General features: G+C 73.2%; 78 protein-coding genes, 1 other RNA gene and 1 riboswitch (1 of these 80 running past the window's edge). Of the genes, 19 read left to right on the forward strand and 60 right to left on the reverse strand.

The window, feature by feature from the left end:
* A protein-coding gene (locus tag E4P43_RS04335; RefSeq protein ID WP_209313724.1) for a MarR family transcriptional regulator crosses the window boundary here: on the forward strand, nucleotides 1-479 show its 3' portion. It extends 22 nt beyond the left edge of the window; only the last 479 of its 501 coding nucleotides appear in the window; its start codon lies beyond the left edge, outside the window; its stop codon occupies nucleotides 477-479.
* A gap of 2 nt (nucleotides 480-481) precedes the next feature.
* Here the strand turns inward: E4P43_RS04335 and E4P43_RS04340 are convergent, their stop codons facing one another.
* From E4P43_RS04340 to E4P43_RS04365, 6 genes are all read right to left on the reverse strand, one after another.
* Nucleotides 482-2,590, reverse strand: coding sequence for a xanthine dehydrogenase family protein molybdopterin-binding subunit (locus E4P43_RS04340; RefSeq protein WP_135144193.1), 2,109 nt, complete (start codon nucleotides 2,588-2,590; stop codon nucleotides 482-484).
* Complete coding sequence (locus tag E4P43_RS04345) at nucleotides 2,587-3,582, reverse strand: xanthine dehydrogenase family protein subunit M (protein WP_135144194.1); 996 nt, start codon at nucleotides 3,580-3,582, stop codon at nucleotides 2,587-2,589. The genes E4P43_RS04340 and E4P43_RS04345 overlap by 4 nt, the downstream gene beginning before the upstream one ends.
* On the reverse strand, nucleotides 3,579-4,100 hold the full coding sequence (locus E4P43_RS04350) for a 2Fe-2S iron-sulfur cluster-binding protein (RefSeq protein WP_135144195.1): 522 nt from the start codon (nucleotides 4,098-4,100) through the stop codon (nucleotides 3,579-3,581). The genes E4P43_RS04345 and E4P43_RS04350 overlap by 4 nt, the downstream gene beginning before the upstream one ends.
* Nucleotides 4,101-4,168: 68 nt before the next feature.
* Nucleotides 4,169-5,074: an enoyl-CoA hydratase-related protein gene (locus E4P43_RS04355; RefSeq protein WP_135144196.1), complete on the reverse strand. Its 906-nt coding sequence runs from the start codon at nucleotides 5,072-5,074 to the stop codon at nucleotides 4,169-4,171.
* Nucleotides 5,071-6,063 carry an acyl-CoA dehydrogenase family protein gene (locus tag E4P43_RS04360; RefSeq protein WP_135144197.1) on the reverse strand — a complete coding sequence of 331 codons (993 nt, stop codon included), beginning with the start codon at nucleotides 6,061-6,063 and terminating at the stop codon, nucleotides 5,071-5,073. The genes E4P43_RS04355 and E4P43_RS04360 overlap by 4 nt, the downstream gene beginning before the upstream one ends.
* Nucleotides 6,060-7,280, reverse strand: a complete 1,221-nt coding sequence (locus tag E4P43_RS04365) for an acyl-CoA dehydrogenase family protein (RefSeq protein WP_135144198.1) — start codon at nucleotides 7,278-7,280, stop codon at nucleotides 6,060-6,062. Before E4P43_RS04365 ends, E4P43_RS04360 begins: the two co-directional genes overlap by 4 nt.
* Before the next feature lie 108 nt (nucleotides 7,281-7,388).
* On the opposite strand from E4P43_RS04365, the gene E4P43_RS04370 reads away from it, so the two are divergent.
* Together E4P43_RS04370 and E4P43_RS04375 are read left to right on the forward strand one after the other, a co-directional pair.
* The gene (locus E4P43_RS04370) at nucleotides 7,389-8,057 is read left to right on the forward strand and encodes a TetR/AcrR family transcriptional regulator (RefSeq protein WP_209313725.1); all 669 of its coding nucleotides are present in this window, start codon (nucleotides 7,389-7,391) and stop codon (nucleotides 8,055-8,057) included.
* Nucleotides 8,058-8,120: 63 nt separating this feature from the next.
* Nucleotides 8,121-9,716: a long-chain-fatty-acid--CoA ligase gene (locus E4P43_RS04375; protein WP_209313726.1), complete on the forward strand. Its 1,596-nt coding sequence runs from the start codon at nucleotides 8,121-8,123 to the stop codon at nucleotides 9,714-9,716.
* Between the two features lie 13 nt (nucleotides 9,717-9,729).
* Here the strand turns inward: E4P43_RS04375 and E4P43_RS04380 are convergent, their stop codons facing one another.
* On the reverse strand, nucleotides 9,730-10,581 hold the full coding sequence (locus E4P43_RS04380) for a patatin-like phospholipase family protein (protein WP_135144200.1): 852 nt from the start codon (nucleotides 10,579-10,581) through the stop codon (nucleotides 9,730-9,732).
* 102 nt (nucleotides 10,582-10,683) lie between these two features.
* On the opposite strand from E4P43_RS04380, the gene E4P43_RS04385 reads away from it, so the two are divergent.
* Both E4P43_RS04385 and E4P43_RS04390 read left to right on the forward strand, forming a co-directional pair.
* Nucleotides 10,684-12,429, forward strand: coding sequence for a class I adenylate-forming enzyme family protein (locus E4P43_RS04385; RefSeq protein ID WP_135144201.1), 1,746 nt, complete (start codon nucleotides 10,684-10,686; stop codon nucleotides 12,427-12,429).
* Between the two features lie 86 nt (nucleotides 12,430-12,515).
* Nucleotides 12,516-13,562 carry a potassium channel family protein gene (locus tag E4P43_RS04390; RefSeq protein ID WP_135144202.1) on the forward strand — a complete coding sequence of 349 codons (1,047 nt, stop codon included), beginning with the start codon at nucleotides 12,516-12,518 and terminating at the stop codon, nucleotides 13,560-13,562.
* A 3-nt stretch (nucleotides 13,563-13,565) separates the two neighbouring features.
* Here the strand turns inward: E4P43_RS04390 and E4P43_RS04395 are convergent, their stop codons facing one another.
* On the reverse strand, nucleotides 13,566-15,104 hold the full coding sequence (locus E4P43_RS04395) for an adenylate/guanylate cyclase domain-containing protein (protein ID WP_209313727.1): 1,539 nt from the start codon (nucleotides 15,102-15,104) through the stop codon (nucleotides 13,566-13,568).
* Between the two features lie 186 nt (nucleotides 15,105-15,290).
* On the opposite strand from E4P43_RS04395, the gene E4P43_RS04400 reads away from it, so the two are divergent.
* Entirely contained in the window at nucleotides 15,291-16,781 is a 1,491-nt protein-coding gene (locus E4P43_RS04400; protein WP_135144203.1) for an amidase, read from the forward strand.
* Nucleotides 16,782-16,811: 30 nt separating this feature from the next.
* Here E4P43_RS04400 and E4P43_RS04405 read toward each other — a convergent pair whose 3' ends face one another.
* The gene (locus E4P43_RS04405) at nucleotides 16,812-17,510 is read right to left on the reverse strand and encodes a DUF4386 domain-containing protein (RefSeq protein ID WP_135144204.1); all 699 of its coding nucleotides are present in this window, start codon (nucleotides 17,508-17,510) and stop codon (nucleotides 16,812-16,814) included.
* A 102-nt stretch (nucleotides 17,511-17,612) separates the two neighbouring features.
* On the opposite strand from E4P43_RS04405, the gene E4P43_RS04410 reads away from it, so the two are divergent.
* Nucleotides 17,613-18,314: a TetR family transcriptional regulator gene (locus tag E4P43_RS04410; protein WP_135144205.1), complete on the forward strand. Its 702-nt coding sequence runs from the start codon at nucleotides 17,613-17,615 to the stop codon at nucleotides 18,312-18,314.
* A 176-nt stretch (nucleotides 18,315-18,490) separates the two neighbouring features.
* On the opposite strand, the gene E4P43_RS04420 is transcribed toward E4P43_RS04410, so the two are convergent.
* The 14 genes from E4P43_RS04420 to E4P43_RS04485 form a co-directional block, all read right to left on the reverse strand.
* Nucleotides 18,491-19,309 (reverse strand): MetQ/NlpA family ABC transporter substrate-binding protein, encoded by an 819-nt coding sequence (locus tag E4P43_RS04420; protein ID WP_135144206.1) that lies wholly within the window; start codon nucleotides 19,307-19,309, stop codon nucleotides 18,491-18,493.
* A gap of 66 nt (nucleotides 19,310-19,375) precedes the next feature.
* Nucleotides 19,376-20,035 (reverse strand): methionine ABC transporter permease, encoded by a 660-nt coding sequence (locus tag E4P43_RS04425; RefSeq protein WP_135144207.1) that lies wholly within the window; start codon nucleotides 20,033-20,035, stop codon nucleotides 19,376-19,378.
* On the reverse strand, nucleotides 20,032-21,048 hold the full coding sequence (locus E4P43_RS04430; protein ID WP_135144208.1) for an ATP-binding cassette domain-containing protein: 1,017 nt from the start codon (nucleotides 21,046-21,048) through the stop codon (nucleotides 20,032-20,034). The genes E4P43_RS04425 and E4P43_RS04430 overlap by 4 nt, the downstream gene beginning before the upstream one ends.
* Nucleotides 21,049-21,226: 178 nt before the next feature.
* Nucleotides 21,227-21,320: riboswitch (SAM riboswitch) on the reverse strand.
* A gap of 81 nt (nucleotides 21,321-21,401) precedes the next feature.
* Entirely contained in the window at nucleotides 21,402-21,524 is a 123-nt protein-coding gene (locus E4P43_RS04435) for a methionine/alanine import family NSS transporter small subunit (RefSeq protein ID WP_135144209.1), read from the reverse strand.
* Complete coding sequence (locus tag E4P43_RS04440) at nucleotides 21,521-23,140, reverse strand: sodium-dependent transporter (RefSeq protein WP_135144210.1); 1,620 nt, start codon at nucleotides 23,138-23,140, stop codon at nucleotides 21,521-21,523. Before E4P43_RS04440 ends, E4P43_RS04435 begins: the two co-directional genes overlap by 4 nt.
* Nucleotides 23,141-23,288: 148 nt before the next feature.
* Nucleotides 23,289-24,386, reverse strand: a complete 1,098-nt coding sequence (locus E4P43_RS04445) for a hypothetical protein (RefSeq protein ID WP_135144211.1) — start codon at nucleotides 24,384-24,386, stop codon at nucleotides 23,289-23,291.
* Between the two features lie 256 nt (nucleotides 24,387-24,642).
* A complete protein-coding gene (locus tag E4P43_RS04450; protein WP_135144212.1) occupies nucleotides 24,643-25,785 on the reverse strand; it encodes a hypothetical protein in 1,143 nt (380 codons plus the stop codon).
* Between the two features lie 113 nt (nucleotides 25,786-25,898).
* Complete coding sequence (locus tag E4P43_RS04455) at nucleotides 25,899-26,450, reverse strand: hypothetical protein (protein WP_135144213.1); 552 nt, start codon at nucleotides 26,448-26,450, stop codon at nucleotides 25,899-25,901.
* 101 nt (nucleotides 26,451-26,551) lie between these two features.
* Nucleotides 26,552-27,049, reverse strand: a complete 498-nt coding sequence (locus tag E4P43_RS04460; RefSeq protein WP_135144214.1) for a PD-(D/E)XK nuclease family protein — start codon at nucleotides 27,047-27,049, stop codon at nucleotides 26,552-26,554.
* A gap of 199 nt (nucleotides 27,050-27,248) precedes the next feature.
* Complete coding sequence (locus tag E4P43_RS04465) at nucleotides 27,249-28,448, reverse strand: response regulator (protein WP_135144215.1); 1,200 nt, start codon at nucleotides 28,446-28,448, stop codon at nucleotides 27,249-27,251.
* Between the two features lie 3 nt (nucleotides 28,449-28,451).
* The gene (locus E4P43_RS04470) at nucleotides 28,452-31,499 is read right to left on the reverse strand and encodes an ATP-binding protein (RefSeq protein WP_135144216.1); all 3,048 of its coding nucleotides are present in this window, start codon (nucleotides 31,497-31,499) and stop codon (nucleotides 28,452-28,454) included.
* Between the two features lie 97 nt (nucleotides 31,500-31,596).
* A complete protein-coding gene (locus E4P43_RS04475; RefSeq protein WP_135144217.1) occupies nucleotides 31,597-35,016 on the reverse strand; it encodes a DEAD/DEAH box helicase family protein in 3,420 nt (1,139 codons plus the stop codon).
* Nucleotides 35,017-35,071: 55 nt separating this feature from the next.
* On the reverse strand, nucleotides 35,072-36,223 hold the full coding sequence (locus E4P43_RS04480; protein WP_135144218.1) for a restriction endonuclease subunit S: 1,152 nt from the start codon (nucleotides 36,221-36,223) through the stop codon (nucleotides 35,072-35,074).
* The gene (locus E4P43_RS04485) at nucleotides 36,220-37,680 is read right to left on the reverse strand and encodes a class I SAM-dependent DNA methyltransferase (RefSeq protein ID WP_135144219.1); all 1,461 of its coding nucleotides are present in this window, start codon (nucleotides 37,678-37,680) and stop codon (nucleotides 36,220-36,222) included. Before E4P43_RS04485 ends, E4P43_RS04480 begins: the two co-directional genes overlap by 4 nt.
* 301 nt (nucleotides 37,681-37,981) lie before the next feature.
* Between E4P43_RS04485 and E4P43_RS04490 the strand changes: the two genes are divergently transcribed.
* Nucleotides 37,982-38,551, forward strand: coding sequence for a hypothetical protein (locus tag E4P43_RS04490; protein ID WP_135144220.1), 570 nt, complete (start codon nucleotides 37,982-37,984; stop codon nucleotides 38,549-38,551).
* 94 nt (nucleotides 38,552-38,645) lie between these two features.
* On the opposite strand, the gene ssrA is transcribed toward E4P43_RS04490, so the two are convergent.
* The 14 genes from ssrA to prfB all read right to left on the reverse strand — a co-directional run bounded on the left by ssrA (nucleotide 38,646) and on the right by prfB (nucleotide 52,352).
* Nucleotides 38,646-39,021: a transfer-messenger RNA gene (gene ssrA, locus E4P43_RS04495) on the reverse strand.
* Between the two features lie 88 nt (nucleotides 39,022-39,109).
* Nucleotides 39,110-40,285, reverse strand: a complete 1,176-nt coding sequence (locus E4P43_RS04500; RefSeq protein WP_245158930.1) for a magnesium and cobalt transport protein CorA — start codon at nucleotides 40,283-40,285, stop codon at nucleotides 39,110-39,112.
* 191 nt (nucleotides 40,286-40,476) lie between these two features.
* Nucleotides 40,477-42,096: a DASS family sodium-coupled anion symporter gene (locus tag E4P43_RS04505; RefSeq protein WP_135144221.1), complete on the reverse strand. Its 1,620-nt coding sequence runs from the start codon at nucleotides 42,094-42,096 to the stop codon at nucleotides 40,477-40,479.
* Nucleotides 42,097-42,183: 87 nt separating this feature from the next.
* Complete coding sequence (locus E4P43_RS04510) at nucleotides 42,184-43,056, reverse strand: hypothetical protein (RefSeq protein WP_135144222.1); 873 nt, start codon at nucleotides 43,054-43,056, stop codon at nucleotides 42,184-42,186.
* A gap of 10 nt (nucleotides 43,057-43,066) precedes the next feature.
* A complete protein-coding gene (locus E4P43_RS04515) occupies nucleotides 43,067-44,065 on the reverse strand; it encodes a GNAT family N-acetyltransferase (protein WP_135144223.1) in 999 nt (332 codons plus the stop codon).
* Nucleotides 44,066-44,110: 45 nt separating this feature from the next.
* Entirely contained in the window at nucleotides 44,111-44,491 is a 381-nt protein-coding gene (locus tag E4P43_RS04520; protein WP_135144224.1) for a VOC family protein, read from the reverse strand.
* Entirely contained in the window at nucleotides 44,488-45,378 is an 891-nt protein-coding gene (locus tag E4P43_RS04525; protein ID WP_135144225.1) for an amidohydrolase family protein, read from the reverse strand. Before E4P43_RS04525 ends, E4P43_RS04520 begins: the two co-directional genes overlap by 4 nt.
* Complete coding sequence (locus E4P43_RS04530) at nucleotides 45,375-46,295, reverse strand: NADP-dependent oxidoreductase (RefSeq protein WP_135144226.1); 921 nt, start codon at nucleotides 46,293-46,295, stop codon at nucleotides 45,375-45,377. The genes E4P43_RS04525 and E4P43_RS04530 overlap by 4 nt, the downstream gene beginning before the upstream one ends.
* Nucleotides 46,292-46,768: an SsrA-binding protein SmpB gene (gene smpB / locus E4P43_RS04535; protein WP_135144227.1), complete on the reverse strand. Its 477-nt coding sequence runs from the start codon at nucleotides 46,766-46,768 to the stop codon at nucleotides 46,292-46,294. The genes E4P43_RS04530 and smpB overlap by 4 nt, the downstream gene beginning before the upstream one ends.
* A gap of 55 nt (nucleotides 46,769-46,823) precedes the next feature.
* Nucleotides 46,824-47,708: a permease-like cell division protein FtsX gene (ftsX, locus tag E4P43_RS04540; protein ID WP_135144228.1), complete on the reverse strand. Its 885-nt coding sequence runs from the start codon at nucleotides 47,706-47,708 to the stop codon at nucleotides 46,824-46,826.
* A gap of 56 nt (nucleotides 47,709-47,764) precedes the next feature.
* Complete coding sequence (gene ftsE / locus E4P43_RS04545) at nucleotides 47,765-48,454, reverse strand: cell division ATP-binding protein FtsE (RefSeq protein ID WP_135144229.1); 690 nt, start codon at nucleotides 48,452-48,454, stop codon at nucleotides 47,765-47,767.
* 179 nt (nucleotides 48,455-48,633) lie between these two features.
* On the reverse strand, nucleotides 48,634-49,851 hold the full coding sequence (locus tag E4P43_RS04550) for a glycosyltransferase 87 family protein (RefSeq protein ID WP_209313728.1): 1,218 nt from the start codon (nucleotides 49,849-49,851) through the stop codon (nucleotides 48,634-48,636).
* An 8-nt stretch (nucleotides 49,852-49,859) separates the two neighbouring features.
* The gene (locus E4P43_RS04555) at nucleotides 49,860-51,050 is read right to left on the reverse strand and encodes a GtrA family protein (protein ID WP_135144231.1); all 1,191 of its coding nucleotides are present in this window, start codon (nucleotides 51,048-51,050) and stop codon (nucleotides 49,860-49,862) included.
* A 189-nt stretch (nucleotides 51,051-51,239) separates the two neighbouring features.
* Nucleotides 51,240-52,352 (reverse strand): peptide chain release factor 2, encoded by a 1,113-nt coding sequence (gene prfB, locus E4P43_RS04560; protein ID WP_135144232.1) that lies wholly within the window; start codon nucleotides 52,350-52,352, stop codon nucleotides 51,240-51,242.
* Between the two features lie 46 nt (nucleotides 52,353-52,398).
* On the opposite strand from prfB, the gene E4P43_RS04565 reads away from it, so the two are divergent.
* Complete coding sequence (locus E4P43_RS04565; RefSeq protein WP_135144233.1) at nucleotides 52,399-52,686, forward strand: DUF6343 family protein; 288 nt, start codon at nucleotides 52,399-52,401, stop codon at nucleotides 52,684-52,686.
* A 4-nt stretch (nucleotides 52,687-52,690) separates the two neighbouring features.
* Here E4P43_RS04565 and E4P43_RS04570 read toward each other — a convergent pair whose 3' ends face one another.
* Together E4P43_RS04570 and cutA are read right to left on the reverse strand one after the other, a co-directional pair.
* Nucleotides 52,691-54,517 carry an EAL domain-containing protein gene (locus E4P43_RS04570; RefSeq protein ID WP_135144234.1) on the reverse strand — a complete coding sequence of 609 codons (1,827 nt, stop codon included), beginning with the start codon at nucleotides 54,515-54,517 and terminating at the stop codon, nucleotides 52,691-52,693.
* Between the two features lie 81 nt (nucleotides 54,518-54,598).
* A complete protein-coding gene (gene cutA / locus E4P43_RS04575; protein WP_135144235.1) occupies nucleotides 54,599-54,991 on the reverse strand; it encodes a divalent-cation tolerance protein CutA in 393 nt (130 codons plus the stop codon).
* A 73-nt stretch (nucleotides 54,992-55,064) separates the two neighbouring features.
* Here cutA and E4P43_RS04580 point away from each other — a divergent pair, with 73 nt between their 5' ends.
* Entirely contained in the window at nucleotides 55,065-55,301 is a 237-nt protein-coding gene (locus tag E4P43_RS04580; RefSeq protein WP_135144236.1) for a hypothetical protein, read from the forward strand.
* A 27-nt stretch (nucleotides 55,302-55,328) separates the two neighbouring features.
* Here the strand turns inward: E4P43_RS04580 and E4P43_RS04585 are convergent, their stop codons facing one another.
* Nucleotides 55,329-56,375, reverse strand: coding sequence for a hypothetical protein (locus E4P43_RS04585; RefSeq protein WP_167759056.1), 1,047 nt, complete (start codon nucleotides 56,373-56,375; stop codon nucleotides 55,329-55,331).
* Nucleotides 56,372-56,818, reverse strand: a complete 447-nt coding sequence (locus E4P43_RS19775) for a hypothetical protein (protein ID WP_167759062.1) — start codon at nucleotides 56,816-56,818, stop codon at nucleotides 56,372-56,374. Before E4P43_RS19775 ends, E4P43_RS04585 begins: the two co-directional genes overlap by 4 nt.
* A 242-nt stretch (nucleotides 56,819-57,060) precedes the next feature.
* Between E4P43_RS19775 and E4P43_RS04590 the strand changes: the two genes are divergently transcribed.
* The gene (locus E4P43_RS04590; RefSeq protein ID WP_135144238.1) at nucleotides 57,061-58,452 is read left to right on the forward strand and encodes a hypothetical protein; all 1,392 of its coding nucleotides are present in this window, start codon (nucleotides 57,061-57,063) and stop codon (nucleotides 58,450-58,452) included.
* Nucleotides 58,453-58,520: 68 nt separating this feature from the next.
* A complete protein-coding gene (locus tag E4P43_RS04595) occupies nucleotides 58,521-59,048 on the forward strand; it encodes a hypothetical protein (protein ID WP_135144239.1) in 528 nt (175 codons plus the stop codon).
* A 33-nt stretch (nucleotides 59,049-59,081) separates the two neighbouring features.
* Here the strand turns inward: E4P43_RS04595 and E4P43_RS04600 are convergent, their stop codons facing one another.
* The 8 genes from E4P43_RS04600 to E4P43_RS20145 all read right to left on the reverse strand — a co-directional run bounded on the left by E4P43_RS04600 (nucleotide 59,082) and on the right by E4P43_RS20145 (nucleotide 64,962).
* A complete protein-coding gene (locus E4P43_RS04600; protein WP_135144240.1) occupies nucleotides 59,082-59,549 on the reverse strand; it encodes a hypothetical protein in 468 nt (155 codons plus the stop codon).
* On the reverse strand, nucleotides 59,546-59,962 hold the full coding sequence (locus E4P43_RS04605) for a TadE/TadG family type IV pilus assembly protein (RefSeq protein WP_245158931.1): 417 nt from the start codon (nucleotides 59,960-59,962) through the stop codon (nucleotides 59,546-59,548). Before E4P43_RS04605 ends, E4P43_RS04600 begins: the two co-directional genes overlap by 4 nt.
* On the reverse strand, nucleotides 59,955-60,152 hold the full coding sequence (locus E4P43_RS04610) for a hypothetical protein (RefSeq protein WP_135144241.1): 198 nt from the start codon (nucleotides 60,150-60,152) through the stop codon (nucleotides 59,955-59,957). The genes E4P43_RS04605 and E4P43_RS04610 overlap by 8 nt, the downstream gene beginning before the upstream one ends.
* A 29-nt stretch (nucleotides 60,153-60,181) precedes the next feature.
* Nucleotides 60,182-61,123, reverse strand: coding sequence for a type II secretion system F family protein (locus E4P43_RS04615; RefSeq protein ID WP_209313729.1), 942 nt, complete (start codon nucleotides 61,121-61,123; stop codon nucleotides 60,182-60,184).
* Entirely contained in the window at nucleotides 61,120-61,983 is an 864-nt protein-coding gene (locus E4P43_RS04620) for a type II secretion system F family protein (RefSeq protein ID WP_135144242.1), read from the reverse strand. Before E4P43_RS04620 ends, E4P43_RS04615 begins: the two co-directional genes overlap by 4 nt.
* Nucleotides 61,980-63,209, reverse strand: a complete 1,230-nt coding sequence (locus tag E4P43_RS04625) for an ATPase, T2SS/T4P/T4SS family (protein WP_245158932.1) — start codon at nucleotides 63,207-63,209, stop codon at nucleotides 61,980-61,982. The genes E4P43_RS04620 and E4P43_RS04625 overlap by 4 nt, the downstream gene beginning before the upstream one ends.
* Before the next feature lie 131 nt (nucleotides 63,210-63,340).
* Nucleotides 63,341-64,177 carry a hypothetical protein gene (locus E4P43_RS20140; protein ID WP_209313730.1) on the reverse strand — a complete coding sequence of 279 codons (837 nt, stop codon included), beginning with the start codon at nucleotides 64,175-64,177 and terminating at the stop codon, nucleotides 63,341-63,343.
* Entirely contained in the window at nucleotides 64,102-64,962 is an 861-nt protein-coding gene (locus E4P43_RS20145) for an alpha/beta hydrolase (protein WP_209313731.1), read from the reverse strand. The genes E4P43_RS20140 and E4P43_RS20145 overlap by 76 nt, the downstream gene beginning before the upstream one ends.
* 242 nt (nucleotides 64,963-65,204) lie before the next feature.
* Between E4P43_RS20145 and E4P43_RS04635 the strand changes: the two genes are divergently transcribed.
* On the forward strand, nucleotides 65,205-65,867 hold the full coding sequence (locus E4P43_RS04635) for a hypothetical protein (protein WP_135144243.1): 663 nt from the start codon (nucleotides 65,205-65,207) through the stop codon (nucleotides 65,865-65,867).
* Nucleotides 65,868-65,881: 14 nt separating this feature from the next.
* Here the strand turns inward: E4P43_RS04635 and E4P43_RS04640 are convergent, their stop codons facing one another.
* Both E4P43_RS04640 and E4P43_RS04645 read right to left on the reverse strand, forming a co-directional pair.
* Nucleotides 65,882-67,423, reverse strand: coding sequence for an acetolactate synthase large subunit (locus E4P43_RS04640; protein ID WP_135144244.1), 1,542 nt, complete (start codon nucleotides 67,421-67,423; stop codon nucleotides 65,882-65,884).
* Nucleotides 67,424-67,426: 3 nt separating this feature from the next.
* Entirely contained in the window at nucleotides 67,427-67,738 is a 312-nt protein-coding gene (locus E4P43_RS04645; protein ID WP_135144245.1) for an EthD family reductase, read from the reverse strand.
* A gap of 195 nt (nucleotides 67,739-67,933) precedes the next feature.
* Between E4P43_RS04645 and E4P43_RS04650 the strand changes: the two genes are divergently transcribed.
* Complete coding sequence (locus E4P43_RS04650; protein WP_135144246.1) at nucleotides 67,934-68,230, forward strand: WXG100 family type VII secretion target; 297 nt, start codon at nucleotides 67,934-67,936, stop codon at nucleotides 68,228-68,230.
* Between the two features lie 171 nt (nucleotides 68,231-68,401).
* Here the strand turns inward: E4P43_RS04650 and E4P43_RS19780 are convergent, their stop codons facing one another.
* From E4P43_RS19780 to E4P43_RS04680, 6 genes are all read right to left on the reverse strand, one after another.
* Nucleotides 68,402-69,109, reverse strand: coding sequence for a hypothetical protein (locus E4P43_RS19780; protein ID WP_167759063.1), 708 nt, complete (start codon nucleotides 69,107-69,109; stop codon nucleotides 68,402-68,404).
* Between the two features lie 229 nt (nucleotides 69,110-69,338).
* A complete protein-coding gene (locus E4P43_RS04660; protein WP_135144247.1) occupies nucleotides 69,339-73,709 on the reverse strand; it encodes an FtsK/SpoIIIE domain-containing protein in 4,371 nt (1,456 codons plus the stop codon).
* 16 nt (nucleotides 73,710-73,725) lie between these two features.
* Nucleotides 73,726-75,744: a serine/threonine-protein kinase gene (locus E4P43_RS04665; protein ID WP_135144248.1), complete on the reverse strand. Its 2,019-nt coding sequence runs from the start codon at nucleotides 75,742-75,744 to the stop codon at nucleotides 73,726-73,728.
* 12 nt (nucleotides 75,745-75,756) lie between these two features.
* Nucleotides 75,757-77,034 (reverse strand): amino acid ABC transporter substrate-binding protein, encoded by a 1,278-nt coding sequence (locus E4P43_RS04670; protein ID WP_135144249.1) that lies wholly within the window; start codon nucleotides 77,032-77,034, stop codon nucleotides 75,757-75,759.
* 1 nt (nucleotide 77,035) lies between these two features.
* A complete protein-coding gene (locus E4P43_RS04675; protein WP_135144250.1) occupies nucleotides 77,036-79,783 on the reverse strand; it encodes a hypothetical protein in 2,748 nt (915 codons plus the stop codon).
* 281 nt (nucleotides 79,784-80,064) lie between these two features.
* Entirely contained in the window at nucleotides 80,065-81,000 is a 936-nt protein-coding gene (locus E4P43_RS04680) for an NADP-dependent oxidoreductase (protein ID WP_135144251.1), read from the reverse strand.
* A gap of 116 nt (nucleotides 81,001-81,116) precedes the next feature.
* Here E4P43_RS04680 and E4P43_RS04685 point away from each other — a divergent pair, with 116 nt between their 5' ends.
* The 5 genes from E4P43_RS04685 (at nucleotide 81,117) to E4P43_RS04705 (ending at nucleotide 85,153) form a co-directional block, all read left to right on the forward strand.
* Nucleotides 81,117-81,629 carry a hypothetical protein gene (locus E4P43_RS04685; protein ID WP_135144252.1) on the forward strand — a complete coding sequence of 171 codons (513 nt, stop codon included), beginning with the start codon at nucleotides 81,117-81,119 and terminating at the stop codon, nucleotides 81,627-81,629.
* A 100-nt stretch (nucleotides 81,630-81,729) separates the two neighbouring features.
* Entirely contained in the window at nucleotides 81,730-82,521 is a 792-nt protein-coding gene (locus E4P43_RS04690; protein ID WP_135144253.1) for a DUF4097 family beta strand repeat-containing protein, read from the forward strand.
* Between the two features lie 11 nt (nucleotides 82,522-82,532).
* The gene (locus E4P43_RS04695; RefSeq protein ID WP_135144254.1) at nucleotides 82,533-83,492 is read left to right on the forward strand and encodes an ATP-binding cassette domain-containing protein; all 960 of its coding nucleotides are present in this window, start codon (nucleotides 82,533-82,535) and stop codon (nucleotides 83,490-83,492) included.
* Complete coding sequence (locus tag E4P43_RS04700) at nucleotides 83,489-84,280, forward strand: ABC transporter permease (protein ID WP_135144255.1); 792 nt, start codon at nucleotides 83,489-83,491, stop codon at nucleotides 84,278-84,280. The genes E4P43_RS04695 and E4P43_RS04700 overlap by 4 nt, the downstream gene beginning before the upstream one ends.
* Nucleotides 84,281-84,463: 183 nt before the next feature.
* Nucleotides 84,464-85,153, forward strand: coding sequence for a DUF4230 domain-containing protein (locus tag E4P43_RS04705; protein WP_135144256.1), 690 nt, complete (start codon nucleotides 84,464-84,466; stop codon nucleotides 85,151-85,153).
* Nucleotides 85,154-85,204: 51 nt separating this feature from the next.
* Here the strand turns inward: E4P43_RS04705 and E4P43_RS04710 are convergent, their stop codons facing one another.
* The 3 genes from E4P43_RS04710 to E4P43_RS19785 all read right to left on the reverse strand — a co-directional run.
* Nucleotides 85,205-86,404 (reverse strand): acyl-CoA dehydrogenase family protein, encoded by a 1,200-nt coding sequence (locus E4P43_RS04710; RefSeq protein WP_135144257.1) that lies wholly within the window; start codon nucleotides 86,402-86,404, stop codon nucleotides 85,205-85,207.
* 102 nt (nucleotides 86,405-86,506) lie between these two features.
* Nucleotides 86,507-87,154 carry a hypothetical protein gene (locus E4P43_RS04715; protein WP_135144258.1) on the reverse strand — a complete coding sequence of 216 codons (648 nt, stop codon included), beginning with the start codon at nucleotides 87,152-87,154 and terminating at the stop codon, nucleotides 86,507-86,509.
* Nucleotides 87,151-87,572 (reverse strand): hypothetical protein (locus E4P43_RS19785; RefSeq protein WP_167759064.1); only part of this gene is annotated, 422 nt, incomplete at its 5' end. The genes E4P43_RS19785 and E4P43_RS04715, both read right to left, overlap by 4 nt.

An 87,572-nucleotide genomic window follows, 5' to 3' on the forward strand; every position in this document is an offset into this window, starting at 1 on the left:
AGCCCCTCCCCATGGGTGAGCCGCGCTGGCTCGACGCCGAGGAGCAGAAGGCGTGGCGGGCGTGGCTCTACAGCGCCCAGCTGCTGCTCGACCGGCTCGACCGCGACCTCACCCACCGCACGGGCATCTCGCACGCCTACTACGAGATCCTCGTGGCGCTGTCCGAGGCGCCGGAGCGGATGATGCGGATGAGCGAGCTGGCCGACCGGTGCCTGTCCTCCCGCAGCCGGCTCTCGCACGCCGTGTCGCGGCTGGAGGAGCGCGGCTGGGTGCGCCGCCAGGTCTACGCGGAGGACGGCCGCGGGCAGCTCGCCGTCCTCACCGAGGAGGGCTTCGCCGCGCTCGAGGGGGCCGCGCCGATCCACGTCGAGGGCGTCCGCCGCGAGCTGTTCGACCAGCTCACGCCGGAGCAGGTCGAGGGCATGCGCGCGCTCGGGGAGACCCTGCTGCGCCACCTCGACCCCGACCGCGTGCCCTGACCTCACCCCTGGCCGAGCGCCCGGAAGTACTTGTCCGGGGTGATCGGCAGGTCGCGCACCCGCAGGCCGGTGGCGTGCCAGTAGGCGTTGGCGACCGCCGCCGCCGCGCCGGTGATGCCGATCTCGCCGATGCCCTTGATGCCCAGCTCGTTGACGTAGGGGTCGTCCTCGTCGAGCCAGTGGATGTCGATGTCGCCGATGTCGGCGTTGGTCGCCACGTGGTACTCGGCGAGGTCGTGGTTGACGTAGTGACCGAGCCGCTCGTCGGCGATCGTCCCCTCGTGCAGGGCCATCGAGACGCCCATGCTGAAGCCGCCGAGGAACTGCGACCGCGCGGTGCGCGCGTTCACGATCGTGCCCGCGGCGTAGACGCTGGACGCCCGCGGAAGCCGCACCTCGCCGGTGTCGCGGTCCACGCGGACCTCCACGAAGTGCGCGCCGAACGCGTGCATGGAGTACTGCTCCGCGTGCGGTGACGGTCCGGGCACCTCGCCCTTGACCACGATGCCGTCGGCCGGGAGCTGCCCGCCGTACCGCTCGTCCAGCTGCCGCCGTACCTCGCGCGCGGTCAGCACGATCGCCGACCCCCAGGACGCCAGGCCGGTGGACCCGCCCGCGCCGCCGGCGAAGGGCAGGTCGCTGTCGCCGATCCTCAGCTCGACCGCACCGAGCCCTACGCCGAGGGCGTCGGCGGAGATCTGCGTCAGCGCCGTCCACGCGCCCGTGCCGATGTCGGAGCCGTCGATCTCCACCGTCCAGCGCCCGTCGCCGTGCCCGGTGATCCGGCACTCCGCCTTGCGGCGGCGGGCCGGGTAGGTGGCGGCGGCGACGCCGGTGCCCACCAGCCACCGGCCGTCCTCGCGGACGCCGGGGCGCAGGTCCCGGCCGGCCCAGCCGAACCGCTCGGCACCGGTCCGCAGGCAGGCCACCAGGTTCCTGCTCGACCACGGGACGTCGCGCTCGGGGTCGCGCTCGGGCTCGTTGCGGACCCGCAGCTCCACCGGGTCGATGCCGAGGGAGTGCGCCAGCTCGTCCATCGCCGACTCCAGCGCGAACATGCCCGGGGTCTCCCCCGGCGCGCGCATGATCGTCGGCGGCGGGACGTCGAGGCGGGCCAGCCGGTGCGTGGTGCGCCGGTGCGGTGCGGCGTAGAGCACCCGGGTCGGCGTCGCGGTCTGCTCGGCGAACTCGCTGATCCGCGAGGTGTGCTCGACGACCTCGTGGCTGATCGCGGTCAGCCGCCCCTCGGCGTCGGCGCCCAGCCGCACCCGCTGGATGGTCGGCGTCCGGTGCCCCACGAGGCAGAACATCTGCTGGCGGGTCAGCTCGAACACCACGGTGCGCCCGACGACCTTCGCCGCCATCGCGGCCAGGATCTGGTTGGGGTGGGTGAAGGCCTTGGAGCCGAACGCGCCGCCCACGTACGGGGAGATGACCCGCACCTGGCCGCGCTCCAGCCCGAACGCCGTCATGAGGTCGTTGACGATGTTGTGCGGGCCCTGGTTGGCGTCCCACAGCGTCAGCCGGTCGCCGTCCCAGCGGGCCATCGAGGTGTGCATCTCGATCGGGTTGTTGTGCTGGGTCGGGGTCTCGTAGGTGGCGTCGACCGTGACCGCCGCGGCGGCCAGCGCACCCTCGACGTCACCGATGACGGAGTCGGTCTCGTAGCCGGCCATGAGCTGCGGCGGTGCGTAGAGGTCGGGCCGGTCGGTGCTCAGCACGACGTCGGGCTCGTGGGCGGCGTACTCGACGGCGACGGCGCCGACCGCGGCCTTGGCGATCTCCGAGCTCTCGGCGACCACGGCCGCGACGATCTGCCCCTGGTAGTGGACGTCGAGGGACTGCAGCACCGGCAGGTCCGAGGCCAGCCCCTCCCCCAGCCGCGGCGCGTTCGCCGGCGTCAGCACCGCGAGCACCCCGGGCATCGCCTCGGCCGCCGTCGGGTCCAGACGCGTGATGCGGCCGCGGTTGACCGTGCTCTGCACCACCGCGACGGAGCAGATCGGCTCGCCCGGGTCCTGCTCGTAGGCGTAGGGCGCGGTCCCGCGCACCTTGGCCGGGCCGTCGATGCGCTCGACGCCGGCGCCGACGAGGCGGTCCACGGTGGTCATCGGGCGCCCTCCGTCAGCTGCAGCAGCGTACGGACGACGAGGTTGCGCGCCAGCGGCACCTTGAACGCGTTGTCCCGCAGCGGCGTGGCGGCCGCCAGCTCGGCGTCGGCGGCCGCGGCGAACGACTCCTCGGTCGCGGGCCGCCCGCGCAGCGCGTCCTCCGCGGTGGTCGCCCGCCACGGCTTGTGCGCCACTCCCCCGAACGCCAGCCGCACGTCGTCGACCACGCCGTCGGCCACCCGGACCGCCGCCGCGATGCTGACCAGGGCGAAGGCGAACGAGGCCCGGTCGCGGACCTTGCGGTAGCGCGAGGGCATGCCCAGCGGGGGGAGGTCGATGGCGGTGACCAGCTCACCGTGCCGGAGCGTGGTGTCGCGGGTGGCGTCGTCGCCGGGGAGCCGGTGCAGCTCGGCCATCGGCACCTCCCGCTCGCCGTCCGGTCCGAGCACCCGGATGACGGCGTCGAGCGCGGCCAGCGCCACGGCCATGTCCGAGGGGTGCGTGGCCACGCAGGTGGCGGGGCCCTCCAGGGTCTGGCCCAGGACCGCGTGGTTGCGGTGCACGCCCTGCAGCGCCCCGCACCCGCTCCCGGGGCTGCGCTTGTTGCAGGGCCGGGTGACGTCGGTGAAGTAGCTGCACCGGGTGCGCTGCAGCAGGTTCCCGCCGGTGGTGGCGCGGTTGCGGAGCTGCCCGGAGGCACCGGCCAGCAGCGCCTGGCTCAGCACGGGGAACCGCTCGCGGACCCGGCGGTCGGCGGCCAGGTCGGCGTTGGGGACGGCGGCGCCGATGCGCAGCCCGCCGTCGGGGAGCTCGGCGACCTCTGCGGAGGTGAGCCGGCGGACGTCGACGAGCACGTCGGGCGTGGCCACCCCGAGCTTCATCAGGTCGACCAGGTTGGTGCCGCCGCCGAGGAACGCACCCTCCGGCTCGGCGGCCAGCAGGGCGACGGCGGAGGCGGGGTCGGCAGCCCGCTCGTAGCGGAACTCCCTCACCGCCGGACGCCTTCGGCCTCGGCCACGGCGGCGACCGCCAGGACGATGTGCGCGTAGGCGGCGCAGCGGCACAGGTTGCCGCTCATCCGGTCGCGGATCTCGTCGTCGGTGAGGTCCACCTCGTCGGCGGTGAGGTCGTCGGTCACCGTGCTCGGCCAGCCGGCCCTGGCCTCGGCGAGCACCCCGGCCGCCGAGCAGACCTGCCCGGGGGTGCAGTAGCCGCACTGGAAGGCGTCGTTGTCCAGGAAGGCCCGGTGCAGCGGGTGCTCCCCGCCGGCCGCGAGACCGTCGGAGGTGATCACCTCGGCGTCGTCGACGGTCACGGCGAGCACCAGGCAGCTGTTCACCCGCCGGCCGTCGAGCAGGACCGTGCAGGCACCGCACTGCCCGTGGTCGCAGCCCTTCTTCGGGCTGGTGATGCGCAGCCGCTCGCGCAGGGCGTCGAGCAGCGTCGTGCGGGTGTCGACGGTCAGCGGGTGGTCCGCCCCGTCGACCCGCAGCGTGATCTGGGTGTCCACGGCGCGCTCCTGCCCGCCGACCCCGTGTGGACAAACGATGCGGCGAGCAACCGTCCGACGGAGACCGGTCAGCCGTCCGTGACGTCGTCCGGGGGCAGCGGCCACGGCGGCACCCCGGCCACCGGCCCCTCGCCCACCCGGCCGGGGAAGCGCGGCGGCCGCTTCTCCAGGAAGGCGGCCACCCCCTCGGCGGGGTCGGGCCCCTCCCCCAGCTCGACGAGCGCCCGCGACTCGACCCGGTGGGCGTCCCACGGGGAGGCGGCGCCGAGCATCGACCACAGCAGCTGCCGGGCAGCGGCGACGGCCACCCCGCTGGTGTTCGCCACGATCTCCTGGGCGAGCGCGTACGCGGTGGGCAGCAGGTCCTCGTCGGACACGACGCGGGACACCAGCCCTCCGCGCAGCGCCTCGTCGGCGTCGAACACCCGGCCGGTGGCCACCCACTCCATCGCCTGGCTGATCCCCACGACCCGTGGCAGGAACCAGGACGACGCCGCCTCGGGCACGATCCCCACCCGGCCGAAGACGAACCCGAACCGGGCGGACTCCGCCGCGATCCGCACGTCCATGGCCAGCGGGAGCGTCGCCCCGATGCCGACGGCCGGCCCGTTGACCGCGGCGACCACGGGCTTGCGCAGCGCCGCGAACGGCAGGGAGGCCACCCCGCCGGCGTCGCGCGGGAAGCCTCCGATCGACTCGCGCAGCGGTCCCGCCGGCCGCTCGCGGGTGCGCCGGTCGGAGAAGGTCCCGGGACCGGCGCCGAGGTCGGCGCCCGCGCAGAACGCCCGCCCGGCGCCGGTCACCACGACGACGCGGACGTCGTCGTCGGCGTCGGCGGCCGCCGCCACCCGGGCCAGCTCGTCGGCCATCGTCATCGTGAAGGCGTTCAGCCGCTCGGGCCGGTGCAGGGTCACCGTCGCGACCCGGTCGGCCACCTCGTAGCGGAGCTCGGTCAGCTCCCCGGGGCGCGTCACGCGCCCAGGGCGCCGGAGACGGCGAGCCGTGCCACGGCATCGAGGTGCTCGGCCTCGTCGCCGAGGAGCAGGCGGTCGACCTTCGCCCGCCGCCAGAACAGGTGGGCGTCGTGCTCCCAGGTGAAGCCGATGCCGCCGTGCACCTGGATCAGCGTGGACGCCGCCCGCTCGAACGTGGCCGCCGCGCAGGCCTTCGCCGCCGACGCGGCCAGCGGCAGCTCCGCCGGGTTGTTGTCGGCCGCCCACGCCGCCCACCAGACCAGCGAGCGCAGCTGCTCCACGCCCACCCATGCGTCGACGAGCATGTGCTTGACGGCCTGGTACGAGCCGATGCGCCGCCCGAAGGCCTCCCGCTCCTGGGCGTAGGCCACGCCGACCTGCACGCAGCGGTCGGCGCCCCCGAGGTCCTCCGCGGCCATGACCACGGCCCCGACCTGCCGGGCGCGGGCCCACAGCTCCGCCGCGTCCTCGACCAGCACCCGGCGCGAGGTCAGCCGCACCGAGGCCAGGCCCCGGGTGGCGTCCAGCGGCCGGCCGGGCACGATTTCGCCCTCGCCGACCACCAGCGCGCCGCCGTCCAGGCCCAGGAAGAGCGTGGCGTCGGCCGCGTCGACCGACGGCGCCGACCTCTCCACCGGACCGTCGAGGACGGCGAAGGCCGTCGACCCGTCCGCCAGCCGGGCGGCCAGCTCCGGCTCCCCGGCCAGCAGCACGGCCGCTCGCGCCGCGGTCACCAGCGACGGCGCGGCGAGCACCGCGCCGCCCTGCTCCGCGACGACGGCGAGGTCGAGCAGCGGCCGCCCCGAGCCGCCGGCCTGCTCCGGCACGGTGATGCCGAGGAAGCCCATGTCGGCCAGCGCCTTGCGGCCGGGCTCGAGCGCACCGCCCTCCAGGCCGGCGCGTGCCGCGGCCGGCGAGGCGTTCCCGCGGAAGAAGTCGCGCGCACCGGCGGCGATGTCGCGCTGGTCGTCGTCGAGGTCGAAGTTCACCGCTGTCCTCCGGAGAAGGGCGCCGTCTTGTCCAGGCGGGGCTCCGGCGGCAGGCCGAGCACCCGTTCGCCGAGGATGTTGCGGAGCACCTGGTCGGTGCCGCCGGCGATGGAGATGCCGGGGAGCCAGGACTGGGTGCGCTGCCAGCGGTCCTCGCCGTCGGCGGTGGCGGCGTAGACGGCGTCGTCGCCCAGGAGGCGCACACCGGCGTCGGCCATGAGGTGCGCGGCCTCGGTGCCGGCGAGCTTGCCGGCGCTGGCCTCCGGGCCGGGGATCCCGCCCTGGCTGAGCACGGTGAGCCGTCGGTAGCCGGTGTAGCGGGCACCGAGCGCGGCGACGACGGCACGGCCGACCGCCTGCCGGGCCAGCACCTGCCGCTCGGGGTCGAGCTGCGGCAGGCGGGCCTTCGCGTGCTCGGCGAACTCCTCCACCGGGGCGCCGATGGCGGTGCCCGCGCCGCCGATGGTGACCCGCTCGTTCATCAGGGTGGTGAGCGCGACGCGCCAGCCCTCACCGGGCTCCCCCAGCCGCTCGCTGTCGGGGATCCGGACGTCGTCGAAGAAGACCTCGTTGAAGTCCGACTGCCCGCCCATCTGGCGCAGCGGGCGCACGGTGACGCCGGGGGCGTGCATGTCGACGACGAACATCGTCAGGCCGGCGTGCTTGGGCTTCTCCGGGTCGGTGCGGGTGAGCAGGATCCCGTAGTCGGAGACGTGGGCCAGCGTCGTCCAGACCTTCTGGCCGTTGACCACCCAGTCCTCGCCGTCGCGGACGGCGGTGGTGCGCAGGGCCGCGAGGTCCGACCCCGAGGCCGGCTCGCTGAACAGCTGGCACCAGACGTCGTCGGCGCGGAGCAGCCGGGCCAGGTAGCGGTCGCGCTGGTCGGCGCTGCCGTGGGCGATGACGGTCGGGCCGCACATGCCCATGCCGATGTGGTTGATCAGCGCCGGCACGCGGAACCGCGCCAGCTCCTGCCCGACGATCGCCTGCTGCAGCAGCGTGCCGCCCTGGCCGCCGTACTCCCGCGGCCACGTCACCCCGACCAGCCCGGCGTCGTGGAGGACGCGCTGGGTGCGGCGCATCTCCGCCTCGTGCGTGCGGGCGTCCACCGCCTCCTGGCCCGGCGCCAGTCGGAGCAGCTCGTCGGCGTGCTGCTCCAGCGCGGCGCGCACCCGCGCCCGGTACTCGGCCTCGTCGGGGCTGTCGTCGAAGTCCACGGGCGGCGCCTCTCGTCGGTGGGCGGGACGGCGGCAGCGTGACAGGGATCACCCCAAACGGTCAACGGTGACTGGTCGGGGTGGGGCGGTCGGCCTACGCTTCCGCGGGTGACCGCCGAGCCCGCGCCCCCGGACGACGTTCCCGGGGCGCCCGCGCCGGGGCCGCGCACCCGCTCCGAGCGCACCGCCGACAGCCGGCTGCTGATCCTGGAGGCCGCGGTCGCCTGCCTCGTCGAGGAGGGGGCGGCCGGCGCCTCGACGCTCGCGGTGCAGGCCCGGGCCGGGGTCTCCCGCGGGCGGCTCCTGCACCACTTCCCGTCGCGTGCCGAGCTGCTGGTGGCCGCCGCCGAGCACCTGGCGACGACCCAGCTGGACGAGGTCCGCCGGCGGTCGGCGGCGCTGATGGCCGACGAGCCGAGCGGCCGCGAGCGGGTCGACCGCGCGATCGACCTGATGTGGGCGACGTTCCAGGAGCCGCCGTTCTGGGCGGCGATGGAGCTGTGGACCGCCGCCCGCACCGACCCGGCCCTGCGGGGGGCGCTGCGCGGCGAGGAGCGCCGGCTGCGCGCGGCCATCGCGGCCGTGGCCGACGGGATCTGGGGCCCGGAGATCGCCGGCGCGCCGCTCTACGGCGAGCTCTGCGAGCTGCTGTTCACCAGCATGCGCGGGGTCGCGCTGGTCTACGCGTTCGAGGACCGACCCGCGAGCACCGACCCGCACCTCGCCCTCTGGAAGCGGCTCGCCGCGCGGATGCTCACCATCGACAGTCAGGGTTGACCGCTCCACCTCCGCTTCGACAGCATGACGCAGGTCACACCTGCGCGAGGCCGAGGAGACGCCGTGACCCCACCGATCCCCACCCTCCAGGGCCGGGGCATGACCATGAGCGACATGCTGGCCCGGCACGCCCGCAAGACGCCGGACGTCGCGGCGCTGCGCTTCGACGGCGGGGGCCGCAGCTACGCCGAGCTGGACCAGCGGGTCACCCGGCTGGCCCGGGCGCTCGGGCAGCGCGGGGTGCGCACCGGCGACCGGGTGGCGGTCCTCGCCCTCAACGGCATGGAGGCCTGGGAGGCCTACCTCGCGGGCGTCCGGCTCGGCGCGGTCGTCGTCCCGGTCAACTTCCGGCTGGTCGCCGACGAGGTCGCCTACGCGCTGACCGACTCCGGTGCCGTCGCGCTGGTCGTCGACACCGCCCTGGCGCCGGTCGCCGAGAAGGCGCTCGAGCAGGCGCCGGAGGTCCGCACGGTGCTGGTCGTCGGACCGGGCTCGGTCGGCTCCTCGAGCGAGCCGTTCGAGGAGGCGCTGGCGGCGGCCGGCGACGAGCCGCTCGACATCGCCGTCGACGAGGACGAGGCGGCGTTCATCATGTACACGTCGGGGACCACCGGCCGCCCGAAGGGCGCGGTGCTCACCCACCGCAACCTGCTGATGCACTGCTTCAGCCAGGTCACGACCCTGGGCTGGGCGCCGGACGACCGGGTCGGGGCGCCGGGCGCACCGCTGTTCCACATCGCCGGGCTCGCCGGCGGGCTGCCGCCGCTGCTCCTGGGCGGGACCAACGTGATCATGAGGTCGGGCGGGTTCGACCCGGTCGAGACCCTCGACCTGATCGAGCGGGAGCGGGTCTCCAGCATCTTCCTCGTCCCGGCGATGTGGGCGGCCGTCGTGCAGGTGCCCGGCATCGGGGACCGCGACCTGTCCTGCCTGCGCCGGGTGTCCTGGGGCGCCGCGCCTGCCTCGACCACGCTGCTGCGCACGCTGATCGACACCTTCCCGCAGGCCGAGGTGGTCACCGCCTTCGGGCAGACCGAGTGCTCCCCCGTCACCTGCCTCCTGCGCGGCGAGGACTCGGTCCGCAAGATCGGCTCGGTCGGGACGCCGATCCTCAACGTCGAGGTCCGCGTCGTCGACCCGTTCATGAACGACGTCGCGCAGGGCGAGGTCGGCGAGATCGTCTACCGCAGCCCGATGGTCATGAAGGAGTACTGGAACAAGCCCGCGGCCACCGCGGAGGCCTTCAAAGGCGGCTGGTTCCACTCCGGCGACCTCGTGCGGCAGGACGAGGACGGCTACTTCTACGTGGTCGACCGCAAGAAGGACATGATCATCTCCGGCGGCGAGAACATCTACTGCGCCGAGGTCGAGGACGTCATCGCCGCGCACCCCAAGGTCGCCGAGGTGGCGCTGATCGGCGTCCCGGACACCCGCTACGGCGAGGCGCCGCTGGCCGTCGTCGCCCCGCGGGACGCCGCCGACCCGCCGACGTCGGAGGAGCTGGCGGCCTGGTGCCGGGAGCGGCTGGCCCGCTACAAGAACCCGCGGGAGTACTCCGTGGTCGGCGCACTCCCCCGCAACCCCAGCGGCAAGGTGCTCAAGACGTCGCTGCGCCAGGAGCACTCGGCCGGCTCGCTGGTGGCCCAGCCGGTCGTCTGAGGCTCCCCGCGGGCTAGTCGCTCCAGACCTCCGCGACGCGGCGCACCACCTGGGCGGCCTGCGCGCGCCCGGCCCGTGCCGCCGGCTCCCGCGCGGCCGGGTCCAGCACGTTGCGGCCGATCGCGCTCCGGCTGGCCTGGTCGGGCGAGACGACGGCGACCCGCGACACCATGCCGGTGACCTGCGCGTCGACGCTGGCCATCGGGCCCACCCCGCGCGGGATGGGGGCGAGCACGACCAGCCGGTCGTAGCCCTGCGCGAGGTCGGCGTTGGCCGCCGACCGCATCCCGCCGTCGACGTAGCGGCGGCCCTCGATGGTGACCGGCGGGTACACGCCCGGGACGGCGCAGCTGGCGGCCACCGCCTGCACCAGCGGCACCCCCGAGGTGCGGTCGAACGTGCGGAACTCGCCGGTGGCGGCGTCGACCGCGGTGATGGTCAGGTCCCGCTCCGGCCAGGACGTCGACACCAGGCGGGAGCCGATGACGTCGAGCCGCTCCTGCTCGCTCGGCGTCAGGCCCGCCTTCTCCGCGGCCAGGGCCAGGGCGCCGACCCGGCGCCGGAACTCGACGTCGCGCCCGCGGCTGGTCAGCATCGCCCAGCCGTAGCGCGCCAGGGTGCCCCGGCTGACGCGGGCCACCCTCTCCTGCTGCGGCGGCTCCAGCTGCCGGCCGTACATCTCCTCCAGGGGCGCACCGCTGGTCACCTGCGCGCCCACCACCGACCCGGCGGAGGTCCCGACGACGAGGTCCGCGCCGGTCAGGTCGACGCCGGCCTCGGCCAGACCGGCGAGGACCCCGATCTCCCAGGCGATGCCGGTGATGCCGCCGCCACCGAGGACGAGGGCGGTGCGCTGGTCGCTCATGGCGGCCATCCTCACAGACCCGTCGCCGGTGCACAGACCCTCGACAGCGCGTGTGACGTGGGCCACGCTGTGTCCCCGAGGTTCCACGACGAGAGGAAACGCATGACCACCGTGCAGTCCGCCCCGGCTCCGGCAGCGGCCAGCTGGCCGCCGGGGCTCCCCCGGTCGCTGGACTACCCCAGCGTCCCGGTGGGGTCGATCCTGCGGGCAGCGGTGCGCCGATGGGGCGATCGGGAGGCGTTCATCGACCACGACGTCCCGCTGACCTTCACCGAGATGGGCGCCCGCGCGCACGCGGTCGCGGGCTGGCTCGCCGACCACGGGGTCGGGCCGGGCGACGTCGTCGCCATGCACATCCCCAACTGCCGCCAGTACCCGCCGGTCTACTACGGGATCCTGCTGGCCGGGGCCACCTTCTCCCCCACCAACCCGCTCCTGCCGGCCGCCGACCTGGCCGCGCAGCTCAACGACGCCGGCGTGACGGTCCTCGTCACCTGGGACCAGGTGCTGCCCTTCGTCCGCGGCGCCCTGGCGCAGACCGGCGTGCGCACCGTCGTCGTCACCGGCGAGGCCCACATCCTCGACTTCGCCGCTCGGCTCGACGGCCTGGAGGACAGCGACGTCGACCTGTCCGAGCTGCTCGCCGGCGACCCGACCGACCGGCACCTCGACGCCGACCTCGACCCCGCCGAGACCCTCGCCCACCTGGCCTACACCGGCGGCACGACCGGCGTCAGCAAGGGCGTGGAGCTGCCGCACCGCAACGTCGTCGTCAACGTGCTTCAGTCCGGCTGCTGGACCTCCGGGTCGCTGCCGGCCCTGGACGAGCACGGCGACGTGACCATGGAGCAGGTCGGCAGCCCGGAGGACTTCCCGACCCGGCTCGGCGAGGCGCGGATCGTGAACCTGACGCCGTGGTTCCACGCCATGGGCGCGATCGGCTATCTCAACGGCATGGTCATGGGCGGGACGACCACGATCATCCACATGCGCTTCGACCCGGTGAAGTACGTCGAGGACGCGCAGCGGTACCGGGTCACCAGCATCGGCGGCGCGCCGCCGGTCTTCGTCGCCCTGCTGCAGGTTCCCGGCTTCGCCGAGGCGGACTGGTCCAACGTGCGCGGCGTCTCCAGCGGGGCCGCACCGCTCCCGGTGTCGCTGATCGAGAGGCTGCAGCAGGTCCTGCCCAACGCGACCATCGGCGAGGGCTACGGCCTGACCGAGGTGACCATGATGGCCACCGCCAACCCCTCGTTCCGGTCGGGCACCCGCAAGGCCGGCAGCGTCGGCGTCCCGGTCTTCGACACCGAGATCACCATCCGGCCGCTCGGTGGCGGCGACCCGCTGCCCCCCGGCGAGCGCGGCGAGGTCTGCATCCGCGGCCCGCAGGTCATGCGCGGCTACGCGCACCGGCCGGAGGCGACCGCGGAGGTCATCGACGCCGACGGGTGGTTCCACTCCGGCGACGTGGGGATCCTCGACGAGGACGGCTACCTCTCGATCGTCGACCGCACCAAGGACATGCTGCTCTACAAGGGCTACAACGTCTTCCCGCGCGAGCTGGAGGAGATCCTGTTCGGCGTGCCCGGGGTGGCCGGCGCCGCCGTCGTGGGACGGCCCGACGAGGAGGCCGGGGAGCTTCCGATCGCCTACGTGGTGCGCAAGGACGACGACACCGGTGCGGCGCTCACCGCGGAGTCGGTCATGGCCGCCGTCAACGACAAGGTGACGCCCTACAAGCGGCTGCGCGACGTGCGGTTCATCGACGCGATCCCGGTGTCCGCGGCGGGCAAGGTGCTCAAGCGCGAGCTGGCCGCCCGCGAGCGGGAGGCCGTCGCCGGCGGCTGACCTCGTCCTCCGGCCGCGCGGCGCCGCATCCCCCGCTCGGGTGCGGCGCCGCGCAGTCGGGCCCCGCGCGCTCTAGGGTCGCCGTCGTGGCAGAGCCCGAGAACGGTCCGGTGACCGAGCACTCCGGCGTCCGGATCGCCCACGAGGAGCCCTCGCCGATCCGGCAGGTGAGCCAGCGGCTGATCTTCGCGCTCTTCGTCTTCGTGCTGACCGTCGTCCTGGTCTACGTCGACCGCGACGGGTACCGGGACATCGAGAGCGAGCCCGGCGGGGTCTCCCTGCTCGACGCCGCGTACTACGCGACCGTCACCCTCTCCACGACCGGGTACGGCGACATCACGCCGGTCACCGACCAGGCCCGGCTGATCAACCTCGCGATCATCACGCCGCTGCGCGTGCTGTTCCTCATCGTCCTCATCGGGACCACCCTCGAGGCGCTCACCACGCGCTCGCGGGAGGAGTTCCGCATCCGTCGCTGGAGGTCCCGCTTGCGTCAGCACGTCATCGTGTGCGGCTACGGCACCAAGGGCCGCAGCGCCATCCGCTCGCTGCAGGCCAACGGCACGCCGTCGGAGAAGATCGTCGTCGTCGACCCGGACCCGCGGGCCATCGACGAGGCCAACTCCGTCGGGCTCACCGGCGTGGTGGGCGACGCCGGCCGCACCGAGGTGCTGCGCCGGGCCTCGGTCGAGCGGGCGCGGTCGGTGATCGTGGCGGCCAACCGCGACGACGCCTCCGTGCTCATCACCCTCACCGTGCGCCAGCTCAACCCGAGCGTGCCGATCACGACGTCGGTGCGGGAGGAGGAGAACGCCAACCTGCTGCGCCAGTCCGGTGCCGACACCGTCATCACCACCTCGGCGACCAGCGGCCGGCTGCTCGGCCTCTCCACGGACGCCCCGCGCGTGGTCGCCGTCGTCGAGGACCTGGTCACCGGGGGCCAGGGGCTCGACCTGCACCAGCGCGTCGTCACCACCGACGAGGTGGGCCTGGGCCCGCGGCAGCTGCGCGACATCGTGCTGTCGGTGACCCGCAGCGGCCGCACCCTGCGCTTCGACGACCCGCTCATCGGCACCCTGCAGCCGGAGGACGTGCTCGTCGTGGTGAAGGCCCACGACCCGGGCCAGCGCTAGCCCCTACGCGCGCACCCAGGTGCGGGTGGGCTCGCCGCGGCCGCGGAGCTCGACCTCCGCGCCGGTGGCCCAGTGGTCGCGCTCGTCGCCGCCGGCGGTCTGCACGGTGGACTCGCTCGCCATCGCCCGGCCCGGGTGGTCCTTGGCCAGCTCGGTCAGCCGCGCGGCCTCGTTCACCGGGTCGCCGATGACGGTGTACTCCAGCCGGCTGGCGGCACCCACCTGGCCGGCCCACACCCGGCCGCAGGCGACTCCCACGCCCACGTCGACCTCGCCCGCCGCCGCGACCGCGTCGCAGATCCGCCGGGCCGCCCGCAGGGCCGCGCCGGCGGGGTCGGGGTGGTCGGTGGGAGCGCCGAAGACGCACAGCGCGGCGTCGCCCTCGAACTTGTTCACCAGCCCGCCCTCGCCCTCGATGGTGTCGACGACGACCTCGAAGAAGCGGTTGAGCAGGCCGACCATCTGCTCCGGGCCGGTGCGGCGCACCAGCGAGGTGGAGCCGGCGATGTCGACGAACAGCGCGGCCACGGTCCGCTCCTCCCCGCCGAGCGAGACGCCGGTGGCCAGGGCCTGCTGGGCGACGGTGGTGCCGACGTGCCGGCCGAAGAGGTCGCGCAGGCGCTCGCGCTCGGCCAGGCCGGCCGCCATCGAGTTGACGCCCTCCTGCAGCAGCCCGATCTCACCCGCGTCGTCCACGACGACGTCGACGTCGTAGTCGCCGGCGCCCACCCGCTGCACGGCCTCCCGCAGCTCGCGCAGCGGCTGCCCGACCGCGCGGGCGATCAGCAGCGTGGCCAGGGCCCCCACCAGCAGCGCCACCACCACCAGGAAGACGACGGCGGTCCTGCCCGGCCCCCGGGGGTTGCTGGGGTCGACGTAGAGGAGGACGACGCCGAGCATCGGCACGCCGCTGGTCAGCCCCCAGGTCAGCAGCAGGCGGATGCGGACGCCCAGGGCCAGCCGACCGACCGGCGGGTGCTCCGCCAGCGCGCGGGCGGTGACCGCCCGGGCCGCCCAGGCGACCAGGAGGTAGGTGACGCCGGCGGTGGCGACGCCGCCCAGGGCCACCGCCACCCCGATGCGCCAGCCGACCCGCGGGTCGGGGAAGACGAAGGCGGAGACCACCCCCATGAGGAGCGCGCCGGCGAACCAGACGCAGCCGGCGATGAGCGCGGTGTCCAGCGGCAGCCGGAGGGCGTGCCGCGCCTCCTCGCCGGTCGGTGGCCGGCCGGCCATGAGCCACCGGTTCGTGACCCGCTGCCGCCGGAGCCCGGCGAGGCCGCCGAGCGGGAAGGCGAGCACCAGGTAGCCGGCCGCGGTCCAGAGAACCGGGGTCCGCGCGGCCGTGCTGCTCCCGTCCTCGACGCCGATCAGCAGCAGCACCACGGTGCCGACGCCGATCATGTTGGCCACCATCACGACGAGCACGATCAGCGGCACGGCCAGGCGGCCGCTGGGCACCCAGCCCGCCCGGTCGGTGACGCGCCGCCACAGCCCCTCCGGGGCCTCCGCGGGCGGGCCTGCGCCGTGGTCGTCGGTCACTGCCGGCGCAACGAGGCCCGGCGGTCCCGGGTTCCGGGGCCTCCCCCGATCGTGATCACCCTGTCATGGTGCGCGCACGCCGTCGGTGGGCGCGCACCCGGTTCCCCGCCGGGGACCCCCGACCACGTCCGGGCGGCCCGACCGCCATGATGTCGCAGGTCACAGCCCCAGGACGAGGAGACCACGGTGCACGAGCGCGAGTACCTGCAGCACGACGGGCTCGCCCTGGGCGAGCTGGTGTCCGCCGGCGAGGTGACCCCGGCGGAGCTGCTCGACGTGGCGCGGGCGCGGGCCCGGGCGGTGAACCCGGCGGTCAACGCGATCGTCACCTGGCTGGACGACCACGCCGACGAGCGGGCGGCCCAGCCGCTGTCCGGGCCGTTCGCGGGCGTGCCGTTCCTGCTCAAGGACCTGCACCAGCACCTCGCCGGGGCCCCGACCTCCGACGGCTGCCGCGCGCTGGCCGGCCGCCGGGCGGAGCGGACGAGCACGGTGGTGCAGCGCTGGCTCGACGCCGGCGTCGTGGTGTTCGGCAAGACGAACACGCCGGAGTTCGGTTCGAAGGGCGTCACCGAGCCCGCCCTGTTCGGCCCCTCGCGCAACCCCTGGGACCTCGACCGGACGCCCGGCGGCTCGTCCGGCGGGTCGGCCGCCGCCGTCGCCGCCGGGATCGTGCCGGTGGCCGCGGCCAGCGACGGCGGTGGGTCCATCCGCATCCCCGCGGCCTGCACCGGGCTGGTCGGGCTCAAGGCAGGGCGCGGGCTGGTGCCGTTCGGCCCCGACGAGAGCGAGCCGCTGGGCGGGCTGGCCACCAACGGCGTCGTCTCGCGGACCGTGCGCGACACCGCGGCCATGCTCGACGCGCTCGTCGGGCCTGACGCCATGAGCCCCTTCTCCCCCGCCCTGCCCGAGCGGCCGCTGCTCGACCGGCTGGACGGGGCACCCGGCCGGCTGCGGATCGGATACACGACCCGCTGCGCCCTGCGCGACCAGCCGCATCCCGAGGCGGTCCGCGCCGTCGAGCACGCGGCCGCGCTGCTCACCGACCTCGGCCACGAGGTGGAGGAGGTCGACCCGCCGCACGACGACCGGCAGCTGGGCCGCGACTTCCTGACCATCTGGTTCGTCCACCAGGCGAACGAGGTGGACCGGATCAGGCGCGAGACCGGGGCCGGCGACGACGGGTTCGAGCTGGACACACGGATCATGGCCGCGCTCGGCCGGTCCTTCGGTGCGGCCGCCCTGCAGGCGGCGCAAGAGCGACGGCGCCTCTACATCGGGGCCCTCGCCGGCTTCCACGCCACGCACGACCTGCTGCTGACGCCCACGCTCGGCGAACCGCCCATCCGCGTCGGCTCCCTCGCCACGCCGGCCCCGCTGCGCCTGGTCGCCGAGGGCATGCTCCGCACGCGCACCACCGGGGTCCTGCGCCGGGTGGGCATGGTCGACCAGATGGTCGAGGCCAACCTGGCGTGGGTGCCCTACACCCAGCTGGCGAACGTGACCGGGCGCCCCGCGATCAGCCTGCCGCTGTACCGGACCCCCGGAGGGCTGCCGATGGGTGTGCAGCTCGTCGGCCGGCTCAGCAGCGAGGAGCTGCTGCTCCGCCTGGCCCGCCAGCTGGAGGTCGCCGCCCCGTGGGCCCACCACCTGCCCGCACCGGCGGTCGCGCGCTGAGCCGGTGCGGGACGTCGGCGGGGCCCCGCGTCAGGCCGCCACGGCCCGGACCGACGCCGGAACGGGGGCGGGCGCCCGGAAGCCGGTGACGACGAGCCGGTACGCCAGCGCCATCTCCCAGACGGCGACCACCACGGCGCCGAGGAAGCCCCACGCGGAGACCTGGTCGTAGACGCCGAACATGACCGCGACCGACGACGCGAGCACGAGCGGCCCACCCACGAGGCCGAGGACCGTGATGCCGCGCGGCACCAGGCGCGAGCGGTGCAGCAGCACGGCGAGCAGCAGGCTGTTCACGCCGATCACCAGCCCGGGACCGACCAGGAACGTCCAGTCGTGCACGGCGACGAGCGCCCGGGCCACGGCGACCAGCGCCTCGCCGTCGCCGCCGGTCGCCGTGCCCCGCAGGGTCACCAGCGACAGCGTGGCCACCACCCCGACCACGATGACGGCGGCCTCAAGCAGCCGCCCGCACACGTAGCCCAGCGCCATGCCCTCCCCGTGCTGCCGGACCACGGGGTAGAGGGTCACCGCCGTGCCGATGCAGGAGGCGGCGAGGACGACCTCCAGGAGGCCCCCGACCAGCACGCCGGTGCTCTCCCCGGCGCCGAGGACGAACTCCGCGTCCCCGAGCGCCGGCTGGTACAGCGCCAGCGCGATGACGGCGGTGACCGCCGCGACCACGAAGAACACGCCCGCGACGACCGCGGTGGTCCTGGTCGACCCCATGGGAACTCCTCCGGTAGCAGGATGTGGTGTACGGCGTACACCAACGACTCCGGACGCTAGGCGTACGCTGTACACCTCGTCAAGCACCGGCAGGAGGAGCACATGGCACCGGGGACCGCCCGCACCCCGCTGAGCAGCCACCGCCTGATAGCCGCCGCGGTCGACCTGGCCGACGAGGCCGGCATCGACGCGGTGAGCATGCGGGCCCTGGCGCAGCGCCTCGGCGTCGTTCCCATGGCGCTGTACAAGCACGTCGCGAGCAAGGACGTGCTGCTCGACGGCATGGTCGACCTGGTCCTCGCGGAGGTCGAGGCCCCGGACCCGGCACTGGACTGGCGGGCCGCGGTCCGCGCCCGGGTGCTGGGCGCGCGCCGGGCCGTGCTCCGGCACCCGTGGGCGCGCAGGGCGATCGAGTCGCGCACCCACCGGACCGCCGTCGTGCTCGCCCACATGGACGCGGTGGCCCGGCACTTCCTCGACGGCGGCTTCTCCCCCGACCTGACCCACCACGTCATGCACGCCCTGGGCAACCGGATCTGGGGCTTCAGCCCGGAGCTGTTCGAGGAGGGGCCCGCCGGCGACGCGCCCGCACCGGACCCCGAGCAGCAGGCGGCCGTGGCCCGGGAGCTCGCACAGCGGTTCCCCGGCATCCTGGCGATCGCCACCGCGGCGACCGGGGGCGACCTGTCGTCGGTCGGTCAGGGGTGCGACGAGCAGTTCGAGTTCGAGTTCGCCCTCGACCTGCTCCTGGACGGCGCCGAGCGGTTGCAGCGCTCCGGGTGGGCCTCCACCGCGCACCCGTGAGCACGCCGCACTCCGAGCCGGTCACCACGTCGCCGGCGTCGTCGGCTCCTACCGAGGCCTGGGCCTCCGGCCGACGGGCGAGACCAGCGGCGGGCAGACCGTGACGGTGCTGGACCTCTGACGGACGCACGAGGGCCCCGGCCGGGTGCCGACCGGGGCCCTCGTGCGCAGAGAGGTCAGAAGGCGGCGAGGACCGCGCCCTCGTAGGTCTCCTCGATGAACTGGCGGACCTCGTCGGAGTGCAGCAGCTCCTCGAGCTTCTGGATCCGCTCGTCGTCCTCGTCACCGGTGCGGACCACGAGCAGGTTGGCGTTGGGGTTGCCCTCGCCCTCCTCCAGCGCCAGGGCGTCCTCGGCCGGCACGAGGTCGGCCTCGATGGCGTAGTTGCCGTTGATCACCGCGATGTCGACGTCGGCCAGCGACCGGGGCACCTGCGCGGCCTCGACCTCGGACACCTCCAGGTTCTTCGGGTTCTCCTCGATGTCGAGCGAGGTCGGCGCGGTGTCACCGGTGTCGGCGAGGGTGATCAGGTCGTTCGCCTCGAGCAGCCGCAGGGCGCGGGCGGCGTTGGTCGGGTCGTTGGGGATGGCCACCGTCGCGCCGTCGGGCAGGTCGGCGAGGTCGGTCAGGCTCTCGGAGTAGATGCCGAGCGGCTCGATGTGGACCGGGTCCAGCGCCTGGAAGTCGTAGCCGGCGCTGGCCTCCTGCTGCTCCAGGTACGGGATGGTCTGGAAGTAGTTGGCGTCCAGCGAGCCGTCGTCCAGGGCCACGTTGGGCTGGATGTAGTCGGTGAACTCCTTGATCTCCAGGTCGAGCCCGGCCTCCTCGGCGAGGTTCTCGTCGATGAAGCGCAGGATCTCGGCGTGCGGCACCGGCGAGGCGCCCACCCGCAGCGGCTCGTCGGCCCCGGACAGCTCGGCGTCACCGCCGCCGCAGGCGGCGAGCATCGCCGTCATCGCTGCGGCAGCCAGGACGGCGGGGAAACGGGTGCGCATGGCGGTGGTTCTCCTCGGTGGTGGTGCGGTGGTGCCAGCGGCCGGTCGGCCGCCGGGAGCTTCGGGTCAGGTGTGCGCCAGCGACCGCGCCCAGCGGTCGCCGGCCCACTGCAGGGCCTGGACGACGACGAGCAGCAGCACGACGGTCGCCAGGGTGATGTCGGTGCGGAACTGCTGGTAGCCGAAGCGGATGGCGAAGTCGCCCAGCCCGCCGCCGCCGACGGCCCCGGCCATGGCCGAGTAGCTGATCAGCGCGACGACGGTGACCGTCACCCCGGCGACCAGCGACGGGAGGGCCTCCGGCAGTAGCACGGTGCGGACGACGTCGCGCCGGCGGGCGCCCATGGACATCGCCGCCTCGACCTTGCCCGCCGCGACCTCGCGCAGGCTCGTCTCGACCAGCCGGGCGAGGAAGGGGATCGCCCCGATGGTGAGCGGCACGATCGCGGCGGTGGAACCGATCGTCGTCCCCACGATGCCGCGGGTGACCGGGGCGACCAGGACCAGCAGGATGATGAACGGCAGGGCGCGGCCAAGGTTCACGACCAGGCCCAGCAGCCGGTTGAGCGCGGGCCGGGGGGCCAGCCCGCCCGGGGCGGTGACGGTCAGCAGCACGCCCAGCGGGACGCCGAGGAGCACGGTGATCAGCGCCGCGACGCCGACCATGTAGAGCGTCTCCCACGTGGCGTCCAGCAGCTGCGGGTAGATGCGGGTCCAGTCGCTCATCGGTCCACCTCGGCGGTCGCGGGGACGCGCTCGACGAGGACGCCGCCGGCGCGCAGGCGCTGCACGGCGTCGTCCAGCCCCTCGACTCCCCCGGTGACCCGCAGGAGCAGCCGGCCGTAGCGGCCGCCGGCGACCGTCTCGACCGAGCCGCCGGCGATCTCGACGGCGAGGCCCAGGTCCCCGATGAGCGTCTCCAGGACGACCGTCTCCGGGGTGCGGTCGGTGACGGTGACCCGCAGCAGCGCGCCGCCGTGCCCGGCGCCGGCGTCGGCGACCGGGGCCGGCAGCAGGGCGTCACCCAGCGGCGAGCGCTCCCGGGTGAGGACGTCGGCCAGCCGGCCGCTGTCGACGACGCGACCCTGGCTCAGGAGGACGGCGCTGTCGCAGACGGCCTTCACGACGGCCATCTCGTGCGTGATCAGCAGGACGGTGAGGCCGAGCTCGTCGCGCACCCGGCGCAGCAGCTCCAGCACACCGGCGGTGCTGGCCTGGTCCAGGGCCGAGGTGGCCTCGTCGCACAGCAGCACGTTCGGGCGGACGGCCAGCGCGCGGGCGATGGCCACGCGCTGCTTCTGCCCGCCGGAGAGCTGGGCCGGCCGGGCGTCGGCGCGGTCGCCCAGGCCGACCAGGTCCAGCAGCTCGGCGGCCCGCCGGCGGCGCTCGGCCCGGCCGACCCCGGCCAGCTCCAGCGGGTGCTCGACGTTGCCCGCCGCGGTCCGCGAGTCGAGCAGCTCGAAGTGCTGGAACACCATGCCGATGGAGCGGCGCGCCTGGCGGACCTGGTCGTCGGGCAGCTCGGTGAGCACCCGCCCGTCGACCGTCACCGAGCCCGACGTCGGCCGCTCCAGCAGGTTCACCAGGCGCACCAGCGTGCTCTTGCCCGAGCCGCTCGGGCCCACGACGCCGGCGAACTCCCCTCGCTCCACCGTCAGGCTGACGCCGTCGACGGCGACGACCTCCCCCGCCCGTCTCCGGGCAGGGAAGACCTTGCGGACGTCCTTCAGTTCGATCACGGGGCGGTGGTCCTCGATGTGAGCAGGCAGGAGCGGGGCAGCGCCGTCGGTCGGACGGCGGGCTCCGCGGGGGTCGTGTCGCGAGTCGGCGGTGGCCTCAGCGACACATGGCTGTGCCGGTCCGGCACAGGTCGATGTGCCGGCGAGCCCACGACGGACGCCCGTACCGCATGGTGTTCCTCCATCGGTCCTGGCAGTAGCACCCGCGCCCGCGGTGCGGGGGGTTGCTGCGACGTCGACGAGCCAGGTCTCTCAGCCGCTCCGGATGGTTGCGCAGGAGATTCTACGGAGCGCAGCCGCGGCGCGCCGCGCGGGACCTGCGAGTTCGCTCACGTGGCCGCCGTCCCCGAGGGTCAGGCGTCCTCGGCGCGGTCCTCCACGGCCCCCTGGCGGAGGAGGTTGACGACGGACACCGCCAGGCCGCCCCACATCACGAGCATCGCCACCACCATCATCACGATCGCGCTGGTGCTCATCGACGTCCTCCTTCGTGCCCGGATCCCGGGGCCAGCTCCGTCGTCGGGGTCACGTGCAGCGGTGCCGCCGGGTCGGAGCCCGGTGGTGGCCCGTCCAGGTGGGTCCCGGCGCGCCACCTCAGCCGGGCGAGGAGGAACCCGACGATCGGCAGCGCCACGGCCATCCCCCAGCCGAAGACGGCCAGCAGCCACGTGGGATAGCCCTCGTAGGGGGTCTCCAGGTCATCACGGAGCGCGAGGACGAGCACGACCGCCAGTCCAGCCGGGGCGACGACGCTGGTGAGCACCCGCCACCCGGCGCCGACGCGAGGCCGGCCGTGCACGTTGAGGTGCTCGCCGAGACCGGTCAGGGCCCGGAGGCCCCAGGCGACCACCAGCATGCTGACCAGCGCCACGACCAGGATGCCGTACTGGTTCACGAAGTGGTCGACGACGTCCAGCACGTAGATGCCGCTCGTGGTGCTGAACAGCACCAGGCTGAGGACGGCGACGGGCACGCCGACGGCGAGGGTGGCGGTGAGGCGGCTGGTCTCCAGCTTGTCCCGGACCGCCGAGATCACCACCTCGATCACGCTGATCAGCGACGTGATGCCGGCGATGACCAGCGACCCGAAGAAGAGGACACCCAGCAGGGCACCGGCCGGTGCCTCGCTGATGATCGTCGGGAAGGCGATGAACGCCAGGCCGATCCCGCCGCTGGCGACCTCGTCGACCGCGACCCCGCCGGCCTGCGCCATGAACCCCAGGGCGGCGAAGACCCCGATCCCGGCCAACAGCTCGAAGCCGGAGTTGGAGAAGCCCACGACGAGGCCGGAACCGACCATGTCCTCCCGCCGGCGCACGTAGGAGGCGTACGTGATCATGATGCCGAAGCCGACGGACAGCGAGAAGAAGATCTGGCCGAACGCCGCGGCCCAGACCGAGGCCGAGGTCAGCGCCGACCAGTCGGGGGTGAACAGCGCGTCCAGGCCGGCCCCCGCGCCCGGCAGCAGCAGGGCCTGGACGACGAGGGCGACGAAGGCGAGCACCAGCACCGGGATGAAGACCAGCGAGGTGAGCCCGATCCCCCGCTGCACGCCGAGAGCCATGATGACCAGGACGGCCAGCCAGACCAGCGCGAGGGGCACGAGCACCCCGGGCACCACGTCGGCGGTCACCGCCACGTCACCGGCCTGGAGGAACTCCCCGAAGAAGAACGCCTCGGGGTCCGGGCCCCAGGCCTGGTCGAGCGAGAAGAAGGTGTAGCGCAGCGCCCAGGCCAGCACCGCGGCGTAGTAGACGGCGATGACGAAGCAGATGGCGACCTGCCACCAGCCCAGCCCCTCGGTGCCGCGGCGCAGCCGGGCGAAGGAGAGCGGCGCCGAGCCGCGGTGGCGGTGCCCGATCGCGTAGTCCAGCAGCAGGAACGGGATGCCGGCGGTCAGCAGCGCGACGAGGTACGGCACGAGGAACGCGCCGCCGCCGTTCTCGTACGCCACGTAGGGGAACCGCCAGATGTTGCCCAGCCCCACCGCCGAGCCGATCGCCGCCAGGATGAAGACCCGCCGGGAGCTGAACGAGCCCCGCCGTCGCTCCTCAGCGGCCTGCTCCGGGACTCGGCCTGCCGTCGTGCCCATGCGACCTCCCGGGTCGTGCTCCGCCAGGGACGCCGGCCACGGGTCGGCGTCCTCCTGTGGTGACGAGGATGTCAGGACCCGGCGCCCCGCGGCTGCCGGGGAGCCCCGCGACCGGGGCCGGCCACCAGCGCGACGCCGGCGGACCGGGTCAGCCGGCGGCTCGGGTGGCCTCGGCCAGGGCGGCCCGCCGCTCCGCGGTGAGCTCGGTGGTCAGCGTCTCCAGCGTCTGCTGCCGGGCCCCGCCGCTCGACCCCTCCCCGACGTGGAGGACGAGCAGCGTCCCCCCGTCGGCGACCGCAGCCGTCTCCCAGGCCTCGGCCTCGTCGGCCACCAGCCACCAGTCGCCGCCCGCCCGTCCGCCGGTGGACGTCGGCACCGTGGCCGCGACCGCCGCCTGGTCGGCCCCGGGCGCGAGGTCGACGACGCTCAGCCGGACGAGGGGGTCGTACTCGCCCGGCGCCTCCTCCACCTGGGCGAGCACGGTCCACCACCGGCTCATCGGGGCCGCGCGCGTCAGGTCGTCGAGCATCACGCCGAGGAAGGAGTGCACCTCGTCGACGGGCCGCTCGACCGCCCCCATCCTCGGGCTGAGGGAGGTGCCGGACAGTGACGGGACGTCCACCACGCGCAGCGGGCCGGCGTCCTCCGCGGCGATCCCGGGGCGCGTCTCCGACGCCGGCGGCCCGGCCACGAGGCCGAGGGTGACGGCGACGACGGCGACGCCGGTCGGGATGCCGGCACCGATCAGCCACGACCGGCGCGACGGCGTCCGGTGGCTCCGGCTGATGCCGTCGGGGTCCTCGCCCCGGCGCCGACGGCGGCGGTTGTCCCACCAGGACAGCACTCCCAGGGTCACGGCGATCACCGGCCACGAGAGGTAGGAGGTGAGGATCAGCGGCGCCACCGACTCCCCCGCCGCCGGCGCGGCCGCTCCGCTGCCCCTCCCGCCGATCGGCGCGAGCAGCCAGATGGTGGCGGTGAGGCCGGCGCACACGGCGGCGAGCGTGGGCGGGAAGCGCTTGTTCGGCGGTCGCCGCACACCCGCGACGAAGCACCCGACGACACCCGCCGTCAGCAGCACGCCGGCGGCGACCTGGGCCCACGCCGAGGGCAGGAGCAGCGCGAGCCCGCGGCCCATCCACGGCGTCATCAGCAGCGTGACGACGGCGGCGATGCCCAGGACCAGGGCGACGGTGCCGCGCCAGCCCAGCTGCCGGCCGGCCTCGTCCACGCGGCGGCGGGCCATGGGGGTGCTCCTGTTCGCAGGGGGTGAGGACCGCCGAATCATCACCGATGTCCGTGACGGCTGCGCAGCAGGCTGTGGACACACGTCGGGCCCGGTCAGCCGACCGGGCCCGACGTGGACAACAGGGGTGGGGTGTTAGATCCACGAACGGCGAGGTCCGGGCATCCGCTTCTACGAACGGCGCCGGCGGCTTGCACCCTTCAGCTCCGAAATCGGCACCCGTGGTGAGCGGACTCGCCCCACCACGCGTCGGAAGCTAGTCCGCTGGCGGAATGATCAGCGGTGTCGCCGCTGGGTCCACCGTGTCCTGTGCGCGGAGGACCGGCAGATCCGCGTCAGACATGCCGTCCATCTCCATCTGGATGCGCGCCGCCTCGTAGGCACTCCTGACGGACTGGCCGTCGGCGATGGCGGTGTAGAACCTCGCGGCGAAGGACATCGCGTCTGGGTCGCCGATCTCGTCGGACATGCCGATCGCCATCGGAACGACGGTGAGCAGTTCGTCGAGGTGCCCAGTGGAGTGACAGGCGTTGAGGACGACCAGGACGGGAGGGTTGTCGACCGCTCCCATCGCGCGGGCGAACACCGACTTCGTTATCACCTGGCCCAGGTTGTCACCGTCGGCCTCGGTGTCGAACACCAACACGTCTTCGTCAGCGTGCCCGGCAAAGTGGACCACATGGGGCTTGAAGCCGCTCATGCCGTCCAGAAGGTCGGCCCCAGTCGCGGCAAGCAGGGGCTCGATCTCCACGAGGTCTCGGAGCGTTGCCGCCTTGACCCCCTTCTTGACCCTGCGGATCTCCTTGTCCACGCGCAGGTCCCCGTCGGAAGCGGCAGTCACATAGAGGATGCGAAGGCGCTCTACCTGCGGAGGGCGGATCTCTGCGATTTGCTGCTGCAGTCGGCTCTCAGTCGCCGCCATCAGCGCCTGCGTCCGGGCTCGTTCTGCCTGCTGCTCTCGTTCCCTGGCTCGCCGCTCGGCCAACTGCAGCCGTTCGCGGGCGCGCTTCTCGTCAGCTTCTCGCTGCTTCTGCGCCCGCTGGTCGGCTAGCTGCCGCTGCTTCTGGACGCGCTGCTCATCGCTGCGCTGCTTGTCCAACGCCGTTGACAGTGCCCGGCTGAGGTCAGCTTCCTTCTTCGAGAACTGGGCGCTCTTGGTGCTGTAGCCCGCGGCTTTGGCTCCCAGCGTCAGCGCTTCCTTCTGCGCCGATTCGGCTTGCCGCAGGTAGGAACGTGCCATTGACTGCGAAGAGGCGCGGTCCGCCCTGGACCGGTACGAGGCCGCGTCCGCTTCCTTCTTTGCCTGCTTGACGCGTGCGTCTGCTGCTTGCTTGTCCGCCTCGGCGCGCTTCTTGACGGCCTCGTCGATCTGGCGGCGAATCTGCTCCAAACTGCTCATCGTGGCCTCCCCCGCTCTGGCGCCAACCTTTGCTGGCGCTCACCGGGAGGCTACGAATGGGTACTGACAGTTCTCAGTCGACCGCCCGCCATCCAACAGCGCTACGACGGTAGTCAGAGCGCGGTGATTCCGTCGCGACGAGCATGCAGCACATCCAGGACCGGCGCTGCGGCGTCCCACAGCTGGCGGAAGGCCATCAGAACGTCCCGGATGAGCGCGGCCGGATCCAGCGGCGCGCCAGTCGGCGACTCAACGTAGCGCCAGAACGGGAACGTCCGACCGGACGACCCCTTGAGCTGTGCGCGCACCGGTCGCCTGGCCTCGCTGATCTGGCGACGGCGTTCCTCGTCAGCCGCGTCGGCGGGCAGACGCACGGCGACGTACGGCCACTCATACGACCCCGGCGTGAGCAGACGAGCGCGTTCCCACTGGATGACGGCGCTGACGTCCGCAGCTCCATTGTGCTGCCAGGTCGAGCGGCGCAATCCCGCCCTCGGCCAGGAGCCCGAGTCCAGGTCGTTGGTCTCCAGCTCGGCGGCAAGTTCTTCGGCCAGCTCTTCCAGCTGCGCAGCGACCCCGACGAGGTGCTTGTCCAGAAGCTGGCGCCTTCTGCGCGTAGAGCAGCCCAGGTCTCGATGTCGTGCCGGTGGTCGAGGTAGAACCACGCCTTTGCGTCGGCATCTTCGCGCGTGACGGCGAGCGGGTCAGGCACGGTGGTAGGCCTCCAGGGTGGCGATGTAGTCGTGGACTCCGGGAGCTGCCCCTGTCAACGAGGTGGCGGCCGCGCGGGCGATGTCGGGACCTGCTCCCAGGTGAGTGCTCGCCAGTGGCCGCGGCTCTCCACGGCGGTGATTGGCAGCCGCCGGCCGCGGGTGAGGAAGACGAAGCTGGGCGCCGGCTCGTCCCGCCAGTGCTCGTACAGGCGGTCCAGCTGACGCTCCTGCTCGACGGCGAAGGTCTTGGCCTCTACCACGATCGTCCAACTGTGGCCGTAGATGACGAGGTCGGCCCGGGTTTCCTCCCGCTGCTCCTCCAGCACCACCCGCACACCGGGGTCCGCGCCGGACCCGTCGAGCTCCAGGTGATCCAGCAGCCCGTCGAGCACAGAGGGACCGAGGCCGTGGTGGCCGTCGGGACGGAGCAACCAGGCCAATCCCGCGGTCACTGCCAGCTCCCGGTACTGCAAGTCCAGGGCAGCGAGGAGCGTCCGCGGGCCACCCCGCCAGCGGCCGCTCACCAGCAGGGCCTGCTGGGCGTCCCGCATGTCCGCCAGCCGTGGCTTCCACTGGGACACAAGCGCGCCGGCGCGAGACCGCTCCGCCGCAGCGACGTGCTGCCAGGCAGATGCTGTCTCCTCGTAGCGCTCCTGCCACCCGCGCAGCGCAATGCCAGCTGGTCCTGCCGGAACCGCCAGTGAGTCGCGTGAGGCGGATCACCGAGAGGCACAGCGCCTCCCCAATGCCTCACTGCTCGCGACCGCTGAGTAGTTCGCCAAGCTGATGCTGCGCTGATGTATCCCGCGAACCAGTGCTCAGATCCACATACTTCAGGCGGTCCGTCGTGCTCGTTTCACCATGACGGCTCTGCTGGAAGCCATCCACCACTCTCACGGTCCAGTCACCGGCCAGGGCACCGTCCGCCAGGACCAGCGGCCACATGTCTACATAGCCTCCGGCGGATCGCAGGTACACGCGGCCGGTGACCAGCGGAGTCGCGACATCCGCGCGCACCGGCGCCACGGACTGGGCTGCGCCAGCGAGAACTGCGAGGTCAACGCTGTAGGTGCTCCCCGTGAAAGCCATAGGTCCTGCGACCACCAATTCGAGAGGGGTGCTCGTCCGGGCGGTCAAGACGAACCAGTCCAGCCATCCGAGCACATCGGCCAGTGCCCCATCCCAGCCGCTGGCCGGGGCGCCGCCGCCATGCACCACATCGTTCCGGTGCTGTACGACGGCGTTCGCCTCGGTGACACATACGGCCTCGATCCACCTGACCAGCACTCGGTCACGGAGCTGCGGAAGAAGACGACGGCAGATTTCCTGCCAAGTTCCAAAGCTCGGCCGCACCAGATGGGTGAGCACCGGCTGGTCGAGCGGCCCTTCGGTCCGTATGGCGGAGATGGCGGCGAGTGCACAAAATCGTGCAATCGCTTCAGCTGTCACAAGACTCGCCCGCAGTTGAGATTCCCGGTCAAGCGGCACCTGCATGCGCTGATACGGGAGAGCGATGGGGGTTGGAAGTTGATTGACGGCGAAGTCGACACGCGAACTTTGGCTCCGGGCGAGCACCTCTTGGATTCGCTCGGGGAGCTCGATGGCTGCCCTGTCTTTCATGACGAAGTCGTGCGCCAATCGCATCGCTTCGATCGTCTCAGACTGCCCACCCTCTCCAGACAGGACAAGCGTGTCGATGGCGAGACCACGCTCCGACAGCTCGCGGAGCAACCAGAGTCCTCCCCAGTCATCGGGCGGCATATGGAGGTCCACCACGGCCAGGTCGAACGCTTCGGCGGAGAGTCGCGTCAGGGCGGCCTCGCCGTCGTCGGCGAATCTGCACTCGAAACTGCCCTTGGGTAGCAGCTTGGACAGGGTCACCGCCACATCTCTTTGGTCGTCGACGAAGAGAATGCGCGGGCGGCGGGGGCAGGGGCTAGCGGCGGACATGTGCTACTTGTCTCGACTTTCGGCTTGGCCGTCTTCTGTCACGGTCGGCAGCGTCAAGAGCCAACCGGTTCCTTTCGCCCGCGGCGCAGGCTCAAGTTCACCACCGACACGACGGAGGGTCCGCCGGACCCCGAGGAGGCCCAGACCACTTCCTTCCCGCTTCCCGCTGGTGATCGCCCTCCCTGCTGCGAGCGCTTCGAGGACGGCGGCCGGGATACCGGCACCGGTGTCCGCAATCTCCAGCAGGACGACGTCGTCACCTGGCGAGGACGTGTAGTCGAAGGTGATCTCGCCGCCTGCAGCCATTGCCTGCTCGGCGTTCTTGACCAGGTTGTCCAGCACCGCGCGGAGTGCACGCTCGTCGATCGCCACCACCGCAGGGGCCAGCGCGGGGGGAACAACGCGAATCTGTGTCGGTAGCCGCCGGATGAGGTCGCTGATATAGGCCTGCATAAAGGCAGCGAGTTCTGTGGTCCCTACGAGGTCGGCGGCCTCGTACAGCATGTCCGCGTCTCGCAGCCGCGACGCGAGAGCGGCTGCTGCATCCATGTGCCGGCTGGCTGCGAGCTGCGCTTCCAGGCGTTCGGTCCGCGTGGGTGTATTTCGGTCGTACGCCAGCCGCGCAGCGGTCACCTCGTTCTTCAGGTCGTGGATGAGGCGCGCCAACTCAGCGTCGTAGTCATCAGCTGTCGGTTGGCCGTACGCGGCTCGCGTCAGCCAGTTTTCGTCGGCGTTGGGCGGCGACGTCTTCACGCTGAGCTGGATGGATCGTGCGTCGTGGGCGCCTACAAGCAGCGTGGGACAGGTCTCGCACAGGAGCCGCATCGTCAGGGTGTCCTTCACCTGGTCGAGCGGATGTCTCGCACAACTGACGGTCACTGAGACACCGGCCGCGGTCGTTCGGCCGTGCATCGACAGGCGAGGTTCAGGCTGTCCGGATAGGGCCGCGGCACACTCCTGCAGGGCCCTGAACAGGGCCGCCGCTGTGCGTGCATCGACCACAGCGCCATCCAGGGGGAGGTCGCGCTCGACCTGTAGCCGACGCCGATTGACCAGGAGCCAGTTCTCCAGGACCTGCGCAACCGGCTGATCCGCCCCGGCGGACATCCACACGCTCTGTGCCGCCGATAGCGCAACGAGTTGTTGCGTTGGCTCATCCCACGACGTAGCGGGCTCGTCGGCGTCGGCGGCTGCCGCTATCCAAGCCAGGAGTGCGGAGAGGACGTCCGTGAAGATCACCCGCTTCCGCGCGGTTTGCGAGACCTGACCGAAGTAGTCAGCCAGCGCGGCCTCAGCAACTGCATCGGGCCGCCAACCCGGACCGATGACGTCGCACACGCCAGCGGCCCAACGACCGAACCCATGCCGATCGCCCTGCTGCACCATGCGCGCACCCAGTCGCCCGGCACGCTGCCAGCGCGGCCAGCGAGTCCGTGATGCTGCGAGCAGTTCAAGGTGCCGCACAAGGAGGAGGCGAGCGATCGTCGTGTCCGGCACACGCCCCGCGCCATCCGTCAAGATCTCCGCAGACGACCAGAAGTGTGCCGCCGCGATCTTGCGGGCAGCGGTCCGGGAAGCGCCGGCTCCCTCCACCGAGATCGGCTGTGCAAGGCCCCGCACGTTCAGCCGAACGCGGAAAGTGGAGTTGTGGTCCGGCCCCTCCCGCGAGCTGTCCTCCTCGACTTGAAAGTCGAGTTCGACAGAGAGCTCTTGCAGGCGGGTGACGGGGTCCACGAGGCTTGTGCTGCTCTGCGCACCCAGGAACTGGTGCACTTCGGCAGGGAGATGGCTCTCGAAGGTCGAATGGTCCGGCCACTGGATGTGGGACGCGGCGAGCGTCGCCTGAACCATGTTGGCGATGATCTCGTCGGAGAGAGGTTGCCCTCGCAGTCCGGCGCTGAGTCGGACGAGCCTCCCGAGGCCAAGAGCCTCGAATATGGGTCGCAGAGCCGCGTCCGGGACGGTGAGCGCGACCGCGACATCGGGGTCGGGGTCGGTCGTCCGACTCAGCAGCACCGCCGCCCGCCGGCGCATCATCGCAGCGTTCAGAACAAAGCTCCCAAGGTTGGCGAGCATCGCGTTGCCGTCACGGTCGGTGTCTCCCTCACTGACGTTCTCGTACACCCAGGATCGGTGAATGAGGGCGCGGGCGAACGGCCCCGCATCGCGGCAGCCGAACCTGGCGGCGAGCGCGGCGTACCGCTCATCTACCAGCGGCCGCGCCGGTCGGCGCACGACCGGCTTCCCGCGCTTCGCCGGCGAACCCTGGTCCGCCAGGACGTGAGGCGCGTGTCGGGACAAGTAGTCGTGACACGCGAGTCGCTGCGCGTGCTTCTTCGAGCCGGCCTCCCCCCTTCCCGTTCGGCCGTCCTTTGTCGTGACTGTCACCGTGAAGACGGCGTCGTGGTCCGGGCCTGCCTGTGCGACCTCGAATGCCGGTTTCAAACCTTGGGCATGCTGCTGAAAGAGCGACCGCACGTCCGCAGCTGTGGCTGAGGACATCGCGGCGTCGGCGTACAGCGTCTCTACAAACGTCCGTAAGCCGGCTCCCGCTACCACAAGAGACCACCAACCCACGACCTGCATGGCGACGGCATCGAACGTGCGAACGGTGGAACCGGACGCCACCTTGTTGGCGGCCTGTGACGCCTCACCCCGACCAAGGTGAGCCCGGTTCTGAACTTGAAGGCTTTGCCCGAGACGTTCGCGGACCATGCGACCGACACGATTCGCCTCTTCATCGCGTCGCTTCACGTCGAAGTTCGGAGCCGCCTTCGCTATGGCGCGTCGCAGTTCAACGTCGACTGCTGCTTTGCCGACGCTTTCTAGCAGCGACAGGCACACCGCACTCACATTTGGGAACTCGTCAGGACTTTCATAGAGACCGGATCGGTGCAGCGTCGCAACGGTCAGCCACTGGCGTTCCCTCGATTGAAGCTCCCCCAGTGCGTGCCCCATCGCTCGCTCCAGTTCTGCCCACGACATCACCTCACCGATGGCTTGCGGCAGAGCGACGAGCGGAGGTAGCGGAGATCCGGCCGGTCGGCTCACGCGGCCACCTCAGCGGCCAACAGTTCAGCCTGCTGCATGACCAAGGCGGCGCCTTCCTGCTTGTTCGGTGGGCAGCAGTGCTTCGTCATCCGTGCCGTCACGCGACCGTGACGTCGGGAAGAGCACGCTCTCTGACCTGGTGGAGAACGGTCACGATGCCGTCAACCTCTTCCTCGGAGAAGATCGAGTCCGGGCCGTGGGGCGCGCTGTCAGTGAACGGCGATTCGTAGAGACGGCCCACGTCCATGACCCCGTTCGCGGTCAGGTGCTCGACGATGAGCTGGACGAACCGCATCTGGTTGACCGAGTACACGCCGTCGGACAGGTAGCGGTCGAACGCGGCGGTCGCGGCCTCGCGGTCGAGGCCAACCAGGGAGCGGATGAACAGCCCAAGCCCGTGGGACTCCTCGCGGGCGCGGGCGATGTCGACCTCGCTGCCGGCGCCGGACTCCACCAGCATCGCCTCCAGCGACGCCAGGTCCTCCGGTGTCAGCTGAAGGTTGCGGCGAAGACGCTGTATGGCCAGGTGGTCTTCGTGGTCGCGGAGGTAGGCCCGGGCCTTCGCACGGAACCGTTCCCAGTTGGTGCCGGGGGTGACGCCGGGCAGTTCGATGATGCTGCTCTCGCCGAGCTCGTCGGCGAAGTTGGAGTAGACGACGGCGCGCCGGGACTTCTCCACGAAGCGCACGAGCGCGCGGATTCGGCGCCGGGCGAGCTCGAGCATCGGGAGGGTGACGTCGACCCACCATTCGTCGCCGGACAGCTCCTCGAGGAGCTGCTGCTGGGCCTTGACCGAGGGGATCCCGGTCTGACCGAGCAGGGCGGCGGTGATGTCCTGCACCTGCGTGCGCAGCCGCTCGAACTGGATGGCATCGCCGTCGAGGCGGGCCAACTGCAGTCGCAGCAGGATCAGGTCGAAGCGTTTGGCGTCCTCGTCGTCGTCCCGCTTGGTGGAGGGCAGGCCGGCGAGGTGGTGCGCGATGTCGCCGGCCTTCTCCGGGGTCAGCGGGTGCCAGGCGCCCCAGTTGGAGTACGTCTCGACCCACTGCCGGGCCGGGCGGACCAGGAAGTTGTCGACGTTCATGCCGACCACCACCTCGTGCAGCGTCCAGGCCACGTCCACGCGCAGGCCGCGTTCGCTGACCTCACCCTGGCCGACCTCGGGGTGACCGCCGGAGTCGGCGCCGACGCCGGTCTTGTCCAGTGCGGCGAGCAGTCCCAGGCGGGCCTCGAACAGCCGCTCGGCGAGCGACTTCTGCAGCGAGCCGCCGGAGTCGGGCAGGTTCTGGCTGAAGAACTCGAGGTTGCCGCAGAAGTCGAAGACGTAGAAGTTCTTCTTGTCCTCCCCCGGCCCGTAGAGGTCGGGACACAGGCGGGTGCCGCGGCCGATCATCTGCCAGAACTTGCTCTTGGCGCGCACCAGTTTGAAGAAGACCAGGTTGACGACCTCGGGGACGTCGATGCCGGTGTCGAGCATGTCGACGGAGATGGCTATGTGCGGCGCCTTGTCCTTGATCGAGAAGTCGTCGATGAGGTTCTGGGCGTAGGTCACCGAGTGGGTGATGACGCGGGCGAAATGGCCGGCGTACTCGGGGTAGTTGGCGTCGAAGCGCTTCTGGATGAACTCGGCGTGGGCCTGGTTCTTGGCGAAGATGATGCTCTTGCCGAGCCGGTCGCCGCCGGCGACCTTGTGGCCGTTCTGCATGAGGGTGGCGAGGACCTTGTCGACGGTGTCGGCGTTGAAGAGGAACTTGTTGAGCTCCTCGGCCGCGACGGCGTCGGGGATGTCGCCGTCCTCGTTCCACTCCAGGGAGTCCCAGTCGTCCTTCTCCTGCTCGCTGAGCTCGTTGTAGCGGATGCCTTCCCGGAGGAACTTGGTGGGCACCGACACCGCCACGGGGGGCACGAGATAGCCCTCGGCAACGGCCTCGTCGAGGCTGTAGGCGTCGGTGGGCACCCCGTCTTCGAGGTTGAACAGCGTGTAGGTGTTGCGGTCGACCTCGTCCTTGGGCGTGGCGGTCAGGCCGACCAGCAGGGAGTCGGACCAGGAGAAGATCGCGCGGTACTTCTGGTAGACCGACCGGTGGGCCTCGTCGACGACGATAAGGTCGAAGTAGCCGGGCCCGAACAGCCTCCTACCCGCGTCGGTCTCGTTGATCAGGTTCATCATGGTCGGGTACGTCGAGACGTACACCCGGCCGTCGGCGACCTGCTCGGTGACCAGGTTGACCGTGGTCGCGCGGGGCAGATGGGTCTTGAACGCCCCGACGGCCTGGTTGACCAGGGCGGTGCGGTCGGCAAGGAACAGCACCCGCTTGACCCACCCGGCGCGCATCAGCTGATCGACCAGCGCGATGACCGTTCGGGTCTTGCCGGACCCGGTGGCCATCACGAGCAGCGCGGCCCGCTGCTTGGCGGTGAACGTCGCCCCCACTGTCCGGATCGCGCGCTGCTGGTAGTGCCGGCCGACGATCGCCTTGTCGATGTCCGCGTCAACGAGCGGCAGGCGGCCGGTGCGGCGCTGCACCATCAGTTCCAGCTCGTCGGCGGTGAAGAAGCCCTCGACCCGGCGCGGCGGGTAGCCGGCGGCGTCGTCCCACAACCAGGTCTGGTAGCCGTTGGTGTACAAGATCACCGGCCGGCGGCCGGTCATCTGCTGCAGGCAGTCCGCGTACAGCTTGGCCTGCTGTTGGCCTACCGCCGGCTCGGCGGTGGTCTTCTTCGCCTCCACCACCGCGAGCGGCAGCCCGTCGCTGCCCCACAAGACGTAGTCGACGAAGCCTTTGCCCTCAGCGTTGGGCATGCCGGTGACCTCGAACTCGCGGTCCCGAGCATCGGTGAGCTGCCAGCCCGCCTCGCGGAGAAGTTCGTCGATGATGAGGTCGCGGGTCTGAGCTTCGGAGTAGTCGTGCGTGTCAGTCAGCGTGGTTGCGGCTTGCGCCGCCTTGATCTGCTGGCGCAGCGCTTCGATCTCGGCGTCCTTCGCCGCCGCAAGGTCGTCCCGCTCCTTGAGCGCACGGGCATTGGCCTCGTCCTGCTGGCGGAACTTCTCCGCAAGCTTGACGACATCGGCTCGACTTAGCGGCGCCTGACTACCTGCGAGCTTCGGATCAAACACCGCCCCGGTCGGCACTGCCGCCGGGTTGGCGGAGTAGCGGAACGCCGTCCACACGACCACGTGGTGCAACTCCCGCAGTACATCCACCGCGACCCGGGCGGGGATGGGCTGCACGTCATGAACCGCGCGGTTGCCTAGCCTGCGGAGCAGATTGAGCTTCTGCCCAATGCCGACGCCAACCCGCCGCTGAAAGGCTGGCTCGTTGATCCGGGCCGACAGGTCGTCCTTGTACGGCTCGGGCAACGCGTCGACGTCGTAGATGAGCCCGACCACCTGCTCCGCCGCCCGGCGGGCATAGAAACAGGCCGACCGCGGGTCGGAGGCGAGGTAAGCCTCGGCCTGTACGCAATCCGCGTGGACCTGCGGCCACTGAGCCTCAACGAAGCCAAAGTTGCTCACTGCCGACTCTCCGAAACGCGTCGCAAGACCATAAGGGCACCGGAACGACAAGTCCTCATAGCCGCCCCGACACCGCGGCAGCCTGTAGGCAGTCCTCCAGCTGACTCAGAGCCTCATGCGAACGCAGAGCCCCTAGCCTGGCCGCTCTGATCGCGCCCAATCGCCGCACGAAGTCCAACTGCTGGGCCATTGGGGGAGCGAAGACCGAGAAAGCCTTGATGTCCTTCAGATTCACGGTCTTCTGGGCGGCACCCCGGGCAGCCACGTCGGCTTGCCTCTTCACCTCTGGGGCCGCCAGCTGCGCAGCCAAGAACTCGGGATGGATAAGTTCGCGCCGCGGCTTGAGATGCGCAATGTGTCGCTGAAACGCAAACTTCCGCTCGCTACGAACAACAACGGGGACACCGTACGAGCCGACTGTGGAGTAAAGGACATCTCCGACCTCGATGGGACAGCGAGCCGTCAGTTCTGCATGCGTATCGCCGGAGATGAACTTACTCGTCGTAAAGTTGATCTCACCTGACGTGATGTTGCTGACGAACAGAAATGGGTGCCCCTCCTTCGCCCATTCCGGGGACTGGTGGGTGCCATCTGTAATCCGCACACACAGATCTGCCAGCGGCAGAAGTCTTTGCGGGCCCCCGCCGAACATGTCTCGAAACACGGACTGAGCAAGATCCTCAAGTCGGCCTACAACTGCAGCGCGATTCATCGACAAGGCGCCTGCCCGATCTAGGATCGTCGCGATACGTCGCTGCTCATCGAGGGTTGGAACTGGAATCTTGACGCGGGCGACCGTAGACTTTGAGAGCTCTTTGAACGTGGCACCATTGCCGAGCGACTGCAAATAGGCCTTGCTACCCCTCAGCCAGTGATACAGGTACTTCGGGTCCAAGACGTCGCTATCCGGCATCAGGCTCTTGAAGCCTTGGTTCGTCGCCATCGGAATCGTGTTGATCGCGACGTGGCCGATGGGGGCCCGGGAGCTGAGAAGCACCGAACCCACTGGAAGGAGCTTCGCCGAGCAACTGGCAAGCCCAGCCGCTGTCAGCTTGCGCGGCGTGGAATCGATGTACGCCCCGCTGAGCTGACTCAGATCGGCCGGCGTGGCCCAATCGATATCTCCGCCCCAGAACTCAGGGACAGAGCTACTGGGCGTCGCTCCCGAAACAATCTCACAACACTCCCCAAGCGCTATCATCTTCATGAAAGCATTGCCTTCAGATCTGCCAGGTCCTTCCGAATCTGATCTTCCAGGCTTTCAATCTCTGCGACGATCTCCAACGGCGGACGCTGTTCACTCTCATGGTGGACAACCTGCTGGTAGCGATTCAGCGAGAAATCGTAGTCTTGGGCGGCAATCTCGGACTTCGGTACGCAGAAACTGCGCTCGGTACGCTCACGCTTTCGCTCCTGGGCATTCCGCTCCTGCCATCGTGCGAGCACGTCGGGAAGGTCATTGGCTTCGGTTGGGGTGCGCTTATCGTCGAGACTGAAGCCGTCTGCCTTTACGTCGTAGAACCACACGTCCTCAGTACCGCCACTGTTGGTCTTGGTGAACAGCAGGATGGCTGTGGAGACGCCGGCGTAGGGCCTGAAGACCCCGGACGGGAGCTTGACCACGGCGTCGAGCTTCTGGTCCTCGACCAGGATCCGCCGTAGGGCCTTGTGCGCAGTTGACGACCCGAAGAGAACTCCGTCGGGCACGATGACCGCTGCCCGCCCACCAGGCTTGAGCAGCCGCAGGAACAGCGCGAGGAAGAGCAGCTCGGTCTTCTTGGTCTTGACCACGCGCTGCAGGTCCTTCGACGTTGACTCGTAGTCGAGGCTGCCCGCGAATGGTGGGTTCGCCAGAATCAGCGAGTAGATGCCTTCCTCGCCCGCCGCTCCCTCGGACAAGGAGTCGCGATAGCGGATGTCCGGCTGCTCGACCCCGTGCATCAGCATGTTCATGCTGCCGATGCGCAGCATGGTGGAGTCGAAGTCGTAGCCGTGGAACATGCTGCGGTGGTAGTGCTGCCGCTGCTGCTCATCGGTCATGACCGTGGGGTGCTCGTGGCGCACGTACTCGGAGGCGGCGACGAGGAAGCCCGCGGTGCCGCACGCAGGGTCACAGATCTCGTCCGACGGCTGGGGAGCGGTCATCGCGACCATGAGCTGGATGATGTGCCGGGGAGTGCGGAACTGGCCGTTCTGACCGGCTGAGGCGATCTTGCTGAGCATGTACTCGTAGAGGTCGCCGTTGGTGTCGCGGTCTTGCATGGGAACGTCGTCGAGCATGTCGACGACGCGGGAGAGCAGCGCCGGGGTCGGGATGGTGAACCGGGCGTCCTTCATGTGCTCGGAGTAGGTGGACCCGTCGCCGCCTAGCCGGCGCAGGAACGGGAAGACGCCTTCGCCGATGACCTGGTGCATGACCCCGGGCTCGAAGTCCTTGAACCGGGACCAGCGCAGGCCCGCCTCGCTGGGCTGGAAGATCGGGTCCTCGATCGGCTTGCCGGTGCGGTTGGCCTTGCGCTCCTTCAGCGTCTGGAGGTCGTCGAGCCGACGGATGAAGAGCAGGTAGGTGATCTGCTCGATGACCTCGAGGGGGTTGGAGATGCCTCCGGACCAGAAGACGTCCCAGACTCTGTCGATCTTGCTCTTGAGCTCGCCCGTGATCACGCTGACGCCTCTGTCATCGACGCCACCCGTCGCACTGGGTCGCAGAACTGGTCTGCTGCCGTGAACGGCACGGCCTGGAACTTCAGCGGTTCGTACTTCTTTGCGCGCGGCGGCACGTGCAACTCCCTCGGTTCAGTTCAAGCACAGGCACGGTAGCCCGACGGCCTCCACACAGTGGACAACCGGACACGGTCGGTCACGCCAACGAGCGGTTCACCTCCTTTCGGCGTCGGCAGACGACGTCGACGAGTTCCAGCGCAACTGGGCCTTCGACCGGAAGGAGAGCGGCCTCGGCAAGAGCGTGACCAGCAAGTGGATCTGCCCCGCCCGCGCCGGGCGCGCCGGCTGCCACGCCCTCGGCGCCGCGCAGGGCGAGGCGGCCACCCAGCTGGGGCTGCCGATCATCACCCCGCCGGAGGACCACACCACCCGCAAGTCCTGCACGAACAAGACGATGGACTTCACGCCCGACCCTGACGACGCGAACCACGAGCGCAAGCTGATGCAGCGTGAGTACTACGGCAGCCGCCGGTGGCGGCGGCTGTTCAAGCGGCGGGCGCTGGTCGAGGGAGTGTTCGGAATCCTCAAGAACGCCAGCCGGCAGCGACTGCGCCGCGGTCAGAACCGACTCCCCGGCCTGGCGATGGCCTCCATCGTCGCCGCGGTCAAGGCCAGCGTCTTCAACGAGGAGCAGCTCCGCAGCTGGCACGACCGCCCCGCCCGCGGCCCGGCCGACCACCCGCTGCTGCAGCCCGACCCGCCCTACTGGGGCTTCCGCGACCTGACGAAGGAGGAGGCGAAGGCCGTCGACGCCGAGCACCTGCGTCGCCTCCGCGGCGGCCACATGCAGCCGGTCCTCGAGGCTGCCTGACACCTGCGTGAGACGACGAACCGCCCCGGACCTGGAGGTCCGGGGCGGTTCGTCAATCTACGAAGAGTCTCCGCACAATCTGCGAAGACCTCAGGGGTGGAGGTGGCGGGAATCGAACCCGCGTCCTTCGACGCATCACCAGGGCTTCTCCGAGCGCAGTCCGCGTTGCCTCTGCTCGACCCCGTCGATCATGCGGACAAGTCGACGTGACGGGCCCAGTCGCTGTGTGATGTCCCGCCCGCGCCCGCGACCGGCACGTGCGGTGAGTCATCTAGCTGATGCCAGGATCCGGGCCGATGACGAACCCGGGCTGACAGACTCGCCTAGCTGCTATCAGGCAGCGAGAGCGAAGTCGCGCTGATTGGAATCGGCGCTTGTGTGTTTTCCAACGCGTGGTTAACGAGCTCATCGTTGGCTTCCTCGGCTCGCTTCCCCTGGTCACCCGACCGAAGTCGAGACCATTCACCCCCTGTGTAGTTGTGCAGACAGCGTAACGGCACGGGCAAGCGCCTTGTTCCTGCGCGTCCCCGCCGGCCGGGTCCCGCAGGCGCCCCGGACTCAGATCCAGTCGCGGCGCTTGAAGACGGCGTACAGCGTGACGCTGACCCCGGCCATCGCCACCAGCGCGAGCGGGTACCCCCAGGCCCAGTGCAGCTCGGGCATGTGGTCGAAGTTCATCCCGTAGACGGTGCCGACCAGCGTGGGCGCGAAGAGGATGGCCGCCCAGGCGGAGATCTTCTTGACCTCCTCGCCCTGCGCGATCGAGGCCTCGGTGAGCTCGCGGATCTCCTCGTTCTGCCGCTGCGCCACCAGGGTCGCGTTCACGGTGAGGATGTCGCGCAGCTGCAGCCGGAAGCCCTCCACCCGCTCGGTCACCTGGATGACGTGGTCGGCGACGTCGCGCAGGTAGCCGCGCAGCTCCTCGTCGACGCCGTACTTGTCGAAGCCCGCGGTGAGCGCGGCGATGATGCCCGACAGCGGCAGCGCGGCGCGCTGGAACTCCAGCACCTCCTGCGACAGCTCGTAGATGCGCCGGGAGACGCCGGGGTCGCCGCGGAAGACCTCGGTCTCGATCTCGTCGATGTCGTTGGCCAGCCCGTCGACCACCGGCCGGTAGCCGTCCACGACGGCGTCCAGCACCGCGTACAGCACCGCCTCGCTGCCCTTGGCGAGCAGGGCCGGCTCGCTCTCCAGCCGCCGTCGCACCCGCGAGAGGTCCGGCGACTCGCTGTGCCGGACGGTGATCGCGAAGTCGCGGCCGAGGAACAGGTGCAGCTCCCCGAACTCGACCTCCTCCGCCGCGTCCAGGTACCGGGCGGCCTTGAGGACGACGAACAGCGTGGAGCCGTACCGCTCGAACTTCGGCCGCTGGTGGGCCTTGATCGCGTCCTCGACGGCCAGCTCGGGCAGGTCGAACAGCTCGGCCAGCGACCCGAGCTCACCGGCGTCGGGCCGGTAGAGACCGAGCCAGGCCAGGCGGCCCTCCCCGAGCGCGAGCTCCTCGCGGCTCTCCTCCGCGGAGTCGGGCGTGGCCACCCGGCGGCCGTCGGAGTAGACGGCGTTGTCGACCATGCGCGAGGCCGCGGGGAGCTCGGAGGCGCGCGGCACCCGCGGGACGGCGGGCAGCAGCTCGACCCGCGGACGGCGGGTGAGGGTGGACAGGGCGGTCAGGGGCGCGCGGCGGCGCTCGGCCATGACGGACTCCCGGGGGGCGACGGGGACGGCGGGGGGCACCGGAGCGGTCCTCGCACGCCGCCGCGACCGGCGGCTACCGGTGGAGCCGGGGCGGGAGGACCTGGGGATCGGTACTGGGAGGCTCGGTGCGCATCAGCCGACCTCCCTCCCGAACGGGGCCGCCGTCCGTCGGGCAGCCGTCGTCCATGGTGTCACGCCGCCGGTCCGGCGGACTCGCCCGGCCGGGTGAGTCAGCCCACCGAGCCGAGGACGACCTCGACCATCACCGGCAGCAGGACCACGATCAGCAGCGCACCGAGGACGTCGAACGAGGCGCCCGACCGGATCATCTTGGTGATCGGCACGACGCCCGAGCCGTAGGCGATCGCGTTCTGCGGCGTGGACACCGGCAGCATGAACCCGAACGAGGCCGCGAAGGTGGCGGCCAGCGCGGGCACGAACGGGTTGATGCCGGCCGCCATCGCCACCGGGATGATGATCGGCACGACGACCGCCGCCGACGCCGTGTTCGACGTCGTCTCGCTGATGATGATCGCCAGGATCACCGCGAAGATCGTGATCGCGAACGTGCTGGTCAGGCCGAGCGAGTCGGCCGAGGCCTGGCCGATGGTCTCGGCGAGGCCGGTGCTGGCCAGCAGCGAGCCGAAGATGATGCCGGTCCCGAAGAGCAGGATCGTGCCCCAGTCGATCGTCGCCGCGTCGCTCCAGCGCAGCGTGAACTCGCGCGCCTTCCAGTCGGTGGGCAGCAGGAACAGCAGCGAGGCACCGAGCACGGCGATGATGCCCTCGTCCATGCGGTCGCTGATGGTGGCGTAGAGGTCGGAGTCGGTGCCGGCGGTCAGCGCGATGACGCCGGGGAAGATCCAGCAGGCCACGGTGACGGCGAAGGCGATGAGCGTGTTCTTCTCGGCGCGGGAGAACTTGCCGAGCTCGGCCCGCTCCTTCTGCACGTACTCGCTCACGCCCTCGATCCGGCGGATCTCGGGCTTGTTGAGCAGCAGCAGGACGACGGCGAGGGCGACGAACATGAGCGCGCAGATGGGCAGCGCCATGAGCATCCAGTCGAGGAACCCGATGCGCTCGCCGGTGGCCTCCTCGATGAGGCCTCGGCCGATCAGGTTCGGCGGCGTGCCGACCGGGGTGATCAGGCCGCCGACGCTGGCCCCGTAGGCGAGCATCAGCATGATCGCGACGCCCACCCGCAGCCGCAGCGGGTCGAAGTCCGGCTTCACCAGCTCCTTGTCCTGCAGCAGCTTGGCGATCACCGAGATGATGCCGAGCGCGGTCGGGAGCAGCATCGCGACGGTGGCGGTGTTGGAGACGAACGCCGAGAGCAGCGCGGTGATGGCGCCGAAGGCGATGACCACCCGGTAGGTCGAGGTGCCCACCCACTTCAGGGAGAGCACGAACATGGCGAACCGCCGGGCCAGCCCGTGCTTGAGCATGGCGGCGGCGAGGATGAAGGCGCCGATGAAGGTGAAGACCGTCGTCGAGCCGAACGGGGCCAGCGCGTCGTCGGCCGGCACCACGCCCAGGACCACGATCGCGGCGATGCCGATGAGGCCGCCGACGGGGATCGGCACCGGCTCGGTGATCCACAGGACGATGACGCCCAGCAGGATCGCCGCCAGCAGGTGCTGGTCGCGCGGCAGGTCGACGGGGAGCAGCGCGAAGAGGGCCGTCACCGCCGGGGCGAGGAAGAGCCCGACCGTGCGCCGGCCCTTCTCGAACCGCTCCTCGGCCGGGCTGAGCTCCTGCTCGCCGAGGCTGCGGTAGGTGGCGCTCCCGCGGAACGCCGCGTCGACGTCGGTCCGCTTGCCCTGCCCTGGTGCCCGCTCCGTTGCGGTCATGACGCCTCCCGCTGCTGAGATCCGACCCCGAACGATGGCACGCCCGCGACCGCGCGGCGACCTCTCCGCGGTGGCGCGGCGGAGCTGTCAGCGACCGAAGATGCCCTGGCCGAAGGCCCCGTTCGCGGTGATCTGCCGGGAGAGCCCCTTGCCCAGCTCGACCACCCGCGCGGTCCGCTCCGCGCCCAGCTGCAGCCACGGGTCGGCGGCGAGGGCGTCGGTCTGCACCTCGATGTGGGCGCGCAGCTGCTCGCCGTCGGCGGTGAGGCCGGCGTCGTCGAGCAGGCCGCGGTCGGCCAGGGCGGCGCACGCCGCCGACCACTGCTCGTCGCTCCACCCGCGGGTGGCCTTGGCGGCCTGCTCGGTGAAGCCGCGGCCGGTGGCCGAGTGGGTGACCAGCGCCTCGAGACCGGTCAGCCCGGCGTGCACCAGGACGGCGACGTGCCCGTCACCGCGGTGCTCGCGCAGCAGCGTGGCGCCGTGCCAGAGCACCAGCAGCGGCTCCTCCGGCCACGGCTGGTCGGCGTGCCCGGCGAACAGCGCGCGCCCCTCCGGGCTGAGCCCCGCGCAGGCCTCGCGGAGCAGCTCCCCCAGCTCGGCGACCTCCCGGGAGGCCGCGACCTCCTCCCCCAGCAGCCGGGTCAGCGAGGCGCGCGCCGCGTCCAGGCGGGCGGCCAGCACCTGCTCCGGCGAGGCGAGGGTCCACGCGCGCGGGACCATGTGCGCGACCAGGGACGGCGAGAAGTTGTAGAAGGTCGCCGTCACGACCCCGGCGCCCACCGCGCCCATGGCGGCGGCGCGGGCGGCGAAGTAGACCATCCGGCCCGGCTTGAGCCCCAGGGCAGCGAGGTGCTGGTCCTGCTCCGGTGCGAAGTACAGCTGCGAGTGCAGCGGGTCGACCGCGCGGTGGGCGCGGCCGACGAGGGCGGGGTCGAAGACGGGCTGATCGGCGCTGACCATGCGCCGCACCCTAGTCAGCCCGGACCGGCGGGAGCGAGAGCGACCAGGAGACCCGGGTGCGGACCGACCGGAAGCCGAGGCCCTCGTAGAGCCGCAGCGCGCCGGTGACGTTGTCGCTGTCGACGTCGAGGGCGGCGCGGGCGCAGCCGGCGTCGGCGCCCACCCGCAGGGCGCGGGCGATCATCGCCGAGGCGACCCCGCGCCCACGGGCGGCGGGCAGCACGCCGATCTGCCCGAGGACCACCTCGGCGTACCCCTTCGCGCGGGTGTCGGACTCGTAGACGTAGGCCAGCACGTAGCCCTGCACCGCGCCGTCGGCCACCGCGAGCACCGAGAGGTCGGGGCGGAAGGACCGCTGGCCGGTGAACAGCGACCGCCAGAACCCCTGCTCCACCTGGCTGGAGCCGTGGTGCTGGGTGAACGAGGCGTTGTGCGCGCGGCGCACGTCGTCGTCGCGGTCCCAGGTGAACGGCACGAGCGCGACCCCGTCGACCGGTCCCGCCGCGGGCAGGTCGGCCAGCGGCCGCTCCATCGAGCGGTACCAGCGCTCCGCCGTCAGCCCGCGGGCGGCGACCAGGCGCTCGAGGTCGGGCTGGGTGCCGAGCACGCCGACGACGAGGGTGGCCGGGGCCTCCGGATGGCGCTCGGCGTGCACCTCGGCCCCCCGCGCGAGCTGCCAGTCCAGGAGCGCGCCGCCGATCCCCCGCCCGCGGTGCGCGGGGTGCACCCGGCCGTCGAGCGCGATGCGGAAGGACTCCCCGACGGTGTCCCGGGCGGAGACGGTGGCGTACCCGGCGAGGGCGCCGTCGGCCCCCTGCACCGCGACCCCGTCACGGGCGAGGTCGAGGTTCCACCCGGCCCACTCCTCGGCCACGTCCTCGGTCTCGGCGTACTCGCCGGTGTCGTCACCGGGCTCGGCCGCGACCAGCAGCTCGGCCACCGCGGCGGCGTCGTCGGCCCGGAGCGGGCGGGCGGTCGGTCCGGCGGGGACGGCGGGGAGCTCGGGCACGGCTCGTGAGGCTAGGCACCCCGGCCCCGGCGGACCAACCGGTTTTCAGGTCCGGGTGAACAGGCAGAACGGGTGCCCGTCGGGGTCGGCGAAGATGCGGACGTCCTCGTGGGGGTCGGTGTACCCGTCGAGCAGGCGCGCGCCGGCCTCCTCGGCCACCGCGCACGCCGCGGCGAGGTCCTCGACCTGGAAGTCCAGGTGCACCTGCATCTGCTGGGTGCCCGGCTCCGGCGGCCAGACCGGCGGCACGTGGTCGGCCTCCAGCTGGAAGGACAGCCCCGTCCCGCCGTCCTCGGGCCGCAGCGCCGCCCACTCCGGCCCGTCGTCGCGCAGCGGCCAGCCGAGCAGCCGCTGGTAGAAGCGGGCGAGGCCGCCCGGGTCGGGGGTGCCGAGGACGGGTGCGGCCAGCCGGATACCCGGGATCATCCGTCGATCCTGAACAGCCGCGCCCCGTTCTGCCACAGGACGGCGCGCAGCCACTCCTCCCCCAGTCCCAGCCGGTGCAGCGCCTGCAGCTGGTGGGCGTAGGCGTAGGGGATGGACGGGAAGTCGCTGCCCAGCAGCACCTTGTCCCGCAGCGCCGCCAGCCGGGGCAGGTCGGCCTGGTCGAACGGCATGAGCCGCTCGGTGAAGTCGGTGGCGAACATCGTGGTGTCCAGGTGCACCCGCTCGTAGCGCTCGGCGAGGTCGAGGAAGTCGCGGTACTCGGGCATGCCGAGGTGCGCGATGACCAGCTGCAGCCGCGGGTACCGCTCGAGCAGGCCCTCCATGGGCGCCGGCCCGGTGTGCTCGCCGGCGAGCGGGCCGGAGCCGCAGTGGATGACCACCGGGGTGCCGGTCTCCTCCAGCCGGGCCCAGACGCCGTCGAGCAGCTCGTCCCGCGGGTCGAAGGCGCCGACCTGCACGTGCACCTTGAACACCCGGGCCCCGCGGTCGAGGGCCTCGGCCACGTAGCCGGCCGCACCCGGCTCGGGGAAGAACGTCGCCGACTGCAGCACCTGCGGGCGGGGAGCCGCGAAGGCGTGCGACCAGTCGTTGAGCCAGGCCGCCATCCCCGCCTTGTGCGGGTAGGGCAGCGTCGGGAACGCACGCACGCCCAGCCGGTCGAGGACGACGAGCCGCTCCTCCTCCGGCAGCCGGTAGGTCACCGGCCACGCGGGGCCGTAGTGCCGCTCGGCCTGCTCGAAGTAGTCCCAGACCTTGGCCTGCACTCGCTCGGGGAGGAAGTGCACGTGCACGTCCACCAGCCCGGGCAGGCCCAGCTCCCGCCAGTACCGCGGGACGTCGTCGTCCCCGGCCGGCGGACGGGTCACAGGGTCACGACCACCTTGCCGCGCACGTGGCCGCCGGCGACCAGCTCCTGCGCCTGGGCCGTCTGCTCCAGCGGGAACGCCTTGGCGACGGCGACCCGGAGCTGGCCGGCGTCGGCCATGCGGGCCAGCTCCTCCAGGTCGTGCCGCTCGGGCCGGACGAACACGTAGCGGCCGCCCATCTCGTTCACCGACGGGTCGACGACGCTGGCGATCCGCGAGACGTCGCGGACCTGCTTCGGGGCGTCGGCCAGGTAGTCCCCGCCGTTGAGGTCGAGGACGGCGTCGACCGGCTCGGAGAGCTGCTCGCTGATCGGGCCGGCCGAGTAGTCGAGCACCTCGGCGGCGCCGGCCTCCTTGAGGAAGCCGTGGTTGCGCGGGCTGGCGGTGCCGATCACGTGCGCGCCCAGGGCGACGGCGATCTGCACGGCGAAGAAGCCGACGCCACCGGCCGCGCGGTGCACCAGCACCCGGTCGCCCTCGCCGACGGCGAGCGCCTCGGTCAGCGCCTGGTAGGCGGTCAGCCCGGCGAGCGGGACGGCACCGGCCTCGGTGAAGGACAGCGACTCCGGCTTCAGCGCCAGGCACCGCTGCGGGGCGGGCACGAGCTCGGCCGCCGTCCCCCACTGCACGTCGTCGCGGCGGAGGTAGCCGAACACCTCGTCGCCGGGCGTGAAGTCCACGACCGCCGGGCCGACGGCCTCGACGACGCCGGCGAGGTCCCAGCCCGGGATGATCGGGAAGTTGTGCGGGAAGAAGGCCGCCAGGCCGCCCGCGCGGATGCCGATGTCGACCGGGTTGACGCCCGCGGCGCGGGTGCGGACCAGCACGGTGTCGGGGCCGACCGGGGGCTCGGGCAGGTCGTCGCGCAGCTGCAGGACCTCGACCCCGCCGAACCGGTCGTAGGCGATGCCCCTCATCGACGTCCCTTCACGTAGCGGCCGAAGGCCTTCTGGATCTCCCGACGCGAGTCGCGCTCGGCCATGTCGTGCCGCTTGTCGTAGGACTTCTTGCCCTTCGCCAGCGCGAGGGTGGCCTTGACCTTGCCGTCCTTGAAGTACAGGTCGAGCGGGACGAGCGTCAGCCCGCCCTCCTTGGTCTTGCCCAGCAGCTTGTCGATCTCGGACCGGTGCATCAGCACCTTCCGCTTGCGGCGGGGGGTGTGGTTGGTCCAGGTGCCCTGCACGTACTCGGGGATGTGGACGTGCTGGAGCCACACCTCGCCGTCGTCGATCGAGGCGAACCCGTCGACGAGCGAGGCACGGCCGGCACGCAGGCTCTTCACCTCGGTGCCGGTGAGCACCAGGCCCACCTCGTACGTGTCGAGGATCGAGTAGTCGTGCCGCGCCTTCTTGTTCTGGGCGATGAGCTTGCGCCCGGTCTCACGCGGCATGCCACCAGGCTACTGCGCGCCGCGATCTTGCCCCGCCCGAGCACGGGGGCGGGGGCTACAGGCGGACGTAGAGGCGCAGGGTCACGTAGGAGGCGACGCTGGCCAGCAGCACGCCGGCGGTGGTGATGATCGCGCCGGTCGCGATGACCTGGTCCCACTCGATGCCGGTGATGATCCCGGCCTTGATCGGACCGGCCAGCGTGCTGTCCACGAACGTCAGCTTGGTGACGACGAGGCCCGCCGTGGCGAGCAGACCACCGATGAGACCGGCCAGCGCGGCCTCGAGGATGAACGGCAGCTGGGTGTACCAGCGGGAGGCGCCGACCAGCCGCATGATGTTGGTCTCGTTGCGCCGGTTGAACGCGGCCAGCTGGATGGTGTTGGAGATCAGCAGCAGCGCGGCGGCGGCCTGCACACCGGCGACGGCGATCGTCGCGTTGCGGGCGCCGTTGAGCAGGCTGAACAGCCGGTCGAGGAAGTCGCCCTCGTCGCGCACCTGGTCCACGCCGGCCTCGCCGTTGGGGAACGCCGCGGCGATGACCGAGTACCGCTCGGGGTTCACCAGCTCCACGCGGAAGCTCTCCGGGAGCGCGTCCGGCGGGGTGTTCTCCACCAGCTCCGGCTGCTGGGCGAACTGCTGCTGGAACCGCTCGTAGGCCTCGTCGCGGGACTCGTAGATGAAGCTCTTGACCTCGTCGGAGGACTCGAGCTCGGTCTGGATGGCCTGCCGCTGCTCGTCGGTGACGTCGTCGGCCAGGAAGATGGAGACCTGCACCTTGTCGTAGTAGATCTCCTTCATGTCGGAGATCATCGAGGCGATCAGCAGGCCGGTGCCCATCAGGCCGAGCGAGATGGCCGTCGTGAGGATCATCGCGACCGTCATGGTCAGGTTGCGACGCAGCCCGGAGGCCACCTCGGAGAGCACGAAGTTGACGCGCATGGGTTCCCTGTCGTGGAGTTCGTTCGGACGCGGTCGGCGGGTGCTGCGGCGGCGGCCTAGCGGCCGACCCCGTACACACCGCGCGACTGGTCGCGGGTGAGGACTCCCCCGTTGAGCTCGATGACGCGGCGCCGCATGGAGTCGACGATGTGGTAGTCGTGCGTCGCCATGATCACCGTGGTGCCGGTCCGGTTGATCCGCTCGAGCAGCAGCATGATGCCCTCGCTCGTCTCCGGGTCCAGGTTGCCGGTCGGCTCGTCGGCCAGGAGCACCAGCGGCCGGTTGACGAACGCGCGGGCGATCGCGACCCGCTGCTGCTCACCACCGGAGAGCTCACCGGGGAGGCGGTTGGCCTTGCCCTCCAGCCCGACCATCTCCAGCACCTCGGGGACGACGCGCTTGATCGTCCGGTGGGGCTTGTTGATGACCTCGAGGGCGAAGGCGACGTTCTGGGCGACGGTCCGGTTCCGCAGCAGGCGGAAGTCCTGGAAGACGCAGCCCATGGTGCGGCGGAGCTTGGGCACCTGCCACTTGCTCATGGTGTTGAGCGTCTTGCCGTTCACGATGACGTTGCCCGAGGTCGGGTCGTCCTCCTTGAGCAGCAGCCGCAGGAAGGTCGACTTGCCCGATCCGGAGGACCCGATGAGGAAGACGAACTCGCCCTTGTCGATCTCGGTGGACACGTCGTCCAGGGCCGGCCGACCGCTCGCCGGGTAGAGCTTGGTGACGTGTTGCAGTTCGATCACGAGGCGCAACGGTACTAGCCCGGGACCTCGCTCAAGCGTCTTTGGCCGCGACCTGCCGGAGCCGATCTCGCGGACAGTCACGAAGCCCGCGCATCCGGCGGGTCGGCGGTGACGGACGGTCGCGTCCGGCTCCGCGGAGGACCGGAACGTGACCTCGCCTACACGGCCCGGCGACCCGGTCAGACCGCGACCGGCACCGGGCCCTCCGCCCGCCCCGGGGCCACCGGGACCACCTCGGCCCTCGCCCGCAGGTGCCAGGCGGTGGCCGCCAGCGTCGTCAGGAACACGAGCACGTAGAGGTTGCCGACGACGAGGGCCGCCGGGCCCGCGTCCAGCACCGGGGGCGCGCCGCTTGCGTCCGGCGGGTCGGCGAGGGCCAGCACCCAGGGGAAGGTCAGCGGCAGCAGCGCCGTCGGCGCGAGCCACACCAGGTCCCGGCGGGCCCACCGCGGGCGCAGCAGGACACCGCCGAGGAAGACGGCCAGCGGCACCAGCCACACCCAGTGGTGCCCCCAGGTCCAGGGCGAGACCGTCGCCCCGCACATGCCGCAGAGGGCGACGGCGAGGACCCGCTCCCCCGCCCGGTACGCCCGTGCGGCGAGCAGGAAGGTCACCGCCACCACGGCGGCCGCGGCGGCCATCCACAGCAGCTGGGCGACCGGCTGCGACAGCCCGCTGCGCAGCAGCAGCCCCCGCAGCGACTGGTTGTGCGTGGAGGTGACGTCGGCGTAGACCCGGGTGGGGTCGGCGAACGTGCCGCCCAGCCAGAAGGTCACCGACGGCCCGGGGAGCAGCACGAGGCCGACGAGCACGGTGCCGGCGAACGCCACGACGCTGGTCACCGCGGCACGCAGCCGGCGGGTCACGAGCAGGTAGCCGACCAGCAGGAACGGGGTCAGCTTGATCCCCGCGGCGATGCCGATCCCGATGCCGACGGTGCGGCGGCTCTCCCGGCCCAGCAGGTCCCACAGCACCAGGGCCATGAGCAGCAGGTTGACCTGCCCGAGGAACAGCGTGGCGTGCACGGCCTCGGTGGCCAGCAGCACGCCGGCGGTCCCGCCGGCCAGCAGCAGGCGCTGCCCGCGGCCGACCCGCAGCGGGGTGGCCTGCCAGCAGCGCAGCGCGCACCAGACGAGCAGCGCCGCGTTCAGCAGCGCCACCGCGACGGTCGCGGCGGCCGGGGTGAGCATCGCCAGCGGCGTGAAGAGCAGGGCGGCGAACGGGGTGTAGGTGAAGAGCATGTCGCCGCGGAAGACCGGGCCGTCGTAGAGGGCGCCGCCGTCCAGCGCGAGCTGCCCGCCGGCCCGGTAGACCGCCAGGTCGATGGTCTCCGCCCCGGTCGACTGCACGACCACGGCCAGCCCGAACAGGCAGGCGAGCGCGGCCGCCACCTGCACCCCGGGCCTCATTCGGCACCCCGGCAGCCGGCGAGCACCGGAGCGATCGCCAGGACGTCGGCCGAGGGGCCGGGACCGGTGGCATCGTCGCGACGCGGCGCGTAGGTGACGGTGGAGACGAAGAAGAACCGGGCGAGGAACGCGACGGCGAGGGTGACCGCCTGGGCCAGCACCGACGGGACGGCCAGGAGCTCGACCAGCAGCGCCAGCAGCGGCAGCCGGGCCAGCGCGTCGGCGTTGTTGTAGAGCAGCGAGTGCAGGGCGCGCATCCACCGGCCGTGCCGGCCGTCGCGCAGGTCGGCGAAGACGAAGCGCTCCTGCAGCACGAAGTTGTGCACGATCGCGATCTCGGTGGCCAGGACCGCCGAGGGCAGGTAGTGCAGGCCCGCCTCGCGCATGAGCAGCCACATCAGCGCCAGGTTGACCACGGTGCCCAGCGCACCGACCGCGGCGAAGCGCGCCATGCGGCCCATGCGCAGGGCGGCCATCTGGCGCAGGAACTGCGCCCCGTTGCGCCAGGACGCCTTGCTGGCGCCGTCGTGGCGCTCCCCGAAGAGGAAGGGCACCTCCCGGACCCGCAGGTCGTGCCGGGCCAGGATCTCCAGCAGGATCTTGAACCCGCGCGGGCGCAGCCGGTCCAGCTGGACGGCGTCCCGGCGGACGCAGAAGAAGCCGGTCATGGGGTCGGTGCAGACCCGCCCCACCCGGCGCGGGAAGCAGGAGCGGGCGAGCAGGGTCGAGCCGCTGGAGACCGCCCGCCGCCACGACGAGGACAGCCCGGAGGCGTCACCAGCGCCGCAGTACCGGCTGGCCACCACCAGGTCCACGCCCTCGCTGCGCTCGCGCAGCAGCGGCACCAGCTCGGGCGGGTGCTGCAGGTCGCCGTCCATGACCACCACGTGCTCCCCGCGGGCGGCGGCGATCCCGGCGGCCACCGCACCGGCCAGGCCGCCCTGCCGCTCGTCCGGCGCGCGGTGCAGGAGCCGGACCGGGAGGGCGCTGGACAGCGCGGCGAGACGCACCGCGTCGGCCGTCCCGTCGGTCGAGTCGTCGACGAACAGGACCTCGACGTCGTGCCGTCCGGGGAGTGCCTCGCCGAGGCGGCGGAGGAGCTCGGCGACGTTCCCCTCTTCGTTGAACGTCGGGACGACGACGGTCAGGTCCACGCTGGGCGTCTCCAGGGGCTGGTCGCGGGGCACCCGCCGGCCCGCTCACGAGCGCCGCTCGCAGACGGGCCGGACGGTCACGGCCCGGCGACGGTGCCACGCCGGGCACGCCCCCGGAGGGACGACGCGAGGGGCGCCGTCACGGCAGTCACACCGCTCCCCACGGGCACCGCCCGCACCCGTCGGCGCGCTCCACGCGAGCGCGCCGGACCCTCCCGGCGGTCAGTTCGCCGGGGTCGCCTCCTGCTGCCGGCGCCAGCGGATGCCCGCCTCGATGAAGGCGTCGATCTCGCCGTCGAGCACCGCGGTGGTGTTGCCCGTCTCCTGGTCGGTCCGCAGGTCCTTGACCATCTGGTACGGGTGCAGGACGTAGGAGCGCATCTGGTTGCCCCAGCTGCTGCCCTCGCCCTTCAGCGCGTCCATCTCCGCCTTCTGCTCCTGCTGGCGGACGACGAGCAGGCGGGCCTGGAGCACGCGCAGCGCGGCGGCGCGGTTCTGGATCTGGCTCTTCTCGTTCTGGCAGGAGACCACGATGCCGGTCGGGATGTGCGTCATCCGGACGGCGGAGTCGGTGGTGTTGACGCTCTGCCCACCCGGGCCCGACGAGCGGAAGACGTCGACCCGGATCTCGTTCTCCGGGATGTCGACGTGGTCGGTCTGCTCGACGACGGGCAGCACCTCGACCCCGGCGAAGGAGGTCTGGCGGCGGCCCTGGTTGTCGAAGGGCGAGATCCGCACCAGCCGGTGGGTGCCCTGCTCCACCGACAGGGTGCCGTACGCGTAGGGCACCTTCACCGAGAAGGTGGCCGACTTGATGCCGGCCTCCTCCGCGTAGCTGATGTCGAGGACCTCGGTCGGGTACTTGTGGCGCTCGGCCCAGCGCAGGTACATCCGCATGAGCATCTCGGCGAAGTCGGCGGCGTCGACACCGCCGGCCTCCGACCGGATCGTCACCAGCGCCTCGCGGGAGTCGTACTCACCCGAGAGCAGGGTGCGGACCTCGAGCTCGTCGAGCTGCTTGCGCAGCGCCTCCAGCTCGCGCTCGGCCTCGGCGGCCGTGCCCGCGTCGTCCTCCTCGACCGCCATCTCGTGCAGCACGGCGACGTCGTCGAGCCGGCTGCGCAGCTCCTCGACACGACGCAGGTCGCCCTGCATGTAGGAGAGCCTGGAGGTCAGCGCCTGGGCGGCCTCGACGTCGTCCCAGAGGTCGGGGGCGGCGGCCTGCTGCTCGAGCTCGGCCACCTCCCGGCGCAGCTTGTCGACGTCGAGGACGGCCTCGATCGACTTCAGGGTCGTGTCGAGCTCGTCCAGGACGACGGAGAAGTCAGCAGCCACGTCGACCCAGGGTAGTGCGCCTGCGCCAGGGGTAGGCAGGCATGCCATGACCGAGCCGCGCGAGCACCGCTCACGGGAGGACTACGAGCGAGGCCTTCCCGACCACCACGACCCGACGGCGGGCCTCGGCGGAGCCGCGCCCGCGCAGTCGGCGCTCACGCTGCGGGCCGTGCTGGCCGGCTTTGGGCTCGTCGCCTGCCTCGTGCTCGGCGGGCTCGTGCTGGCCACCGAGCTGCCGGACTGGGGCGCCGTCGCGCTCTTCCTCCTCGCCGCCGTCGCCGCGGTCGACCTCGCGGTCGTGCTGCGACGCAAGGCGCGCGGCGAGCCGGGCTGACCGGTCAGTCGCGCATCTCCCGCCGCGTGCCGTCGAGCACCGCACGGGCCGCGGGGAGGACCGACCCGGGCACCCGCCGGCGGCCCCCGCCGCGCGCCGCCATCCACCCGGGGATCTCGGCCGCGGGCATGGGCCGGGCCAGGTAGTAGCCCTGCGCGAAGGTGCAGCCGAGCTCCGTGGCGAGCGCCAGCTGCTCGGCGGTCTCCACCCCCTCGGCCAGGCTCTGGCTGCCGCAGCCGCGGGCCAGGGCCACGATCGCCGCGATGGCCGCCGCCGCATGGGCCGCCTGCCCCTGCTGGAAGGCGACCAGGCTGCGGTCGATCTTCAGGACGCCGGTGGGCAGGTTGACCAGCTGCCCGAGCGAGGAGAAGCCGCTGCCGAAGTCGTCGATGGAGACCTCGATCCCGCGCGAGCGCAGCTCCGTGAGCTGGGCGGCCGCCGACACCGGGTCCTGGGCCACCGACGTCTCCGTCAGCTCGATGACCAGGTGGGTCGGCGGCAGGCCCGCGTCGTCGAGCGCGGCGAGGACGTCGTCGACGAGCGTGCCGGTGGACAGGTGCCGGGCGTGCACGTTGATGCCGATGACCAGGTCCAGCCCCTGCTCGTGCCAGGCCGCGACCTGCCGGGTCACCTCCCGCAGCACCCACCGGGTGAGCGGCACCAGCAGGTCGTACTGCTCGGCGACCGGCAGGAACTCCCCCGGCGACAGCAGCCCTCGCGCGGGGTGCTGCCACCGCACCAGCGCCTCGCCGCCGTTGAACTCACCGGTGGGCACGTGGAGGATCGGCTGGTAGTGCATCACCAGCTGCCCGTCGCCGATGGCGTCGCGCAGCTCCCCGGCCAGCTGCATCTTGCCCTGCACCGAGGCCCGCAGCTCGGGGCTGAAGACCCGCACCCGGCTGCGGCCGGCGGCCTTGGCGGCGTACATCGCCAGGTCGGCGTCGCGGACCAGGTCGCCGGAGCGCAGGTCCCTGCGCCCGCCCGGGGACGCGGCGATGCCGATGCTCACGCTGAGCCGGTGGGTGCGCCCGCCGAGCTCGAAGGGCTGGTCGAACGTGGCCTGGCAGCGCTGCGCGAGCATCTCCGCGCCCTCGAGGTCGCACTCGCGGCAGAGCCCCACGAACTCGTCGCCCCCGAGCCGGCCCACGGAGTCCTGCCCACGGGTCACCCCCAGGAGCCGGCCGGCGACCTGGCGCAGCAGCTCGTCGCCGACGTCGTGGCCGAGGGAGTCGTTGACGTCCTTGAACCCGTCGACGTCGAGGAAGAGGACCGCCACCGCCGGCGCGTCGGCCCGCTCCAGCTCCTGGTCGATGAGCTCGTGCAGGTGGGCCCGCTTCGGCAGCTCGGTGAGGGAGTCGTGCCTGGCCTGCCACGCCGAGGCCCGCTCGGCCTGGACCCGGGAGGTGACGTCGGTGTGCGTGACGACGATGTGGCCGACCTGGTCGACCCGCGAGGCCATCAGGTGGAACCAGCGCGTGCCCTCGTCGGTGGGGAACCCGTAGTCGGCGGAGACGCTGGTGCGCTCACCCTGCGCGAGCCGGCGGAAGTCCTGGATGAGGGCGCGGGTGGCGCCCTCGTCGCGCATGACGTCCAGGGCCATGGCGAAGTAGTCGCCGCCGATGCCGACGCGGAAGCGGGGGTCGTCGATGGCGTCGACCGCGACCCGCCACGCGAGGTTGGCCAGCCGCACGATGCCGTCGGGGTCGACCAGCAGCGTGGGCGAGGGCAGCGCGTCGATGACCGCGGCCACCAGCGCCCCCTCGACCGACTCCCCGGTGCGGAGCCGGCGGGCGTCGAGGGGCAGCTCGTGGTGCTCGGGACGTTCGGCCACGTCTCCCCCTCCGCGTCGTCGCGGGCGTCGCCCCCATGATCGGCCGGTGCGCCGAGGAGCACGAGGTCCGCGGATCCGCCTTCACCCCGATGGAGGGCGGTGACGCGGCACCGCTGGGTGAGCGGGGGGCGACGGTCGGTCCCCGCCGGCCGGCTCCCGCGTCTCCGCTGCGACCCAGCGGAGGTAGTCGGGGTGCCCGCCGACGAGCGGGAGGGCGATCACGCACGGGACGTCGTAGGGGTGCAGCTCGGCGGTCCGGGCGACGATCTCGGGCACCAGCGACCGCCGGGTGTGCAGCGCGACCCGCGCCTCCGGCTCGTCCTGGACCGCGCCGTCCCACCGGTACACCGACCGAATGCCCGACAGGTGGTGCCCGCAGGCGGCGAGCCGCTCCTCCACCAGCGTGCGGGTGTACCCGGCCAGCCAGCCGGCGTCCCCCGCGGTCACCACGACCTCGCAGCACTCCTCGTCCATGCGGTCATCCTCTCCCCCGCGCCCGGGCGAACCGCCTGCGTGGAACGGGGGTCCTTGCGGGTAGGGGGCGGTCATGACCGACGAGATGACGATCCAGGTGGACGGCGACGAGTACGTGGTGAGCCCGGAGGGCGAGGGCCTGCGAGTGGGCCGGCGGGTCGGCGGCGAGCTGAGCTGGCTCGAGTCCGTCGACGGCAGCCTGCTCAACGAGCAGGCCCGCACCGCGCTGTCGAACGGCGACACCTCGGACGCCTCGCTGCTGCAGGCGGTCCGGGGCGTCGTGCAGGCCGAGGTCGAGCGAGGCGCCTGACCTGGCGGGGCGGCTGGCCCGGCGGGGTCAGCCGCCCCAGCCGCCGCGGTGGCCGCGCTCCTCGAACCGCTCGCGGGCGGCCTCCCAGTCGCGCCGGGCCTGCTCGGCCAGCTCCCTGAGCCAGCGCTCGAGCTCCGCCCGCGGGTCGACCTTCGGGACCACGGGGACCGGCACGGGCAACGGGAGCGGAGCCGGTGCCGGAGCCGCCGGAGCGGGGGCGGGAGCTGCCGGGGCCGGCGCGGGCGCCGGCACCTGGGGCGCCGGCGCCTGGGGGGCCGGAGCCGGGGCCCGCGGGGCCGGTACCGGCGCTGGGGCGGGCTCCGGAGCAGGAGGCGGAGGGGGCGGCGGCACCACCGGTTCCTGGACGAGGGTCACCGCGCCGCCCAGCGCAGCGCGCATCTCGTCCACGGCGCCGGACCACTCGCTCCACCGGCCGCGGTCGAGCACGGTGTCCACGACCGCCCGGGCGGCGGCGTCGGGCACGCGGGCGGCGACGGCCTGCCCGATCCCGTCCGCCGCCCTCAGGTCGCACGCCACCCGCTCGATCGCGCTGCGCCCGGCGATGCAGGCCGCGCGGGCGGCCACCGCGGCGCCGACGTCCGTGGACAGCGCGGCGAGCGCCCGCTCGGCCGCGTCCGGCTTGGCGGCGAGCCGGGCGCGCAGCGGCTGCAGCGCCCCCACCACGGGCACGGCGGGCGCGGGCCCCGCCACACCGACGACGAGCTCGCCGGGACCCTCGCCCCGGGGCCACCGCACGACGTCGCCGGGGGCGAGGACGAGCAGCTCGGAGAGCCGGCGGACCGCCGCCGCGGTGTCCTCGTCGGCGGTGACCCGGCGCTCGGCGGCCCCGATGTCGCCGTGCGCCTGCACGGTCACGGGGATGGCGAGGGAGTTCCGGAGGGTGATGGCACCGCTGTCCACGCAGGCGTCGACGACGAAGTCGGCCGGTACCGCGCCGCGGGACTCGTCGACGGTGCACAGGTCGGCGACCGGCGCGGCCGACACCGCGGTCGGCACCGCGGCCACGCCGGCGGCGAGCAGGACGGCGACCAGCCCGGAGGCAGCCCGCCTCACGAGGGGTACTCGCAGACGGGGGCGAGCTGCGCGGTGAACTCGTCCATGCTGACCAGCAGGGCCTCGCGGGTGGCGTCGGTGAGCGGCGGCTCGAGCACGCCCAGGAGGGCGGCGAGCAGGGCGTCCGCGGCAGCACGCAGCTGCGGGTGCTCCTCGGCGGAGACGCCGTCCACCAGGCCGCGGAGCTCGCCACGGGCGGCGGCCAGCCGGCTGCGCCCGTCGACCCCGCCGACGCCGGCCGACAGCTCGCCCACGGCGGCGGGGATGTCGAGGAAGCCGGCCGACCCGACGAGGCCGGCGCAGAGGTCGGGGGCCCCGGCCGGTGGCACGTACTCCGGGGAGCGTGCCCCGGCCTCCTGGACCGCGGGGGCCTGCGCCGAGCACGCGGTGAGGCCCGCGAGGACGGTCAGCAGCCCGAGCGCGAGAGGCCTGCTGAGGTGCACGCCGGCCAACGTATGCGCTGGGTGACCGCGCCCGACAGGACGCGTCACCCTTCCAGGCGACGACCGGGAACCGCCGGTGACACTGCGTGCCCGGGCGGCTCCGGAGGCGGTCCACCGGGAACCGGGCGGGGCCGCATGCCGGTTAGGGTTCCGGCGACGAACCGGGGGTGGGAAGTGCTGGCTCGCTGCGGTCGCGGACGACCGTCACGGGTGCGCCGCGGCACGGGCCGTGGGGAGTCGGGGTGAGCCGTGACCGCCGCCGCGCCTCGCTGCGGAGCCGCCGCTGGGAAGGTGGCGTGCCGGAGTCGCACACGCCCAAGGACGCCGGCCCCGCCTACAGCAGCCTCTCCGGCGCGCGGCGGGGGCTGCAGCGCGCCGGGCTCTTCCTCGCGCTCATGGTCGTCCCCGTCTTCCTCGGGCTGCTCCTCGGTGCCGGGTCGCAGCAGGACCGCGGCGGCGTGCTGTTCCGCGTCTTCGAGAAGTGGGGCGTCCTCGCTCCGGCCATCCTGGGCCTGCCCGCGCTGGTCCTCCTGCTCGCGGCCTGCGCCGTCCGGCTGCTGCCCGGCGGACGGGAGGCGGCCGCGGCGGCGCCGATGCTGCGCAGGGAGCGCAGCGGCGGGCCGCGGCGGGTCTCCGTGGGCGCCGTGGCCGGCATCGTCACGCTGCTGCTCTTCGGGGCGGTGACCGCCGACCAGGCCTACGAGGGCGTGCGCGCGCTCAGCGGGAGCGGGCTCGTGCTGACCGTCGGCGAGGACACCCACGTCGTCCGCTCGGAGGAGAGCGCCGGGCGGGGCAACAACACGAACTACTTCCTCTCCACGCCCTACGGGGAGGCGATCGCCGAGGGCGACCCGTCCGACGGCGACCGCTACGGCGTCTACCCGGTGGACGCGACGCGGGCCTGGCGGATCGGCGCGTACGGCTGGCTGATGAGCCTCTTCGTGACGGCGCTGGCCGCCGGGATGCTCGGCGGGGCGGCCGTGTGGGCACGTCTGCAGTGGAGGCGTTTCCGGGCCCGGCGCACCTGGCGCGCGCGGCAGCCGCGCAACGGGCGGGCCCTCGCCGTCACGTACTCCACCGTGGCCGGGCTGGCCGCCTGCGCCGCAGGTGGGTGGGTGGTCGCCGAGGAGGCCGCCGCCGGTGGCACCTACGCCACGCTGGTGATCCCCGGTGCCGCCGAGCACGAGCTCTCGGAGTTCTGGGTCCGGGACAGCGAGGCCTACCCGCCCTACTACCTGCAGGACGACCCCGTCCCCGCTCCCCTGCGGTCGCGGTCGGTGGTCGAGAACCGGGACGACGACTTCGGGGACCTCGACGTCTCGGCCCGGCTCTACACCTACCCCAGCGCCGCGGACGCCGAGGCCGCCCTCGGGCTCTGGGCCGAGGAGCAGGAGGGCCGGCGCATGGAGCTGGCCGACGGCAGCGAGGGCATCTGGCACGAGCAGTTCACGGAGGTCGCCACCGCGACCACCCGTGGGGAGGTGCTGGTCGTCGTCGAGGTCGACGAGTGGTTCTGGGACCTGGAGCCCGACGAGGTCGAGGCCTTCCTGCAACAGGAGACGCCGGAGATCCGGGACCTGGTCGCCGACCACCACCGGCAGCTGCTGGACGCCGAGATCCCCTGGTGGGGGTGAGCGGGCTCAGCCGTCGACGTAGCGGTCGGGCCCTCAAGGACGGGCAGCCGGAACCCGATACGTGACCCGTGCACCAGGTCACTCGCGCCGAAGGCTTCGGCGCATTCGTCAGCATCGCAGTGGGGTTGTTCGGCGCGGTGCTGGCCGTGAGCGGGACCACGAGCGGCAGGGGCCTGGCACTGGCCGGCGCGATCGGCACCGGCTCCATCGTCCTGAGCCACTACCGCCCGCTCCGGGCCGAAGGGCTCGTCCGGTGGGTCCTGCAGCCCTCCTTCACGGTCACCCTGACGATCTTCGGGTATTTCGCCGCTGAGGCACTGAGCCCGAACGCGCCCGAGCAGACCATGACCCGGTTCGGGATCCTCGTCGCTGCACTCATCACGCTGGGCGTCTCGCGCGCGACCGTCGCCGGCACCGTCCAGGCGCAGGAACGAGCACGGCTTCAGGCGATCCAGTCCGAGATCATCGCGGTGGGCCGCCAGCTCGACGAGCACTCGCAGGCGATCCGCAAGCTCCGACGACGACAGCACGCCATCCTCACGAGCGGTCATGCCGGTGTGCTCCGGAAGGTGTGGGCCAACCTCACCGGCGGCTGACCCCGGAGGGCCTGCGAACGAGCATTACGCCGCTCAGCCGTCGACGTAGCGGTCGCGCTCGACGACGAACTGGCCGGTCGCGGTGTTGGACTCGACGAACTCCGGCAGCAGCGGGATCCGCACGGTCACGGTGACGCAGACGGAGAACTCCTCCCCCGGCGCCAGCGTCGGCTGGTAGCTGCCCGCTGCCGCGCAGTCCGCGCCCGCCGGCGCGTACGCCAGCCGCATGTCGGTGGCCTCCACCGACTGGTCCTCCACCGCCAGCTGCGCGGCCCGCAGCGCGCGCTCCTGCCCGGTGACGACGTCCGGCGCGGTGCCCATCGCCCGCCCGGCCTCCCGCGCCGCGGCCTGCGAGGCGAACACCCCGCGCTGCACCGCCGAGAACCCGGCCACGACGTAGACCAGCGGCACGAAGACCACCAGCGCGATGAACACGAACTCCACCAGCGCCGACCCGCGCTCGCCGGAGACCATGCCCAGCCGGCGGCGCAGCCAGGTCACGAGCCCTCCTTCAGCGCCCGTCCGGTGACCTCCAGCGGCAGCAGGTTCCCCAGCGCCGCCAGCAGCGAGGGCACCGACCCCGAGCACCGGACGACGACGACCGTCGAGCCGCTGGGGTCGGGCTGCTCACCCGAGCTGCAGGTCAGGCCCTTCGCGGTCTGCGCCGAGGTGGCCCGCGCGACGACCTGCAGGGTGCGGTCGGCGCCGGTCGCGGAGTCGACATCGGCGTTCGCCGCGTACCGGGCGCCGTCCTGCGCGCTGGCGGTCACGACGTTGCGCACGTGCACGTAGACGGCGACCTGCAGCACTGCCATGAGCAGCGCCACGATGAGCATCGAGACCAGGACGAAGTCGACGACGGCGCTCCCGCGCTCGCCGTCGCCCCGAAGCGCTGCTGGTCCTCCCTCAGCCACGCGTCGTGACGGAGTTGAGCGCGTTCTGCACCGCGGTCACGATGGCGTCCTGGAACACCCCCAGGATGGCGAGCACGAGGGCCGCGGTCATCACGGTGACCATGACCCAGCCGGGGACGTCGCCCCGCTCGGGGTCCTCGCCGCGGATCCGGGCGGCGAGGGCAGCGAGGGCACGCGGAACGGAACGCATGGGTTCGTCCTTTCTCCAGGTCCGCGGGCTCATTGGGCCAGCGAGACGATGCTGATCAGCCCCGGGAACAGGGCGAAGAGGACGGTGACCGGCAGCACCAGGAAGACGACCGGCACCATCATGGCGATCTCCTTGCGGCCGCCGGCCTCGAGCAGCCGGCGCTTGCCGGCCTCCCGGACGTCGGCGGCCTGCGCGCGCAGCACCTCGGCCAGCGGGGTGCCCCGCTCGATGGCGACCAGCAGCCCGTCGATGAAGCGCGCCAGCGGCTCCAGCGAGGTGCGGTCGGCGACCTGCTGCAGCGCGTCGGCCAGCGGTACACCGGCCCGCGCCCGCCCGAGGGCGGCGCCCAGCTCGCGGGCCAGCTCGCCCCCGGACAGCCGGGTCACCCGGGCGATCGCCGCGGCCGGGCTCTCCCCCGCCGTCACGGCCAGCGCCAGCAGCTCGGCGACCACCGGGAACTCGGCGAGGAGCAGGTCCTCGCGCCGCTGGACCTGCTGGGTGAGCCACCAGTCCCGGCCGAGCACGCCACCGACCAGGCCGGACACGCAGAGCAGCCCGGCGGTGAGCACGTTCAGGTCACCGGTGGCCACGGAGCTCGCGGTCGCGACGACGACGGCGGCCAGCAGGCCGAGCCCGCCCCACACGACCTGCTCGATGCGGAAGTCCTCGACGGTCATGTCGCCACCGAGGGCGTCGAGCCTGCGGCGGACCGCGGCCCGGCCACCGACGAAGCGGTCGACAACGCGCGCGCCGTTGCTGATCGACGGGCCGGCGATCCGGCGGACGGCGGTGAGCATGCCCGGCTCGGTCGCGGTGCCCAGCAGCCGGGACGGCGGTGGGGTGTCGTGCACGTAGGGCGCGAGCCGGTCCACCAGCCGGACCGACCGGAACGGCGGGGCGTAGGCCAGGACCAGGAGCAGGCCACCGGCCGCGACCAGGCCGAGCACCATGCCGACGACACCGGAGCTCACTGCAGCACCCGCACGTCCTCGGGCAGGCGCCCGATCCGCAGCATCACCCGGTAGGCCGCCAGGCACACGGCACCGCCGCCGAGCAGGATCATCGTGCCCGTCGCGGAGTCGTAGGCCTCGAGCGTGGCCGACTGCGAGGCGAGCAGCAGCAGGACCGCCCAGGGCGCGGCGACGGCGAGCCGGGCCGCCTGCACGACCCAGCCCTGCCGCGTCTCCAGCTCCGCGCGGGCGCGGGCGTCCTCGCGCAGGAAGGTCGAGAGGGTCCGCAGCACGCGCCCCAGGTCGCTGCCGCCGACCTCCCGGGCCACCCGCAGCGTCTCCACGATGCGGTCGCCGACCGGGTCGGCCAGCTCGTCCTTGAGCCGGTCCAGGCACGGGCCGAACCGGCCGCTGGACCGGTACTCGGCGGCGAACCGGGCGAAGGGCGGGCGCAGCACCTCCGGCCCGCGGGTCGACAGCGACGAGAGGGCCTCGGGCAGCGAGAGGCCGGCGCGCACCGCCGAGGCCAGGTTGTCGACCACCTCGGGCCACACCTCGCGCAGGTCCGCGCGCCGCTTGCCGGCCAGCCGGCGCACCTGCACGTAGGGCAGGAGGAAGCCGAAGAGCCCGAAGACCAGGCTCACCGTGACCGTCGCGGTGGCGAGCAGGACGACCACCGTGGCGAGCACCCCGGCGACGACCTGCAGGGCGAGCAGCTGAGCGCTGTTGATGCCGGTCAGCCCCGCGGCGCCGAGCAGCTCCTGGCGCCGGCCCGGACGGCGCGGGTCGGTGCGCGGCTTCGGCGCCCGGGACCCGCTGCGCCAGACAAGCAGCAGCCCGACGCCGAGCAGCAGCCCCAGGAAGGCGCCGGACTCGGTCACGCGGCTCCGCCGAGCAGGGCCGGCAGGTCGAAGCCGGCGGCGGCGAAGCGGTCGGCGTGCGGCGGGTAGCCGTCGGCCCGCACGAGGCGGCCCTCGCGGCTGGTGAAGATGTCGGCGGTCTCGATGACCCCGCCCTCGGCGCGGCCCGGGAGCGCCACGACCTCCCGCACCCGGCGGCGGCCGTCGGCGTCGGTGCCCACGTGCACGACCAGGTCCACGCTGGAGGCCACCGTGGGCACGACGAACGACGTCCCGATGTTCTCCCCCGCGAGCAGCGGGAGGGTGCACATCTTCACCACGGCCTCCCGCGCGCTGTTGGCGTGCAGGGTGCACATGCCGGGCAGCCCCGAGTTCAGGGCGATGAGCAGGTCCAGGCACTCCTCCTGCCGGACCTCGCCGACGACGATGCGGGAGGGCCGCATCCGCAGCGCCTCCTTCACCAGCCGGCGCAGCGGGATCTCGCCGGCGCCCTCGAGGTTGGGCTGGCGGGTCTGCATCGAGACGACGTCGGGCAGCGGCACCCGCAGCTCGAAGACCTCCTCGCAGGTGATGACCCGCTCCCGGGCCGGCACCGCGGCGAGCAGGCAGTTCAGCAGCGTCGTCTTGCCCGCCTGGGTGCCGCCGGAGACGAGGATGTTCAGCCCGGAGGCGACGGCGGCCTCCAGGAAGCGCGCGGCCGGGGCGGTGACGGTCCCGAGCGCGACCAGCTCGTCCAGCGAGTGCGCCTGCAGCACGAACTTCCGGATGTTCACGGCCATGTGCCGGCGGGTGATGTCGGGGATGACGACGTGCAGCCGCGAGCCGTCGGGCATCATCGCGTCGACGAACGGGGTCGACATGTCGATGCGTCGACCCGAGGTGCGCAGCATCCGCTCCACCAGGTCGGCCAGCTCCCCCGGCGCCAGGATCGTCGTGGTCAGCTCGCTACGGCCCCGCCGGGCGATGAACACCCGGCCGGGCTCGTTGACCCAGATCTCCTCGATCTCGGGGTCGTCCAGGTAGCGCTGCAGCGGGCCGAAGCCGGCCACCCGGTCCAGCACGTCGCGGACCACGGACTCGACGTCCCCGATCGGCGGCAGAGCCGAGTTCAGCGAGCGCTCGGAGTAGTCGGCGACGACGTCGCGCACCAGCAGCCGCACCGGGCCGGGGTCGAGGAACGGGTCGAGCCCACGCCGGCGGATCAGCTCGCGGACCTCACCGTCCACGACGTCCAGAGCAGTCGGCACGCCATCCCCCGTCGAGCCCGATGATCAACGGTCGGACTGTAAGGAAACGAGCCAGTCCGCGTGCCGCCGTTCACGGGTTCTGTGGACATCCGCGCGCCACGTCCACCCACGCGGGTGAACACCGGACGGCGTCAGGCCGGGCCGCCCCCGATCAGCGCCACGTCGCTCTGGGCCGGCACCTCGTCCTCGTAGCCGTCCCGCCCGCGCACGGTCAGCACCAGCCGCGCCTGCTCCCCGAAGGATCCCCGGGCGATGGCCGGCAGGAGGACCGTCCCCTGCCAGACCTTCGGGGTGTTCGGCAGCTCGTCGGTGAGCGGGTCGCCGGTCGGGCGCCAGTCGCGGATCGCCCCGGGCAGCTCGCTGTTCCAGGTGGCCCACGCCTGCGGCGAGGTCCTGCCCCCGGTGGGCGGCGCGATGTCGACGACCAGGGTGTCCTCGAAGTCGGCCGACTGCTCCAGGTGGTCCCCGAAGTCGAACAGGCCGCCCTCCTCCCGGATGGAGAGCAGCCGGAGGGTGAGGGCGTTCCGCAGCGTCGAGCACGTCCGGCCTTCCTCGAGCGGCCGTGGCTCGTGGGTGGACAGGAACGTGGTCAGCAGCGGGACCGGGGTGTCCGAGGTGTCCTCAACCGGCGGACGCTCGACCTGGATCGGGCAGTGGTGCGCCGCCGTCTGCTCGTGCAGCCGGACCGGGATGCCGCGTACCGACAGCAGGGTCTCCAGCTGCCAGACCGTGCCGTCCTGGGGCGTCCCCGGCAGCCGGAGCCCGTGCAGCTCGACGGTGATCTCGAGGTCGCCGAACAGGAAGCGGCGCAGGTTCTGGAACCCCTCCTCGGAGTTCACCAGCCCGTACCGCCCGCTGTGGCTGCGGTGCACGAACGCCCGGTGCGCGCCCTTCACGTAGGCGTTGTCGATCTGCACCAGGCCGTCGCTGCGGGCGCCGACCGCCTTCGACGACAGCCCCAGCGCCACCGCGCGTAGTCCTCGGGGTTCGTGCCGACGAGGCAGAAGACCCGGTCCCGCGGGAAGCCCCCGTCGGGCATCTCGGTGGCCTCCCAGCCCTCCGGCGGGTCCCCGTCCACCAGCGGGTCCGTCCGCGGGGTCAGGTAGTCGTACATGCGCCGGCGACCGAAGATCTCCGCCCCGTTGATGTCGAGGGCGTCCCGCACCTTCTCGAGCAGCCCGAAGCCCAGGGAGAACTCGATGCCGCCGTGCGGGGTGCCGTAGGTGAACAGGCTCTGCACGTGCTCGACGGCGGCGTCCGGGCGCAGCGGACCCCCCTCCTCGCGGGTCAGCTCGGGGATGAACCGCTGGATCATCGACCGGCAGATGAGGCCGCCCATCGAGTGGGCCACCAGGTGCACCCGGGGCGCGCCGGTCTTGCGCTTTACGCACCGCACCAGGTCGAAGAGGTCCCGGGCTGCCTCCTCCAGGACGTACTTCTGCGGCTCGCGGGCGAAGGTAGAGGCCGCCTCGTCGTAGAACCGGTGCACCCAGATGCTCCGCGGCCGCACGGTGCCGTCGGCCTGCGCGCGCAGGAACGCCTCCTGGTTGCCGTGGACCAGCAGGACGTACCCCTGCTCGGTCAGCAGCCGGAGCAGCGGGCTCTCGAACTGGTAGAAGTGCGGGCGGCTGTCCATGCCCACCCGCACGTGGACCGAGCCCTCGTTGAACCCGTAGAACGGGTCGTCCACCGCCTTGTCGATGCCGGAGGTCCCGCCGGCGAAGCCGCGCACGTAGATGATCGGAAGGTCCATGGCCGTCGTCCCCTCGCTGTGCTGGCCCGGATGGCGGCCATCAGTCCAGGCAAGGCGCAGCGGGTCAAGGACGCACGGCGCGGCGTCGTACCGGCGCCCGTGTCGTGCCCCTGGGTGACCGGAGCCTGCGGAACGTGACCGGGGGCGGGGAGCCCACCCCGGAGGAGCCACCCCCTTGCGGTGGGCGGACGCGGGCCGCACAGTGCTGCGATCGACCAGCCGGGCGACCAGCAGGAGCGGACATGGCCTCGGACACCCTCGCGTCGACGGATGCCCGGGCGGGCAGGCTCCCTCGGGTCGCGGCGCTGGCGGGCGCCGCATGCGTGGTCGTCACCTTCGCGGGCATCTCGGCGAGCGACGTCGGTGGCAACGGCGTTAACCCCACCATGGGCCCCGACCTCATCGCCTCGCTGCTGCGCGACCACGTCGACGGCCTCCGCACGGGGGCGTCGCTGCTGTCGGTGGGAGCGCTGCTCGCCGTCCTCTTCGCCGGGCCGCTCTGGCTGGCACTGCGCCAGGCGTCCGAGTGGGTGGCCGCCGTCGGGGCCGCAGGCGCCGTCCTGGCCGGTGCCCACTGGCTCTCCCTGGCCACCGACGGCATCGGCCTGGCCACCGCCGCCGACCTGGGCGACGGCGCCACGGCCCAGGTCCTGGTCACCACCGGCTGGGAGAGCGCGCGGATCACCGCCGTCCCGTCGCTGGTCATGGTCACGGCCGCCCTCGTCGCGGGCTTCGGCCACGGCTGCTTCCCCCGTTGGTACCGCTGGTTCACCGCAGCCGTGGCGGTCCCCCTGGTGGTGGCCCTGGCGCCCGTGGGCCCCGCCGGCCTCCTCGGGTTCGCGTTCGGAGGCGGGTGGCTGCTGGTGACCTCGCTCCTGCTGACGGTGCGCGCCCCGGCCCCCTGACGCCGCCGCCCGGCTCAGCGCAGGACGGCGTCGATCAGGTGCGGGCCGGGCTCGGACAGCGCCGCGCGCAGCTGCTCGGCCAGCTCCTCCGCCGTCGTCGCGCGGGAGGCGGGCACGCCCATCCCCTGCGCGATCGACACGAAGTCCAGCCCCGGCCCGCCGAGGTCGAGGAGCTTGCGCGCCCGCTCGCCGTCGGACCTCGCGCCCACCTTCTGCAGCTCGTGCTCCAGGATCGCGTAGGAGCCGTTGTCGCAGACGATCGTGGTGATGTCGGCCTGCTCGCGGGCGTAGCTCCACAGCGCAGAGATCGTGTACATCGCGCTGCCGTCGGCCTGGATGCCGATCACCGGCCGGTCCGGGCAGGCCACCGCCGCGCCCAGCGCCATGGGCAGGCCGTCGCCGATCGCCCCGCCGGTCAGGGAGAGCCAGTCGTGCCGCGGCCCGGCAGAGGTCATCTCGGTCAGCCCGACACCGGAGGTGAGCGCCTCGTCGACGACGATCGCGTTCTCCGGCAGCAGCGCCCCGATGACGGCGGACATGGTGCGCGGGTCCAGCGGTCCGCTGGGCAGCTCCGGGCGCTCGAACTCCGCCACCTGCGGCTTCACGTCCGCCGCGACGGCGTCGGCCAGCGCCTGCATCGCCGCGACGCCGTCCTCCCCCGGGCGGCTGAGCACGTGCACCGTGCAGTCCTCGGGGACCGGGTGGCCCGGGGTGTCCGGGTAGCCGAAGAAGTGCACCGGCGCGGTCGTGCCGGCCAGCACCAGGTGCTTGGTGCCGGCGAGCGCCGCCATCGCCATCTCCGCGGGGTAGGGCAGCCGGTGCAGGTCGGGGAGCCCGGCGCCGCGCACCGCCCGGGCCGGGAACGTCTCGGCCACCAGCCGCGCGCCGGTGCCGGCCGCGACCTGGGCGGCGGCCAGCTGGCCCTCGGCGTCGGCCATGACGTCCCCGCCGAGGAAGAGGACGACGCCCTCCCCCGACCGCACCACCGAGGCCACGTCGTCGACGACCGACGGCGCCACGTGCGGGAGCGGCCGCACCGCCTGCGGGTCGGCCACCGCGGCACCGTCCTCCCACGAGACGTCGGCGGGGAGGATCAGCGTGGCGATGCCACCGGTCGCGATGGCCGCCACCGCCTCGGCGGCGTCGGCGGCGACGTCGGCCGGCGACAGCGAGCGGCGCACCCAGGTCGAGACGGTGCCGGCGACGGCGTCGATGTCGGACTCCAGCGGGGCGTCCAGCCGCTTGTGCGAGCGCGCGTGGTCACCGACGACGTTCAGCATCGGGGCCTTGCCGCGGCGGGCGTTGTGCAGGTTGGCCAGCCCGTTGCCCATGCCCGGGCCCAGGTGCAGCAGGGTGGCGGCGGGCCGCCCGGCCATCCGGGCGTAGCCGTCGGCCGCGCCGGTGGCGACCCCCTCGAAGAGGGTCAGCACGCCGCGCATCTCGGGGACGTCGTCGAGTGCCGCGACGAAGTGCATCTCCGAGGTGCCGGGGTTGGCGAAGCAGACGTCGACGCCCGCGCCGACCAGGGTCCGGATCAGGGCCTGTGCGCCGTTCACGTCTCAGCTCACCGTCTGCACGTCGTAGTGGGTCATCGTGGCCCCGCCGGTGGCGAAGCCGGGGACGTCGGCCGCCGCGGCCTGCCCCTCGGCCGAGGCGAAGGCGGCGCCCATCGCCGCCTCGGAGTCGAAGTCCAGCTCGGCCACGAGGTAGGGGGCGGGCTGGGACGGGTCCATGGCGCTGGGGTGCCCGACGGTGAACCGGACGAGGCCGGGCATCTGCCGGGCCAACGGCGCGTGCACGTCGCGGTAGTGGGCGTCGAACGCGGCCGGGTCCTCCGGCGTGCCGTAGCTGACGACGAGCCTGTGCACCATCCCGATCTCCCTCCCGCGGGTCCGGCACCCGCCCGGCGACCAGCAAACAGGGCATCGGCCGACGGCGCGAGTCCGGCTCCGGCGCTGTCCACAGCAGGCCCGGAGGGGGCGCGGGCCTCCGTTCCCGCTGTTACGGTCCGAGGCGTATCCGATCCAGCGGTGCAGGGCGCACCCGGACTCTCGTGAGGACTCTCCATGCCGAACGTCAACGTCACCTACGAGCAGATGGAAGACGCCGCCAGCCGGCTCACGAACGGGCAGGCCGAGATCGACGGCATGCTGGGGCAGCTCCAGGCGCTGGTGCAGAACCTGGTCGCCGAGGGCTACGTGACCGACAGCTCCAGCAAGGCCTTCCAGGCCTCCTACGACTCGTTCACCCAGGGCGCCCGGCAGACCATCGCCGGCCTCGAGGGCATGTCCTCCTACCTGAACCAGGCCGCCGCGACCTTCCGCGACGCCGACACCCAGCTCTCCGGCGCGCTCGGCGGCTGACTGCCCCCACCGCCGCTGAGGCCGCCTCGCCGCTGCGAGGCGGCCTCAGTCGCGTCCAGGGAGGGGTGTGCGGGGACCGGCGGGCCGGTCAGCGCCGGACGGCCGGGACGCCCGCGTCACGCATCAGCTGGACGGCCACCGTCCTCACCACCCCAGCGGAGCCGGCCGCTGTCAGGTCCGTGCTCCGCGCGAGCGCTCCAGGTCGAGCGCGTCGATCTCGGTCGCCAGGTCCGAGTAGCGGCGCGTCATCCGGTAGGCGTGGCGGGTGGCGGCGCCGGCCACGACGAGGGAGCTGAGGAGCAGGTACCCCCCGGACAGCAGAGATGCGACGGCCACCGGCTGGGGCAGCTCGGAGGTGCCGCCGAGGACCAGCGCCAGGCCCAGCGCGACGCCCAGGCCGGCGGGCACCGCCCGCAGCAGGAGCCGGACTCCCCACGGCCGGGTGTAGGCGGCCACCGTCGCGACGATGGCGACCTGGTCGAAGTCGGCGTCGTTCCGCGCGTCGACCGGCATGCGGAGCTCCGGCCGGAGCGCACCCGTGGGCAGCCATCGCCCCTGCCGCTCGGCCTCCTCCCAGCCGGCCAGCTCGGCGAACAGCGCCCGGTTCCGGCGAGCTGCGCGGATGACGGGGACGGTCGCGGCGACCGCCACCAGGAAGCAGACGACGGCGACCACCGGATCCGACCCGCCCCGGTCCTGGAGCGCCATACCGCCCATCCCCGCGGCGAGGACCGTCACCAGAGCCAGGGCGCTGCGTCCCAGCAGCCGCCAGGGCGACAGCAGCTGCCGCTCGATCTCCGGCACGGCCTCGGCCCGGGCCGCCAGCAGCTCGGCCCGGGACTGCCACAGGTGCTCGGTGGGCCCGGCTCCCGGGGTCATGCCAGGGAGCGTCACGCGAGCACCTCCCGGGCTGGGTGCCCCGTCAGGCCGCGGATGTCGGCGAGGTCGGACCGCACCCGGGCCAGCGCCGCGCCGTCGACGCACAGGTCACTGCCACCCATCCGGACCTCCGGGCCGTACCGAGAACCGCGGATCACGTCAGCCGGAGCGAACGCCCCGGCACGGCGTCGTCCACAGCCCCGGAGCGCGGCCGGGACGGCGACGCCGCTCACGACGTGGGAGGGGCCGGGACCGCCACGGTGAGCAGCGAGCTGTCGCCCAGGTGCAGCAGGCCCCGCCCGGGCTGGACCGGCCCGCCGATCGCGCTGCGCGGCACCCGCACGCCGATGAGGTCGCCGTCGGTGGTGCCCTGGGGGGACAGCAGCACGCCCTGCCGTGCCTTCTTCGCGTCCACCTGCCAGCCCGACAGGCCGGTGCAGATGCTGTCGGCGTTGCCGGCGAGCACCAGGCTGCGCCCCGGGACGTAGCCCTTGACGACCTCGCGGAACACCTCCGACGTCGGGCAGTCCCGCAGCACGTCGCCGTCGTCGAGGAACAGCACCAGCGGGTGCGCCGGGTCGGTGGCGAGCAGCTCCTTCCAGCGGTCGGCCGGCGTCGACGCCTCCTCGATGACGGCGAGCACGCCCTCCCGCCCGGCCAGCGTGCGCAGCGGGGACGCCTTGGGTGCGCAGACGACGACCGACGTGCCCTGCCGGAGCAGCGACTCCGCCATGGTCATGAGCACCGTGCTCTTCCCCGACCGCCCGGGGCCGGCGACGACGAACCCCGAGGAGCCGCCGGTCAGGTCCGGCCCGGTCGCCACCAGCTCGTCGCCACCGACGCCGACCAGCGCGAAGCCGGCGCCCGCCTCGGGGGGCCGCAGCTCCCACGCCGCGTCGAAGGTGATCCGCGAGGGCAGCACGTCGACCCGGAAGGGGCGGGCCGAGCGCGGCACGAGCGCGTCCCGCACGTGCGCGGCCTTGGCGATCTCCGCGATGGCCGCGGCCTGCCCCTGCCCGGACTCGTCCTCGGCGAGCAGCGCCACCTGGGTCTCGACCGCGCCGTCGACGGTGACCGCCCGGCCGGGCGGCATGTCGCCGGGCACCTGCTTGGCCGGGACCCCGATCAGCGGGTAGTCGGTGCGGTCGGCCAGCCGCATGACGAGCTTGTTGTCGGTCAGCGACGCCAGCCGCGCCGTGCCGAGCGACCGGTCGCCGGTGATCACGACGGAGATCCCGGCCGACGCCCCCTCGCGGGCGATCGCCATGAGGATGTCGGTCAGCCGCCCGTTGTCGACCTCGCCGAGGGTGGGCGCGTACCCCTCCCAGCGGTCGAGCATCAGCAGGATGTGCGGCAGGCGCTGCTCCGCGGGTACCGACCGGCGCTGCTCGCCGATGTCGGCGAAGCCGCTGTCGGCCAGCACCTGCTGACGGCGCTCCAGCTCCCGCTTCAGCCGGTCCAGCAGCCGGACGGCCCGCTCGGTCTGGGTGCGGGTGACGACCGCGCCGCACTGCGGCAGGTCCGCCAGCGGGAGGAGCGCGCCGTTGCCGCAGTCGAGCGCGTACAGGTGCACGTCGCTGGTGGAGCAGCGGGCCCCCAGCGACCCGGCGAGGGTGCGCAGCAGCTGCGAGCGGCCGCTCTTGGGCGACCCGATGACGAGCAGGTGCCCGTCGGTGGCCGGGTCGAAGGCGGCCACCTGCTGCTCCTGCAGCGCGGGCAGGTCCCGGACCCCGAAGGGCAGCCGGACCGCCGACGCCGCCCCGGCCGCGGGGGTGTCGAGGTCCGAGACCAGCACCCGGGTGGGCAGCGCCTCCAGCCACGGGCTGCGCTGGGCGGGCACCTCCTCCGCCACGGCCGCGCCCCGCACCGCCTCCACCAGGACGGAGAGGTCGGTGATCTCGACGTCGGACTGCCGGGTCGCCGTCGCCGGCTTCTGGGGTGCGGCGTAGCCGACCTGGTACCAGCCCAGCGGGACGACGAACGGCACCGCGGCGGCGACCGCGCCCTGGCCAGGGCGGCGCCCGCCGATCCGGCCGGCCTGGAAGGGCACCAGCGCGCCGTGCCCGAGGCGCGCGTACCCGCGCCCCGGGGCGGACTTCGGGATGCGCGCGGCGTCGGGGGCGTCGAGGACGTCGCTGCTGTCGGCGCCGTCGGTGACCCGCAGCGAGATGCGCAGGTTGGTGTTGGCCCGGATCTCGGGTGACACCACACCGCTGGGCCGCTGGGTGGCCAGGATCAGGTGGATGCCGAGCGACCGGCCCCGCTGCGCGACGTTGACCAGGCCGGTCACGAAGTCCGGCAGCTCCCGCGCCATCGAGGCGAACTCGTCGATGACGATGAGCAGCCGCGGCAGCGGGGGCCGGCCGGGCTCGCGGGCCTGCAGGTCGATGTAGTCGTCGATGTCCTTGACGCCGGCCCGCGCCAGCCAGTGCTCGCGGTACTTGAGCTCGGCGCCCAGCGAGGTGAGCGCCCGCTGCACGAGGTGCGCGTCGAGGTCGGTGACCATGCCGACGGTGTGCGGCAGGTGGACACAGTCCTTGAACGCGCTGCCGCCCTTGTAGTCGACCAGCACGAAGTTCAGGGCGTCCGGCCGGTTGGCCACCGCCAGCGACGCGATCATCGTCTGCAGCAGCTCCGACTTGCCGGCGCCGGTGGTGCCGGCGACCAGCCCGTGCGGGCCGTCGGTGCGCAGGTCGAGGCTGAGCGGCCCGTGCAGGCCGGAGCCCACGACCAGGCGGGTCGTGCGCCCCTCCATCTGCCAGCGCGCCCGGATGCCGTCGACGGTCGGCGGCTCCATGCCGAGCACGTCGAGCAGCCGCACGCTGTCGGGCAGGACGGCGTCGTCCTCCTCGAGGCTGACGTCGCGCAGCGGGGCCAGCGCCCGCGCCGCCCGCTCCGCCAGCTCGGCCGACACCGGCTCGGCGAGCACCGCCGTCACCGGGTCGTGGCCGCTGCGCCGGACGACGAGCTGGGCCTCCTCGGCTGGGTCGAACACGGCCGTGGCGGTGGCGGCCTCGGGCAGGAACCGCTCCTCCTCGTCGGCGCAGACGGCGTAGACGCCGACCGCGGGGCCCTCCTGCAGGACCTGTGCCAGGCCGGGGGTCGCCCGCAGCGGGCGGAACCCGTGGACGACGAGGACGTGCGCCGGGAAGGACTCGGCCTGGATCCGGCTGCCCTTGGCGGCCGCGTCGCGGCGGGCCTTGATCTGCGCGTTCAGCTCCGCGACCCGCGCCGTCACCGTCTCCGGGTCGTTGCCGACGAACGCGACCGGCCCCTCGCCGTCGGCCGACCGCGCGTGCGGCAGCCAGCGGACCCAGTTCCACTCGGGGCGCCCGCGGGGGGCGAGGACGGTCAGGGAGAGGTCCCGCGTCGGGTGGTTGACGGCCAGCTGCAGGACGACCCAGCGCAGCAGCCCGGCCAGCGGCTCCGCCGGTCCGGCGATGCCGACGACGCCGGCCTCCCGCAGCGGCACGACGACGGGCACGGCGCGCACGGTGCGCTGCTCCAGGGGCTCGTCGCGGCCGGTGCGGTCGGTGACCACCACCTCCGCGGGCAGGTCCGCCGAGCCCAGCCGCAGGTCGAGGGCGTCGGGGTCGGTGCGGCGTCGCTCCCACAGCCGCCGGCCCGGCAGGACGGCGGTCAGCAGCGTGGTGGCCGGGTCGGCGTGGGTGTCGCGGCGGCGGAGCGTCTCCTGCGCGAGCGCGGCCTCGATCCGCTCGTGGGTGCGCGCCAGCTCCTCCTCGTACTCCTCGCGGGCACGGCGGTCCTGGCGTGCGGTGTGCCGGCGGTCGGCCACGGTGTTGCTGATCATCATCACCGGGCTGGCGACGGCGAACATGAGGTACAGCGGCGAGCGCATGACCACCGCGAGCGTGACGCCGATCAGCAGCGGCGCGATGATCATGACCAGCGAGAAGCGGCGCGGCTCGCGTGCCTCCGGCTCCTTGGGCAGCTGGATGCGGACCTCGCGCGTGGACGGCAGCAGCCGCGGGGCGCGCACGAACGCGCGGGTGCCCGGCCCGGCGGGCTCGACGGCGGCGTCGGAGGCGGCCGCGGGGCCGATCACCAGCTGGGTGTCGCCGAGCTGCACGACCTGCCCGGGCGCCACCTCGACGCCGTCGCCGTCCTCGGGGACCGGCTCGCCCTCCAGGGTGGTGCCGTTGGCCGACCCCAGGTCCCGGATCGTCGCGCCGTCGGCACCGACCCGGAGCAGGGCGTGCCGGCGGGACATGGACCGGTCGGCAAACCCGAACGGGCTGCTGCGGCCCAGCTCGTGGTCGCCCATCGGCAGCTCCGCGACCAGCCCGGCGCTGGGGCCGCTGCGCACGCGCAGCTGCCACCCGCGGGTGGGCGGCCCGGCCGGAGCGGCGAGGGCGGCGGCCTCGGTCAGGTGCACCACGCCGCCGTCGACGAGCGCGCTCTCCCCCACCGGCTGGTCGCCGTCGAGCCGCTCGCCGGCGACCCACACGCCGTCGGCGGGCACGCCGGCCACACGGGACAGCTCGGCGCAGACCCGGCTGACCGGCAGGTCGTCGTCGACGTCGACCACGACGTCGAGCAGCGTGCCGTCGGCCTGCCCGACGCTCACCTGGACGCGCACAGCACCCCTTCCGGTCTCAGCCCGCGCTGTTCTGCAGGACGTCGAAGCTGCGGCTGCGGGCCTCGATCTCACCGAGCCGCACCGACACCGTGCACGCGGTGCCGACCGTGTTGGCGTAGGGCACCCGGTCGGTGAAGGCCAGCGAGCCGGTGCAGTCGTCGGTGCGCACCTCCAGCTCCCCGCCGAGCTGCTGGAGCAGGAGCGTCGGCTGCGGGTTGCGGCTGCTGAAGAGCACCGAGATGTTGTCCGCCCCGTCGGTCCCGCGCCAGACCGGGACGACGACCATGCCGACCGGGGCGCTGACCCGGACCGTGCCGTCGATCTGCACCTCCAGGTCCTCCAGCCGCTGGGCGGCGTAGACCGGGGTGGCGACCAGGCCGTCCAGCGCCGAGCCGGTCGCGGTGCCGGCCTCGACGAGCCGCTCGCGCAGCCCCTGCACGTCGCCGTCGTCCTCGAGCTCGAAGGGCACCGTGTAGCTGGCGGTGACCTGCGAGCCGGCGGGGACGTCGACGGGCACCTCCCACCCGCAGGCGGTCACCGGGACGCCCGGCGTGACGTCGCGGACGGCGGCCACCGACCAGGTGGCGTCGGGGCAGGCGCTGCCGTCCTCGGCGGCGGGCACCGCCTCGAACAGCGGCCCGGCGAGCGCGGTCTCGGCCGACCAGGTGATGGTCGTGGTGAGCGTGCCGGCCTCGGCGTCGTAGGCGCCCTCGCGGACGACCGACAGCCCCGAGGGCAGCTGCTCCGACGGGCCGACGACGGTCAGCGCCTCGGCCGCGGCCCCGCCTCCCCCGCCGCCGCGGCGGTCGTCGCCGGCGGACCCGCCGCTGCCCACCAGGGCCACGACGCCGACGACCGCGCCGACCGCGGCCAGCGAGCCGCCGGCCACGAGCCAGGTGCGCCGGTCCCGCAGCCGGCCCCGCGCGGCGGGCTCCTCCGGCTCGGCCGGTGCCGCGTGCGCCGGGGCGTGGCGGGGGCGCAGCTGGGTCTGGGCGGAGGCCAGCTCCTCGTCGGGCCGGGAGGCGAGCCACGGCGAGGCCTCGCCCGTGCTCGGCGCAGGCAGCTCGGGGGCGGCCGGTGCTGCGCCCTTGACGTTGGTGCGGCCCGGGTCGAGCTCCTCGACCGGGCGGTGGCCGAGCACGCCGAAGGCAGGGGCCGGCCCGCTCGCCGCGGCCTTCCAGGTGGTGGGCTCGGGAGCCACCGGGAGCGCGGGGAGGCCGTCGAGCGCGGGCAGCAGGTCGCGCAGCGACGCGGCGGCCGCGTCCGCCGGCGGCCGGCGGTCGGGCTCCTTCGCCAGCATCGCCTGCAGGACGGCGTCCAGCGCCGGCGGGATCCCGGGAACCGGCGGCGGCGCGGCGGTGACGTGCCGGTTGGCGACCGCGTACCCGGTGCCGCCCCCGGCGAACGGCGGGCGGCCGGCCAGCAGCTCGTAGAGGACGATGCCGGTCGCGTACACGTCGGAGGCCGCGCTGACGGTCTCGGCGGTGAAGATCTCCGGCGCCATGTAGTCCGGCGTGCCGAGGACGCCGGTCATGCGGACCGTCGTCTCCTGGGCGAGCCGGGCGATGCTGAAGTCGCCGAGCCGCACGCCGGGCGGGTCCTCGTCGGTCAGCAGCACGTTGTCGGGCTTGACGTCGCGGTGCAGGACGCCGCCGGTGTGCGCGGCGGCCAGCGCCTCGAGGACGTCGGCGGTGATGCGTGCGGCCTCGGCCGGCGCCAGCGTGCCGGCCGACCGCAGCCGGGCGCGCAGGTCGGCGCCCTGCACCAGGTCCATGACGATGGCGAGGTCCTCGCCCTCGACCACGAGGTCGCGGACCCGGACGACGTTCGGGTGCACCAGGTCGAGCAGGATCGAGCGCTCCTGCACGAACCTGGTCAGGATCTCCGGGTCACGCGCGAACTCCGGGCGCAGCAGCTTGGCCGCGACCGCCTCTCCCGTGCGCTGGTCGACGGCGGCCCACACCTGGCCCATCGCGCCGGAGCCGAGCTGCCGCTCGAGGACGTAGCGGCTCCCGAGCGCGCGGGTGGTCTGCATGGGGTGTGCCTATCAGCCCTCGCCGTCGGGCAGGACGAACCACGACAGCGCGGGCGCGTCCTGCTCGACCCCGCGCTCGGCACCGCGGGTGGTCGCCTGCAGCACCGCCACGCCGGCGTCGGTCAGGGCCTGCTGGTCGGCGAAGGCCAGGGCCGGGCCGGCCAGGCCGTCGTCGGCGCCGAGCTCGAGCCCGCGGAGCGCGCCCAGCACGGCCCCCGGCTCCGTGGAGCCGGCGCCCGCCGCGGCGGCGGCCAGCGCGAGGACGGCGTCGTGGCTGCGGACGTCGGCGGTCGCGGCGCCCAGCCGGCCGAAGGCATCGGTGCCGGACAGCGACTGGAGGTCGGCGTCCTGGGCGGCGAGGCGGACGGCGTCGAGGAAGCGCACGGCCCCCTCGTCGGTGGAGGCGTCGGAGGCGGCGGGACCGACGGTGAAGAACTGCCCGGCGGTCGTCGCGCCGCCGGCCGAGCCGAGGTCGCGCAGCCGCGCCGCGAAGGCCGGCGTGAGCGCGGAGGGTCCGAGGACGACCGGCGCGGTGGGCGCCGTCCCCTGCAGGGCGGCGACCGTCTCCGCCGCGGTCTCGGCGGACGCGGACACGAGGACGGAGTCGGCGGCGCCGTCGACCAGCGGCTGCGCGGCCGCCGCCACCTGGCCGGCGAGCGCGTCGCCCGCCGCGATGGTCACCCGGCGGTCGGCCTGGGCCAGGGCGGCGAGGCCCTGCCCGGTGCCCTCGCCGGTGAAGGCGACCGGGGTGCGCTGACCGCGGCCCGACAGCATCGCCCCGACGACGTCGCCGACCTGCTGGTCGCTCGGCCCGGTGCGCCAGGCGGTCTCGGCGGCCAGGTCGTCGCGCGTGTCGTAGGGCAGCAGCACCGCGGTGCCGGCCCCCGACGCGAGGTCCAGCGCGGCGTCGAGGTGGGCGCCCGCGGAGGCGTAGACGATCCCCGCGACGCCGGCGTCGAGCAGCTGCTGGGTCGCCGCCACGGCGCCTTCGGTGGTGCCGCGGTCGTCGACGACCTCCAGCTGCAGCCGGTCCTCGTCGCCGTCGAGGCGGAACTCCGCCACGCGGGCGCCGGCCGCCGGTGCGGCGAACTCCGCACCCTCACCGCGCGGGCCGGACCCGGTGACCACCAGGCCCACCGTGAGCGGCGACGCGAGGTCGCCGAGCAGGTCCAGCTCGACCGTGGGGGCCGGCGCGGGCTGGAAGTCCTCCCCGTCGGGCGCCGCCTCGTCCGAGGTGCACCCGCTGGTGACGACCGCGACGGCTGCCAGGCAGATCAGCGAACGACGCACGTCAGCTCTCGCCACCGAGGCGGAAGCAGAAGACCGTGGCCGAGACCGACCCCTTCGGCAGGTCCTCGGCGAACGGCTCCATCCGCTGCGCGGCCTGGAGGGACCGCGCGAACTGCTGCTGCTCCAGCTGGGCGTCGGCGACCTCGACCTGCCGGACGCCGCGGAAGCTCGCGGCGCTCTCGCTGGTCTGGGTGACCTGCTCGGTGCGGACGCCGGTCTGCCCGGCGCTGTTCTGGATCACGCCGAGGAGGCCGCGCCCCTCGGTCGCCGAGCCGAGGTCCAGCAGCACCTTCTGCAGCTGGGCCTGGAGCGCGCCCGCGGCGGCGGCCTGCGACTGGTTCGCCGCGCTGATCTGCTCGGCGAGCCGGCTCACCGCGTCGGTCGCCGCCGCGTCGAGCTCCTGCGCCGCAGCAGCCTTCTCCGCCTCCAGGGCCGCGGTCTGGGCGGTGACGCGGGCGCGTCCCTCCTCGAGCTGACGGTCGGCTGCGCCGGCCAGCTGCTGGTCGAGCCGGTCCGAGAGGCCCTCGAGGTCGGCGTCGGCTCCCGCGCCGGCCGCCTCGGCGTCCTCCGCAGCCTGCTGGACACCGTTGACGCCGGCCTGGTCGACGCCGGCGGCGGCGTTCTTGAGGAGGTCCTCGACGTCCTTGACGACCTCGTTCTGCTCGCAGCGCATGACCTCGACGGTCTCCGCGAGCCGGTTCAGCGGGGCGGTGCTGCGAACACCGTCGGCGCAGGTCCAGGGCTCCGCGTCGGAAGCCGGCGCCGCGTAGAGGCCGCCGAGCACGCCCTGCAGCTCCTTGACCGCGTTCTTGAGCTTCGACTGGTCGGCCAGCTTCCCGATCAGCCCCGAGAGCAGGGTGAACGGACCGTCCTCGGCCCGCAGCCCGGCGAGCTGGGTGCTGACCGCCTGGAGGGCGGCACGCGCGTCCACCACGTCCTCGCGGACGTCCTGCCACGCCTGCACCTCGTCGGCGATGCGGTCGGTCAGGGGCTCGGCGAACGCGGGGGCCGCGCTTGCCGGGACCGTCTGCGCAGCGCAGTTCTTGCCGTCCACCAGCCAGCGGGCGGTGTCGGCGCGCAGCTGCGCATCGGCGTCGGTCGAGGTGGGCACGTCGCAGACCGAGGTCGCCAGCGCCGCGAGCTGCGCCTGGAGGCCGGTGGTCGGGTCCGTCAGCTCCTCCACGCGCCCCTCGGCGATCGCGTCCAGGCTCCCGAGCTCCGCACTGACACCGCTGGTCGAGGTGGCCTGCTGCGCCGCGGCCAGGTCCTCGCCCAGGTCGCCGAGCGACCCGGTCAGGTCCGGGACCGTGGTGCTGGGGTCCAGCAGCGGGTCGAAGACCCGGCTGTCGGTCTGCAGCTTCCGCACGAGGGTGATCACGTCGGTGACCTGCGTACCGACCGCCTGCACCTCGGAGGAGACGATCAGGCCGCGCACCTTCGCCGACTCGTCCGCGAGACCCTTGCCCAGGGTGACCAGGTCGGACCCGGCGCTGGTGAGCCGGCAGACGAGCGGGCCGTCCGGGTCCACCGGTCCGGTCGGGCACGCGTCGATCTGGCCGATGCTGCCGGTCAGCGTCGACCGCAGCTCGCCGACGCAGTCGCCGCTGGCGGTGGCCAGCTCGCGCAGCTGACGGCTCACGGTCGCCAGGTGGCCGAGCAGGGTGCGGTCCTCGCCGGCCGTCGGCGCCTCGCCGCAGGCCAGCGCGGCGGCGTTGCCCGGCGCGACGGGGGTGCCGAAGTAGTCCTTGACGCTCTGGACCGCGGTGGCGAGCGCCCCGTTGGCGCGCACGTTGGTCGACTCGACCGTGCTGCCGACCGAGGCGTCGAGCGCCTCGAGGTCACGCAGGACGGCGGCCGCGGCGGCGTCGACGGAGTCCGCGGTGCTGGCGATGGCCCGCGTCGCCGCCTCCCCGACCTCGCCGGCGTTGACGGCGAGCGTCTGCTGGATCGTCGTCAGGCTGTCGGTGACCTGGGCGAGCGTGGCGTTGACGTTGGCGATCAGCCCGATCGTGTGGTTCTCGGAGCCGACCATCCCGGCCGAGCCCCCGAAGACGTCCCCGACGAGCCGGGCGATGGAGGTGTCGGTGGTGACGCCGGGCTGCACGGCCAGCGAGATCGCCGGGAGCTCGAAGTCCACGGCGTCCTGGACCAGCGTGAAGGTGGTGGAGGGCGCCAGCCGCGGCGGCGCCAGCAGGGAGGCCCACTGGACGGTGGTCGAGTCGTCCTCGGTGCTCACCACGCCGTTGGTCGTGCCGGGCTCGGCAGCACCCGGCTGCGGACGCACGAGCGTGGCGGCGCCGTCGCCGGGGAGGACGGCGCTGGCGACGACGGTCATCGGCGTCGTCACCATCTCGTAGCTCTCGCGGGCCACGCCGTTCGCGTCGTACTGGAAGCGCTCCGGGCGGCCGGTCAGGTTCTGCACCGTCACGCTGATCTCGACCCGCCCGTCGGCGCCCTCGACGTCGGCCAGGTCGGTGCCGACGCGGCCGTCGTGCCGCCACGACGTGGTGACCCGGACGGGGAGGTCGCCGGCGTGCTCGGCGGGGTTGAGCGCGGTCGTGCGGGTGGTCGGGTCCTCGCCGTCCTCACCGCGGCTGACGAGCGCGGACGTGAGGCCGGTGACGGCGCCGTTCGAGGCGAGGTCGATGGTCACCGCCTGCAGGGCCCGCCGCGGCGCCTCCTCGGCGAACACCATCGGCGCCAGGGCGGCACCCCCGCCGAGGAGCACCACCGTCGCCCCGGCCGTCACCCCCCATCGGCGTCCGCGACCGGAACCGACCAGGCGTGTGCTGCCCACCACGAACGTTCTCCCCGCGCTCAGTCCGTCACCGCGCCCTCGGCCGGCGCCCCGAGAGGCGTCGGCGCCCCGGACGACGGTCCGGGTCGTTGCCGGGGGCAACGGAGGCGGGTGTTCGCCGAGACACTAGACGGACCAGTCCGTCTCGGTCCATCCCAGGGTGGCGGGGGCCCCCGAACGGCCGATGCTCCGCCTCGACCCTGCCACGGCGCGGCCGCCCCCGCGCGCCGGGCTCAGAAGGTGAGCACCAGCCGGCCCCGCACGCCGCCGGCCTCGAGCGTGCGGTGCGCCTCGGCCGCCTGCTCGGCGGGGAACGTCCGTGCGACCCGCAGCGTCAGCACGCCCTCCTCGACCTGCTGGCGCAGCCGGTCCAGCGCGTCCCGGTCCTCCGCGACCTTGCGCACCATGGTCGGGAAGAACCGCAGCCCCCGCTCGCCGTTGCCGCGGTAGCCGCGGACGGTGGCGACCGCTCCCCCGTCCCGCACGGCGGGGAGCACCAGCTCGTCCTGCACCGACCCGTCCGCCAGCCCGTGCACACCGTCGGGGAAGTGCTCCCGGATCCGCTCGGCGACGTCGTCCCCGCGCCGGACGACGACGTCGGCGCCGAGCCCACGGACCAGCTCCTCGTCGGCCTCGGAGGCGTCGGCGACGACGGTGAGCCCGTCGGCCTTGGCCAGCTGGACGACGTAGCCGCCGTAGGCGCCGGCCGCACCGGTCACCGCGAGGACCTCGCCCCGCCGGAGGCCCATCAGGTCCAGCGAGAACCGCGCGGTGAGGCCGTTCATGGGCAGCGTCGAGGCCTCGACGGCCGACGCCCCCCTCGGTGCCCGCACGACCGAGTTGCCGGGCAGCACCTTGTCCTCGCGGTAGGCCCCGTGCGGTCCGAACGGGACGACGACGCCCATCGCGAGGTCGCCGACGGCGAGGTGGTCCACACCCTCCCCCAGCTCCGTGACGACCCCGGCGACGTCCATGCCGGGGACCCACGGCGGCGTCTTGACCGGGTCGCGCTCGGCATAGGCGCCCGAGCGGGCGTGCGTGTCGGTCGGGCTGACCGCGGCGGCCTCGACCCGCAGCCGGACCTGGCCCGGCCCGAGGGGCTCGGGCTCGACGTCGACGATGTGCAGGGCCTCCGGCCCACCGAACTCGGTCACTCCCTCGGCACGCATGGACCCTGCTTACACGGGCGCCCGGAACCGCGCCCGAGCAGGGCTTTTCTCCCGTGGTGTCATCCGACATCACGAAGGGGCTTGCGGTGACGTCAAAGTGGTGTCACAGTGACGTCATGGACCTGACCCCCTTCGTCGAACAACTGCGCCGCGAGCTCACGGTCGCCGCCGAGGCCGGCGGCGAGGAGGCGAGGGTCCTCGCGGAGCGGCTGGCCGCGCCGCTGGAGTCCTCGGTCCGCCTGGCCCTGCTCAACGCCCTCTCCGTCGCCGCGGAAGAGCTGACCAGCCAGCTGGCTCCCGGCTCCGTCGACGTCCGGCTCCGCGGCGGCGACATCGGGTTCGCCGTCACCCAGCCTCCCGCCCCCGAGCCGGCCGCCGCGCCCACCCCGGCGGCGGCACCGGCACCCGACACCGACGACGGCAGCACGATCCGCATCACCCTCCGGCTGCCGGAGGCCCTCAAGTCCCGCGTGGAGGACGCCGCGGCGGCGACCGGCTCCTCGGTCAACACCTGGCTCGTCCGCGCGGTGTCCAGCGCCCTGGACACCGGGCACCGGACTCCCCCGACCGAGACCCGGCGCAGCGGCCGGTGGTCGACGGGTGAGCACTTCACCGGCTGGGCCCGCTAGCCCCCAGCCACAGCTCCACAGGCTCAGCAGCTCCACAGGCACCGCCACCCCGGCCGATCGGCCGAGGGTGTCCCACCCACGCCCTGAGGAGGGCACCGCCATGCTCACGTTCGAGACACCCGGCCCCGTCACCGCCCGCATCGAGGTCGCCGCCGGCACCGTCCGGGTCCGCGCGACGCAGCGGACCACCACCCAGGTTGACGTCCGCCCGGCCAACCCCGGCCGGTCCGGCGACGTCGAGGCCGCGCGGCAGACCCGCGTCGAGCTCACCGACGGCCGGCTGCTGGTCAGCACACCGCGCAAGCTCCGGCTGGTCCTCTTCGGGCCGCCCGCGTCGGTCGAGATCGACGTCCTGGTGCCGGAGGGCTCCGAGGTGCACGCCGAGTCGGGCTTCGGGGACGTGGACTGCGAGGGCCGGTTCGCCGACGTGCGGGTCACCAGCAAGTGCGGTGACGTGCGCATCGACCGGGCCGCCGAGGTCACCGCCCGCAGCTCCGCCGGCGACGTCGAGGTCGGCGAGGCCGACGGCGGGGTCGAGGCCGGCACCGCCTACGGCCAGGTCCGGGTCGGCTCCGCCCGCGGTGACGTGCGGCTGCACTCCTCCGCCGGGGACATCTGGGTCGACCGGGCCCTCGGCTCGGTGCACGCGACCACCAAGTACGGCCAGGTCCGGGTCGCCGAGGCCGTGCGCGGGGAGCTGGTCCTGGAGACCGCCTACGGCACGGTCGAGGCCGGGATCCGGCAGGGCACGGCCGCCTGGCTGGACCTGCAGGCGGGCGCCGGCCGCGTGCGCAACCTGCTCGACGCCGCCGAGGGCCCCGACGACGCCGTCGAGACCGTCGAGGTCCGTGCCCGCACCGCCTACGGCGACGTCATCGTCCGCCGCTCCTGAGAGGAAACGACATGGAACCCGCGATCTCCGTCCGAGGGCTGCGCAAGTCCTTCGGCTCCACCGTCGTCCTCGACGGCCTGGACCTCACCGTCGCCGAGGGCACGGTCTACGCCCTCCTCGGCCCCAACGGGTCGGGCAAGACGACGACCGTCGACATCCTGTCCACGCTCACCCCCGCCGACGCCGGCGAGGTCCGGGTCGCCGGGCACGACGTGGCGCAGGACCCGCGGGCCGTGCGGTCCGCCATCGCGGTCACCGGCCAGTTCACCGCCGTCGACAACCTGCTGACCGGCGCGGAGAACCTGCGCCTCGTCGCCGACCTGCTGCACCTGGGACGTCGCGAGGGCCACGCCCGCGCCGCGGACCTGCTGGAGCGGTTCGACCTGGTCGAGGCCGCCGGCACCAGCCCGTCGACCTACTCCGGCGGCATGCGCCGGAAGCTGGACCTGGCGATGGGCCTGATGGGCGACCCGCGGGTCGTCTTCCTCGACGAGCCGACCACCGGCCTGGACCCGCGCAGCCGCCGGGCGGTGTGGGACGTCGTGCGCGGCCTGGTCGCCGACGGCGTCACCGTCCTCCTGACGACGCAGTACCTGGAGGAGGCCGACCAGCTCGCCGACCGGATCGGCGTCCTCGACGGCGGCCGGCTGGTCGCCGAGGGCACCGCGGCCGAGCTCAAGCGGATGGTCCCCGGCGGCTCCATCCGCCTGCAGTTCGCCGACCGCCGGTCGCTCGACGCCGCCGTGCGGGTGCTCCGCGGAGCCACCGTGGACGCCGACGCGCTCGCCCTGGAGGTGCCCAGCGACGGCGGCGTCCGGGCGCTCAAGGACGTGCTGGCCCGCCTCGACGAGGCCGCCGTGGACGTCGCCGACCTCACCGTCCACCAGCCCGACCTCGACGACGTCTTCCTCGCCCTGACCGGGCGCCCCACCACCGACGACCCCACCCACCGGAAGGTGACGACGCCATGACCACGCTGACCTGGACGGTCGCCGACTCGGCGACCATGGTGCGGCGCAACCTCAAGCACGCGCTGCGCTACCCCTCGCTGACGATCATCGTCGCCGCGATGCCCATCGTCTTCCTGCTGCTGTTCGTCTACGTGTTCGGCGGCACGCTGGGTGCCGGCCTGGGCGGCCCGTCCGGCGGGCGGGCAGAGTACGCCGAGTACCTGACCCCCGGCCTGCTGGTGCTCGCCATCGCGGCAGCGGCCCAGGGCACCGCGATCTCGATCGCCATGGACATGACCGAGGGCATCAACAGCCGCTTCCGGACGATGTCCATCTCCCGCGCCGCGGTGCTCGCCGGGCACGTGGTGGGCGCCGTGGTCCAGACCATGGTCGGCCTGGCCCTCGTGGTGGCCGCGGCCCTCCTCGTCGGGTTCCGGCCCGACGCGGGGGTCGTGGAGTGGCTGGCCGCGGCCGGCTTCCTCGCCCTGGTCAGCCTGGCCCTCTCCTGGCTGTCGGTGGCGATGGGCCTGGCCACGAAGACCGTCGAGGCGGCCAGCAACGTGCCCATGCCGCTGCTCCTGCTGCCCTTCTTCGGCAGCGGCTTCGTGCCCACCGACTCGATGCCGGCCGGGCTGCGCTGGTTCGCCGAGCACCAGCCGTTCACGCCGATCATCGAGACCCTGCGCGGTCTGCTGACCGGCACGGGGATCGGCAGCGACGGTCCGGTCGCGGTCGCCTGGTGCGTCGGCCTCACCGTCGTCGGCTGGCTGTGGGCCCGGCGCAACTACGAGAACCGCCCCGCCCGCTGACGCGCCCGGCACGTAGCCAGGCCCAGGACCGGACCGGTCCTGGGCCTGGCGTCGTGTCGGGAATGGCGTCGTGTCGGGATTGGCGTCGTGTCGGGAATGGCGTCGTGTCGGGAATGGCGGCGGGCACGCGGTCGCTGGACGGGGAAGAGCACCACTACCTCCCCCTGCCCCGAGAGGCCGTGCATGCCCACCTCGCCGGAGACCCGTCCCGCCCCCGCCCGGCCCCGCCGCAGGGTCCCGCTCCGGCTGGTCGCCGCCGGCGTCGGCGCGGCCCTGCTCGTCCCGGCCGGCATCCAGCTCGCCGGCTGGCTGCCCGACGACCCGTTCGGGCAGGACGTCGTCGACCGCAGCACCACGCCCCTCCTGCTCGCCCTGCAGGACCTGCACGAGTACCACGCGGCGAGCGGCACGTTCCAGGTCGTCGTCGACCGCGAGGTCGACACCCGCTACGTGCCGTCGGTGATCAGCGGCGAGCGCACGGAGCTCCTGGCCACCGGCACCGCCGACGCCTTCGTCGACTTCGCGGCGCTGGACGCCGGTGCGGTGACCCTCTCGGAGGACGGCACGTCGGCGACCATCGAGCTGCCGGCACCGCGCCTCGACGAGGTCCGCATCGACCCGGACGAGAGCCGGGTCCTCGACCGGGACCGCGGGCTGGTCGAGCGGATCGGCGACGCGGTCGGTGACGACCCCGTCGACGACAGCGCGCTGTACGCGCTGGCCGAGGACCGCCTCGCCGCCGCCGCGGCGGAGAGCGACCTGCGCGAGCGCGCAGAGACCAACACCCGCGACATGCTGACCGGCCTGGCCGGGGCCCTCGGCGTGGACGACGTCGAGGTCCGCTTCGCCGAGCCCGCCGACGACGCCCGCTGAACGCCGGAGGCCCGGAACCACGGGCGGTTCCGGGCCTCTGGACGCCAGGCCTCAGCCCTTGAGCTTGTACTCCCTGAGCAGTCCGCGGCTGATGATCGTCTTCTGGATCTCGCTGGTGCCCTCGCCGATGAGCAGGAACGGCGCCTCGCGCATGAGGCGCTCGATCTCGTACTCCTTGGAGTAGCCGTAGCCACCGTGGATGCGGAAGGACTGCGTGGTCACCTCGGCGCAGTACTCGCTGGCCAGGGTCTTGGCCATGCCCGACTCGACGTCGCTGCGCTTGCCGGCGTCCTTGAGGCGGGCGGCGTTGACCATCATCAGGTGGGCGGCCTCGACCTTGATGGCCATCTCGGCGAGCTGGAAGGCGATCGCCTGGTGCTGGGCGATCGGCTTGCCGAAGGTCTCCCGCTGCTGGGCGTAGGCGATGGCCAGCTCGAAGGCGCGGATCGAGATGCCGCAGGCGCGGGCCGCGACGTTGACCCGGCCGACCTCGACGCCGTCCATCATGTGCGCGAAGCCCTTGCCGGGGACGCCCCCGAGGATGTCCGAGGCCTTGGCCTCGTAGCCGTCGAACACCAGCTCGGTGGTGTCGACGCCCTTGTAGCCCATCTTCGCGATCTTGCCGGGGATGGTGATCCCGGGCTTGACCTCGCCGAAGCCGGCCGGCTTCTCGACGAGGAACGTCGTCAGGTTCTCGTGGGCCTTCTCGGCGCCCTCGTCGGTGCGCACCAGCGCGGCGACCAGGGTGGAGCTGCCACCGTTGGTCAGCCACATCTTCTGGCCGTTGATCGTGTAGTTGCCGTCGGCGTTCTTCGTCGCCTTGGTGCGGATGGCGGCGACGTCGGAGCCCAGGCCCGGCTCGGACATCGAGAAGGCGCCGCGCACCTCGCCGGTGGCCATGCGCGGGAGGTAGTACTCCTTCTGCTCCTGCGTGCCGTGCTGGCGCAGGAGGTAGGCCACGATGAAGTGGGTGTTGATGACGCCGGAGACGCTCATCCAGCCGCGGGCGATCTCCTCGACCACCAGGGCGTAGGTCAGCAGCGACTCACCGAGGCCGCCGTACTCCTCGGGGATCATCAGCCCGAAGATGCCGAGCTCCTTGAGCCCGTCGACGATCTCCTGCGGGTAGATGTCGCCGTGCTCGAGCTCCTGCGCGTGCGGGATGATCTCGCGGTCCACGAAGCTCCTGACCGTCGACAGGATCTCCTGCTGGATGTCGGTCAGGTCAGCGGTCTGCGCCAGGCGGGTCATCGGTCTCCTCCGGGACTCCGGTGTCCGTTGTTACCGGGGAGTATGGAGCACCGGCGGCCGGCGCCCGGCGTGTGCCTGGACACGCTCCCCTTCGGAGCGACCTCAGCCCGCCTCCCGGCGAGCGTGCGCCCGGGCGTGGCCGCGGTCCTCGGGAGCCGTGAGCTCCAGCGTCTGCGCCATCGCGTCGAACAGCGCCACGAGCTGCTCGGCGACCGGCTCGGTGACCGTGCCGAACGACAGCAGGACCGCACCCCCGCCGTCGGGGAGCGGCACGGCCCAGTCGACGGCGGTGTGCACGCCGCTGCCGCCGTCCCCCAGCGGCACGGTCCGCCGGCGGTGCCGCCGGAGCGCGGGCAGCCCGGCCAGCGGCCGGACGCCGAGGTCCACCAGCCCCTCCGCCCGCCCCAGGACCCGGGCCAGCTCGGCGACCAGGCGGTCGTCGCCGACCGCGCCCCGGACGACCACGACGCTGCAGGTGGCGGACACCGGGAGGCCCCGCACCGGCGCCGCGAGCACGTAGACGCTGCCGGCGCCGGAGCCGCGCGCCTCGGCCAGCAGCTGCCGCAGCTCCCGCTCCACCCGGCGCCGGAGCTGCGCCGTGCGGTCGCGGGGCAGGTGGGCCAGCTGCTCCCCGACCAGCCGGCGCGCCGCCGCGCGGCCGGCGACGGCCTCGGTGGGGAGCCGGCTCCAGCCCGGCGGCAGCAGGAGCGACCAGCCCCACCCGGCGCCCTCCCCCGCCCCCCGTCTCACGGCGCGGCCCAGCGCAGGCCGGAGGCGAGCTCGAGGAGCGGCTCGGCGACCTCCGCCCCGTCGAGCAGGTCGAGGGCGTAGCAGGTCAGGGCCAGCAGCACCCCGTGCTCGCGGACCGGCCAGAGGACGGCGCGCTGCTCGTGCACCTCCCGGCTCCCGTCGGCCCCCGGTACGACCGGTCGCCAGCGGAGCGCCCAGGCGCGGCCGGCGGCCGTCCCGGGACGGTCGACGTCGACCTCTCCCCAGCGCTCGGCGTCCGGGTCGACGACCGCGTGCAGCACGTCGTCGTCCGTGGCAGTGGGCGGCAGCGGCAGCGCGCGCAGCAGCGCCACCGGCCCCGGCCGGACCATGCCGGGGGCCGGGAGCAGCGCCCACGCCAGGAGGGTGGGGACGCCGTCCCGCGCCGCCGCGGCAGATC

This window comes from Blastococcus sp. TF02A-35 (genome assembly GCF_004571075.1).
Classification (GTDB): Bacteria; Actinomycetota; Actinomycetes; order Mycobacteriales; family Geodermatophilaceae; genus Blastococcus.

Coding starts and splice junctions, on each gene's coding strand:
- E4P43_RS04700 (WP_135144255.1), top strand. CDS start 83,489: ATGACCACGCTGACCTGGACGGTCGCCGACTCGGCGACCATGGTGCGG.
- E4P43_RS04520 (WP_135144224.1), bottom strand. CDS start 44,491: ATGATCCCGGGTATCCGGCTGGCCGCACCCGTCCTCGGCACCCCCGAC.
- smpB (WP_135144227.1), bottom strand. CDS start 46,768: ATGCCGCGTGAGACCGGGCGCAAGCTCATCGCCCAGAACAAGAAGGCG.
- ftsX (WP_135144228.1), bottom strand. CDS start 47,708: ATGCGCGTCAACTTCGTGCTCTCCGAGGTGGCCTCCGGGCTGCGTCGC.
- E4P43_RS04580 (WP_135144236.1), top strand. CDS start 55,065: ATGACCGACGAGATGACGATCCAGGTGGACGGCGACGAGTACGTGGTG.
- E4P43_RS04635 (WP_135144243.1), top strand. CDS start 65,205: ATGGCCTCGGACACCCTCGCGTCGACGGATGCCCGGGCGGGCAGGCTC.
- E4P43_RS04665 (WP_135144248.1), bottom strand. CDS start 75,744: ATGCAGACCACCCGCGCGCTCGGGAGCCGCTACGTCCTCGAGCGGCAG.
- E4P43_RS04695 (WP_135144254.1), top strand. CDS start 82,533: ATGGAACCCGCGATCTCCGTCCGAGGGCTGCGCAAGTCCTTCGGCTCC.
- E4P43_RS04410 (WP_135144205.1), top strand. CDS start 17,613: ATGGCACCGGGGACCGCCCGCACCCCGCTGAGCAGCCACCGCCTGATA.
- E4P43_RS04505 (WP_135144221.1), bottom strand. CDS start 42,096: ATGACCGCAACGGAGCGGGCACCAGGGCAGGGCAAGCGGACCGACGTC.
- E4P43_RS04435 (WP_135144209.1), bottom strand. CDS start 21,524: ATGAGCACCAGCGCGATCGTGATGATGGTGGTGGCGATGCTCGTGATG.
- E4P43_RS04420 (WP_135144206.1), bottom strand. CDS start 19,309: ATGCGCACCCGTTTCCCCGCCGTCCTGGCTGCCGCAGCGATGACGGCG.
- E4P43_RS04425 (WP_135144207.1), bottom strand. CDS start 20,035: ATGAGCGACTGGACCCGCATCTACCCGCAGCTGCTGGACGCCACGTGG.
- E4P43_RS04680 (WP_135144251.1), bottom strand. CDS start 81,000: ATGCGTGCCGAGGGAGTGACCGAGTTCGGTGGGCCGGAGGCCCTGCAC.
- E4P43_RS04510 (WP_135144222.1), bottom strand. CDS start 43,056: ATGGTCAGCGCCGATCAGCCCGTCTTCGACCCCGCCCTCGTCGGCCGC.
- E4P43_RS04565 (WP_135144233.1), top strand. CDS start 52,399: ATGACCGAGCCGCGCGAGCACCGCTCACGGGAGGACTACGAGCGAGGC.
- E4P43_RS04690 (WP_135144253.1), top strand. CDS start 81,730: ATGCTCACGTTCGAGACACCCGGCCCCGTCACCGCCCGCATCGAGGTC.
- E4P43_RS04480 (WP_135144218.1), bottom strand. CDS start 36,223: ATGAAGATGATAGCGCTTGGGGAGTGTTGTGAGATTGTTTCGGGAGCG.
- E4P43_RS04685 (WP_135144252.1), top strand. CDS start 81,117: ATGGACCTGACCCCCTTCGTCGAACAACTGCGCCGCGAGCTCACGGTC.
- E4P43_RS04450 (WP_135144212.1), bottom strand. CDS start 25,785: ATGAGCAGTTTGGAGCAGATTCGCCGCCAGATCGACGAGGCCGTCAAG.
- E4P43_RS20145 (WP_209313731.1), bottom strand. CDS start 64,962: ATGGACCTTCCGATCATCTACGTGCGCGGCTTCGCCGGCGGGACCTCC.
- E4P43_RS04440 (WP_135144210.1), bottom strand. CDS start 23,140: ATGGGCACGACGGCAGGCCGAGTCCCGGAGCAGGCCGCTGAGGAGCGA.
- E4P43_RS04465 (WP_135144215.1), bottom strand. CDS start 28,448: ATGTCCGCCGCTAGCCCCTGCCCCCGCCGCCCGCGCATTCTCTTCGTC.
- E4P43_RS04385 (WP_135144201.1), top strand. CDS start 10,684: ATGACCACCGTGCAGTCCGCCCCGGCTCCGGCAGCGGCCAGCTGGCCG.
- E4P43_RS04340 (WP_135144193.1), bottom strand. CDS start 2,590: ATGACCACCGTGGACCGCCTCGTCGGCGCCGGCGTCGAGCGCATCGAC.
- E4P43_RS04460 (WP_135144214.1), bottom strand. CDS start 27,049: ATGCGGGACGCCCAGCAGGCCCTGCTGGTGAGCGGCCGCTGGCGGGGT.
- E4P43_RS19780 (WP_167759063.1), bottom strand. CDS start 69,109: ATGACCCCGGGAGCCGGGCCCACCGAGCACCTGTGGCAGTCCCGGGCC.
- cutA (WP_135144235.1), bottom strand. CDS start 54,991: ATGGACGAGGAGTGCTGCGAGGTCGTGGTGACCGCGGGGGACGCCGGC.
- E4P43_RS04405 (WP_135144204.1), bottom strand. CDS start 17,510: ATGGGGTCGACCAGGACCACCGCGGTCGTCGCGGGCGTGTTCTTCGTG.
- E4P43_RS04380 (WP_135144200.1), bottom strand. CDS start 10,581: ATGAGCGACCAGCGCACCGCCCTCGTCCTCGGTGGCGGCGGCATCACC.
- E4P43_RS04445 (WP_135144211.1), bottom strand. CDS start 24,386: ATGGCCCGCCGCCGCGTGGACGAGGCCGGCCGGCAGCTGGGCTGGCGC.
- E4P43_RS04610 (WP_135144241.1), bottom strand. CDS start 60,152: ATGCGTTCCGTTCCGCGTGCCCTCGCTGCCCTCGCCGCCCGGATCCGC.
- E4P43_RS04710 (WP_135144257.1), bottom strand. CDS start 86,404: ATGACCCGCCTGGCGCAGACCGCTGACCTGACCGACATCCAGCAGGAG.
- E4P43_RS04650 (WP_135144246.1), top strand. CDS start 67,934: ATGCCGAACGTCAACGTCACCTACGAGCAGATGGAAGACGCCGCCAGC.
- E4P43_RS04530 (WP_135144226.1), bottom strand. CDS start 46,295: ATGAGGGGCATCGCCTACGACCGGTTCGGCGGGGTCGAGGTCCTGCAG.
- E4P43_RS04705 (WP_135144256.1), top strand. CDS start 84,464: ATGCCCACCTCGCCGGAGACCCGTCCCGCCCCCGCCCGGCCCCGCCGC.
- E4P43_RS04645 (WP_135144245.1), bottom strand. CDS start 67,738: ATGGTGCACAGGCTCGTCGTCAGCTACGGCACGCCGGAGGACCCGGCC.